Raw genomic sequence first — 86,237 nt, 5'->3', positions numbered from 1 at the left:
CCCCGCGCGGTGGGGTCGCCCCCCGCCGCGTGCGCCGCCCCGGGGGGCGCCCCCCCCCCCCCCCGGCCCGCCCGGGGGGGGGGGGGGCCCCCCCCCCCCCCCACTCCTCCGCTCCCCCAAGGAAACCCCATGCAGACCCGCCCACTCGGCCGCACCGGCATCCAGGTCAGCGCCTACACCCTGGGCACGATGATGTTCGGCCCGTACGGCAATCCCGACCCCGACGACTGCGTCCGCATCGTCCACCGCGCCCTCGACGGTGGCATCAATTTCATCGACACCGCCGACGTCTACGGCGGCGACGGCGAATCCGAGAAGATCGTCGGGAAGGCCCTGCGCGGCCGCCGTGACGACGTCGTCCTCGCCACGAAGTTCAACGGCCCGATGGGCGACGACCTCAACCGGCGCGGCAGCTCCCGCCGGTGGATCGTCACCGCCGTCGAAGGATCGCTGCGCCGCCTGGGCGTCGACCACATCGACCTCTACCAGGCCCACCACCCCGAACCCGGCACCGACGTCGAGGAAACCCTGGGCGCGCTGACGGATCTGCTGCGCGCGGGCAAGGTCCGCGCGATCGGCCACTCCAACCTGCCCGCGTCGGACATCGTCGAAGCCCAGTGGGTGGCCGAAAAACGCGGGCTGGCGCGCTTCCGGTCCGAGCAGCCGCACTACTCGATCCTCAACCGCGGCGTCGAACGCGAGATCCTGCCGGTCTGCGAGCGTTACGGGCTCGGTGTCCTGGTGTGGAGCCCGCTGGCGATGGGCCTGCTGGCCGGCCGCCTTCGCAAGGGCAGCACCGAAACGGCGTCGCCCGGCCGGCTGCACTGGGCGCGGCAGCACATGACCGACGAACGCAAGCTCGACGCCGTCGAAGCCCTCGCCGGGATCGCCGACCAGGCCGGGCTTTCGCTGCCCCACCTCGCGCTGGCGTTCGTGACCGCCCACCCCGCGGTCACCTCGGCGATCATCGGCCCGCGCACGCCCGAGCAGCTGGACGACCTGCTCGCGGGAGCCGGCACGCACCTCGACGACGACCTGCTCGACCGCATCGACGAGATCGTGGCGCCGGGAACCGACGTCGGACCGATCGACGTCGCGTACGTTCCCCCGGCGATCGCGCAGCCGAAACTCCGCCGGCGCATTCCCGGGTAAATGCGTTGACTCTCGCATGAGATCACGTGACGATACGTCTACACGCACAAACGAGGAGCCATCATGACGACCATGCGAACGCGACTGGAACGGCGCAACGCCGTCTCCTGTCTCGGTTCCGCGTGCTCGTCGCTCGGCCGCGAGAGGTATTGCCTCCTGGCCACCACCGGCTCCTCGCCATGACGTGAAACGCGTCTAGGCCTGGGAGCCGCCCGTCGGGAAACCGATCCGGGCGGCTTTCGTTATTTGGCGTGCGCGGAAATTGTTTTATCGACGCGGTGGAGCCGGGGCTGTGGAGCCCCACCCGGCCGTAAACCGGTGGTCCTCGTGACACAGAGGGTTCGACTCCCTCCTCCACCACTTCACCCGGCGCGTTGGTCCAGCGGTACGGATCCCCGGTTCTCACCCGGGAGACCCGGGTTCGACTCCCGGACGCGCTACGCGGCTCTAGCCCAACCGGCAGAGGCACCTGGCTCAGAACCAGGCCAGTCGGGGTTCGAATCCCCGGGGCCGCACGCGGAACACCCGGCAAGGAATCCCTTGTCGGGCAAGGAGGATTGGCCGAGTCCGGTAAGGCAGCCGTCCCGAAAACGGTGGTCGGGCGTGACGAGCGCCCGCGCAGGTTCGATTCCTGCATCCTCCGCCCCGCCCCTGTGGTCCAGCGGATACGACTCCGGCGTCCGAAGCCGGCGACGCAGGTTCGACTCCTGCCGAGGGCCACCGCGCGCGGTTCGGCAACCAGCCCGGTCTCATAACCCGGGCTCACGTGGGTCGGCACCACGGCGCGCGACCACGGACCAGGCCCGGCCTGGTCCCCCGGCCCATCGCACGACGGTCGTGACGCGGCCTGCAAAGCCGCGGTGAACACCGGGTTCGACTCCCGGGTGGGCCTCGCCAGCTCCAGGCCTCATCGTTCCGTTAACCTCGAACCTTATTAGAAAGTAACTTCGGCTGCCAAACTGGCCTGAGGTTGCCTGCTAATTGACTTTGGTGCTAACGTCCACCGTACTGCAGCGGCACCCGCCGCCAGCTACGGAAGGATCGTCATGACCTCAGTGCTTCTCGTCGTCTCCAGCGCCGACGCCTGGACCCTCAAGGACGGCAGCCGGCACCCGACCGGGTTCTGGGCCAGCGAGTTCATCGACCCGCACCGCGTGTTCACCGAGGCCGGCTACGACATCACCGTCGCCTCCCCCGGCGGCATCACCCCGACCGTGGACGAGTTCAGCCTTTCCCCGGCGATGAACGGCAACGATCAGTCTTCGATCGACGCGCAGCGCGCCTACCTGGCCGCACTGGGGAGCACGCTGACCCACCCCGCACGCCTGGAGGACATCGACGCCGACGCCTACGACGCCGTGTACGTCTCCGGCGGCCACGGCCCGATGGAGGACCTGGCCGAGAACGCGAAGATCGGCGAGATCTACGCGGCGCTGCTGCCCGACCCGGACAAGGTCGTCGCGGCCGTCTGCCACGGTGTCGGTGCGTTCCTGCCCGCCCGCAACACAGAGGGCAGCTGGGCGTTCGCCGGCCGGAAGATCACCGGCTTCACCAACGAGGAAGAGACCGCCGTCGGGTTCGGCGACAAGGCACCGTGGCTCCTGGAGACCCGGCTGCGCGCCGCCGGAGCCGACTTCGACGGCGGGGATCCCTTCGTCCCGAACGTGGTCGTCGACGGCAACGTGGTCACCGGGCAGAACCCCGCGTCCGCGGAGCCCGCGGCCGAAGCCGTCGTCAAGCTCCTGTCCGCCGTCGCGACGAGGCAGCCGTCCTGAGCCGCCCACCCGCCGGGAATACGATCAGGAAGGACCACTCCGGACGGTAGGTTCCGAGGGAGTGCGGCGGAGACGGAGAGGTGACGGTGGAGGAGACCACGGGCAAGGCGGCGGTCGACCTGCTGCTGGGATTCGTCAACACCCGGCCCGCCGGCAACGGCGATCCGGAACGCCTGGGCGGCGCGCCGGACCTGGCGAAGTGGATCCGGGCGGCGGGTCTCGGCGACGACGACCTGCGAGTCACCGACGCCGACGCGGCCGTCGCCCGCGAACTGCGCGCGGCACTGGTGACCCTGTTGCTGTCCCATGTGGACGTCGAGGAGCACGAGGGCGCCGTGGCCGGCGCCGAAGAGTACCTGCGGCGTACCGCCGAGCTGTACCCGCTGGTCGCGGTGGTCACCGAGCGCGGCTGCGAGCTCGCCCCGTCCCAGCGCGGGGTGCCCGGCGTTTTCGGCGCGCTCTTCGCCGCACTCTCGCAGGCCACGGCGTCCGGGGCGTGGCCGCGGATGAAGATGTGCCGCAACCTGCCCTGCCACGTCGGTTTCCTCGACAAGACCCGCAACTCCGGCGGGCTGTACTGCAGTTCGGCCTGCAGCAGCCAGGTCTCCATGCGCTCCTACCGTCAGCGCCGGAAGTCGAACCCGAGCTGAGCCGGCCGGCTCGTCGACCCGTACTAATGTTGGGCCCATGGGCACCTCGCAGCCGGCGCCGCTCCCCGTTCAGAAGCGGGCTTGGGACACGCGTGAGCGCATTCTGGCCGCCGCGGTCGCCTGCCTCGCCGAGGACGGCTACGCCGCCACGACCACTTCGCGCATCCAGGAACGCGCCGGCGTCTCGCGCGGGAGCCTGCTGCACCAGTTCCCCTCACGCGACGACCTGCTGATCGCCGCGGTGCAGCACCTGGCCATCCAGCGCTCCGGGCAGGTCGACGTGCCCGAGGCGGCCGGGACGATCGACGACGCGATCGAGCAGATCTGGCTCACCTTCCACGGCCCGCTCTTCAAGGCCGCCCTGCAGCTGTGGGTCGCGGCGCAGCACAACCCGCAGCTCGCGGAGGCCCTGCGGCCCCCGGAGCACGAGCTGGGCCGGCACATCCGCGAGCTGATCACCGGCCTGTTCGGGCCGGAGCTCGTCGCGCATCCCGCCTTCGCCGACTTCGCGCCCGTGCTGCTGGCGAGCATGCGCGGCGTCGCCCTGACCTACACCTTCGAGCCGCGCGACCACCGCGGCGACCCGAACCTCGCGACGTGGAAGCGGCTGGCCCATCGCCTGCTCGACCCGGAAAACTAGTACGACTTGACTATTTAGGTCCGGGCCGGGAGGCTGCGGACATGACAAGCGTCGCCTTCCCGCGCGTCCGCACCGAGAACGGCGTGGTCCAGGGCCTCGAGAGCACCGGCCTGCACCACTTCCGCAACATCCCCTACGCCGCCCCGCCGTTCGGGCCGCGCCGGTTCCTGCCGCCGCAGCCCGCCGCGGACTGGGACGGCGTCCGCGACGCCACCGAGCCCGGGCCCGCCGCGCCGCAGGTGGCGGAGGAGAACCCGCTCGGCGCGATCTACGCGGTGCCCGAGACCGGCGAGGACTGCCTGACCCTCGAGGTGTGGACGCCCGATCCCGGCCGCGCGAACCTGCCCGTGATGGTGCACATCCACGGCGGCGGGTACATCTACGGCTCCGGCTCGTTGCCCGGCTACAGCGGCAAGAACTTCGCGCGTGACGGCGTCGTGCACGTCGGCATCAACTACCGGCTGGGCATCGACGGCTTCCTGTACCTCGGCGAGGGGCACGACAACCTCGGGCTGCGCGACCAGTCCGCGGCGCTCGCCTGGGTGCAGCGCAACATCGCCGCGTTCGGCGGGGACCCCGCGCGGGTGACGATCTTCGGGCAGTCCGGCGGGGGTGTCAGCGTGATGAACCACCTCGCCCTGCCCGCCTCCCGCGGCGCGTTCGCCGGCGCGATCGCCCAGAGCGGGTGTTCGATGGCGTCCGTGGACGCCGACGAGGCGTGGCGCGTGACCCGCCAGGTGGCGCGCGACCTCGGGGTCGCGCCGACCGTGGCGGGATTGTCGTCGGTCAGCCTCGATCGGACGGCCGCGGCGTCGTTCAAGGCGTTGAAGCGGTACGCCCTGGGCCTGGTCCGAGGTGATCGCCGGGCGCTGCTGCTCAGCCCGTTCCGCGGGGTGCACGGCACGGAGTTCCTGCCGGCGAACCCGGTCCGGAGCGCTGGTGGCACGCCGGGGGTCCCGCTGCTGGCCGGAACCGCGCGCAACGAGGCCGGGCCGCTGATCGAGGGCATCGCGAGCGTCGCGGGGCCGGTCGCGCCGTTGATCCGCCTGGGCCTGCGCCGCACGCTCGGGATGGACGGCCCGACCGTGCGCGCCTACCGCGAAGGCCCGCGTCACGTCCGCGGGCTGGCCGCACTCGTCGAGGCCGGCTGGTCGGACTGGGGGTTCCGGATCCCGACGATCCGCCTGCTCGAAGCGCGCCCCGAGCCGTCGTGGTTGTACGAGTTCCGTTGGCAGCGCGAGGGAATCCCGCCGGGCACGGGCGCGTTCCACGCCGTCGACCTGCCGTTCGTGCGCGACGACCTCGAAACGGTCATGGCCCTGGGAGAGCCCGCGATCGCCCAGTTCGGCACCCACCCGCCGCGGGAACTGGCGCGGCGCGTGCACGCCGACTTCGTCCGCTTCGCCACGACGGGCGATCCCGGCTGGCCTCGGTACGAGCGGACCGACCGGCAGACCATGGTCTACGACCAGGAGTCCCAGGTCGTCCAGGACGCCGCGGGCACCGAGCGAGCCGCCTGGGACAGCCGACGGTAGAGCCGGGGTGTTCCCTTTTGAGTGATTCTGAGCGATAGTGGTCGAGTCTGAGTTTTACAACGTTGTAAACCTGCGGGAGGACTCGATGCGCGGGCGACTGTCCTGGGGAAGTCTCTGGCTGGCCGCGGCGGCCCTGCTCGCGCAGGCGGCGCTCGGCGGGGTCGCCGACGCGGCCGAAGGCACCGCCCGTCCGGCACCCGGGGGCGGGACGCACTTCCTCGACCACTCCGCCGCCCTCGCCGGGTACTCCGACCCCGCTTGGTACGAGGCGAACATCCCGTTCGTGGACCTGCCCGACACCACGATGCAGAGCGTCTACTACTACCGCTGGCGCGTCTTCAAGGAGCACCTGCGCTATACCGATCCCGTCAACGGCTGGATCTCGACGGAGTTCCTCGACTGCTGCGGTTACGCCGCGCCCTACCAGGCGATCAACGCGGCCGCCGGGCACCAGCTGACCGAAGGACGCTGGCTGCGCGACCCCGAGTACGGCCAGGACTACCTCAAGTTCTGGCTCACCGGTCCCGGCGCCGGCCCCAAGCCCGCCACGGACGACGTCAACGCCGACACCACCGACTGGGCTCACGAGTACAGCGTCTGGCTGGCCACGTCCGCCTACGGCCAGGCCCAGGTGAGCGGGGACTTCGCGCCGCTGCGCGAGCTGCTTCCGTCGCTGGTGCGCCAGTACCGCGGCTGGGACAAGCAGTTCAACGCCGGCCTCGGCCTCTACTGGTCGGTGCCGGTCTGGGACGCCATGGAGTTCTCCGCTTCGTCGTACGAGTCGCCCGAGCCGTACCACGGCGGCGCCGGTTACCGCCCGACGCTCAACTCCTACCAGTACGGTGACGCCGTCGCGATCAGCCGCATCGCGGACTCCGTCGGCGACCACAAGCTCGCCGGCGAGTACGCCCAGCGCGCCGCCAAGCTGAAGGCCGCGCTGCAGAAGTGGCTGTGGGACCCGAAACGCGGCTTCTACTACGCCATGGCCCGCGACGACAACCCGGACCACAAGCTGTCCGGCAGCCGCGAACAGATCGGCTACCTCCCGTGGATGTTCGGCGCCGCCCAGCCGGCCGACGCCACGGCGTGGTCCCAGCTGCTCGACCCCAGCGGGTTCGCGAGCGCCTTCGGGCCGACCACCGCCGAGCGCCGCAGCCCGTTCTTCATGAAGGACGCCGGATCGTGCTGCCGCTGGGACGGGCCCAGCTGGCCGTTCGCCACCTCCCAGTCCCTCACCGGTCTCGCCAACCTGCTCGACGACTACCCGGCCCAGCGCACGGTGTCCAAAGAGGACTACGCGACCGCGCTGGCCACCTACGCCCGGACCCAGACCAAGGACGGCAAGCCGTACGTCGCCGAGGCGCACGACCCGGACCGCGACGCGTGGATCTACGACGGCCAGAACCACAGCGAGGACTACAACCACTCGACCTACACCGACCTGGTCCTGTCCGGGCTGCTCGGCCTGCGCCCGCAAACCGGTGACACCCTGGAGGTCCGGCCGCCCACACCGTCCACATGGGACCACTTCGCCGCCGAAAACGTGCCGTACCACGGGCACAACGTCACCGTGCTGTGGGACAGGGACGGCAAGCACTACGGCCAGGGCGCCGGGATGCGCCTCTACGTCGACGGACGGCTCGTCCAGCGCTCCGCGACGCTGCGGAACACCACGATCGACGTCGGCCGCACGCAGGTCGCCCCGCGGAACGATCTCGTCAACGACGCCGCCAACCCGCTGCGCACCGGTTATCCCCGCCCGATCACCTCGTACACCTTCCCCAACGACAACGCGTGGAACGCCGTGGACGGCAAGGTCTGGTACAACGAGGTGCCCGAGAACACCCGGTGGACGAACTACGCCTCGCCGAACGCGAACGACTTCTACGGCGTCGACTTCGGTGCACCCACGGCGGTCGGCGACATCCGCTGGAACGGCTACGACGACGGTGGTGGCGTCAGACCGGCCGCCGCCTACCGCCTGGAGTACTGGACGGGGTCGGCCTGGCAGGAGGTCCCCGGCCAGATCCGCGAGCAGGCGAGCCCGGCAGGCAACGGCGTCAACCGCATCACCTTCCCCACCCTGACCACCAGCAAGGTCCGGCTCGTGTTCACCAACCCGCCGGGCGCCTTCGTCGGCGTCACCGAGTTCCAGTCCTGGACGCCGTCGAGCCCGGACGCGCGGATCACCGCCGGGCCGGCCAACGCCAACGGCGTCATCACGGTCAGCCGGAGCACGCCGCTGACCGTCACGGTCCGCAACACGACGTCGAGCCCGCTCGTCACCCCGCGGGTGAGCCTCGCCGTGCCGGACGGCTGGACGGCGGCGCCCGCCGGACGGCCCGCCACCACGATCCCACCCGGCCAGCCGCGGACGTGGGCGTTTACGTTGACGGCACCGGCGGACGCCGAGCCGGGCAGCGCCGCGGCGTTGACCGCGACGGTGTCATACCGCGGCCCCGGCGGCCGCCCGGAAAGCACGCACCAGCGCCAAAACCTGCAGATCGCCCACCCGCCCGGGCAGCAGAACCCGGTCGGCGCCTGGAACTTCGACGAAGGCAGCGGCACCGTCGCCCACGACAGCGCGGGCACGCACGACGCCACCTTGACCGGCGGGTGGGTTCCCGGCGTGACCGGCACGGCCCTGCAGCTCGACGGCTCGAGCCAGTACGCGGAAACGAGCGGACCCGTGCTGGACACCACCGGGAACTACTCGGCCGGCGCCTGGGTCCGGCTGGACCGCACGGGTTCGTGGGCCACCGCGGTCAGCCAGGACGGCAACCCGAGCAGCGCGTTCTACCTCCAGTACTCCGCGGCCGACGACCGGCTGGCGTTCTCGACCAGCTCGGGCCGCGCACTATCGGACGTCGCCCCGCAGCCGGGCCGCTGGTACCACCTGATCGGGGTGCACGACGCGGACGCCGGCACCTACGTCCTGTACGTCGACGGCGTGGCACAGGCCAAGACCTGGAGCCAGTCCGCCGGAGACGCCGCACCCGGCCCGCTGGCCATCGGCCGCGCAGTATCGGGCGGTAACCACAGCGATTTCTGGCCCGGCAGTGTGGACGGCGTCCAGGTGTGGAACCGGGCGCTGACGGCGAGCGAGATCAAGCCCTGACGTAGACGGACCGCGGTAGGTCTCCGGCCCGCCGCGGTCACGGTCCTGGACGCCGGAACGCGCGTGGTTCCGACCCACGCGCCAGAGCGTGGTCGCCGCGCAAGCGAGACCAAAGCCGGCACCGCAATCACACCCTGACGTAGACCGACCGCAAGCGCGCGAGGTAGGCCTCCGGCCCGCCGCGGTCACGGTCCTGAGCACCGGAACGCGCGTGGTTCCGACCCACGCACCAGAGCGGTGGTCACCGCCCAAGCGAGACCAAAAGCCAGCACCGCAATCACACCCCGACGTAGACCGACCGCAAACGCGCAAGATAAGCCTCCCGCCCGCCGCAGTCACGGTCCTGAGCACCGGAACGGGTGTGCGTCAGCGTGTGGTTCCGGCTCACGCGCAGGGTGGTGGTCGCCGCGCGGCCGGCGGCGGACGCGTCGTCGGTGGCGTCGACGACGTGCACGTCCGGCGGGAACATCGCCCGCACCTCGGCGGGAGACGCCGCCGGCGGGTGCCCGGTGCGGTTGGCGCTGCTGACGTGCAGGAGCCCGGCGCCGGCCAGGATCGGGCGCAGCGGGTCCCAGCAGGCGCCGAACACCAGGGCGTGGCCGTCGCGGGTGGCCGGCCGCGCTTGGTCCGGCACCCGGCCGCTCATCAAGGGCAGCAACAGCGTCACCCGCTCGTGCACCAGGAGTTCGCGGGCGAAGACCCGGGTGGCGTCGTCGAGGTCGAGGGCGGCGGCGAACTCCGTCCAGATCTCGTCGCCGACTAGCCACAGCGCGACGGCCTGGTCCTCGGGACGGCCTTTGGCGGTGTTGACGACGCCGGGCGCGGTCGCGGCGACCACCGAGGTCAGCGGGTACGGGTTCGGGAACACGACCGCCGAGCCCGCCCCCAGCGCGTCGGCGGCCGCCGCGATCGCCGGGCTGAGGACCGTCACGACGCCGGAACCGGCGCGGCCGTGCGAAACGCCTCGACGAACTCGGCCAGGTGCTCGGCGGGGATGACGGCCTCGTTGCGGCGGAACGCTTCGGCCTTCACCCACGCCAGCGCCGCCGCCGTCTCCGCGCGGTCAAGGACCAGGCCGGCCCGTTCGGCGACCGCGCGCAGCACCCGGGCGCTGGCCAGGTGGGTGAGCACCACGGTCGGCTCGATCCCGAGCACCGCCGGGTCGAACGGCTGGAACGTCTCCGGCCGCACGAACGGCGTGCCGGTCGAGATCGTCCCGACGCCGGTGCCGACGATCGGGGTGGTCACCGTCAGCGGCACCCCCGTCTCCGACGACACCGCACGGGCGATCGCGGGAAGGCGGGTCAGGTCGGGCGCCGTGTGCCAGAGGCCGGCCTCGCCGAGCAACTCGGTGGTGCGGTGGGCAAGCAGGAACAGGAGCTGCTCGGTGGCGACCAGGCCACTGCGCTCGGCGACCCCCAGCCAGGAGCTCGACACGACCCGGACGCCGGCCCGCACCGCGGCCAGCGTGTTCGCCAGGCCGAGGCCGAGGTCGTTGTGCAGGTGCGAGGCCAGGACGACGTCCCCGCTCACCCGCTCGAGCAGCCCGCGGAACAGCTCGGCACACCGCTCGGTGAGCAGGTCGCCGGTCGTGTCGGCGATGACGACCACCCCCGCACCGGCCTCGGTCGCCGCGTTCGCGGCGCCGGCCAGCAGGTCGATGTCGGCGCGGGGTGCATCGGCGAAACACACGTCCGGGATGACGCCTTCGCCCACGGTGCGGATCAACGCGACGGCGTCGGCCAGCGCGTCGGCGGCCGGGCGGTGGACCATCGCGTCGGCCATGTCGTCGGACGCGGGCACCACGATCATCACCCGGGCGTTCGGCGCGCCCCGGACCGCGTCGCACGCCTGCCGCACGTCGCGGGCGGTGGCCCGGCAGACCGCCGCGGGGCTGACGGACCCGGCCGCCGCCAGCGCGACCCGGCGGGTGGCGGCGAACTCGTCCGCGCACACCGCGGGGAACCCGGCCGCGAACACCACGTGCCGCGGCCCGTCGGCCCCGAAGATCCGCCCCTGTTCGCGGGCCAGCCGGACGCGGAAGTCCGCGCTCATCAGGGTTTTGCCCTGCGCGCCGTCGCGGGCCGACTCCTCCCAGAGCACCAGCCGCCCGCCCAGCGCGGATTCCCGGACCAGATCCATCGTTGTGCTCGCCCTCCCCCGGTGTCCGGCGGAGTCCCGGAGCCGGAGACCAGTGAACGGGCCACGCGCGGACGGCGTCAAAGGGCCCGGCGAAGGTTCCGCCGGAAGACGGACGCGTGCTCGGCACAGCGTGAGGAAACGTCGGCTGTGACACTGTTTCCGGCGCGGTAGTCAGCCGATCGGGCGGTTCCTTCAGCGGCGCCGGGCCCGCACGTACCGCATCGGATGGGCCAGCCAGTAGAAGTTGACGTCGTAACCCCAGCCGAACGTCTTCGGCGTGAAGAACCGGGGATCGTCGGCGTTCCACACGCGGGCGGCCAGCCGTTCGCTCGTGGGCGGCCGCCAGTCGTACGGCACGCCCGCCGCGTGTCCTTGCGGCTCGATCGGCCGCTTGCCGTCGTCAGGGATACCGGCCATGACCATCACCTTCCCGGTTCCGAGGTACCCGGCGCCCACGGCGGTCGAAACTCCGTCAGCCACCCAGGCGCGCGGCGCGGGTCAGGAGGTGGCGCCGCTCGGGTTCGCTCGTGGTGCGCCGGGCCGCCTCGTGGTAGCCGGCGCGCGCGGCGTCGTGGTCACCGGCCAGCTCCAGCAGGTGGGCCCGCACCGACACGAGGTGGTGGGACGCGGCGATGCGGTCGTCGGCCGAGACGGCCTCGAGCAGCGCCAGCCCAGCCGCGGGCCCGTGCACCTCGGCCACCGCCACCGCCCGGTTGAGCGTCACCGCCGGGTTGGGCGCCACCTTCTCGAGAACCGTGTAGAGGGCCAGGATCTGTCGCCAGTCGGTCGCTTCGGCGGTGGGTGCCTCGTCGTGGACGGCGGCGATGGCGGCCTGCAGCTGGTACGGCCCGACCGGGCCGCTCGACAGGGCGCCGGTCACTAGCGACACCCCCTCGGCGATGGCTTCGGCGTTCCACCGCGTCCGGTCCTGCTCGCTCAGCGGCACCAGCGATCCGTCCGGGGCCGTGCGGGCCTCGCGGCGGGCGTCGGTCAGCAGCAGCAGGGCCAGGAGCCCGGCCACCTCGCCGTCACCGGGGACCAGCCGGTGCAGCTCGCGGGCCAGCCGGATGGCCTCGGCCGTCAGCTCGGCCCGCACCAGGCGCGTCCCCGACGTGGCCGTGTAACCCTCGTTGAAAACGAGGTAGACGACCTGGAGCACCACGCCGAGCCGCCGCGCCTGCTCGGCCGGCGGCGGCAGGGCGAAGGCGGCTCCGACCGCCTTGATGCGTTGCTTGGCGCGGCTGATGCGCTGCGCCATGGTCGCCTCGGGCACGAGGAACGCCCGGGCGATCTCGGCGGTCGACAGGCCGCCGACGGCCCGCAGGGTCAGCGCGATCTGCGACGACGGCGTCAGCGCCGGGTGACAGCACAGGAACAGCAGCGTGAGGGTGTCGTCGTCGGCCTGCACCTCGCCACCGGCGGGAGTGCGGAGGGCGTCCGCCTCCTCCCGCCGGCGACGGGCGACGTCGCTGCGCACCTGGTCGGCGAGGCGGCGCGTCGCCACCGTCGTCAACCAGGCCCGCGGGCTCTCCGGCCACCCCTCGACCGGCCACTGGACCGTGGCCGCCACGAGCGCCTCCTGGACGGCGTCCTCGCAGGTGTCGAACTGGCCGTAACGGCGCACCAGCGCGCCGAGCACCTCCGGCACCAGCCGCCGGACGGCCTGCCAATCGGTCACGGCTCGACGTTGGCCTCGTGCATCAGCGGCCGGACCTCGACGCCCCAATGGCGCGCCGACGGGTTGCGCGCCGCGATCTCCAGGGCCCGTTCCAGGCTGTCGCAGTCGAGGATCGTGAAGCTGCCCAGGTACTCCTTGGCCTCGGCGAAGGGGCCGTCGGTCACCACCGGCGACCCGTCGGCGACCCGGACCATCTTGGAGTTCATCTGGTCGGCCATGCCGTAGGCGCCGACCAGCTCCCCGGACTCGAACAGCTCCTGGTTGAGGGCGTCGGTCTCGCGGATGAGCGCGGCGAGGGTCTCCGCGCCGATCGAGCTGAAGGCTTCCTCGTTGCCGTAGATCAGCAGCATGTACTTCACAGCGCGCTCCTCTGCTCCGCCTGGCCCGGTCCGACCAGCTCGCCGCTGGCGCCACGATCGTCCAGCACCAGCTTCGACCGCCCGGTGACGGTATAGCGGATGTGGGTGACACCCGGCAACTCGACGACCCGGTCGGGGACCAGCTCGATGCCGTCGTCCGCGCCGAGGCCGAGGCCGTGGAACAGGTGCTGGCCCTCGCCGAGCAGCACCGGGGCGATGTGCAGGTCGAGCTGGTCGAGCAGCCCGGCGGCCAGCACCTGGCGCAGGAGCTCCCCGCCGCCGGACACCGCCACGTCCTTGCCGCCGGCGGCGTCCCGGGCCAGGTCGATGGCCCGTTCGAGCCCTTCGGTGACGAAGGTGAAGGAGGTGCCGCCCTGGCGTTCGAGCACCTCCCGGGGCCGGTGGGTGACGACGAACGCCGGGGCGTGGAACGGCGGCTCGTCACCCCAGGGGAACTCGCCGGCATCGAACATCCGCCGGCCCATGACGTAGGCCCCGGCCGCCGCGAACGTCTCCTCGACGATCTCCGAGTCGACCGACCGCTCGCCGCCGGCGAAGCCCTGCCGCTCGCGCCAGGCCGCGGCGTCGACGGCCCAGCGAGTGACCCGGAAGAACCCGGGCGCCTCGGGGCCGCGCATCCAGCGGCTCATGTCGTGGGGGTGCTCGGTGTCGCGCGGCCCGGTGTAGAAGCCGTCGAGGGACACCGACATCTGGGCGGTCACCTTGGTCATCGTGCGTTCTCCGTCTCGTGGTGGCGGCCCTTCTCGGCCGCCGCTGCCCCCTGGTCGGAGCCGACCGTCCGTTCTCGACATGTGTCGGCGAGAAAGTTCTCGGCTTCCGGCAACCGGACCGATCGCGGCCCGCCACCTCACCCGGACACCGCCCCTGAACCCGCACCCACGAGGCACAATGAGAGCAATGCTCTCTGTTGTGAGCGACGCTCACTACTGCGAGCGGTACTCTCTGCCGCGAGCGGTGCACTTTCACTACCGCGAGCGGCGCTCTCTGTTGCGAGCGGTGCACTTCTCTACCGCGAGCCGTGCTCACTACTGCGAGCGGCACACTTTCCCTGCCGCGAGCGGCGCTCTCCGTTGCGAGCGGTGCACTTCCCTACCGCGAGCCGTGCTCACTACTGCGAGCGGCACACTTTCCCTGCCGCGAGCGGCGCTCTCCGTTGCGAGCGATGCACCTTCCCTGCCGCGAGCCGTGCTCTCTGTCGCGAGCAGTACTCTCTGCCGCGAGCGGCGCTCCCCCCTGCGAGCCGATGCCTTTCCCTGGCGCGAGCGGCGCTCTCTGTTGCGAGCGGCACACTTCATTGTGAGCGATGCTCTCCGTTACGAGCAGTGCACTTTACTCTTCTGCGAGCAGTGCTCTCTTTTGTGAACAGCGCTCTCGAATAGAAGGGCCGCGAAACGCTCGTGAGCGCCGTCGCGGCTACCGGGAACCCGCCGAGCCGCGGCGCTTCCGGCCTGCACCCTCGGCCGCGATGAGGATCTCGGCCGCGCGGCGGGCTTCGGTCGCGGGGGCCGCCGTGCGCTGGACCGCGGCGGTCGACACGGCTCCCTCGGCCAGCAGGTGGACGACGTTGCCGGTTTCGCGGGAGTAGCCGGCGTCCACCACGATGCCGGCCAGCAGCTTGCGGAACTCCCGCTGGTGGTGGTGCACCTCGGCCGCCACGGCCGGGGTGGTCGCCCCGAGCTCGCCGAACACGTTCATCCACGGGCAGCCGCGGAAGTCCGGCTCGCAGAACCACTTGTGCAGCCAGGTGAAGATCGCCGACACCCGGGCGGCGCCCTCGTCGGCCCGGCCGACGAACTCCGTGATGCTCGCCATCATGCGGAGGTGGCGGCGCCGGAGGAACGCGACCACGAGGTCGTCCTTGCTCGGGAACAGCTGGTAGATCCGGCGCAGCGGCAGGTTCGCCGCCGTCCGCAGCCGGTCCATGCCCACGGCCTGGACGCCTCGCGCGTAGAACACCTGCTCGGCGGCGTCCAGCAGGTGCTCGCGGACTTCCTCGACGCTGGTCACGACTTAAGCTACCATCCACCGTGAGAACGACCGTTCTCACAGCAGCAGCACGGGAGACGCCATGGCGGACATCGAAGCCGGTCGCGAAATCCGCGCCGCGCTGACGCGGGCCGGTGACACCGTGCTGGCCCTCAGCGCCGACGGCACGGTGGCCCGCACGGGCGCGGATCTGCTGCGCCGCGCGCAATACATCGCTCGCCGGCTCGCCGAACGCGGGCTCGAGCGCGCGACGGTCGGCGTGTGCTTCAGGAACAGCGCGGCCGCGCTCGAAGCGTTCATCGCCACCGAACTCGTCGGTGCGACACGCTTGCCCGTCGAACCGTCGGCGGCCACCGCCGAGGCCCGGGCGATCTTCGAGGCGGGCGGGGCGGCCGCGGTCCTGACCGACGGCCACCACGACGACGTTCCCGAGGACACCGAGGGGTGGACGAAGACCGTCCTCAGCAAAGCGACTCTCGTGCACCACGACGCGTCGCCGGACTCGGGACCACAGTGGACGGACCGGGTCACCGTCCATTCCGGACACCCGCTGGTCATCTACCCCCGCGCGGTGCGCGACGGCGAGCTCTTCGGCATCCCGACGAGCTACGCGAACTGGCGGGCGATCATCGACGTCAACATCGGTCTCTACCGCAACGGGCACTACGGGCCCACGCCTGCCGGAGACGACTGCTACCTGACGGTCGTGCAGCTGATGCACGCCACCGGGATGGTCGGCAGTTTCCCGTTCCTGCACCTGGGCCTGCCGCAGGTGCTCCTGCCGCGGTTCCGCGCCGAGGCGATGGTGGACGCCATCGAACGCCACCGCGTCACCACGCTGTTCGCCGTGCCCGGGATGCTCAGCCGGGTGGCGGACGCACTGGGCGACGGACACCGGCTGCGACGGGTGCTTTACGGCGGCGCCCCGGTGGAGCCGGCGGAGATCGCCCGCTGGCACAGGTCGTTCGGTGACACGCTCTTCCAGCTGTACGGACGTTACGAGGCCGGCTGGCCGCTCACCGTGCTCACACCCCAAGACCACCGGCGGGTGATCGAGGGTGACGAACAGGTCGCCGGCACGTGCGGGCGGCCGATCGACGCGATCGAGCTGGACATCAAAACCCCCGCCGCGGGGCGACGGGACGGCGAAGTCGTCACCCGCGGCACGATGGTGTCGGCCGGTTTCGCCGACGGTGACGGCTGGTGCGGGCTCGGCGACACCGCGGTGTTCACCGACGAGGGTTACCTCAAGCTGACCGGGCGGCTCGACGGGATGGTCAACACCGGGTCGTTCCACGTCTACCCGGACGAGGTCGAGAGCGCGATCCTCAGCCACCCGGCCGTGTCCGCCGCGCGGGTCACCGGAGAGGCCGACGCGCGGTGGGGTGAGACCGTCGTGGCCTACGTGGTCAGTTCGGATCCTTCGCTGAGCGCGACATTGCGCGACTGGCTGCGCGATCGCCTGGCTTCCTACAAGATTCCGACCACCGTGCACGTCGTCGAACGACTGACGTAAACTTGAGAACGACCGTTCTCAGACGAAGAGGAACGATGCCTGAGCTGCCCGAGGTGGAGTTCGCCCGCTCGGTGATCGAGCGCGCGGCGCTGGGCCGTCGGATCACCGGCGTCGACGACTCCGACGGTTACGTCTGCCGGCCGCACCCGCCCGGCCAGATCCGCGACGCGCTCGCCGGGCGGCAGCTCGTGGCCGCACACCGGCGCGGCAAGTCGATGTGGTGCGAGTCCGACGGCGGGCCCGTGCTCGGCCTGCACCTGGGCATGTCCGGGAAGATCGTGGTGGCGGATCCGGACGGGACGGAGATCGACGGCGGCGACTACTGGGAGGGCCGCCGCGTGCCCGGCGACTACCACTGGTCGCGCTTCTCCCTGACGTTCGAAGACGGCGGCCGCCTGCTGCTGGTCGACCCCCGCCGGCTGGGCCGCGCGGTGCTCGATCCCGTACTGGACGCCCTCGGCCCGGACGCCGCGACCGTCACCGCCGCCGAGTTCCGCGCCGCTGTCACCAAGGGAACCGCGCCACTCAAGGCCCGGCTGCTGGACCAGACCGCGATCGCCGGGATCGGCAACCTGCTCGCGGACGAAATCCTGTGGCGAGCCCGGCTTCACCCCTCGCGGCGCGTCGACGAACTCGATCGCTCCGACGTCGAGCGGCTTCTGCGCGCCACCCGCGGTGCGGTGTCCGCCGCGCTGAAACACGGTGGTGTGCACACCCTCGACGTCATCCCGTTCCGGAAGCCCGGCGCGCGGTGCCCGCGCGACGGCGCGCCGATGGTGCGGGGCAAGGCCGGCGGGCGCACCAGCTGGTGGTGCGGCGCGGAGCAGCTCCTATCCAGCTGACTCGGTGTGGCAACGACCAAGATTGAGCACTACGGTCGCTGAATGGAGTTCAGGCAGGTCGAGCACTTCCTCGCGGTGACGCGGTGCGGGAGTTTCACCGCGGCGGCGCAGGAGGTGCACGTGGTGCAGTCGGCGCTGAGCGCGTCGATCCGCAAGCTCGAGGCCGAACTGGGCACACCGTTGTTCGAGCGCACCACGCGCCGGGTGGAGCTGACCGAGGCCGGCCGCGCGCTGGTGCCGCTGGCGCACCGGATCGTCGCGGACGTCGTGGCCGCGCAGGGCGAGGTCGCGGCGGTGGCCGGGCTGGCGACCGGCCGGGTGTCGATCGGGACGATCCAGGCGCTGAGCGTGGTGGACCTGCCGGCGAAGCTCGGCGAGTTCCGCGTCCGCTACCCCGGTATCCGGCTGCACGTGCGCGACGGCACCGTCCCCGTCCTGACGGCCGCCGTCGCGAGCGGGGAGCTGGACCTCGCGTTCGTCGCCGGCGACCAGCCGCTGGCCGGCGAGCTGTCCGCCTTCCGGGAGTGGAGCCAGCAGCTCGTGCTGCTGTGCCACCCGGGCCACCGCCTCGAACGCCGTCGCCGCGTCCGGCTCGCCGAGCTGGACGACGAGCCGTTTCTCGACTTCAGCGGCAGCGGCATCCAGGCGATGGTCGCCCGCCGCTTCGCCGAGGCGGGCGTGCGCCAGAACCGCGTCTGCGAGGCGACGCACATGCCGTTGCTGGTCGAGCTGGTGACGGCCGGGCTGGGCGTGACGATCGTGCCGCAGCCCGTCGCGGAGAAGTCGGGCCTGCCGTTCGCGCGCCTCGAACAGCCCGCCTTCAGCCGGGCGATCCACCTCGCGGGCCGCGGTCCGGAGCCGTCGAACCCGGCGGCCCGGGCGTTGCTGGCCCACCTGCTGGCGTGACGCGCCGCCGCCCGACGGGCGCGAACAGCAACCCACAGCCGATGAGCCCCAAGGCCATCGCCACGGTGGTCAACCCGATCGGCACGCAGACCGCGGCCAGCACGAGCGCGCGCACGGCGAGCCGGTCCAGCAGCCGGACGAGGTCGGCGGTCTCGGTGTCGGTCATGCTTCGAGTGTGAGTCTCGAAGTACTGCCCGTCCAACACCCGGTTTCGCTGGGATTCAGCTCTCGCGCAGCTGAATCACGGCGGCCTGTTACTTGAGCACGCTGACCGCACGGGCGATGACCAGCAGCGACGTCAGCAGCGCCGCGACACTCTGGACCGCCATCAGCACCTTGGCCCGCGACGACAGCGGCATCGTGTCGGTCGGGCTGAACGCCGTCGAGTTGGTCACGGACACATACAGGTAGTCCACCAGCGTCGGCACCCAGTCGGCCTTGACGCTGGAGCCGTCGGCGACCTCCTCGACCGTGTCGGCGTTTTCGTCCTGGGAGAACCGGAAGTCGGCCAGGGGCAGGTCGGCGCGGCCGGACTGGGTGCGCTTGACCGGGCCACCGCGGTCCAGCTCCCAGTAGGCCAGGCCGAACGCGATCACGTTGGTCAGCCACACCTGCAGTGCGCCCAGCAGCAGCGCCTGGCCGCTGTCGGCCGCGCCGGCGATCAGGTCGTGGACGAGCAGCGCCAGGGCCCCGAGGTTGGTGACCGCGATGACCAGGACCAGCGAAAGGGACAGGATCCGGGAAAGCCGGGTCTGCCGCGTGACGCGCCGCGGGTTGATCGCGATCAGCGGCACCAGCAGCACGAACTCCAGCGCCGGCACCACGAACCGCGGACCGACCAGCAGCTGTTCCGGCAGGGCCAGGTAGAGCGCGATGGCCACGAGCGTTGCGACGGCGGCCGGCAGGCGGGCCTCCCCGCGGCGCTTGTGCCGGGGGTGACGGGTCGATGCGGCGGCACGGTCGGCTGGCATGGCGGCGGCTCCTCGCGGACGGCCGCTGACCGGCCCAAGTGCGTCAGCGTAACGTCCGGCCGTCACCGGGGCACGACGGGCAAGATCACCCGTCCGGCGAACAACCCCGCCGCTGCGCGGGCGTCCACCGGACATGACCACGAAGCCACGCCGTGCCCTCCCCCTGGTCGCCGCCCTGCTGGCCGTGCTGGTCGCACCGGCGACCGCGTCCGCGAGCGACCAGGTGGTGACCCAGGTGAGCGCGGCGGACCGGGCCGCGGCACTGGCCCACTGGACGCCGGAACGGATGCGGCAGTGGGCGGGCGGCGACTCCCTGCCCCCGGCCGAGAAGATCGGCCGGCTGTGGGAAGGCCCGGTGCCCGCGGGCGTCGGACGGCTGTTCTTCACCGCCGTCCCGGGCGTCGACGAGTCCTGCACCGCGACCGTGGTTCCCAGCGCCAGCAAGGACGTCGCGCTCACCGCCGGGCACTGCGTCAACGGCGGCCTGGACCGGTTCGACAACCCGATCAAGATCGTCAACGTCGTGTTCGTCCCCGGCTACGACCACGGCGCGGCGCAAGGGGTGTTCCCGGTCCGGGCCTTCGCCTGGTCCGCCACCTACAGCGGCCCCACCAGCGGAACCGACGACGACGCGGTGCTCGCCCTCGACCCGGTCGACGGGCACCACGCCGCCGACGTCGCGGGCACCCAGGACATCTCCTTCGGGAAGCCACCGTCCCCTGTGGACACCACGATCCTCGGCTACCCGCTGTCGCGGCTGGCGGGCGGTGAGGCGCTGGTCTCCTGCGCACGGCCCGCCACCCTCGAAACCAACTCGGTCGTCTCGGCGTGGCGGACGGACTGCGATCTGGCCGGCGGCTCCAGCGGCGGCCCGTGGCTGCGCGACTTCGACCCCGCCACCGGCAAGGGCACCGTTTTCGGCGCCACCAGCCGGGGAACGATGAACGAAGACGGCGTCACCCTCGACCTCACGAGCGCCGCGTTCACCGACCCCGTGCGCGAGCTGTACGAGCGAGCCGGAGACCTCTGAACCCGCTATACACTTCCGTCGCGCCGATGATCACGTCCGGGCGCAGCCGACCCGCGGGAGCCCGTCATGACTGGTAGCACCGAACCGCCCGCCGGGGTGGAGACCACCGAGGTCGTCATCGCGGGCGGCGGGCCGGTCGGCCTGACCCTCGCCCACGAACTCGGCGCCCGGGGCATCGACTGCGTCCTGCTCGAACCGCGGCCGGAGCCGAGCCTGGCGTCCCCGCGGTGCAAGCAGATGAACCCGCGGTCGATGGAGATCTTCCGGCGCCTGGGCATCGCCGACGCGGTGCGGGAGCACGCGCGCCTGCCGTTCGGGTGGTCCGATTCGGCCGTTTTCTGCACCTCGCTCACCGGTCATCAGCTGGAACGCTTCGACGGCGTCTTCGCCCTCAGTGACATCCAGCGGACGGAGCTGGCCGAACCCGCCCTGTGGAGCGCGCAGAACCACGTCGAGTCGGCCCTGCGCGACACCCTCACCCGGCGGGAGACGGTCAGCGCGCGCTGGGGCTGGACGCTGACCGGTGCCGAGCAGGACGCCACCGGCGTCACCGCCACCGCGACGGACGAGACGGGGCGCGAGCGCGTGGTGCGGGGCCGCTACCTCGTCGGCGCCGACGGGGCCCGCAGCGCCGTCCGGCGGGCGTGCGGCATCCCGCTGACCGGGCGGAGCCACGAGATCCGCAACGTGCAGGTCATCTTCGACGCGCCGGGCCTGTCCGCCCGCCACGACCTGGGCCGCGCCGTGCAGTACTGGGTGGTCGATCCCGAGGTCAACGGCCTGATGGGCACGCTGGACACCGAAGACCTGTGGTGGGCGATCATCATCAACGCCCCGGCGGACGCCGACGCCGCGTGGTGCGAACGGGCGGTGCACCGGATGATCGGCGCCGAAGCCCCCGTCACCGTGCGCGCGACCGATCCGTGGACGGCCCGGATGCTGGTCGCCGACCACTACCGGGCGGGGCGGTGTTTCCTGGCCGGGGACGCCGCGCACCAGAACCCGCCGTGGGGTGGGTTCGGCGCCAACACCGGCATCGGGGACGCCGCCGACCTCGGCTGGAAGCTCGCGGCCGCGCTGCGCGGCTGGGCCGGCTCCGAGCTGCTCGACTCCTACGAGATCGAACGCCGTCCCATCGCGCAGCGCGCCATCGCCGAGGCCGAACGCAACATGCGCGTGCTGACCGGCGAACTCGCCGCACCGGGGCTGGACGACGACGGGCCGGACGGCCGGGCGGTGCGCGCCAAGACCGCGGAACTGATCCGGCAGGCCAAGACGGCCGAGATGTACACCCTCGGTTTTGTGCTCGGCACGGCGTACCCCGGCTCACCGCTGGTCGTCCCCGACGACGGACCCGCGCCGGTCTCCCCCGGTTCGGACTACCGGCCGTCCGCGGCCCCGGGCAACCGGCTGCCCCACCAGTGGCTCGACCGGAACCGGTCGCTGCAGGACGAGCTCGGGCCCGGCTTCACGCTCCTGGAGGTCGCCGCGCCGCCCGCGCCCGAGTGGGAAACGGCGGACGTGCCGGTGAAACGCTTCCGGCTCAACCGGCCCGACCTGCACGGTCTCTACGGCGCCCGGTACGTCCTGGTCCGGCCCGACGGGTACGTCGCGTGGCGCGGCGACACCACCCCCGGCGACCCGCGGGCGGTCCTGGACCACGCCCGGGGCCACCGGCGCTGACCGGTCAGGACGCCGGGCGATGCCCCCCTCCCCCAGGAAGGGGGGCACACGCGCCCATCGAGTGGTGCACCTGCCCCGCCTCCGAAGCTAGTCACCGGCGCGCGCGGTGACGAGTGCCGGAGTGCACAGTGATCGGCCGCGGCGGTTTCCCGATGACCAGTGATCCGCCGTTCGGCCGACTGGCCTACCCGGCTCCGGCATCCGCTCGCGCACCCACGACCGGCGCCCGGAATCGCTTAATCCGGCGCCCGCTTGGGTATTCCTCCCGGTATGCGTGCATGGGGCAAGAAGCTCGTCATCCTGGCTGTGGCAGTGGTGGTCCTGGTGGGCGCGGTCCTCGTCGGATCCGCGGTGCACCTGTTGCCCCAGCTGCGCAACCCGTTCGCCGAGCACACCGAGGAGCACTCCGGCCCGGTGCTGCTGCAGTCGATCGTCGAGCTGTCGCGTTACGAGGCCGCCAGCGGTTCGTTCCAGGTGGTCGTCGACATCACGACCAGCTCGGCCCTGCCCAGCTTCCTCGTGGGCAGCGACACGCTGTTCATCGGCGTCGGCACGGACAACGCCTTCGTGGACTTCTCGAAGCTGAAGGGCGACGCGGTCAAGGTCTCCGACGACCGCCAGTCCGCCACGATCACCCTGGGGCACGCGCAACTGGAGCCGGCGACCCTGGACGTGCACGAATCCCATGTGTACGCGGAGAAACAGGGCCTGTTCACGAAGATCAACGAGTTCCTCAGCGGGAACCCGAACTCGCAGCAGGCGCTCTACGAGCTCGCCCAGAAACAGATCCAGGCCGCGGCCGCGAAGAGCACGCTGCTGGCCGACGCCGAGCGGAACACCAAGGCGATGCTGGTCGGCCTGCTGCAGTCCCTCGGCTTCAAGAACATCACCGTGAACTACGCGGAAAACCCGGCTGGCTGACGGATCCCTTGCGGTAGCACGGTTTTCCGTCCGGCGTTTGACAGCGGCCCCCGAAATCTGCTTACCATGGTTTCCCAGAGGAAATCGTTTTGGGGGACGACGGGAGCTGGTGCAGATGCGGGAAATCACGCGGTCCGAAGTACGCAGGCAGCTCGACGCCGGGTTCCCCCGGCTCGAGCCGCCGCGCTCGGCCGTCGTCGTCGGAGCCGGGCTCGCCGGGCTGGCCGCCGCGCACGAACTGCACCGCGCCGGGTGCGACGTCACCGTGCTGGAGGCGTCCGAACGCCCCGGTGGCCGCGCGTTCACGTTGCGCGCCCCGTTCGCCGACGGCCTGCGCGCCGAGGCCGGCGCGATGACCGTGACCCCGCACTGCGACTACGTGACGCACTACCGGAAGCTCCTCGGGGTCGAGCTGGACCGGTCGGACCTGCTGGACCAGGACTTCTCCTACTTCGTCAACGGCAAGTTCGTGCGCGCCGATCCGGCGTCGCTGGCCGAGGCGGGGCTGCCGCTCGCGGAGCACGAACGCGGCCTGAGCGTCACGGACATGATCGAGCGGTACGTGACCGCGGTGGCCGAGGAGCTCGGCCCCGGCCTGGCCGCCCCGGACTGGGCGCCGCCCGCGGAATTCGAGCACCTCGACCGGGCGTCGGTGCAGGAGGTGCTGCGCGGACGGGGCGCGTCGCAGGCGGCGATCGACCTGATGGAGCCGCTGTTCCTGGAGATGCGCGGCGGCGACCTCCGTTCGGCGTCGGCGTTGTCGTGGCTGCGGCACGAGAGCGGGCACCGGTCGCTGCTGGGTGAGGTGGACGGCTGGGGCAAGATCGCGGGCGGCACCGACGTCCTCCCCCAGTCCTTCGCCGGCGGCCTGCGCGACCGGATCCGGTACCGCAGCCCGGTCGTGCGGCTGGAGCAGGACGACGACACCGTGACGGTCACCCACCTCGACCACGGCCGGCTCGCCACGGTGACCGCGGACCGGGTCGTCGTCACCGTGCCCTTCAGCGCGATGCGCCACGTCGACGTGAGCCACGCCCGGCTCTCGGAAGCGAAGATCGACGTGATGCGGCGGCTGCGGTACTCGTCGATCGTGCGCGTCTACCTCCAGATGCGGCGGCAGTTCTGGGAGGGGCACAACGTGAGCGTGTCCACCGACCTCCCGGTGCGCTGGGTCCGCGACGCGACGGCGAGCCAGCCCGGCCCACGCCGCATCCTGGAGGTGCTGATGACCGGCTGGCGGTCGAAGGCGGTCGCGGCGATGTCCGAAGAGGAGCGCCTGAACTTCGTGCTGGGGCACGTCGAGACGCTGTTCCCCGGCGCCCGCGAGCACTACGAGCTCGGCCTTTCCGTGGCGTGGGACCACCAGCCGTGGATCGAGGGCTCGTACGTGCTGCCCGAACGCGGCCACGGCAAGCTCATGCCCGCGATCCGCGCGCCGGAGGGGCGGATCCACTTCGCCGGCGAGCACACCAGCTACGAGCCCAACGGCGGTTCGATGAGCTACGCGCTCGAGTCCGGCGTGCGGGCCTTCGTGGAGCTGGCGGTGGCCTGAACCACCCAGTGGTGCTTGCCGATCCGGCGGTCGCGGGTGAAGCCGTGCCGTTCGAAGAGGGCGAGGGTGCCGTTGTTGAGGAAGGACCCGGACACCTTGCGTCCTTCGGTGTCTTCGGGGTAGCTCTCGACGGTGCCGCCGCCGAGCCGGGCGATCTCCGCCAGCGCGCCGCCGAGCGCGGCGTCGGCGACCCCGGACCGGCGGCGGGTCTTGTCGACGAAGAAGCAGGTGATCCGCCAGTCCGGCGGCTTTCCCGCTTCGGCCTCGTAAGCCCGCCGGTGCTTGATGCGCGGGAGCTCCGCCGGTGGCCCGAACTGGCACCAGCCGACGCAGTCTTCACCGTCGTAGACCAGAGCGGCGTGGGCACGGCCTTCGCGCACGCGGGTTTCCTTCGCGGCGCGGTTCCCCTCCGGCGTGTGGCCGCGGCCGACGCCTTCGACGTGGAAGCCCATGCACCAGCAGCCGCCCCAGACGCCGTTGTTGCGCTCGACGAGCGCGGCGAAGTCCGGCCAGGTCGTTTGGTCGAGCGGTTTCACCCGCAGGTCCGCCATGGTCCGCTCCGGTCGGGAAGAGTCCTGCTCGGACCGACCAGAGTAGACGATGCCGGCGGGGGTGACCGGGCCGTCCGGGGGCCGCGCGCCCCCGGACGGCCCGGGGCTCAGCCCACCTGCAGGTCGATGCAGGAGTAGAACGCGTTCGCCGTGTCGGCGATGTTCCACACCGCCAGCACGGTCTGGCGTCCGGTGTGGCCGCTCAGGTTCACCTGGTGCGAAACGGTTTCCGGCGGCTGCTGGTTGTTGCCGGGGACGCTGGCGACCTTCTCGCTGCCGATGTAGTAGTCGTAGCTGGCCGTGCTGTGACGGGCGGTGAAGGTCCACGTGAACGTCACCGTGGTGCCGACCGGCGCCGCGTTCCAGCCCTTGTTGTCGTCGTTGAGCTCGGCGAACTGGGCGTTGCCGCCGTTGCAGGAGGTCAGCCCCTTCGGGCCTTCGACGCTCTGCGGTTCGTACTTGATGTCCCCGCAGGACACCGTGCCCTGGGCGCACTGCGCCTGGCGGCTGGCCGGAGAGTTGACGTAGCCGTGCGCGCTCGCGATGCCGGCCGGGTTGACCAGCACCAGCACCGGTGCCAGCAGCACACCCGCGGCGGCCGCGACCAGTTTGCGGTTCGCTTTCATTCCAGCTCCTTCGGGGACGGGCTCGCTTCCCGCCGCCGGGCACGGCGGAACCGCGGTCCGGACCCCGCTGGGAGGCCCGCCCGCGCCGGGAAGTGTTCGAGCGAAGGAAATTTGTGGTCTAGACCATAAAGCCAAACCGGACATTGGTCAACAGGTGCCGAGGTCTCGTCTCATGTTGGTCAGTCGCCAACCATCGGTTGCTGTTCCGGTGAGCGGGACTCACCCGATCGTGGCGAGCCGGACCGGGCGACGGCGCGCGCAGCGCCTACCCCTAGGATTGCGCCCGTGACCACCTACGACGTCGATCCGTTCGAGCACCTGGACGCCACCACCCTGCCCGAGCGGCAGCAACGGATCCTGGTCGCGATCCGGGACTGCGTGGTCCACCACGGGTATTCGCCGAGCAGCCGGGAGATCGCGGAGATCGTCGGGCTGCGGTCCTCGTCGTCGGTGTCGAAGCACCTGGCCGCGCTGGAGGACAAGGGTTACCTGAGCCGCGGCGGCTCGGTCGCCCGCCAGCTCGACGTGCGCGCGTTCCTGCGTGACAACGGGCCCCGGCCCGACGCCGACTCGGTCGCCGTGCCGGTGGTCGGCGACATCGCGGCCGGCACCCCGATCGCCGCCCAGGAGCACGTCGACGACGTGCTGAACCTGCCGCGCGACCTCACCGGCCGCGGCACCGTCTTCGGCCTGCGCGTCCGCGGCGACTCGATGATCGACGCCGCCATCTGCGACGGCGACATCGTCGTGGTCAAGCAGCAGTCGGAGGCGCACTCGGGCCAGATCGTCGCCGCGATGATCGACGAGGAGGCCACGGTCAAGGTCTACCGCCGCCGCGACGGCCACGTCTACCTCGAGCCCCGCAACCCGGCCTACGACGTCATCGACGGCGACCGCGCGGTCATCCTCGGCACGGTCGTCTCGGTGCTGCGCAGCTTCTGACCGCCCGCCATGATGGCGGGCATGGACCCGATCGACGACGTCCGGATCGTGCCGGCCAACGAGGCCTCCTGGGCCGACGTCGAGCGGATCTTCGACAGCGGTGACGCCCAGCGGTGCCGGTGCCAGCGGTTCAAGGTCACCGAGTGGATCTGGCGCGACTCCACCCTGGACGAACGCCTCGACGCCCAGGAAGCGCAGACCGGCTGCGGCACCCCGGGCCCCACCAGCGGGCTCGTCGCCTACGTGGCCGGCGAACCCGCGGGCTGGGCCGCCGTCGAGCCGCGGACCGCCTTCCCGAAGCTGCGGACCTCCCGGATCCCGTGGAAGGGCCGCGACGAGGACAAGGACGACCCGGACGTCTGGGCCGTCACCTGCCTCGTCGTCCGCAAGGGCTTCCGCGGCCGCGGCCTCACCTATCCCCTGGCCCGCGCCACGATCCCCTTCGCGCGCGAACGCGGCGCCCGCGCACTCGAGGCCTACCCGATGCTCACCCGGCCCGGGAAGACCGTCACCTGGGGCGAGCTGCACGTCGGCGCCCGGCAGGTCTTCGAGGACGCCGGGTTCACCCAGGTCACCCACCCCAGCCCGCGGCGGTTCGTGATGCGGGCCGACCTCACCAGGTGACGGGCAGCTCGTAGACGCCGTAGACCGACCCGTCGTGCTTGAACGGGACCTTGCCGACCTCCGTGGCCAGCGCGAGCGTCGGGATCCGGCGGTACAGCGTGCTGTAGACGACCTGCAGCTCCAGGCGGGCCAGTGGCTGGCCGAGGCACTGGTGGACGCCGAAGCCGAACGCGATGTGGCGGTGCGCGTCGCGGGTCAGGTCGAGGCGGTCGCCTTCCGGGAAGACGTCCGGGTCGCGGTTGGCGATGTCGTTCGCCATGATCAGGCCCTCGCCCGCGCGCACGGTCTCGCCCGCGATCTCGATGTCCTCCAGCGCGAGACGACGGCGTCCGTTGTGCGTGATGTTCAGGTAGCGCAACAGTTCCTCGACCGCCGACTTGACCAGCGCGGGGTCGTCGCTCTCCCGCAGCAGCTTCAGCTGGTCCGGGTGCTCCAGCAGGGCCAGGGTGCCGAGCGCGATCATGTTCGCCGTGGTCTCGTGCCCGGCGATGAGCAGCAGGACGCCCATCTGGGCCGCCTCCACCCGGGTCAGCTCGCCGTCGTTGACGCGCGTGGCGAGCCCCGAGAGCAGGTCGTCGGCCGGTTCGGCCAGCTTCTTGCCCATCAGGTCGTCCAGGTAGCCGATGAGCGCCTGGTGCCCGGCGGCGCGTTCCTCGGGCTTCGCGTCCCGCCGGATGATGACCTTGCTGTTCTCCTGGAAGAAGTCGTGGTCGGCGTAGGGCACACCGAGCAGCTCGCAGATCACCAGCGACGGCACCGGCAGCGCGAACGCCTCGACGAGGTCGGCCGGGTTCGGGCCGGCCAGCAGCGCGTCGATCCGGTCGTCGACGATCTTCTGCACCGCCGGGCGCATCTTCTCGGTGCGCCGGATGGTGAACGGCGCGGTGACCATCCGCCGCAGCCGCGCGTGCTCGGGGTTGTCCATCAGGATGAAGCTGATGCCGCTGCTGCCGCCCTTCGGCAGCGGCGCGGGGCTCGGGTAGCCGGGCCGGGAGATGTCGGCGCTGATCCGCGGGTCGGCCAGCAGCGCGCGCTGCTCGGCGTAGCGGGTCACCAGCCACGGGGTGCTGCCGTCCCACAGCTTCACCCGCTTGAGCGGGGCCTCCTCCTGCAACGCGCGCGCGGCGGGCGGCGGGTCGAACGGGCAGCCCGCGGCGCGGGTCATCGGGAACTCGGGGATGCCGAGGGTGCTGGTCATGCGGTTCCTCCACAGTGGACGCGGGTCACGAGAGTGAGATGGCCCCGGCCGGGCAGACGTTCGCGGCTTCGCGGACCGTGGTGTGCAGCTCCTCGCCGGGGTGCTCCTCGAGGAGGACGACGATGCCGTCGTCCTCGCCCTGGTCGAACACGTCCGGGGCGAGCATCACGCAAGTTCCCGCGCCGCAGCACTTTTCGGTGTCGACGGCTACCTTCATCAACGCTCTCCTTCATTCGTGGTGGTGACCGGGGCGAGCCAGAGACCGACGAGCGCGTCGATCAGGCCGGTCCCGGCGGCGTGCCAGTCGGCGCGCGGGGTGGGAGTGCCTTCGGCGAGTGCTCGCTCGCGTTCGGCGCAGGTGTGGACCATCAGCTGACGTGCCATGTCGGCGCGCTCGGCCCGTACGTCGGCGGGCAGGGCGGGCAGGCAGCCGTGGAGGCCGAGCACGGTCCGGTGCAGCGACGGGACGGCCAGCGCCTCTTCGACCATGATCCCGCGCAGCGCGGGGTCGGTCATGACCTGCGCGCCGAACCGGGCGAACCACGTCGGGCCGGGCAGGGCGCCCAGGTGGTCGGTCGCCGGGCGGACCAGGCACGCGACCCAGGCCCGCACCGGCGCGTCGGCGGGCACCTCGCCGACCATCCGCGTCCGGGTCACCTCGATCTCCCCGGCGTGCCGCCGGGCGATCGCGCGGACCAGGTCGGCCTTGGCGCCGAAGTGGTACCCGACCGCGGTGTTGTTGCCCTGGCCGGCGGCTTCGCTGATCTGCCGGTTGGACACCGCGTAGACGCCGTGCTCGGCGAACAGCCGCTCGGCCGTCGTCAGGATCCGCTCGCGGGTGGCGTCCGCGCGGGCGGTCTTCACCACCGCACCGGCAGCTCGCGCAGGCCGCCGACGGCGAGGCCTTCGACGCGCCGCAGCTCCCCCGGTTCGACGGCGAGCGCGAGCGACGGCAGCTTGCGCACCAGCACTTCCAGGACGACCTGCAGCTCGGTGCGCGCGAGGGCCTGGCCGAGGCACGAGTGCGAGCCCGCGCCGAAGGCGAGGTGCGGGTTGGGGCTGCGGGTCAGGTCCATCTCGCCGGCGGTGCCGAACGCGCCTTCGTCGCGGTTCGCGGCCGCCATGCTGCACAGCACGGTGGTGCCGCGCGGCAGCACCTCGCCGCCGACCTCGACCTCTTCGCCGAGGTAGCGGGGCATGCCGATGCCGGGGTTGGCGTCGAACCGCAGCGCCTCCTCCACCGCGGTGCGCACCAGCGACGGGTCGGCCAGCAGATGCTCCCAGCGCCGCCGGTCCGACAGCAGCAGGCCGAGCATCTTGCCGATCATGTTCGCCGTCGTCTCGTGCCCGGCGACGAGCAGCGCTTGGCCGGTCGCCACCAGGATCGTGTCCGGCAGCGGCTCGGCGGCGCCGGTGATCAGGTCGCTGAGCAGGTCGTCACCGGGTTCGGCCCGCTTGGCCGTGACGTGGGCGAGCATGTAGGCGCCGAACTCGGCCTGGGCGGCGTCGGTCTCGGCCTGCGTGTAGCGCGTGAGGTTGAGCAGGTTGTCCGACCAGTGCGCGAACTTCGCGCGGTCGGCGTCGGGCACGCCGAGCAGGTCGCAGATCACCCAGACCGGCAGCGGGAACCCGACGCTCGCCTTGAGGTCGGCCGGGGCGCCCGAGGCGACCATCTCGCCGACGAGCTGCTCGGCCATCGCGACGACACCCGGGCGCAGCGCCGCCATCCGCTTGGCGGTGAACCACTTGCTGATCATCCGGCGCCAGCGCTGGTGGCCGTCACCCTCCTGCGGCAGCGTGTTCGCCATCTCGCTGTTGAACACCCCGCCCGAGTCGGAGTCGGTGAGGCGCGCGGCGTCGGAGGCGTTGAGCAGGCGGGTGAAGCGCGGGTCGGACAGCACCTGCTTGACGTCGTCGTAGCGGGTCAGCAGGGACGCCTGGTCACCGCTGGGCAGCCGGACGGCGGCGACGGGGCACTGCCGGCGCAGGCGCTCCCACTCGGCGGGCGGGTCCAGCGCCGCGGGGGCGGACATCGGATAGCTCAGGACCTCGTCGGTCACCGTGCATCCTCCTCGTGGTGGGCCGTCAGTTCGTCAGCAGTCAACCGAAGGCTGCTACGCTAAGTCAAGCGGTTGATTTAATTCGACCCGAACGCCCGATCCCTCCCCCTTGCGTCCCCCGTTGGAGGATCCACCCGTGTCCAGACCTTCCGCTCCCGCCGGGGAAAGCGCGCCGAGAGCGAGCCTCGTCGTCGGTGTCCTCGCGTTCGCCGGCATCGTCGTCTCCCTGATGCAGACGCTCGTGATCCCGCTGATCCCGGCGCTGCCCGGGCTGCTGCACGCGTCCGCCTCGGACGCGACCTGGGCCATCACGGCGACGCTGCTGGCGGGCGCGGTCGCGACGCCGACGGTCGGCCGGCTCGGCGACATGTACGGCAAGCGGCGGATGCTGCTGGTCAGCCTCGGCGCGCTGGTCGTCGGCTCGGCGATCGGCGCCCTGTCGGACACGCTGGTGCCGATGGTCGCCGGGCGGACGCTGCAGGGCCTCGCGGCGGGCGTCATCCCACTCGGGATCAGCATCATGCGCGACGAGCTCCCGGCCGAACGGCTCGGTTCGGCGACGGCGCTGATGAGCGCCTCCCTCGGCGTCGGCGGCGCGCTGGGCCTGCCCGCGGCGGCGCTGCTGGCCGAGCGCGCGGACTGGCACGTGCTGTTCTGGACTTCGGCCGGGCTCGGCCTGGTCGTCACCGGGCTGGTCGTCGCGCTGGTCCCCGAATCACCCGTGCGCACCGGCGGCCGCTTCGACGTCCTCGGCGCGGCCGGGCTGTCGATCGCCCTGGTGTGCCTGCTGCTGGCCATCTCCAAGGGCGCCGACTGGGGCTGGGGCAGCGCGGCGACGCTCGGCCTGTTCGCCGCCGCGGTGCTGGTGCTGCTGCTGTGGGGCCGGTGGGAGCTGCGGACCCGGCAGCCGCTGGTGGACCTGCGCACGACCGCGCGGCGCCAGGTGCTGCTGACCAACCTCGCGTCCGCGGTGTTCGGCTTCGCGATGTTCGCGATGTCGCTGGTCCTGCCCCAGCTGCTGCAGCTGCCGGCGGCCACCGGCTACGGCCTCGGCCGGTCGATGCTGGTGGTGGGCCTGGTGATGGCGCCGTCCGGGCTGGTGATGATGGCGCTCGCCCCGGTGTCCGCGCGGATCTCGCGCACGCGCGGCCCGAAGACGACGCTGATGCTCGGCGCGGTCGTCGTCGCCATCGGGTACGCGATCGGCATCGTGCTGATGAGCCAGGTCTGGCACCTGGTCCTGATCTCGTGCGTCATCGGCGGCGGCATCGGCCTCGCCTACGGCGCGATGCCGGGCCTGGTGATGGCGGCCGTCCCGGTGTCGGAGACCGCGGCGGCGAACAGCTTGAACACGCTGATGCGCTCGATCGGCACGTCGATCTCCAGCGCGACGGCGGGTTTGGTGCTGGCCCAGCTGACCGTCCAATTCGGACCGGTGGTGTTGCCCGCACAGAGCGGATTCCGCGTGGTGCTGGCGATGGGCTCGGGTGCGGCGCTGATCGCGTTGGCCATCGCGGCGTTCCTGCCCCGCTACGTCCCGGCGGTGTCGGTGACCCGGAAGCCGGAACCCGCGGCGGTGGCCGGAAGCTGAGCCGGGCCGCCGCCACGGGTTGCGCCGTGGCGGCGGTCTCGGCCGGTTCGAACGGCGAGAATGCCCGCGCACAGCGGGTTCTTTGTGGTGCCCGCAGCCTTGGCGGGAAGCCGAATCCGCCGATCGACCGGGCCGAACCACAAGATCGCCCGCGCACAGCGGGTTCCTTGCGGTGCCCTCGGCGGGGCCGAGAGACTGAGCCGGAGCAGCTGCGGCAGCTTGCCTCCGCGCTACCGATCGTCCGATACGTGCGGCGAGAATGCCCGCGCCGCCGGTTCTTTGTGATGCCCGCGATGGGCTTTGGCACGGCGCCGATCGAGTCGGCCATCACCGCGTTGCTGCCCCGCCATGTCCCGGCCGTTTCGGCGACACCGAAGCCGCCGACCGACCAGGGCGAACCGCAAGACCACCTGCGCACAGCGGGTTCCTTGCGCTGCCCGCGAAGCCGAGCCGGGTCAGTCGGCGCGGGCGTAGCGGCCCGGCTCGGCCGTGCTGACCGCGTAGTGCACCGCGTCGGCCCGGTTGTGGAAGCCCGCCTTGGCGAAGAGGTTGTTGATGTGCGTCTTCACCGTTGCCTCACTGATCACGAGCCGGGCGGCGATCTCCGGGTTGCGCAGGCCTTCGCCGATCAGGTCGAGGATCTCGGTCTCGCGGCCGGTCATCGGGACCTTCGTCGTGACAGGCCAGTGTTTGCCGATGACGGGTGCTTCACGCAGACTCACAGACCCGACATCGGCGAGTGCACGCCCGCCGTTACACCACATCCCGATCAAAACCGGCCGGGACGTCGAAACCGTCGAACGTGCACCGTCCACATGGGACGTACGTCACGGCACCAGGATCAGCCGGATCGGGTCGCCCGACTTCTCGGCCAGCTGCTTCACCGCGCGGTCCGCCTCGGCCAGCGGGATGTGCGCGCTGATCGAGCGGGACAGGTCGAGCCGGCCGTAGCGGGCTAGCGTGACCAGTTCGAGCACGTGCTCCCCCGACGAGCCGAAGTGCCCGAGAACCCGCTGGCCGCGCACGCTCAGGCCGGTGCTGTCCGGCAGGTGCAGCGGGGCGTTGGTGAGCCCGGTGAGCACCATCGCGCCCTGCGCGGCGAGGACGCCGGCGGCCTGCTCGCGCACCGCCGCGAAGCCGGCGAAGTCGAACGCGTAGTCCAGGCCGCGGCCTTCGGTCCACGCGCCGATCCGCTCGGCGAAGTCCGCCGCGGCCGGGTCGAGGGCGAAGTCCGCGCCGAACGACAACGCCCGTTCGCGGGCCGCGGGCAGCGGGTCGATCGCGACGATCGGGGCCGCGCCCGCGAGGCGCAGCACCTGCAGGCCGTGGACGCCGAGGCCGCCCGCGCCCCATACGCCCGCCGAGCTCGCCGGACGGACCTGGGCCGTCGCGACGACCGCCGCGTACGGCGTCGACACCGCGTCCGGGATGATCGCCGCCTGGTCGAACGGAAGGTCGTCCGGGATCGGGACGACCGTGTCCGCCCGGGCGAGCGCGAACTCCGCCCAGCCACCGTCGTAGTGCACCCCGCGCACCCGCGAGCGCCGGCACGGCAGGCGCCGCAGGCAGCGGTCGCAGACGTCGCACGACTGGCCGGCCTGCAGCGTCACGCGCAGGCCGGTGGCGAGGTGCTCCGGCACGTCCGGGCCGAGCGCCTCGATCGTGCCCGAGACCTCGTGGCCGAGCGTCACCTGGCCGGTGCCGGGCAGCGTGCCGTCGATGAGGTGCAGGTCGGACAGGCAGACGCCGGCCGCGGCGACCGCGATCCGCACCTCCCCCGGCCCCGGCACCGGGATCGGCACCTCCTCGACGCCGAATTCCCGTTTGTCCAGATCGAGCCGGCCCGCCAGCATCGTGTCACCCATGCCTTCGATCACACCACAAAGATCGCCCGCGCGCGGGACACCCGGATGAAGTACGTTGCGCCGATGGGCATCCCCGACGAGTACCACGAGTTCGCGATCGCCGTCGCCGGTGCGAGCGGCGCGCTGATCGGCCTGCTCTTCGTGGCGGTGTCGGTCTCCCCCGACCGCGTCCACCGGACGACGACCCACGCCGAGTACCACACGCGCGCGTCCGCCGCGATGCTGCTGTTCACGAACGCGCTGGTGCTGTCCCTGATGATCCTCGTACCGGGGAGCACGCCGGGCGGGTGGGCGGTCGCGTCCGGGGTCGGCATCCTGGTGTTCGACGCGGCGGCGACCCGGTCGATCGTCACGGCGGTGCGGCACCGGCGGGGGCACTGGAGCTCGCTGCGCATGGCGTCGGCCCTGCTGGTGATCGCGGGCTTCGAGATCTACGCCGGCGTCCGGCTCCTCACCGAACCGGGCAACTGGGACCCGCTGCGCACGCTGTACTACGTGCTGATCGGCGACCTGGCCTTCGGCATCGCCCGCGGCTGGCAGCTGATGGACATGCGCCGCATCAGCCTGTTCTCCTCCCTCCGCACCCTGACCCACGGCGACGACGCCGACGCGGAACCGGAGGAACCCGCGAAGGACTAGACCACCGGCGGGGTGCCGTGCGTGTGGAACGACTCGATCGTCTTCAGCCCCCACGCCTGCCCCTTGGCCCGCTCGGCCTCGGTCCAGGTGACCGGCTCCCAGTCCGGCGCGAAGATCAGCCGGGCGGTCGGGTTGCACAGCTCGATCCGGTTGCCGCCGGGCTCGTAGAGGTAGAGGAAGAACGTCTGCTGGATCGCGTGCTTGTGCGGGCCCGTCTCGATGTGGACGCCCGCGTCGAGAGCGATGTCGGCCGCGCGCAGGATGTCCTCGCGGGTGTCGGTGGCGAACGCGATGTGGTGCAGCCGCCCGGTCGAGCGCGTCCAGTCCGTCGTGTACACGAGGTCGTAGGACTTCTGCGCGAAATGCGTCCACTGCCCGGAGATCACGCCGTTGTCGAGCTGGATCTGTTCGGTGACACGGCCGCCGAGCGCGTCACAGATGAACTGCCCGTTGGCCGCGGCCTCCTGCGCGAGGTAGTTGACGTGGTCGAGGCGCCGGACGCCGACCCCGCGCCCCGGGTAGGCCTGCGCCTGGTTCTTGAGCGCGGGCCGCAGGTGCTCGGGTGGCCGGTAGCGCTCGGTTTCCCAGTAGATCTCCAGCTCGTGGCCGTCCGGGTCGCGGAACAGGTACGACGGCCCGACGCCGGTGTCCCCGTCGACCCAGCCGATGCCGAGGCCGCGCTCTTCGAGGGCCTTCACCCGCCGCTCCAGCGCCTCCGCGCTCGTCGTGCGCAACGCCGTGCGCCCGACGCCGGACGTCTTCGCGGCGGTGAGCTTGAGGCTGTGGTGCTCGTAGTCGTCCCACGTGCGCAGGTAGACGGAGTCGCCGTCGGTGCCGTTCTCGGTCAGGCCGAGCACCCGGACGAAGAAGTCCAGGCTGCGCTCGGGTTCCGGGGTGAACAGCTCGACGTGCCCGAGGTGCGCGATCTCGTGGCGAGGCGAGGGATCGGGCATGGCGGACTCCTCAGGAACGGGGGAAGACGGTGCCGTCGAACAACTTCCGCGCGGTGCGGAACACGGTCGAGCGGGCCACCCGCGGTGTCCCCGACGTCGTGTCGAACTCGACGCCGACCCCGAGCGTGCCGCTCGGGTGCTCGACCTCGATGGGCTCGCCGGCGGGCGGGCGGACCAGCAGCTCGTGCCCGACCGCGCCGTCGAGCAGCAGGGCCGTCACGACGCTGACCCCGCCCAGCACGCCGATCGACGGGTGCGGCTTGACCGGGATGAACGTCCGGGTGGCGATGGCACCACCTTCGCGCGGGGCCGCGACGAGCGTCGTCTTCGGGACGGAGCTGCCGCTCACGCCGCCGAGCCCCATCAGCTTGCCGGCTTCGATGCGCAGGGCGTCGATGCGGTCGCCGAGACCGGTCAGCTCCTCGACCGGTTCGTAGCCGGTGACGCCGAAATCGGCGGCGAGGGCCACGACGACCGGCATCCCGTTGTCCACACAGGACACTTCGATGCCGCCGACGTTGTCCCGGACATTGCCGGTGGGCAGCAGGCTTCCGGCGACCGAGCCTTCGGTCTCGGTGAAGTCCAGCTCCACGGGCGCGGCCGTGCCGGGCACACCCGAGATGGCGAGCGAACCGGCGTAGTCGACCTCGCCGCCGGGGGTGGCGAACGTCGAGACCGCGATCGCGCCGGTGTTGACCAGGAGCACCCGCACGGTCGTGCGCTCGCCGCCCGCGGGCACCAGGCCGCGCTCGACGGCGAACTGGCCGACCCCGGCGAGCAGGTTGCCGCAGGTCTGCCGGTCGGACACGGTCGGCTCGTCGACCCCGAGCTGCAGGAACAGGTAGTCGACGTCCCGGTCGGGCCCGCCCGGCGGGGAGACGATCGCGACCTTGCTGGTGACGAGCTGCGCGCCGCCGACGCCGTCGATCTGGCGCGGGTCCGGGGTGCCCATGATCCGCAGCAGGAGGTCGTCGCGGTCGCCCGGGTCGGCGGGCAGGTCCCCGGCGAGGAAGTAGGCGCCCTTCGACGTGCCCCCGCGCATGAGCATGCAGCGCACGCCGGTCATCCCTGCTCCTTCTCGTACTCCTCGGCGGTGAGGTAGCGGACGCCCAGCGCGTCGAGTGTCTTGCGCAGGCCGTAGCGGTCGAGACCGAGCTGGCCGCCGGCGAACGCCTCGCGCGCGGCGGCTTCCTTCTCCAGCCGGGCTTGGGAAGCCGTCAGGCCCTCCTCGACGTCCTGACGCCGGACGCGCAGCACGCCGTCGTCGTCGGCCAGGATCGCGTCACCGGGGTGGACGGTCTGGCCGCCCACGACGACCGGAACGTTGACCGCGCCGGCCGTCGCCTTGACCGTGCCCTGGGCGCTGACCGCGGCCGACCACACGGGGAAACCCAGCTCGCGTAGTTCGGCGACGTCGCGGACGCCGGTGGTGGTGACCAGCCCGCGCACGCCGCGGTGGCGCAGCGCGGTGGCGAACAGCTCGCCGAAGAGGCCGTCCTGCGACGGCGAAGTCGTGGTGACGACCAGGACGTCACCCTCCTGGCACTGCTCGACGGCCGCGTGGATCATCAGGTTGTCCCCCGGCCAGCACAGCGCCGTGACGGCCGTGCCGCCGATCCGCGCGCCGTCCTGGATCGGCCGCAGGTGCGGGCCGAGCAGGCCGGTGCGGCCGAGCGCTTCGTGCACCGTGGCCACGCCGTACTCCGCCAGCCGGGTCACCTGCCCGGCGTCGGCGCGGGGTGGGTTCGTGACGATGACCGGTTTCATGCCGTCGACGCTAGAGAGCGCCGACGAAATTGTCAACAATCTTGGCGACAGTCACTTGAATGACTCAGACGCCGTGTCGTCCATCCAGGTACGCGTGTCGTCCGCCGGGGTACGCGTGTCGTCCGTTCCGGACCGGCGCGCCTCAACGCTCGCGTGGACCCGGCCGGACGACACGCGTACTCAGCCGGACGACACGCGTACGCGGATGGACGACACGATCGCTCGGCCGCCGCGCGCCGCAGCCACGGTCAGCGCAGGTGGGACACCTCGGCCGCGTCGGCTTCGCGGAGGGCTTCGATGACGCTCTGCAGGTGGACCCGCGCGGCTTCGGCGGCCTCGACCGGGTGGTGCGCGCAGACGGCGTCGATGATCGCCAGGTGCTCGGGCAGCGAGACCTGCGGCCGGCCGGGGCGCATGGCGAGGCGGAACTGGTGGCGCACGCTCTGCCCGCGCAGCCGTTCGAGCACCTGCTCGGCGGTGCGCTGCCCGCCGATCTCGCGGACGCGGCGGTGCAGCCGCTGGTTGAGCCCGGAGTAGCCGACGACGTCGCCGCTCGACACGGCGTCGCGCATCGCGTCGCCCAGCTCGCGCAGTTCGGCGATCTCGGCGTCGGTGATGCGCTCGGCGGCCTTCGCCGCGCACAGCGCCTCGAGCATCATCCGCACTTCGGAGATCTCGACGGCCTCCTCCAGCGAGACCGCGCGCACCCGCGCGCCGCGGTTCTGCACCCGCTCGACCAGGCCTTCGTTGGTGAGCTCGATGAGCGCGGACCGCACGCTGGCGCGGCTGGCCGCGAACTGGGCGGACAGATCGGCCTCGACCAGCCGCTGGTTGGGGACGAACTCGCCGCGGACGATGGCGTCGCGGATCGCGGCCACCACGGATCGTTCCCCCGGCCGCTGGTCCGCGGCAGTCTCCGCCATACTCCCACCCCTGTTTGTTGACAATTTTGTCGAGCAGATCGTTCACTTGATCGTAGGTGCCTGGAGAGGATTGTGCTATGCGCGGAACCATCGCGGTATTGGGGCTCGGCGAAGCGGGCGGCGCGCTCGCCCGCGACCTGGCGGCGGCCGGCGCCGTGGTCCGGGGGTACGACCCGGCCGTGGCCGCGCCGGAGGGGATCGCCGCCACCGGCTCGGAGGCCGAAGCGGCGACGGGCGCGGATCTGGTGCTGAGCGTGAACAGCGCGTCGGCCGCCTACGACGCGCTCGCCGCCGGCCTCGCCGGGATGGCGCCGGACGCGCTCTGGGCTGACCTGAACACGGCGTCACCCGGGACGAAGCGCCGGCTGGACACCCTCGCGGCCTCGCACGGCACCGGGTTCGCGGACGTGGCGATCATGGCGCCGGTGCCGGGCCGCGGGCTGCGGGTGCCGATGCTCGCGACCGGCACGGCGGCCGCCGAGGTGGCCGCGGTCCTCAACGGCTTCGGCGCGGCGGTGGACGTCATGCCGGGCGAGGCCGGCCTGGCGGCCGAACGGAAGCTGCTGCGCAGTGTGTTCTTCAAGGGCATGTCGGCAGCCGTGGTCGAGGCGCTGGAGGCCGCGCGGGCGGCGGGGTGCGAGGACTGGCTGCGGCAGCTGATCACCGACGAGCTGACCGCCGCGAACGAGTCCACCGTGGAGCGGCTGGTCACCGGGTCCTACACCCACGCGGTCCGCCGCACGGCCGAGATGGCGGCCGCCGCGGAGATGCTCGAAGACCTGGGCGTCCCGTCGGACGTCGCGGGCGCGGCGCGGGACCAGCTGGCGAAACTGTCGAAGGAACCGGAGTAACCCCGGCGCCCGTTAGGCCATGTCGCCTAAATTGTGAACAATCATGACGCTCATCTTGTGGCCAATATCTCAGCGGATGTAGCTTCGGGACCCTTCGCCCCATCTCCGGACGAGAGGGACATCGATGTCCGCACCGGAACTCTCCCCCGCCGCCGAAGCCGCTTCGAGCCGCCTGTCGATCCGGGTGACCGCGCTCTGCTGGGTGCTCGTCCTGCTCGACGGCCTCGACCTGTTCGTCTACGGCGCGACCCTGCCCGGCGTGCTCGCCGACAAGGGGTTCGGCCTGACCGCCGTCACCGGCGGCACGATCGGCAGCCTGACCACCTTCGGGATGATGCTCGGAGCGCTCGCCTCGGGTGTCATCACCGACCGGATCGGGCGCCGGAAGATCATCCTCACCGGCGTCGTGCTCTTCTCGATCGCCTCGGCCGCGTGCGCGCTGGCGCCGAGCGTCGAGTTCTTCGGGGGCGCGCGGTTCGCCGCCGGGGTCGGGCTCGGCGGGCTGCTGCCGTCGGCGATCGCCATGGTCATGGAGTACGCGCCGCCGTGGCGGAAGAACCTCGCCGTCACCGTGGTGATGACGGCCCACCAGGCCGGCGGCGCGCTCGCCGGGGCACTGGGCATGGTGATCGTCGAGTCGCTCGGCTGGCGCTCGGTGTACTGGATCGGCGCGGTGCCGATCGTCGTCGTGCTGCCGGTGGTCGCGGTGATGCTGCCGGAGTCGCTGACCTTCCTGCTGGCCAAGGGAAAGACCGAGCGGGCGCGGGCGATCGCCGACCGGTTCTCGGTGTCGCTCGACGCGTTCGCCCCCGAACCGGACCCCGAGCGCCGCGGCGGGCTGCGCGGGCTGTTCGCGCCGTCGGTCCGGATGACGACGCTGCTGTTCTGGGTCGCGTCGTTCGCCGGGCTGCTGCTGGTCTACGGCGTCAACACCTGGCTGCCGACCATGATGCGCGCCAACGGGTACAACCTCGGCTCGGCGATCAGCTTCCTGCTGGTGATCAACGTCGGCGGCATCGCCGGCATGCTGGTGGCCGGGCGGCTCGCCGACCGGTTCGGGTCGCGGCCGGTCGCGATCACGTGGTTCGCGCTCACCGCGGTCGGCGTCGGCCTGCTCGCGCTGAAGATGCCGCTCCTGGTGACGTACGTGGTCGTGTTCCTCACCGGCGGCTGGCTGTTCAGCGCGCAGACGCTGATCTACGCGAGCGTCGGCGCCTACTACCCCGCCGACAGCCGCGCGACCGCGCTCGGCTGGGTGTCCGGGGTCGGCAGGCTCGGCGCGGTCTTCGGCCCTTGGCTGGGCGGCATCCTCGTGGCGGGCGGGCTGTCCGCGCTGGGCTTCGGCGTCTTCGCCCTGGCCGGGCTGCTCGGCGCGGTGATGGTCTCGCTGGTCCGCCGGCTCCCGAAACCCGTCGCGCTGCCGCGCAGGACCCAGCACGCGTGAACGCACCGCCCGTGAACCGCCGCCCGCGGGCCGGTGCACGCGTGGTGCGCGTCCGGTCAGCGGGGCGCGGAAACCTTCGGTCGTCGCCGGGTCACCAGGGCCCGGCACCGACCGGAGGAGCCCGACATGACCGAGAAGACCGCACTGGTTACCGGGGGTTCGCGGGGCATCGGACGGGCGATCACCCTCCGCCTGGCCGCCGACGGGGCCGTCGTCGCCGTGCACCACGGGGGCAACGAGGCCGCGGCCAAGGAGACCGTGACGATGATCGAGGACGCCGGCGGCCGCGCCTTCGCCGTCGCCGCCCGCTTCGGGGAAGCCGGTGCCGTCGACCAACTGGCCGACGCGGTCGAAGCGGCGTTCGGTGACCGCGGGCTGGACATCCTGGTCAACAACGCGGGCGTCGGCTCGCACAGCACGCTCGCCCAGCTGGCCGAGGACGAGCTCGACCTGCTGCTGACCGTCAACGTGAAGACGCCGATGCTGCTGATCCGGCGGCTGCTGCCGCTGCTGAACGACGGCGGCCGGATCGTCACCGTCGGCTCGATGGCCTCGCGGATCGCGGTGTCGAGCCAGATCGCCTACACCGTCAGCAAAGCGGCGGTCGAGGCGCTCGCCCCGACCCTGGCCAACGACCTCGGCCACCGCGGGATCACGGTGAACACCGTCGCGCCCGGCCCGATCCGGACCGACCTGACCGCCCCGATGCTGGCCATTCCCGAGGCGGCGGCGGGCCTGACGTCGATCACCGCGCTGGGCCGGATCGGCGAGCCCGAGGACGTCGCCGACGTGGTCGGCTTCCTGGCGGGCCCGGGCGGCCGCTGGATCACCGGCCGCACCCTCGACGTCTCCGGCGGCACCTACCTCGGCCCGATCGCCCCGGCCTGAACCGCCACGCCGCCCGGAGGTCAGCTCCGGGCGGCGACGCCGTCGAGGTGCAGGACGCCCTCGGTGTGGTGCTCGGCGACGAAGTCCGGCCCCTTGGTGACGAGCCGGGCGATGGCGGTGGCGTGCCCGTGACCGAGGCCGTGTTCGGTCTTGAGCCACGTGACGATTTCGCCGTGCTTCGTCAGGTTCTTGCCGAACGCCAGGTCGAGAAAGCCGCGCGGGGTGATCCCGGTCCGCTTCTCGGCGTTGTCGAGGTAGGCCTGGAAGGATATGACTGCTCCCCTGTCTTTCGAAGTCCGATGGTGACGATCCGGCTGTTCCGGGCCGTCCGCACCGGCGGTTCCCCGGTGCGTCTCGCGTGCCACCACCGTCTCACCGACAACTTTTTTTGTCAAGGACTCCGCTGTCATCACGGTGTCGACGGACTGCAACCGGATTGTCGACGGTGACTGCGAAGCTTCGCCGGTCCCCGGATGGGGCGGGGCCGAGGGGTGCTGGGGGAAAACGTGGAGCAGCAGGCGAACGCGGGCGAAATCACCTGGATGCCGGACCCGCGGGTCAGGTTGCACGCGGCCGACATCGACGCGGTGCCCGATGTCACGGCACCGACCGTGGTGCTCGCCGACACCCGGCCGGCCGTGCGCCGCGGGGTCCGGTCGATGCTCGAGCGCTCCGGCGCCGTCACGGTCGTCGGCGAGGCGGCCACCGCCGCCGGGGCGCTCGCGGAGACCACCCGGCTGCGGCCGGACGTGCTCGTCATCGACGTGCAGCTCGGCGGCGAAAACGGGATCGACGTCATCAGCCGGGTTGCCCGCACCGCGCCCGGGACCGCCGTGCTCGTCTTCAGCGAGGTCGACGACGACCGCGCGATCACGTCCGCCTTCCACGCCGGCGCACGGGGTTTCCTCGGCAAGGACGCCGGCGCGGAGGAGATCCTGCGCGGCGTGCAGGCCGTCGCGGCAGGCGAGGCCATCATCTGCAAGGCGATCGCCGGCCGGCTCGGCGCGTGGCTGCGCCCGGAGAGCACCCTCGACCCCTACCCGTTCGCGCAACTCACCGCGCGGGAACGGGAAGTGCTCGACCGCATCGCCGCCGGCAAGTCGAACCCGGCCATCGCGCGGGAGCTCGCCCTGGCGCCGAAGACGATCAGCAACCGCGTCTCCGCGATCTTCACGAAGCTCGGCACGGCCGACCGCGCGCGGGTGATCGTGATGGCGCGCGACGCCGGGCTCGGCCGCGGCTGAACCGCACGGGACCGATTCCCCGGCGGACGGGAACCGCTCCCCTATCCCGCGGGAACCGGCCGATTTTAGCCTCGGCTCTTGAGCCTGAGCCTGATCCACCACCGATCGGAGTGGGACGTGACCGACCTCGAACCTGCCGTCGTGACCATCCGGAAGCGGGAACCCGAGCACCTGCACCGCATGGACGGCCTCGACCTCAAGCTGCTGCTGCCGTGGGACGGCGTGGCGGCGCCCTTCCGCGGCGCCTGGTGCGTGCTGCGGCCCGGCGACGTCGCGCTGGAGCACGCCCACGAGGACCGCGAGATCTTCTTCGTCATGTCCGGCCGGGCCGAGGTGCGCGGGGGCGGGAAGCGGTACGAGATCGCCGCCGGGGACCTGGTCTTCCTGCCACCCGGGCTGGCGCACCAGGTCGTCAACGAGACCGACGAAGACGTTTCGTACTACGCGATCTGGTGGGACACCTCGATGTCGGAGGAGTTCCTCGCGCGGCAGGCGACACCGGCCGAGGCGGGCTGAGCCGGTGCTGGACTACGACGGGAAGAAGTTCCGCAAGACGGGCAGCGAGTCCAACCCGGTCACCGTCTACCGGCAGGACGGCGACGTTGTGTGGTCGGAGTTCGCCGGCGGCGAGGTGCTGCGCGGCTCGACCGCGGGCACGCGCGCCGCGGACGGGACCCTCCACTTGGGATACACCATCGTGCTCGCGGGCGGGGACGTCATCAGCGGGCACACCGTCAACACCCCGGAAGTGACCGAAGACGGCCGGGTCCGGCTGCGTGAGGTGTGGGAGCGCTACGGCCCGCACGCGGCGACCGGCGTCTCCTACCTCGAAGAGGTGACCTGAGTGACCGCGACCGAGGCGGACTGGCGGCACCTGGCCGGTGCCGTGACCGGCCCGGTGTTCGCGCCGGGTGAGCCCGGCCCGGGTACGCCGTTCAACCGGCGGTTCGCCGGGACCGTGCCGGCCGGCGGCGTCGCCGTGACCGGCGTCGAGGACATCCGGCGGACCCTCGCCTGGGCCCGCGACACCGGTACCGGCGTCAGCATCCGCGGGGGCGGGCACAGCTTCGCGGGGTACTCGACCGGTACCGGGCTGGTCCTCGACGTCGGCGCGCTGAACGCGGTGACGGCCGACGGCGAGACCGGGCTCGTCACGGCCGCGGGCGGTGCGCTGATGTCCGATGTGTACACCGCGCTCCAGCCGCACGAGATGGCTTTCGCGCTGGGCAACGGGGATTCGGTCGGCATCGCGGGCCTGACGCTCGGCGGCGGCAACGGCGCGACGTCGCGCAAGTTCGGGCTCACCGCCGACGCGCTGGTCGCGACCACCCTCGTCACCGCCGACGGCGAGGTCGTGCACTGCGACGCGCGGGAGAACGCCGACCTGTTCTGGGCGTGCCGCGGCGGCGGGGGCGGGAACTTCGGGGTCACGACGTCCCTCACCTTCCGGGCTCGCCCGGTCCGGGACTGCTCGACCTACCTGCTGCTCTGGCCCGTCACCGACGCGCCGAAGGTGTTCTCCGTGCTGCAGGAGACCGTCCGGACCGCGCCCGACGAGTTCGCCGCGCGGATCGGCGTCGCCACGACCGGGGACGGCACCGTCGTCTCGGCCATCGGGCAGCACCTGGGCCCGGCCGCCGAGCTGCGGGAGATCCTCGACCCGGTGCTGGCGGTGGCCCGCCCGTTCCGGTGCGACGTCGACGACCGGACGTTCTGGGAGGCGAAGGACTTCCTGCGGCACGAGACCGCCGCGGGCGCGTTCGCGACGCGGACGGCGTTCACCCGGGAGGCGCTGCCGGACGACGCCGTGGCGACGCTGCTCTCGTGGCTCGAACGGTGGCCCGGCAGCGGCAACCCGGACGGCGGTGGCGCGGCCCTGTTCTCCTGGGGCGGCGAGGTCAACCGCGTCCCGGCGGCGGACACCGCGTTCCCGCACCGGGACGCGCGGTTCCTGCTGTCGATGGACACGTCATGGGACGAGCACGACGAACCCGGCGTCGTCCGCGCCAACCTCGGCTGGCTCACCGGCCTGCAGGAGGCGCTGGCGCCGTACACCTCCGGCGGGGCGTACCTGAACTTCACCGACCCGGACCGCGCGGACTGGCGCACGGCGTACTACGGCGCCAACTACCCGCGCCTGCTGGAGATCAAGCGGCGGCTGGACCCGGACGGGCTCTTCGCCTTCGAGCAGGGCATCGGGCGCGATGATCGGTGACGACCGGGTCCACATCTGGACCGCCGCCGAGGTCGACCACGGCCAGGTGCCGCCGGCGCAGCACGCGCCGGTGGCGGAGATCCTGGCCTGGGCCCGGCGCTACCTCGTGACGTCGAACCCCGGGCTCGGCCGCAGCGGCCCGGTGTGCCCGTACACCCAGCCGTCCCTCCACAGAGGACTCTTCCACCTCGCCGCCCTCACCGACGCCGGCGGCGCCGACATCGCCGAGGCCGTCGAAAGCCTGCGGTCGTGGTACGAAAAACTCGCGGCCGAGCTCAACGGCCAGGACCGCGAGCTGCTCACCATCCTGCTCGTGCTGCCGCACCTCGACCCGCTCAGCTCGGCCGCGCTCGACGCCGTCCAGGCGCGGGCGAAGGACCGGTTCGTGGCCGACGGCGTGATGATCGGCCAGTTCCACCCGGCGTGCGACCAGCCGGGCCTGTGGAACCCGCACTTCAAGGCGCTGCGCGCGCCGGTGCCGCTGCTGGCCATCCGCAAGCTCGTCGTGTTCGACCTGCCGTTCCTGATGGACTCCGAGGTGCACGCCGAGAGCTACCTGCGGCGGTTCGCCCCGGACATCCCGCCCCGCATCCGCGACCAGCTCGTCCGGCGGCTGACGGAACGCCGCGACGCCGTCCGCACGCCCTGACACTTTTCGCCCGGAAGGGGTACGCATGGAGTTCACCATCGTGGGCGCCGGCATGGCCGGCGCCTTCCTCGCGCTTTCACTCGGCCGCGAAGGCCACACGGTCACCGTCTACGACCTCCGCCCGGACCCGCGGGTCGCGTCCGGCGAAGGGTCGTCGATGAACCTCGGCCTCTCCCGCCGCGGGCTCGACGCGCTCGGGCACGCCGGGCTCCGGTCCGAAGTGGACGCACTGGTCATGCCGATGCGGGGCCGGCTGCTGCACGACCGCGACGGTGGCACGCGGTTCTCGACGTACGGCGACGGCGGCATCCTGGCCATCCAGCGCAGCGACCTCGGCGCGCTGCTCGTCGACGCGGCCGCGAAGGTCCCGGGTGTCCGGTTCGTCTTCGAGGCGCGGTGCACCGGCATCGAGAAGGACACCGCGACCGCGTACTTCGTCGACCAGACCACCGGCAAGGGGCTGACCGCGAAGGCGGACGTCCTGGTCGGCGCCGACGGCGTCTTCTCCGCCGTCCGCCGCTTCCTGCAGCGCGACGAGCGTGCCGGCTACACGCAGGAGTTCCTCGACTGGGGCTGGCGCGAGCTGCACATCCCGGCCCGGCCGGACGGCGGGTTCCGGATGGACCCGGACGTCTTCCACCTGTGGCCGCGCGGCGACACCATGATGTTCGCCCACCCCAACCGCGACGGCTCGTTCACCTGCTCGTGCGTCCTGCCGTTCCGTGGCCCGCGCAGCTTCGAGACCCTGCGCGACGCGGGCGACGTCGAACGGCTCTTCCGCGACCTGTTCCCGGACCTGCTGGAGCTCGTCCCGGACATCGGCACGTGGTTCTTCGACCGCCCGACGATGAACCTGGTCACCACCCGCACGACCCCGTGGCACCACGAGGACAAAGTGGTGCTGGTCGGCGACGCGTGTCACGCGGTGTTCCCGTTCCTGGCCCAGGGCATGAACGCGGCGTTCGAGGACTGCCGCGAGCTGGCGAGCAGCCTGCGCGCCCACCCGGACGACCCGGGCGTGGCGTTCGAGCGGTACTACGCCCGGCGCAAGCCGAACACGGACGCACTGGCCGAGATGTCCCGTCGCAACTTCGCCGAGCTACGCGACACGGTCCGCTCGCCGGCGGTCCGGGTGGAGAAGGCCCTGGACGTGGCGCTGGAGCGGGTGTCGGGGAAACGCTGGATGCCCCTGCACGCAATGGTGACCAACACGACGATCCCGTACGCGGCGGCGCAACGGCGGGCGGTTCGTCAGCACCGGGTGCTGCGAGGGCTGGGGGTGGCTGGGCTCGCGGCTATCGGCACGGCCTTGCTGCGGAAGCGACGGTCCTGAAAGGACTTGTTCGGAACGCGCGGCTGCCGCTTCATGTCGGTGGCCCGCATACGCTGCCGACGGCGCTGCACGTTCGGCGTGGTAACCCGGAACGCCCGGCGGGCTCAGCTCCGCCGGGCGTCCGTGCGGTTGCCACCGCAGGTCCCTGGCCCGCACACCCGGCGACCAATCGGTCGCCGACGTTCGGGCGATAGAAGATTTGGGACGTTGAGCGGCCAAAATCCTCCATCGACAACACCACACCTTCGACATGGTCACCCGGAGGACTCAGCTCCCACCGGGCGTCCGCGCGGCTGCCGCCGCAGGTCCCTGGCCCGCACACCCGGCGACCGTTCGATCGCTTGACCTCCGGTCGATGGAGGATTTGGGACGTTGAGCGGCCAGAATCCTCCATCGACAACGCCGCACCTCCGACATGGTCACCCGGCGGACTCAGCTCCCGCCGGGCGTCCGCGCGGCTGCCGCCGCATGTTCCTCGGCGCCGTTCCCTCCTGCCGCGCCTCAGGCGTGGGCGCCCCCACACCCCGCGGCCGTTCCGCCGCTGGCCTCCGGTCGATGGAGGATCTGGGACGTCAGGCGGCCAAAATCCTCCATCGACAACGCCGCAACTCCGACATCGTCACCCGGAACGCCCGGCGGACTCAGCTCCGCCGGGCGTTCCGTTCGCCGGGCTCAAGACGGCGCAGGGTCCACAGCCCGTACAGCGCGAGCAACGGCTTCAACAGCAACCATTCCCCAACGCGATAGTCGTCAGCGGCCACGAGTTTCGCCGCGAGATCAGGCCGACGGCGGCGGAGGTAGGCACGGGCCTTGAGCGCGTGCGCCGGCTGAGAAGCGATCTTCACACGGTCGACGTCTTCCAGCAGCGGAATCACGTTCGTGACGTTCTCCCACGTCGTCCGGCTCCGGTCCTCGAGCAGAACCCGGCCGCTGTACCCGAGCACACGCTCCGCGTAGTCGGCCATCACCTGGGCCTCCGCGGGGCCGTCGGCAAAAGCACCGCCACTGAAGATCACGCGCGTGTCGGAGCCCGCCAGGGAGCGCAGCCCGGCACGGACCCGCCACCGGTTGACGGCGTTGGCCGTCGGACCGCGGTTGCGGTAGCCCAGCACGACCACGGCCTCGGCACCGCCGTCACCGCCGGGCGCGACTAGCGTGCGGGACCAGCGCCGGTTCAGCCACTCGCTCCAGGCCAGGATCCCGGCCACCACCCACACCGCGCGCATGCCACGACTTTAATGCCGTGAAGGCCACCTTGAGGGACTCTGAGTCCCTCAAGGTGGCCTTCACGGACCAGCGGCTAACTCGTGATACCCAGGCAGAGGCGGAACTCCGGGGTCCCGCCCAGCAGGTGCGCGCCCGCGGACTGGAGGATGCGGTCCTGGGCCAGCAGGTGCTGGCACATCGTCGTGGTGTCGCGGAGCCAGCGGTCCAGCGGGCCGCTGCGGTGGATCGAGCCCGTCTGCATCAGGTCGTACAGCCGGGTGACGATCGAGCGGGCCGTGCGGAACGCGTGCAGCCGCGCCAGCGGCAGGGCCGCCTGCAGCTCCACCGGGACCGGCAAGCCCGCCGAGAGCAGCTCCCACTGCTCCCGCATCGTCCCGTAGACGCCGTGCCGAGACGCCGTGAAGTCCGCTTCGCACTCGGCCAGCGTCGTCTGCATCCGCCAGTTGTCCGCCCACGGCACGCCCGTCGCGCGGTCCACCCGGGTCCGGACGATCTCCCGGACGTGGTCCAGCGCCGCCCGCGCCACCCCGAGGGGCACCCCCGGGATCGTGCGCATGAACGACTCGGCGCTCGTCAGCGGGCTCGGGCGGCCGTGCACGGTGTCGAAGGCGAGGGTGCGCTCCTCCGGCACGAACACGTCGGTGATCGTGTAGTCGCAGCTGCCGCTGCCGGCCAGGCCGGTGGTGTGCCAGTTGTCGACGACCTCGACGTCGGCGCGCGGCACCATGAACAGGCGCGAGTCGTGCGGGTCGCGGCCGTCCGGGCTCGGGTCCGGCTTGCCGTCGCGGTAGATGAACGCGCCCGAGATGACCCAGTCGCTGTGGGTGACCCCGCTGCCGAACGTCCAGCGCCCGGTGAGCCGGTACCCGCCGGGCACCCGCTCGGCGCGGCCCACCGGGAACAGCATGCCGGCGGTGACGAGGTCGAGGCCGGCGAACATCTCCCGGGCCGCCGGGCCGGCGATGAACGACGCGTACAGCCCGGTGCAGGCCCCGATGTGCGTGCACCAGCCGGCCGAAGCGTCGCCGTAGGACAGCGCTTCGACGACCTCGGTCTGCTCGATCGAGGTCAGCTCCGGCCCGCCGAACTCGCGGGGGAAGGCCATCCGGAACACCCCGGCCCCGCGCATCAGCTCGACGACGTCCTCGGGCAGCCGCCGCAGCCGCTCGAACTCCCCCGCGCGCTCGCGCAGGACCGGGACCAGCGCCTTCGCCCGGGCCAGGATCTCTTCCGCGGTCCGCGGCGGCGCCGGGCGCGTGAGGCTCTCGGCGGTCACGCGTCCACGTCCAGCAGCCCGGCCGGCATCACGAACGACGCCCCCGTTTGCGGCGGGCCGAGCGGGTCGGCGTCCACTTCGACCAGCGCCGCCGCCTGGTCGAGCCGCTCGTTGCACGCCTCGACGTCGTCGCCTTCACAGACCACGAACGAGTGCCGCGCGAGGTAACCACCCGGCGGCAGCCGCAGCGACGCGCCGGGCTCGACCATCTTCGACGCCGTCACCAGCCCCGGGGTGTCCGAAGGCACCGTCACCGACCGGATCACGCAGTCCCGCGGCGGGCAGCCGAACCGGATGCCCACCACGGACTCCCGGGTCGGCACCAGCTCCGGCCGCCGGCCGGTGGCGACGTCGAAGAGCACCTCGCCCGGGTCGATCCCGGTGGCGGTCAGGCCGAGGAACGGGATGAGGTCGCCGCCGAGCCTGCCGTTGATCTCGATGATCAGCGGGCCTTGATCGGTCAGCCGGACTTCGGTGTGGGTGATGCCGTCCTCGACGCCGAGCAGCTGGTGCGCGCGGGCGAGGGCGTCCATCAGCTCACGGTCGCGCAGCAGCGGGTCGGCCGCGTCCACGACGTGCCCGGTCTCCTCGAAGTACGGCTCGGCGCCGCTCTGCTTGCGGGCCAGGAACATCGGCAGGTACTCGCCCTTGTGGACGGCGGCGTCGACGCTGATCTCCGGGCCCACCGCGTACCCTTCGACGATCGCGGTGCCCCCGTAGGGCGCGTGCTCGGCCCGGCTCGCGCCCGCGGCGACCTCGAACGCCGCCTCGACCTCGGCCGCGTCGGCGGCGAGCACGACGCCGATGCTGGCGCCCATCGCGCGGGGCTTGACGACGACCGGGTAGCCGATCTTCTCCGCCGCCGCCATCGCCTCGTCCGCCGTCCCCACCGTGGCGAAGCCGGGCTGGTGCAGGCCGGCCGCGGCGAGCACCGACCGGGTCCGGTACTTGTCCCGGCAGCCGACCGCGCCGTCCGGGCCGAGGCCCGGCACGCCGAGCTCGACGGCGAGCTCGCCCGCGGCCAGCACCACCGGCTCGTCCCAGCACATCAGCCCGGCGATCGGCCGCCGCGCGGCCACCTCCCTGGCCGCGGCGGTCATCACCTCGGCGTCGAAGACGTTGGTCAGCACGATCTCGTCGAAGTACTTCTTCTGCCAGGTCGGCTTGAGGTTGTTGAGCAGCACCAGGTCCAGCCCCGCCGACCGGGCGCGCCGGTGGATCGAGCGGACGAGGTACTCGCGGTAGAGCTTCAGCCCGCTGCCGATCACCAGCAGCACGCCGTTCGGTTCGGTCATGCCTTCCCTCCCACGGGTTCCGTCGCGGTCCCGGTCTCCACGGCCGGGACCGGCGCGGTCTTCTGCTTCATGGCCGCCCAGGCGAAGTAGCCGGCGACGAGCCCGAGCGCGCCGCACAGCGGCCAGATGCCGCTGCCCAGCCACGTCCACGCGAACACCCCGAACACCGGGCCGAGCGCCGAGGACAGGCCGATGATCGTGTGCTGCGTCCCGATGTAGCGGGCCTTCAACCGGGACGGGAACCGGGCCGGGTAGGCGAACATGCTCGGCCCGGAGATCATCAGCCCGGACACGAAGAACACGGTGCTGAGGATCACGAGCGTGCCGGAGCCTGCGGCCAGCCCCCAGCCCGCGACACCGACCGCGAACACGGCGTGCCCGAGACCGGCGGCCAGCTGGGGCGGCCAGCGGGTGACGTACGTGGTGAGCTTGAGCTCGGTGACGATCAGGATGATCGACGACGTCGCGAGCACCGCGCTGTAGAGCGCCTCCGGGTGGCCGTCGGCGAGGATCTGCAACGGCAGCGCGACGGTGAACTGGGCGTAGACGATCGTGCCGACGAACATGGACCCCAGGTAGAGCAGGAACTTGCCGTCGCGCACCATGGTCGCGTAGGCCGACTTCCGGTCCACTGTGGACGCCGGTTCCTCGTCCTCTTCGGGCGGGACGTCGACGTTCTTCGGCAGCAGCGCGAAGGCGAGCAGCGCGTACACCGCCGCGGTGGCACCGTCCAGCCAGAACAGCAGGTCCCAGTCGACCAGGATGAGGCCGGCGGCGATCAGCGGGGCCAGCGCGGCCCCGATGTTCAGCGCGATCCGCATCATGGAGAAGCCCATGACCTGGTGCTCCTCGGGCATCTGGTCCGACAGCAGCACCGCCGCCGCCGGCCGGTAGGCCTGCGTCGCGAGACCGCCCAGCGCGACGACGCCGGCCAGCGGCCAGAACGTCGACGGGTGGGCCAGCAGCGGGATCGCCGCGACCAGCGGGGCCGACGCGATCATCGCCACCACGATGGTGTTGCGCGGGCCGAAGCGGTGCGTGAGCTCACCACCCAGCATCGTCCCGAAGATCGCCCCGACGCTGTAGGCGACGAGGCACAGGCCCGCCGCGGCGACCGAGACCCCCCGCACGGTCAGGTACAGCAGCAGGAAGGTCTGGACGAACGCGCCGAGCTGGTTGACGAACACGCCCCCGAGCAGGTAGCGCACGGGGGTCGGGGTCGCCTTCAGCACGGCGAACACGCCGGCCCGGGCCTCGTTGCTCATGCCGTCTCCTCTGTGATGGTCGTGACGAACCGGCGGGCGGCGAGCGGCGCCGTGGCGAACCCGGTGCCGCCGCACGCCGCGCGGGCCTGGACGGCCGAACCGACGCGGGCCAGCAAGGCGTCACCTTCGCCGTCTTTTCCGGACAGGTAGTGGCATTGCTTGGCCGCGACGACGGTGTAACGGTCCACATCGGACAGGATCGACGCCGCCAGCAGCCGCTGCGTCCAGTCCGCCGGGCCGTCCCCGGCGCAGTCCGTGTCGGGCACTTCGCGGCAGACCGCGTCCGAGCTGATCTTGAGCAGCGTGCCGTCGCCGGGTGGCAGCAGCCACGCCCGCGCGTCCGCGCCGATCCGCCCCGCGCCGGGGGCGGTCTCCCACCACCGGGCCAGCTCGGCCGGGGGCCGGAGGTAGAGCATGGTCTGCCGGTGCCGGACCGCCGGCAGACCGACCAGGTCGGGGGTCCACGGCCCGGCCGCGACGAGCACCCCGTCGGCCCCGAGGACCTCACCCCCGGCGAGGGTGACCTTGCCGGTGTCGCCGTCCACCTCGGTCACGGCCGACCAGGGCCGCAGCCGCACGGCGGGGTGCGCGTCGAGCCAGCGCACCGCGGCCCGGAGCACCCGGTCGGCCAGCAGCACCCCGGCGTCGAGCTCGAGGACGCCCGTCGTGCCCGCCGGGAAGCCGATGTGCGGCAGCTTCTCCGGGGCGACGGTCGAGACCGGCACCCCGGCGCCGATCGCCGCCTCGAGCACGCCGCCGACCTCGCCGTCGGGCCAGGCCGTGACAATGCCGACCCGGCGCAGGAACCGTTCCCCCAGCAGGGTTTCCAGCTCGAGCCAGCGCCGGTGCGCCGCCGCCATCCGCCGGGACGCGGCCGCGTCGCCGGGGGCGAACGTGCGCAGCGCCCGGTGCTGGTCGGCCGAGCTGGCATCCGGGTTGGGGATCGGGCCCCGGTCCAGGACGGTCACGTGGTGCCCGGCGAGCGCGCACTCGACCGCGGCGAGCAGGCCGGTGACGCCGGCCCCGGCGATGACCACCTCCCGGGGTGTCACGACAGGACCGCGCCGTCGAGCCGGGGCAGCCGCCGCGGCGTGACGGTGGTCGCGGCCGCGCGGGCCGGGATCGTCCGGTCCGGCAGCGCCTCGGCCAGGTCGACCAGGATCGGCCCGGCGCAGCGCAGCAGGACGTCGACCTCGTGGCAGAAGTCGCCGGCGTCGTGCTCGCCGGGCTCCCAGCCGTCGAGGCGGCCCAGCTGCTCGGCCAGGGTGAACGCGGCCGCCGTCATGCTGAAGCCGTCGACGCCGTAGGCGGCGGCGAACCGTTCGAGCACGCGCCCGGCCGCGGCCCGCGACCGCTCCGAGACCGGCAGCTCGCGGCCGACCCACGTGTCGACCTTCTCGGCGACCCGGTTCCACGGCCCGACGAGCCGCGTCTCGGTCACCCGTTCCAGCGCGCCGCGCGTGAAGTCGGTGCGCTGGAACTCGGGGCTGGTCGAGGCGAGGTGGAACCGGATCAGGTCCCGGGGCACCTCGCCGGCCAGTTCCCGCCCGGACACGACGTGGGCGCGGCTGGTGGAGAACTTGTCGTTGGCCAGCTCGTAGAAGTCGTTGGTGACGAACCGGTCCGGCAGGACGTACCCGCCGAGCGCCAGCAGCATCGCCGTCCCGACGACCGCGAACGGGTAGGTCGCGTCCAGGCCCATGAAGTAGACGACCTGGGTGCCCGAGCCCGCCGCCCACAGCTCGTCGTCGGCGGCGAGCACCGCGCCCCGCCGCTCGGCGGCGAGCGCCGTGGTGCACATGCTCCAGGGCATGCCTTCCATGTGGGCGTAGAAGACCTGGCCGGGCGTCTCGGGGAACGGCGCCGGGATGCCGAACGAGCCCGGTTGCGTGACCGGGAAGTCCGGCAGCGGCCGCGCCAGCATCTCGTCGATCAGCTGGGCCATGTGCGGCCGCATCCCGGACCGGCGGGCGGCGAAGAACTCGGTCAGCTCGGCCCGGTACTCCTCCGGCGAGAACACCAGGATCTCGGCCTCGCGCAGCTCCACCGGCTCGTCCGGGTCCAGCGCCGAGCGCGGTGAGAGCAGCTCACCGGGCTCGATCGGGTGGCCGCAGCTCTCGCAGAGCCCGGAGTTCCCGTCGGCCAGGCAGAACGGGCAGCCGCCGCGCACGTAGGCGTCCATCAGGTACTGGCCCGAGCGCGTCGAGTACGGGAACTTGACCGCGCGCAGCTTGAGCTTCCCCAGTGCGTGCAACCGCTCGTGGAAGCGCAGCACCATCTTGACGAACCGGTCCTCCAGGCAGGCGAACCCGTCGACCCGGACCGCCAGCGCGGCCAGGGTCTCCGCCACCTGCGCGGCCGATTCCTCGCGCAGGCCCTCGGGGGTCACGCCGAGGCGCCGCGCGGCGGTGACGATGTAGTTCTGCGTGAAGTGCATGCCGGTGCCGAACAGCGCCTCCCGCCCGGTCGCCTCCGCGTACCGGCGGCAGACGTCGGCGGCGAGGAACGGACCGGCGAGGTGCCCGAGGTGCAGGTCGCCGTTCGCGGTGGGCGCCGGCGAGAGCACCACCAGCCGCTCCCCCGCCATCACGCGCTCCGCACCGGTGCGACGCCGCGCCGGGACAGCAGGTCGTCGACGATGTCCTGCGACCGGTGGGCGAGCACGCTGATCAGCGAGTCGGCGATGCCGTGCGTCTCCTCGTTGACCCCCTGCAGGTACACCGCGCCCCACGCCGCGTCACCCAGGTCCACGCGGTAGCACCGGCTGACCGTGATCTCCGGCCTGCCCGCCTTGGCGGCCAGATCCCGGACCAGGGCGGGCATCCGCGGGTCGTAGCCGGTGCCCAGCAGGACCAGGTCGCACACCAGCGGCTCGACCTTGCCGCTCGTGCGGTCCCGCAGGTCGAGCACGACCGCGCCGTCCTCTTCCCGCGCGGCGACGACCTCGGTCATCGCACGGACGCGGGACCGCTCCGGGCCGAGCATCTTCTGCCGGTAGAGCATCAGGTAGAGCTCGTCGAGGAACGGCGGCGCCATGCCACCGTAGTTGGTCAGCCGCATCTCGGACAGCAGCTCCTCGCGGATCTCCGGCGGGCTGTCGTAGAAGCGGTCCACAAAGGACGGGAAGAACAGCTCGTTGACGAACTTGCTCGTCTGGTAGTTCTGCGGGCCGACCGAGCGCACGACGAGCGTGATCTCGCTGGACGGCAGGTTTTCGTGCAGGGCCATGAACATCTCGGCGGCGCTCTGCGCCCCGCCGACGACGACGGCCCGCAGCGGCTCGTCCCGGTCGGCCTGCGCGATGCGCGTCCGGTACTGGGCGCTGTGGATCACGCGGTCGGCGGGCAGGTCGGCGAACACGGCCGGCACGTGCGGATCCCGCCCGCCGCCGACGATGAGGTCGCGGCAGCGGATGGTGTCGCCGTCGGTGAGGGTGACGGTCCAGCCGGTCACGAAGCCGTCCGCGCCGTGCGCCGGTTCGATCGACGCGGCACGGGCGCCGTAGCGGATGTTCACCCGTTCCAGCGATTTCGCCACCCACTGCAGGTAGTCGGAGATCTCCCAGCGGAACGGGTTGAAGGTGCCGAGGTTGACGAACTCGTTCAGCCGGCCCGATTCGTGGAGGAAGTTCAGGAAGGAGAAGCGGCTTTGCGGGTTGCGCAGGGTCACCAGGTCCTTGAGGAACGAGACCTGGCTGCGGGCCCAGGGCATCAGCAGGTTGCGCTGCCACTTGATGTCGGGACTCTGTTCCAGCAGCAGGGTTTCCCCGGCGAGCTCGGGCGAACCGGACTCCTCGATGGCCGCGGCCAGCGCCAGGTTCGCCGGTCCCGCCCCGATCGCCAGTACGCCCACCTCGTGGTCAGTCACTCGGGTTCCCCCTTTTGTCGCACGTCGGCCGAAGGTCGGGACCGAATGTAACCGCGCACTTTTCCCGGGCGACAGGGAAAACGGTCCCGCCCGGCGGGGAATCTGACCCGCCTTCGCCAGGCCCGCACGATCAGCGGCGCGCTTTGTCAGGCAGTCGTGTACGGCGGGCGCGCCACCCGTTCGGCGGTGCCCGCGCCCGGCGCCTCCGCCCGGTCCACCGCGGGCGCCTCACCGCGTTCCGGGTCCGTTTGGGTACGCGGCCGGGTCGTGAGGGGCACCCTCAGGGCTCCTGGGTCCCTGAGGGTGCCCCTCACGGCTTCCCGAGCCCCACGGCGGACCCGGCGGGGCGGACACCCACCGGACAGGTCGTGAGGGGCACCCTCAGGGCTCCTGGGTCCCTGAGGGTGCCCCTCACGGCATTCCCAGCCACCCACCAGCGCTACCGGCGGGGCGGACACCCACCGGACAAGTCGTGAAGGTGCCCCTCACGGCTTTCCCGGCGGGGCGTCCCAAGTCCGTGAAGGCCACCTTGAGGGACGTAGAGTCCCTCAAGGTGGCCTTCACGGACTTTCCCTGTCAGGCCGCGGGGTCAGCCGGTGCGGCTGCGGCCGACCCGGTCGGCGGCCACGTGCAGCTCCCGCGCCCGGTACAGCTCCTCCGCCGCCCGCCAGGCCGCGCGGGCCCTCGCGGAGTCCGCCAGCTGCCGGTGGGTGTCGCCCAGTGCCGACAGGACGCCCGCCTGCCGGTAGGTGTTGTCCAGCGCGCGCCAGAGTTCCAGGGCCCGCTCGTAGTGCTCCAGTGCCCTCGGGTGTTCGCCGAGGTCGTTCGCGATCCGGCCGAGGCTTTCCAGGCTGTCCGCCTCGCCGTAGACGTCCTTGCGGCGCAAGGAAAGCGCGAGCGCCGTCCGGCAGTAGCGGCGGGCCTCGCCGTGGTGGCCGAGGTGGCTGTAACAGGTCCCGATCAGGCTCAGCGCGCGCGTTTCCCACTTGGTGTTGCCGAGCGTGCGGTACAGGTCGTGGGAGCTGAAGGCGCGGGTGAGCGCGCGGACGTGGTCTTCCTGCTCGTGCCAGGCCAGCGCAAGCACGTAGTGCACACCCGCCTGGCCGAGCAGGTCGCCGATCTCCTCGGCCAGCCGCAGCGACTCACCCAGGTGGTCCAGCGCCTCGGAAAACCGCCCCAGTGGCGCGTAGACGAGCCCGAGCCGCCGGTGGGCGCGGGCTTGGGCGGCCTGGTCGCCCAGTCGTTCGGCCGCGGCCAGGCCCGCTCGCCAGCATTCGATGTTGGCGTGCAGGTCGCCGCGGCGGTAGTGGAAGTTGTCGAGGGTCCAGGCGAGCTGCCACACCGCGGTGTCCCACCCCTGTTCCTCGGCGGCGGCGCGCGCGGCGACGACGCAGCGGTGGTTGGCGTCGAACCAGCCCATCGCCTCCTCGGCGTCTTCGAGCGGCCATGGCTCGCACCCGGGCGGGTCGAGGTCGATCGGCGGGTGCTGGTCGTCGAGCAGGCGGCTGCCGTGGTAGGCCGTGTGCAGGTGGAAGTCGACGACCCGGCGCAGCGCCGCGCGCCGGTCCGGCTCGGGTTCGCCGTCGAGCGCGGTGGTGTGCGCGTGCCGGCGGAGCAGGTCGTGGAAGCGGTAGCGGCCCGGCGCGTGCTGCTGCAGCAGGTGGTCGTCGACCAGGCTTTCCAGCAGCTGCTCGGCGTCGGCGAGGTCCAGCGCGGCGAGCGCGGCGGCGGCCGGGGCGTCGAAGTCCGGGCCCGGGTGCACCCCGAGCAGCCGGAACATGCGCTGCCGCGGGTCGTCGAGCTGTTCGTAGGACAACGCGAACGCCGCGGCCACCCCGCGGTCCCCCGCCGACAGCTCGGCCAGCGGCCAGCGGGCGTGCTGCAGCCGGCGCGCCAGGTACCGGACCGTCCACGCCTGGCGGGTGCGCAGCCGGGCCGCGGCGAGGCGGATGGCCAGCGGGAGCTGGCCGCAGTGGTGGACGACGTCCAGGACGGACGCGGCTTCGGCGTCCCCCCGGGCCTGGCCGACGACCCCGGTGAACAGCACCACCGCGTCCGCCTCGGGCAGCACGTCCAGGGAGACGACGTCGGCGGCTTCGAGGTCGACGAGACGGCGACGGCTGGTCACCAGCGCGAGGCTGCGCGGGCTGCCGGGCAGCAGCGGCCGGACCTGCGCGGCGTCGGCGGCGTTGTCCAGCACCACCAGCACGGACCGGGTGGCCAGCTCCGCCCGCCACAGCGCCGCCCGGGCGTGCTGGTCGGCGGGGATGCGGTCGGCGGGCACGTCGAGGGCGCGCAGGAGCGCGTCGAGGGCCGCCGCGGGGGACGTCGGCTCCTGGCCGGGGGTGTGCCCGTTCAGGTCGACGAACAGCTGCGCGTCGCGGTAGTGCCCGGCGAGGCGGTGCGCGGCGTGCACGGCCAGGGTCGTCTTCCCGACTCCGGCCATCCCGTCGATCGCGGTGACGACGGTGACGTCGGGGGCCTTCTCCCGGGCGGACAGCAGCCGGGCGAGCTCGGGTTCGCGGCCGGCGAAGTCGGGGATGTCGCCGGGCAGGTCGTTGCGCGCGGGCGCGGGCAGCCGGGTGACGACGCTCTGCGCCGGGCGCTGCCCGAGCAGCCGCGGGTCGCCGTCGAGCACCTGGCGGTGGATCTCGGCCAGCCGGGCCGAGGGGTCCAGGCCGAACCGCTCGACGAGCTGGGTGCGGGCGCGGGAGAAGACGTCCAGGGCGTCCGCCTGGCGGTTCGCGCGGTACAGCGCGATCATCAGCTGGCCCCACAGCCGGTCGCGGCCGGGCTCGCGTTCGGTCAGGCCGGTGAGCTCCTCGACCAGGGTGGCGCTCGCGCCGGTGGCGAGCTCGGCTTCGACGCGGTCCTCGGTGGCGGTCAGGCGCAGGCTCTCCAGCCGGGCGGCCTCGGACCGCAGAGACGCCACGCCGGCGAACTCCCCATAAGCATCACCACGCCACAGCGCCAAAGCCGAGGAAAGGATCTCGCGCGCTTCGACGTACCGGCTCGCCGCGAGGGCCTCGCGACCCGCGGCGACCTGCCGCTCGAACCGGGCGGCATCAACAAGGCCAGGCGATACCAGCAGCGTGTAACCAGCCGGGTGCGTAGTGATGAGTTCGCCGATACCGAGGGCAGCGGCCAACGGCACCAGGCTGCGACGCGCACGGGACACATAGGTCCGCACGGTCCGCCGCGCATCCGGAGGCGCATCACCACCCCACAAGGCTTCCACCAGCGCACCGACGCCGGTAACGCGGCCGGCGTTGACGGTCAGAAGGGCAAGAAGGGTCCGAATCCGGGTGCCGCCAAGAACCAGGGCACGCTCCTGCGCGCACACCTCGAACGGGCCGAGAACGCGAACCCGCGGCGGTCCATCGTCCTGCTCCCCAGCGTTTTCCATCTCCCAAAGGAGAACACGCCCCGCCCCCCGGATACACACCCGTTCAGGGCATTCAGGATTACCGGCACCCGGTCGGTCCACCGAAAAGCACCCTGCTGGCGGAAACCCCTACCCCACAACAAACCCCAAACGTCCACAAAGGACAGAAAACCCAACGGACAGTCACCGTCCAACCGCGATCCGACACCAAGCGGAACTTCTTAACCACGTCGACGCGAACCAGGACGAACAACAACGACAACGACCACCCACCAGACCAACGCAACCACGGTTGGGGGTCCGGGGGCGTGCCCCCGGCGGGGGTGTGGGGGCTCGCCCCCCACAGGACACAACGAGATGAGCCCCCGTTCGCGCTTTCCGCGAACAGGGGCTCACCAGCTAAATCTCGTGGGCGATACTGGGATCGAACCAGTGACCTCTTCGGTGTGAACGAAGCGCTCTCCCCCTGAGCTAATCGCCCGCGGTACGAACTCCGCTGAAGGGTTGGGGAACCCTGGTGCGCGATACTGGGATTGAACCAGTGACCTCTTCCGTGTCAGGGAAGCGCTCTCCCGCTGAGCTAATCGCGCGCTCCGGAAGTCCGTACTCGCAGAAGCATATCGGACGGTGTCGAGGGGGTTGCAGGGGGTTCGGTTTCGGCCGGTGTGACCGGGTCCACGCGGTAAACCGCCGTGACACGGGCCCCGCGGCCCAGGCAGACTGGGACGGAGACCAGCGCACACTTCCGACCGTCGCCGCCGGCGGCCGACAGGAGCTTCCACCCCGATGACCGACACCGTGCACACCGCACCCGCCTCCCGGACGGCCGCCCCGGCGGGCTCGGGGCTCCTCATCGGGGTCCTCGTGCTGTCGGCGTTCGTGATGATCCTGAACGAGACGATCCTGAGCGTCGCGTTGCGCGATCTGACGGTCGACCTGAACGTGCCGACGACGACGGTGCAGTGGCTCACCAGCGGGTTCCTGCTGACGATGGCGGTCGTCATCCCGACGACCGGGTTCCTGCTGGAGCGGTTCACCCCGCGGCAGGTCTTCGTCGTGTCGCTGACGGCGTTCAGCCTCGGCACGCTGATCAGCGCGCTGGCTCCCGGGTTCGAGGTGCTGCTGGCCGGGCGGGTGGTGCAGGCGTGCGGCACGGCCGTGATGCTGCCGCTGCTGATGACCACCGTGATGCGGCTGGTGCCGCCGCAGCGGCGGGGCGCGACGATGGGCACGATCACGATCGTCATCGCCGTGGCGCCGGCCATCGGGCCGACGATCGGCGGGGCCGTGCTGTCGCTGGGCTGGCGGTGGATGTTCTGGATCGTGCTGCCGTTGTCGCTGGCCGCGCTGGTGATCGGGCTGCTGCGGCTGCGGCTGGAGAGCGAGACGCGCCGGGTTCCGCTGGACGTGCCTTCGGTGCTGCTGTCGGCGATCGGGTTCGGCGGGCTGCTGTACGGGCTGTCGTCGACCGGTGAGGCGGGCGGTGCGGAGCCGCCGGTGCCGGCGTGGCTGCCGATCGTCGTCGGGGCACTTGCGCTCGTGGTGTTCACGTGGCGTCAGCTGCGCCTGCAGCGCCGGGACCGCGCGCTGCTGGACCTGCGGCCGTTCACCCATCGCCCGTTCGTGGTGGCGCTGGTGCTGACGGCGCTGCTGTTCGTGTGCCTGATCGGCGCGGCCGCGATCCTGCTGCCGCTCTACCTGCAGACGGTGCTGCACACCAGCACGTTCGTGAGCGGGCTGGCGGTGCTGCCGGGCGGGCTGGTGCTCGGGCTGCTGGGCCGGCCAGTGGGGGCGCTGTTCGACCGTGTGGGTGCACGCCCGCTCGTCATCCCGGGTGCGGCGGCCATGGCGCTGTCGCTGTGGCTGTTCACGCTGCTGGGGCCGACGTCGCCGCTGATCGCGGTGATCGGGATCCACGTGCTGCTGATGGCCGGGCTGGGCCTGATGATGACGCCGCTGATGACCGAGTCGCTCGGTGTGCTGCCCGAGCACCTGTACTCGCACGGCAGCGCGATCCTGTCGACGCTGCAGCAGGTGGCGGGGGCGATGGGGACGGCGTTGTTCGTCAGCGTGGCCACCCTCGGCACCGCGGATGCCACCGCGGGCAGCCCGGACGCGGCGGGACTGCGGACGGCGTTCGTGGTCGCCGGGTGCATCGGGCTGCTGGCATTCGGGCTCAGCTGGCTGATCCGCCGCTCGTCCGCGAGTTCCGGCAGCTAGACCCTGCGCCGCGGTGGTCGTGAGTGTTTAGAAGGGTTAGAGCACTCCTAAACACTCACGACCACCCGGCCACCACCTCCGGCGGGGCAGCTGGGTCACCTCTCCGGGGGCAGCATCCGGCCCAGCAGGGCACCCAGCCGGTTCCGTTCCGCCGGGGTGAGGTCGTGGGTCAGCGGCGCGAGCAGCGCCGCGATCTCCGCGCCGAGCTCGCCGGCGAGCCGGTGGGCCTGCTCGGTCAGGCCGACGCGCACCGCGCGCCCGTCGTCGTCGCTGGCCTCCCGCCGCACCAGGCCGCGCTTGACGGCCCGGTCGATCAGCCCGGTCACCGACGAGCGGTCCAGGCCGAGGTAGTCGGCCAGTTCCGCCATCTTCGGCGTGCGGTCGCGCAGGATCGCCAGCGCGCGCAGCTGCGTCAGTGACAGGTCGTGGGCGGCCGCCGCGCGGCTGAGCAGCGCCATCACCGTGAAGGACACCTGGACCAGACGGTCCATCACTTCGTCGGGGCCGGGTTCGGTCATGCCGCGACACTACCTTGAACTAGTTGGTAGTGCCAGCTAATCTAGTTGGCACTACCAATCAACTCCGTAGGGGGTCGCCATGCGCGCAGCGGTCGTCACGTCGTTCGGCACACCGCCGTCCTGCCAGGACTTTCCCGTGCCCGCACCGGAAACGCCGGACGAGGTGCTCGTCGACGTCCTCGCCGCCGGCCTGCACCCGCGGGTGCGGTCGCAGGCCGACGGCTCGCACTACACCGAGTCCGCCGAGCTGCCGTTCGTGCCCGGGATCGACGGCGTGGGCCGCGCTCCCGACGGCAGCCTGCGGTACTTCGTCCTGCCGGACACGGCGATGGGCGCGCTGGCCGAGCGGACGGTCGTGGACCTGCGCCGCAGCGTCGTGCTGCCCGGCGACAGCGACCCGGTGCTCGTGGCCGCGGGCATGAACCCGGCGATGTCGGCGTGGATCGCGCTGCGGCGGCGGATCGAGTTCACCGCCGGGCAGGACGTCCTCGTCCTGGGCGCGACGGGCAACGCGGGACGGCTGGCCGTCCAGGTGGCGCGGCACCTCGGGGCCGGGAGGGTCGTCGCCGCGGGCCGCGACCCCGGCCGTCTCGCGACCCTGCCGGGCCTGGGCGCCGACGTCGCGGTGTCCCTGGCCGACGTCGCCACGGAGGCCGCGGACGTCGACGTGGTCCTCGACTACGTCTGGGGCGAGCCGACCGCCGAGGCGCTGCGCGAGATCGTCACCCACCGCGCGGACCGGGCCCGGCCGCTGACCTGGATCGAGATCGGCTCGGTGGCGGGCCGGACGACGTCGCTGCCGTCGGCCGCGTTGCGGGCGGCGCGGCTGCAGCTGGTGGGCAGCGGCCAGGGCTCGGTCCCCGCGCGGGACATCGTCGCCGAGCTGCCCGCCCTGGCCGAGGAGATCGGCCGGGGCACGTTCCGGATCGACGCGCGCACCGTGCCGCTGGAGGACGTCGAAGCGGCGTGGAAAGACCCGGGCGACAACCAGCGGGTGGTGATCGTCCCGTAGTCCGTGAAGGCCACATTGAGGGACTCAGAGTCCCTCAATGTGGCCTTCACGGACCTTCAGACCAGGGGGTCAGCTTGATTTCGGGGTGGCTCGCACTCCGGTGTGCAGGTATCGCTCCCCCGTCGGCAGCTGGTAGAACGTCACCGACTGCCAGGACTTCGTGCCCGCCGGGCGCAGGGCGAAGTGGGCCGGGCCGATCGGGACCAGGGCGTCCTCGGTGCTCGGTTCCGGGACCAGCTCGGCGAGCGGGCCGGTGACCGTCTGGCGGATGCGCAGGCCCGACTCGCCTTCGAAGACCTCCGTGCGCACCGACTCCCGCTCGTACACCCCGAGGAACTCCGCGACGTCGACCGAGGGCGGTGTGGCCGCCGGGGTCAGCGGCTGCGGCATCGCGACACCCGCCAGCTCCGCGAAGATCTCGCGGTACAGCTCCTCGTACAGGTCGTGCGTGTTGCCGCCGTTGGCGAGCAGCGTGACGGCCAGGCCGGGTTCCGGCAGGATCCGCAGGAACGCCGACTGCCCGATCGTGTTGCCGTCGTGGCCGTAGACGCGGTGGCCGTCCCAGTCGAAGCGGATCCAGCCGAGGCCCCACGAGTCGCCGAGGGTGTACTTGTCGGGCATGTCCGCCTGGCGTTCGGTCATCGCGGTGGCGGACGCCGCGCTCAGCACGCGCGTGCCGTCCGGGCCGAGGCCGCCGGTCAGGTGCAGGCGGGCGAACGTCAGGACGTCCGCGGTGGTCGCCGTGATCAGGCCGGCCGGGCCCGCCGAGCGCGGCAGGCCCCACACCGGCGCCGGCTGCGGCTCGGCGTCGCCGGCCGCGACGTGGCCCATCGCCGCGCGGAACATCAGGGCCTCTTCGGGCAGGGTGCCCGTGTGCGTCAGGCCGAGCGGGGTGAACAGCCGCTCCCGCAGCGCCGCGTCCCACGTCTTGCCGGTCAGCTTCTCGATGACGCGGCCCGCGAGGATGAAGCCCGAGTTGCTGTACGACAGGGTCGCGCCGAGCGGGTGGGTCTGCGCGGCCTGGTCCAGCACCTCGACGTACTTCTCCACGCAGTCGTCGCCGCGGCCGGTGTCGGTGAAGACGTCACCGTCGATGCCGCTGGTGTGGGTGAGCAGGTGCCGCAGCGTCACCTGCTTGGTGACGTCGGGGTCGGCCAGCCGCAGCTCCGGCAGCACGTCGGCGATCGGCGCGTCCAGCTCCAGCAAGCCCTCGTCGACCAGTTGCATCGCGACGGTCGCCGTCCACACCTTGGTGATCGAGCCGATCTGGAACACCGAGTCCTCGGTGACCTCGACCCTGGTCGCCTTGTTGAGCACCCCGGTGGTCGCGAAGATCCGCTCGTCGCCGTCGAGGCGCAGGATGCCCAGGGACGCGCCGGGTACGCGGTGCTTGCGCGCGAGCGCGGCGAGGCGCCGCCGCCAGTGCGCGGCGTCGAGCGGCACCCGGCCCGGCGTGCCCGCGTGCTGCTCGACCCAGTCGAAGACGCGGCGGTTGAAGTCCGCGCGGTGCGAGGGTTTGCCCTCGAGGATGAACAGGTGGGACGCGCCGGGGTAGAGCACCATCCGGGCCGGCACCCCCTGCTCGCGCAGCGCCGTGAACCACTGCTCGGCCTGCCCGACCGGGCAGCGGTCGTCGTCGGCGCCGTGCACCACGAGCGTCGGCGTGCGGACGTGCCCGACCCGCGCCAGCGGTGATGACTCGGCGAAGTGCGCTTGGTCCACAGAGGACGCTCCGCCCAGCTCGGCGACGCCGAGGTAGTGCCCGCTGTCGGACGTGCCGGACATGCTGACCGCGTCGCTGACGACCCCGCCCGCGACGGCCGCGGCGAAGCGGTCGTCGTGGCTGGTCAGGTAGCACGTCATGAAGCCGCCGTAGCTGTAGCCGGAGACCGCGAGCCGCTTCGCGTCCGCGGCCCCTTCGGCGACGAGCGCGTCCAGCGGCTCGAGGAAGTCCTTGGCGTCGGCGACACCCCAGGCGCCGACGGCCGCGGTGTAGAACGCTTCGCCGTACCCGTCGCTGCCGCGCGGGTTGAGCAGCAGCACGGCCCAGCCGCGCGCGGCCAGCTGCTGGTGATACGAGTGCACCGGGTCGGCGGTGCCGTTCCACGCGTTGTGCGGGCCGCCGTGGATGTCCAGCAGCAGCGGCAGCGGGCCGGTGCGCTCGGGGTCGCGCAGCAGCCAGCCGTGCACGACTGTGCCGTCGGAGACGGTGAACTCGCGTTCCTCGTGCGTGAACAGTTCGACGTCGTTGGTGCCGTGCGAAGTGTGCACGTCAGGTGTTCCCCCGGCGACCCCGACCGTGGCGATCTCGCCGTACGACGTCGGCGTCGCCAGGACGACCGCCACGGTGTCTCCGGCGACGGAAACGTCCGACAGCGTGTTCCCGGTGCCCCCGGCCACCAGCCGCGGTTCGCCGCCGTCGACGCCGACCGCGTAGACGTGCGTGTAGCCACGGTCGCGGACGCAGAACACGACGGTCGTGCCGTCCCCGCTCAGCACCGGGACCGCGCCGGGATAACCCGGCCCGCCCGGCATCACGTTCCGGTCCAGCGGGGCGGCCAGGTCGACGGTTTCCCCGCCGTCCAAGGGAATCCGCAGCAGGCCGAGGTGACCGGGCGCGGTGTCGCGGCGGCCGACGACGAGCAGCGCGGCGCCGTCGGCGGTCCAGGTGACCGTGCCGGACATGCCGTCACCGGAGCCGGCCAGCCGCGGCTCGGCGAGGCGGTCGCCGGATTCGATGACGTAGGCGCCGGAGCGGAACGTCAGGTCCGCGTCGGCGTCCGGACCGGCGGGGAACGCCAGCAGGCCGCCATCGGGCGACCAGGCGGGATCGCCCGCGTGCCAGTCGCCCGACGTCACCTGCCGGACCTCGCCCGAGGCGACGTCGAGGACGTGGACGTGCTTGCGCAGGGTCCGCAGCAGCCCGGCGCCGTCGGCCTTGAAGTCGAGCCGGTCGGCGACCACCGGGGCGCCCGCGCGGCGGGCCCGGGCCGCGTCGTCGTCACCCTCGTCGGCGGACAGGTCGACCGGGGCGGAGAAGGCGATCTCGGCGCCGTCCGGCCGCCAGACCGGGCTGCCCGCGCCGAGCGGGAGCGTGGTGACCTGCTCGGGCTCGCCGCCGTCGGCGGGCAGCAGCCACAGCTGCGCCGGGCCGTCTGCCGCGCGCAGGAAGGCGATCCGCGTGCCGTCGGGCGACCACACCGGGGCGAGGTCGGCGTCCCCGCGGGTGAGCCGGCGCGCCGGGCCGCCGTCCGTGCCGACCTGCCAGAGCGAGCGCGTGTCGCGGTCCGCGTCGCGGTCGGCGGTGCGCACGACGTACACGATCCGCGTGCCGTCCGGCGAAAGCGCGGGGTGCTCGGGGAACTCGAAGGCGTACAGGTCGTCGGCGCTCAAGCGTCGGGTCATGCGGATCTCCTTGTGGGAAGGGTCGCGGCGAAGTGGCAGGCCGCGGTGTGGGGACGCTCGGCGGCCTCGGCGGCCGGGTCGGTGTCGAGGCAGACGGTGCGGTCGGTGTGCACGAGCGGGCCGATCGGGCACCGCGGGTGGTAGTGGCAGCCGGGCGGCGGGTGGTGCGGGTCGGCGGGTTCGGTGTCGGCCAGCGCGTCGTCCCCCGCGTCGTCGAGCAGGCCGCGGTGCGGCGACGGCGCGGCGGCCAGCAGGTCCCGCGTGTACGGGTGCTGTGGCTCGGTGAGCACCTGCTCGGCCGGCCCGGCTTCGACGATCCGGCCGAGGTACATCACCGCGACGAAGTCGCTCACGTACCGGACCACGGCGAGGTTGTGCGAGATGAACAGCATCGACAGCGCGAGCCGGCGCTGGACGTCGCGGACCAGGTTGAGCACGGCGCCCTGCACCGAAACATCCAGCGCCGAGGTGATCTCGTCGGCGATCAGCACCTTCGGCTGCCCGGCGAGCGCCCGGGCGAGGGCGACGCGCTGCCGCTGCCCGCCCGAGAGCTGGCCGGGCAGGGTCGCGGCGCGTTCGGGATCCAGGTTGACCAGTTCGAGCAGCCGCGCCACCTCGGCCCGGCGCCCGGCCGCGCCGCGGTGCGCACCGCGCGGCATCGCCTCGGTGATCGACTCGCCGACGGCCATCCGGGGGTCCAACGAGGAATACGGGTCCTGGAACACCATCTGCAGCGGCTTGCGCCGGGGCAGCCGCCGGACGTCGACGCCGTCGAGCAGCACCCGGCCGCCGCTGACCGGCGACAGACCGACCGCGGCCCGCGCCAGCGTCGACTTGCCGGAGCCGGACTCGCCGACCAGGCCGACGACCTGTCCGGAAGGGACGGTCAGGCTGACGCCGTCGACCGCCGTCAACCGTCCATAACGGACGCTCACCGTGTCGAACCGCAGTTCGCTCATGCGGCACCTTCCTTCCGTGACTGTCCGGAAAGGACACTCACCTGCGGGTGCCAGCACGCGACCCGGTGCGCGTCGGTGGCCGGCTCCAGCACCGGGTCCTCGGCCCGGCAGCGTTCCGACGCCAGGGGGCACCGGGGGGCGAACGCGCAGCCGCCCGGCACCTGGTCCGGCTCCGGCGGGCGACCGGGGATCACGGCCAGGGGTTCGTCACGGTCGGTGTCGAGGTCCACCGTCGTCGCCAGCAGCGCGCGCGTGTACGGGTGCTGGGCCGGGCGCCCGGCCGGCAGGTCCTCCACGACCCGGCCGGCGTACATCACCAGCATCCGCTCGCACGTCTGGGAGACCACGGCGATGTCGTGGCTGATGAGCAGGATCGCCGCCCCTTCCGCTTCGCGCGTGCGGGCGAGCAGTCGCAGGACCTGGCGTTGCACGGTGACGTCGAGCGCGGTCGTCGGCTCGTCGGCGATGACGAGCTTCGGCGAGCCCATCAGGCCCATGCCGATCATCGCCCGTTGCCGCATGCCACCGGAGAACTCGTGCGGGTACTGCCGGGCCCGGCGGGCGGCGGCCGGGATGCGCACCGCGGTCAGCCGGTCGACCGCACGCGCGAACGCCGCTCGCCGCGACAGGCCGTGGTGCTGTTCGGACACCTCGGCGAGCTGCCTGCCGACCCGGCGGGCCGGGTTGAACGACGTCATCGGGTCCTGGAACACCATGGCGAGCGACGTCCCGAGCTCGCGGTCGGACGCCGTCAGCAGCGGCGTCCCGGCGAACTCCAGCCGGTCCGCCGTCACCACGCCGGGCAGCTCGATCAGGCGTGAGACGGCCAGCGCCGTCAGGCTCTTGCCGGAGCCGGACTCGCCGACGACGCCGATCGCCTCCCCCGCGCGCACCGTGAAGCTCACGCCGCGCACCGGGACCGTCCAGCCACCCGCTCGGGGAAAGGCCACCTGGAGGTTCTCGACGACGAGCACCGCGTCGTCCGCCGGCTCCTCGACGACGGCGGGACGCGGCGTGGGCAGCGGGCCGGACGCGCGCCGGGCGGCGCGGGAGCGGACGCCGACCACGGCGGCCACCGTCTCCCCCACCAGGTTGAACGCCAGCCCGGCGAGCACCACGGCGACGGCGGGCGCGAGCGCGGCCACCGGCGTCACATAGATCCCGTCGAGGCCTTCGCGCAGCAGCCGGCCCCAGTCGTAGGCCGGGGCCTGCACGCCGATGCCGAGGAACGACAGGCCGGCGAAGGCGAGCAACGCCGACCCGGCGCCGATGGTCGCGTTCACCACCAGCGGTTCGCCGATGTTCGGCAGCACGTGCCGGGCCAGCAGCCGGATCCGGCCGACGCCGGAGACCCGGGCCGCGGCGATGAAGTCGCGCCCGGCCACCGACGCCGAGAGCGTCTGGACCAGCCGGGCGAACGCCGGCGCCATCGCGAACGCGATCGCCAGCACCGCGCCCTGGGTGCCCACGCCGAAGATCACCGCGAAGAACAGGGCCAGCAGCAGCCCGGGGAACGCGACGGCGATGTCGATCGCCGAGGTGAGCAGCCGGGCCGCCCAGCGGGGCAGCACCGACGGCAACGCCCCGAGGACGACACCCGCGCCGACGCCGATCACGGTCGCGAGCACCGCGAGGCCGACCGACAGCCGGGTCGCGACGAGCGTGCGCAGGAAGATGTCGCGGCCGAGGGAGTCGGTGCCGAACGGGTGTGCCGCGGACGCGCCCTGGCCGATCGCGTCGGTGTCGACCACCGCGGCGCCGTCGCCCCAGAACAGCGGCGCCAGCACCGACAGCGCGATCACCAGAACCAGCAGCACCGCCGAGCACGCGCCCACCGGCGTGCGCACGGCCGTTGTCCACACCGACCCACGCTTCGCTCGCATCGCCGTCACCTCAGCTCTCCCGGATCGTCGAGCGCGGGTCGAGCAGCCCGAGCACGACGTCGACCAGCAGGTTCACCAGCAGCACGCCGACGCCGTAGACGAGCACGATCCCCTGCACCAGCGGGTAGTCCTTCTGCAGGATCGACTGCACGATCGTCGAGCCGAGGCCCGGCCAGGCGAACACGTTCTCCACCAGCACCGTGCCCGCCACCAGGCCGGTCAGCATCAGCCCGCCCAGGGTCAGCGTCGCGGTCAGCGCGTTCGGCAGCGCGTGCCGGACGTACACCAGCCGCGCGGGCAGCCGCTTCGCCCGCGCGGTGCGGACGAAGTCGGCGCCCAGCACGGAAAGCAGCTCAACCCGGACGATGCGGGCGAGCACCGCCGCCGGCCCGATCGTGAGGGCCGCCACGGGCAGCACGTACGCGCTCGGGCCGTCGCCGCCGGCGACCGGGAACCAGCCGAGGCCGACGGCGAGCAGCGCCACCAGCCCGACCGCCACCAGGAAGTCCGGGATGGCGGCGAGCAGCACGCTCCCGGACGTGAAGCCCAGCTCGGTCCCGCGGCGGCGGCCGCCGCGGGTCAGCACCGCGAAGCACACCCCGACCGGGACGGCGACGACGATGACCACGACGAACGCCAGCGCGGCCAGCTGCAGCGTCGCCGGCAGCCGGTCGCCGATCACCTGGGTCACCGGCTGCCCGCTCGCCATCGACGTGCCGAAGTTCCCGGTGACCAGACCGTGCAGGTAGTGCAGGTACTGCGTCCACAGTGGATCGTCGAGGCCGAGCTCGGCGCGCCGCGCCCGCACCAGCTCGGCGGGCGCGGTCATCCCGAGCGCGGCCCGCACCGGGTCGCCGGGCACGAGGTGGATCATCAGGAACGCCGCGGTGACCAGTGCCCAGAGGGACACGGCGAACCGGGCCAGCCGGCGCCCGGCGAACGCCGGCCACGGGCTGCCCCGCAGGCCGGCGGGCGCCGTCGCCGTGGTCATTTCGCGTACATCCGGATCGAGGACGGCGTGACGGCGCCCTGGCTGATCGTGAACTTCGCGCCGCTGCCGTAGACCGCGGTCACGGAGTCGATGTAGGGCACCACGTCGACCTGCTTGATCAGGGCCGTCTCCGCGGCGTTCCAGGTCGGGCAGCTGGCTTCGCCGCTCATCGCGGCCGCCTGCTTCACGGCCTGGTCGTAGGCGGGGTTGGCGATGTGGCCGAAGTTCGTCCCGTCCGGCGCGGCCGGGCCGGACACGAACGGCACCAGCTGGCTGGGCAGCGTGAGCCCGAGCGGGCCGAGCGAGACCTCCCACTCACCGGTGCCGAACAGCACCTGGGACAGTCCCGGGCTGTCGACGGCCTTCAGCGTGACCTCGGCGCCGAGCGCCTTCCAGTTCTGCTGGAACAGCTCCGCCGTCGGGGCCATCGTCGGGCCGAGCTGCGTGCCGTAGATGACGTTCAGCGTCAGGCGCTTGCCGTTCTTCACCCGGACGCCGTCCGGGCCGGCCTTCCACCCCGCGGCGTCCAGCCCGGACGCGGCCGCGGCCGGGTCGTGGGCCGGCAGGTTGCCGGTGACGGTGTCCCCCGAGCACGCCTTGGGGTCGGCGGTGACCAGGCCCTGCGACGGCTTGCCCGTGCCGCTGGTCAGCACCTTGCCCAGCTGGGCGAGGTCGAGCGACTGCGTCAGCGCGCGCCGCACGGCTTCGTCCTCGCCGGGACGGCCCGCGGCCTGGTTGTAGTAGATCTCGCCCAGCGGCGCGTTGTAGTCCCCGTGGAACAGCTTGCGCGCGTCGAGGCGCTGGCGGTCCGGGCCGATGATCACCCCGGCGTTGAGCTCGCCCGAGAGCAGCAGGTTCGCCGCGGTCGAGGTGTTGGAGATGATCCGCAGGACGACCTTGTCGGGCAGGCCCGGCTCGGCCTTCCAGTCGCCGGGGCCCCAGGTGTAGTCCTTGCGGCGGGTGAGCGTGTAGTGGTCGTTCGGCACGGTTTCGGAGACGGCGAACAGGCCGGTGCCGCTCTCGCCCTTCGCCAGCAGCTTGCGGTCGGCCAGGCCCTTGCCGCAGACGATCGGCAGCCCGCCGACGTTGCGGAGCAGGAACGCGTCCGGCGCGCCGCTGGTGACGGTGATCGTGCGGGTGGCCTCGTCGGCGGTGGCCTTCGTGCCGGGTGCGATCGTCAGGCCGGCGTAGGGCGACTTGTTCGCCGGGTCGCCGACGAACACGATGTTCGCCGCGACGTCGGCGGCGGTCAGCGGGGCGCCGTCCGCGCAGGTGAGGCCCGGGCGCAGGGTGAAGCTGGCGGCGGTGGTCGACGTCGCCGTCCACTTCTCGGCCAGCTCGGGCAGGGGCTTGCCGTCCGCGCTGAGCTCGAGCAGGGAGTCGTAGAGGAACTTGTCGACCTGGCCGGTCACCGACAGCACCGACATGTGCGGGTCGAGGTTGCCCGGGTCGGAGCCGAGGGCGAGGGTGAAGGTCTGGCCGTCGACGGGCGTCTGGCCCGATCCGGCGTCTCCCGGTCCCGCGCAGGCGGTCGCCACGAGGGCGAGCCCGCCGAGCAGGACCACCGCGGTCCGTGTGGGGGTCATGGGGTTTCCTTCCGCAGGTGGTCCACGGCGAGGCGGGCGGCCGCGCCGATCCCGGCGTCGACGGCGGGCTGCCGTTCGTCGAGCGAGTCCGCGCGGGTGAAGACCGCGACGGCGAACCGGCGTCCGTCCGGAAAGGACACGACGCCGGCTTCGTTGCGGACGGCCGGCAGGGTGCCGGTCTTGGCCGCGATCGTGACGTCCGAACCGAAGCCGGACGAGATCCGGTGCGGCCAGATCTGGCGCGCCATCATCGAACGGACCTTCTCGCACGCCGCGGGTTCGGCGGCGCGGTCGGTCCAGACGGCGTCGAGCAGGGTGGTGACCTCCCGGGGTGTAGACGACGACGTGCGGTCCGGGTCGAGCACCGAGAGCTTCCACGTCTGCTCCGGGGTGGCCCCGGCGAACGCCGCGTCGAGGTCACCTTCGGCGCCCAGGTCGGCCATGACCGAGGCGAAGAGGTCCTCGCAGCAGCCGATCAGCCGCGTCCGATTGAGGTCCAGGTCGGCGAGGACGCGGTCGACGGCGGCCTGGCCGACCCGGTGGTAGACCACGTCGGTGGCGGCGTTGTCGCTCATGGTCAGCATGAACAGCGCCAGGTCGCGCCAGCTCATTTCGACGTCGTCCTCGCAGCCGGCGGTGCCGATCCCGCCGATGCGATAGCGCTTCCCGACCTTCGTCCGCTCGGTTTCGTCGAGGCGTCCCGCGACGACCTCCCGGGCGTAGGCGACGGCGACCGGGATCTTGAACACCGACGCCAGCACCACCGGCTCGTCCGCGCCGAGCGCCACTTCGCCCGGCCCGCCGCCGATCTCCCGCGCGTGGACGAAGCCGCGCGCGCCCGCCGCGGTGAAGACCGCGGCGATCTCGTCTTCGACACCGGTCATGCGCGCACCCGCCGGTCGGCGCGCCCGGTGTGCAGGTACAGCGCGTGCCCGGTGCCGTCGTCGCCGACGAAGGCGTGCGGGATGTACATGCCCTGCATCGGCTCGGCGAGGATCAGCGTGTCGCCGTTCATCGCGACCAGCTCGCTCTTCACCGGGCCGCTCAGCTCCGCGAAGATCCCCTTCGGGACGCGCTCGACCCAGACGCGCCCGTCGTCGTCCTGGCTGACCAGGATGTCCGCGACCGTCGAGGAGTACTCGCCGACGTACCGGGAGGCGTCGACCCGCGGCGCGGCCGGGTCGGGCACCGGCGGCGGGGCCAGCTCGATCCCGGTCAGCTCACGCAGGACGTGCCCGATGATCTCGGTGTAGAGCGGGATCGGGTCGCCGCCGTTGGTCAGCAGCGCGACGGCGACGCCGTGCTCCGGAGCGACCCGCAGGAACGACGCCTGGCCGATCGTGTTGCCGTCGTGGCCGACCAGGGCCCCGCCGGCCGAGTCGAACAGCGACCAGCCGAGGCCCCACGCGTCGCCCATCAGGCCGAGGTCGGGCAGCTCCACCAGGCGTTCCCGCATGGCGCGGGCGCTCGCCGCGCTCAGCACGCGGGTGCCGTCCGGGGCTTCGCCGTCACGCAGGTGCATGCCGGCGAACGTCGCGAGGTCCCGCGCCCGCATCGCGAGCATCGAGCCGGCCGGCGCGTTCGACGGCGCCAGCGCCCAGATCCCCGCGGGCTCCGGCTCGGCGTCCGGCTCCGGCGACAGGTGGCCCAGCGCGGCGCGGAACCGGATCGCCTCGTACGGGCTCTGCGCCGCGTGCGTCAGTCCCAAGGGGACGAACAGGTGATCGGCGAGGCACTGGTTGTAGTCCTTGTCCCGCAGCACTTCCACGACGCGGCCGAGCACGCAGAGCGCGGCGTTGTTGTAGGAGAACATCTCGCCGGGCGGGAAGAGCTGGGGCACGTCATGCAGCGTGGCGACGTACTTCTCGACGCAGTCGGCGCCCCGGCCGGTGTCGGTGAAGATGTCGCCTTCGAAGCCGGAGGTGTGGCACATCAGCTGCCGGACGGTGATCCGCGCGGCGGCCTCGTCGTCGGCGAGCACGAACTCGGGCAGGTACTTGCGGACGGGCTCGTCGAGCTCCAGCTTCCCCTCGTCGACGAGCTGCATCGCCAGCGTCACCGTCCAGACCTTGGTGACCGAACCGATCTGGAACAGCGAGTCGGCGTCCGCCTCGACGCCGGTCCCCTTGTTGAGCACCCCGGCCGCGCGGTCGAGGATCTCCCCGTCGGCGAACACCGCGACCGAGGCGGCGGGCACGTGGTTTTCGGCCAGCAGTACGGGAAGCCGGCGCTCGAGCCAGGCCCCGAGCTCGGTGAGTTTCGACATGGTTGCCTCTCGTCCGATGGTGAACCGGCGTTGCCGGCGATGCTATGACCTGCGCTTACCCCGCCGGTTCGTCGAATCCGACGAGTCCGGGGGAAACTTCCGTCGCGGCGGACGAACCGCTCAGGCGAGCCAGCTCTTCGCGGTGGTCACCTCGGCGAGGCGGCCCGCGATCGGCGTGACGCCGAGGCCGGGACCCGACGGCACCGGCAGGTGCCCGCCGGTCAGCACGAACGGCTCGGTGATGTCCTCGGTGTAGAACCGGTCCGACGCCGAGGTGTCGCCGGGCAGGGTGAACCCGGGCAGCGACGCCAGCGCGACGTTCGCCGCCCGGCCCAGCCCGGTCTCGATCATCCCGCCGCACCAGACCGGGATCCCGTGCGCGGCGCAGACGTCGTGCACCCGCCGCGCCTCGAGGTACCCGCCGACCCGGCTCGGCTTGATGTTGACGATCCGGCAGGCGCCGAGCCGGATCGCGTCGGCGGCCGAGCGGGCGGACACGACCGACTCGTCCAGGCAGATCGGCGTCCGGATGTGCTTGGCCAGCTCGGCGTGGCCGAGCACGTCCTCCTCTTCGAGGGGCTGCTCGATCAGCAGCAGCTCGAACGGGTCGAGCCGGGCGAGCTGCGGGATGTCGGACAGCGTGTACGCGGTGTTGGCGTCGACCTGGAGCAGGACGTCGTCGCCGAAGCGTTCCCGGACCGCGCGCACCGGCTCGACGTCCCAACCGGGCTCGATCTTGAGCTTGATCCGGACGTACCCCGCGTCGAGGTAGCCGCCGACGACGTCGAGCAGGTGCGGGACCGTTTCCATGATCCCGACGGAGACCCCGCACGGCACCGAGTCCTTTGTAGACCCCAGGGCGGTCGCGAAGGACACGCCGTGCGCGCGTAGTTCCGCGTCGAGCACGGCCATCTCCAGCGCGGCCTTGGCCATCCGGTGACCCTTGAACTTCGCCAGCAGCGGGGCGACCTTGTTCGCCGTCAGGTCCCCGGCCGCGAGGAGCGCCGGGACGAGGAAGGTCCGCAGCACGTGCTCGACGCCGTCGACGTACTCCGAGGAGTACAGGGGGTCGACCATCGCACCGCACTCGCCCCAGCCGTCGCCGTCGGAGGTGACCGCGCGCAGGAGCAGCAGTTCGCGCTCGGCCTGCGTGCCGAACGAGGTCCGGAACGGTGACACCAGCGGCATCCGGACCCGGAGGAGCTCCACACCAGTGAGTTTCACGACGACTGCTCCCTTGCCACGACGTAGAAACCGGCACGATCGAACCCGATGACCTCGGCGCCTTCGGCCATCAGGCCGCCGAGCGCCTCACGCAGCGCGACGCGCCACGACCGGCCCAGGTCGGGGTCGGCGCGGCGGAGCGCTTCGATGTCCGGCGGGACGGCGACGAGCACCACCGGCGCGTCCGCGCTCCCGGTCACCGGCCCGCCGCCGGGTCCCACGGCCAGTGCGGTCGACGCGCCACGCGCCCGCAGCGCCCCGGCGTCGAACCGGGCCGGCTCGCCGAGCGCGGCGGCTCGCACCGCCGGGCTCGCCAGGTCCCAGGCGGCCATGATCCGGTCGGTGTCGCCGCCGCCGTTGATGGTGTCGTGCATCGGGCCGTAGAAGTTAGGCAGGTAGTACTCGGGGCGGGCGCCGAGCTTGGTCAGGTTGAAGTGGGCGTTGCGCCGCACGAGCGGGTCGAAGGTCCAGGAGATCTCCGGGACGCCCTGCGCCAGCGCCCAGGCCCGCTGGTGCAGCTTGAGCGCGAAGCCGAGGCCCCGGCCGAGCCCGGCGGGCAGCACCCCCGCGATGTGGCTGTGCAGCCCGCTTTTCGCCGGCCGGCCGAAGAAGCCGAAGCAGGCACCGAGCAGCCGGGGGCCGTCGAAGGCCCCGGCCACGTAGTTGCCCGCCGTGACCATCGCGCGGAGCAGCTCGGAGTTCACCGGCTGGCTGCCCGGCCCGGGTTGCCAGATGGACTCGAAGAGCAGGGCCGCGGCGGTCAGCTCCGCGACCTCGACGAGCTCGCGGACTTCGGTGCCGGATGCGGCGGCGGCGGTGGCGGCCGCGGTGTTCGCTTCGGCCACCTCGTCCCGCACGGACGGGGCCGTGTTCGTCACAACGTCAGTCACGGGACCATCCTTTCCGGACAACGCCGGCGCGTCACCGTTGTCCCGCACCGGATTCGCCCCCGGTGTTGGTCGCGGCGGACGAAGATCCCTTGGCCAGCAACGTCTTGGTCAGGGTGACGAGCAGCGCGGTGCGCGGGAGCAGTTCGGCGACGAGGACGTGTTCGTTGTCGGCGTGGGCGCCGCCGCCGACCGCGCCGAGACCGTCGAGGGTCGGAATCCCCAGTCCCGCGGTGATGTTGCCGTCGGACGCGCCGCCGACCGACGCGCCCGTGAGCGTGCCGCCCGCCAGGGAGTTCGCCAGTTCGAACAGGTCCGCCGACGCCTCGGCGTCCAGCGGCGCGCGGTTGACCGCGCCGGCGATCCGGATCCGCGCGCCCGCCAGCGCGGGGCTCAGGTTCCGCACCGCCCGGTCGACGCGGTCCTGCTCGGCGGCGTCCCAAGCCCTAACGTCGACCGCGACACTCGCGGCGGCGGGCACGGTGTTGCCGGTCGTCCCGGCCGTGAGCACGGTCGGGACGACCGACGTGCCCCGGTCCGGGTCGGCGAGGTCGGCCACCGCGAGGATCTGGTGGGCGATCTCGATCCCGGCGTTGACGCCCTTCTCCGGTTCGAGCCCGGCGTGCGCGGCCCGGCCTTCGACCTCGATCCGGTACTGGGAGACGCCTTTGCGCCGGGTCTTCAGCGCGCCGCCGTCGGCGGAGGCCTCCAGGACCAGCACCGCCCCGCAGCTCTTGGCCTCTTCTTCGATCAGCGAGCGGGACCGCGGCGCGCCGATCTCTTCGTCGCCGGTGATCAGGATCGCCAGGCCGGTGCGGTCGGCCAGGGCCGCCGCCGCGTGCAGGGCCATCACGACGCCGGCCTTCATGTCGAAGCAGCCGGGTCCGCGCAGGACGCCGTCCTCGACCGAGAACGGGTGGGTCCGCAGGGAACCGAGCGGCCACACGGTGTCGTGGTGCCCGAGCAGCAGGACCCGCGGCGGGCCGTCGCCGAACCGCCAGCGCAGGTGCGTGCAGCCGTCGACGACGATGCGCTCGGGCTCGGCGCCCAGCAGGCGGCGGCCGATCTCCGCCACGACTTCGGCGCTTCGGGCGACGGCGTCGTGGTCCTGCGAGGGCGACTCGCATTCGACGAGGGTCTTGATGTCGGCGAGGAGGTCGTTCACCGCGGCTCACCCCGCAACGGCTTCCCGGGGAGCGCGTCGGTAAGCAGCTCGCCGTCGCTGACCACGGGAGTCCCGCCGACGTACAGGTGCCGGACGCCCCGGGACGGCCGGGTGGGGTCGGCGTAGGTCGCGGTGTCGGTGAGCGTCGCCGGGTCGAGGACCACGACGTCGGCGTCGGCGCCGACCCCGAGGTGGCCCTTGCCGCGGGCGGCGGGCGCGACGTCGTCGAGCAGCCGCGACGGCAGGTGGGAGCAGCGGCGGAACGCTTCGAGCCAGCTCCACTCCCCCGCCTCCCGCACCATCAGGCGCAGGGTCTTGGCGAAGGTCCCGGCGGCGCGCGGGTGCGTCGTGCCGCCCGGCGGGAGTGGCCACTCGGTGGTCTCGGTGCGGCCGTCCCGCCAGTACACGGGCATCGCGTCGCTCGCGACGATCGAGTCGGGGAAGGCGAGCGCCTGGTGCAACAGCGCGCGGTCGCGGGGGTTGTCCTCGTCGAGGAACTCGAGAAGGCAGGGCGCGCCGGGGTCGGCTTCGCGGAGCTGACGCAGGCGGGCCGCGTCCGCGACGCGCTCGCCGGTCTCCAGGATCACCACGCTCGACGGGCTGAGTCCCTTGAGCCGCAAGCGATCCGGGTCGATGAACGCGGCGCCGACGGCCGTGCTGCCCGCGCCGTACGGGTACGCCTCGACCGTGACGCGGGAGCCCGCGCCGCGGGATTTCTCGAGCGTGGCCAGGACGCGGTCGATGTGGTGGCCGGAGGTGCTGTTGACGTGGCAGTGGTGCATCGCGGCGCCGGTCTCGGCCGCGGCGACGACGAGCTCCTCCGAGCCGTCGACCGGGATGGCCGGGTCGACCTCGATCAGCTCGCGGACGTGGGTGTAGGTCGGCACGCCGGCCCGGGCGGCGAGGTGGGCGACGGCGAGGAACTCGCCCGGCTCGGTGGCCGGCGCGTACCCCATCAGGATGCCGATGCCGAGCGCGCCCGCCGCCAGCTCACCCTCCAAAAGGGACAGCCAGGCGGCCAGCTCCTTCGCCGACGAAGACCGTTGCCACACCGGGTTCCCGAGCACGGCGAGACCGCTCTCGATCTGCGCGTCCGGATCGATCCCGGCCAGCACCTGCGCGCGGGCCCCGCTCCAGGACGCCGAGAAGCCGTAGTGCAGCGGACGCCCGGCCGCCGCGGCCTCGGTGTAGGCCCGCTCGATGGGCATCAGCCCGGCTTCGAGGTCGAGGGCGGTGGTGACGCCGTCCATCGCCTGCAGCCGCTGCCCGGCGATCGAATGGACGTGGCTGTGCAGGTCGACGAACCCGGGCCCGACGACCAGCCCGACGACGTCCACGACGGTCTCCGCCTCGAGCCCGCTGCCGACGGCGGCGACCTTGCCGCCGTCCAGGAGCACGTCGGTGACCCCGTCGAACCCGGTCCCGGGGTCGACGACCCGGCCGCCCCGCAAGAGTGTCCGCACCGCTGCGCCTCCTCGTCGTCACGTACTGGGGTCGTGGCGACGATAGGAGGGTTTCGGGCGGTGCCGTTGGTCCGCGGCGACGAACCGGCGGGGCCCGGTCCATCCGCGCGGACGAACCCGCGGCTCCCCGGGTCCCGAACGCCCCAATGTGGCCTTCGGTGCGTCTGACCCTTGGGTGCGTGTGACGCAACCAAGGCCGCTTTGGGGCGCTTGGGCCGAGCCAGCGGAACTGTCGGTGGCCGCCGGTAGCGTGGAAAACGGGGGCTGCTCAGGAGCTCCCGGGTCAGGAAGTGGTGATCGGGGCCAGGAGGAGGCCGGTGACCGCGTCGATCAGGCCTGTTCCCGCGTCGTCCCAGGTGGCGCGGGGGGTTGGGGTGTTCTCCGCCAGGGCTCGCTCGCGTTCGGCCGTCATGTGGATCATCAGCTGGCGGGCCATGTCGCCGCGCTCGGCGCGGACGTCCGGCGGGAGGACCGACAGGCTGCGGTTCAGGCCCGCGACGACCTTCGCCAGCGCCGGGGACGCCAACGACTCCTCGGCGATGATCGCGCGCAGCGCCGGGTCGGTCAGCACCTGGGCGGTGAACCGGGCGAACCACGTCGGGGAGCCCAGCTCCCGCAGGTACGTCGTGGTCGGGCGGATCAGGCAGGCCACCCAGTCGCGCAGCTCGCCCGGCCCGTCGATGGCCTCGACGAGCTCCGCGCGCAGCCGCTCGACCCGCTCGGCGTGCTTGCGGGCGATCGCGCGGACCAGGTCGGTCTTGGTGCCGAAGTGGTAGTTGACGGCGGCGTTGTTGCCCTGGCCGGCGGCCTCGCTGATGTGCCGGTTGGACACCACCTGCACCCCGTGCTCGGCGAACAGCCGCTCGGCCGTGGTCAGGATGCTCTCCCGGGTGGCGCTCGCGCGCTCCGCCCGGACGGCCTTCACGTTCATCCCATCACCCCGATCACTGCCCTCACCTTACGGAGCCCCCGTCACGGCCCGCCGGACGTGCCCGGCCAGGAACCCGTACAGCTCCCGCGTCAGCTCGGCCGACGCGCCGAGCAGGTTGTACCCGTGGTCGACGCCCGCGACGTCGCGGTGCTCGACCAGGGCACCCGCCGCGGCGAGCTTTCCCGCGTAGGTCACGGCTTCCGCGCGCAGCCGGTCCAGCTCCGCGGTGACGACGACGGCCGGTGCGATGCCCTCGAGGCCGTCGCCGTTGGTCCCCCAGGCCGGGGACACCAGCGGATCCGTGCGGCGCCGGACGTCGGGGACGTAGGCGGTGTCGAAGATCTCGCCCATCCACGGCTTGATCACCGCCGAGCGTCCCGCCGGCTTGTCGCGGGCGGCGGTGACGAGGTCCAGCGGCGGGTAGTGCAGCACCTGCAGCGCCAGGTCCGGGCCGCCGTCGCGCAGGGACAGCCGGGCGGCCGCCGCGGCCAGCGAGCCGCCCGCGCTCTGCCCGCCGACGCACAGCGGCGCGGCGGGCCATTCGGCGGCGGCCCAGCGCAGCACGTCGTGGAGCTGCTCGCACGGCACCGGGAACCGATGCCGCGGGGCCAGCGCGTACTCGACGTTCACCACCGTGACCCCGGCGTGCTCGGCCAGGAAGCGGCACCACGGGTCGTCGCCCGTCCGGCGGCCGGCGACGAACCCGCCGCCGTGGGCGTTGACGTACACCCCGCCCGGAGTCGACGGCGGTGCGTAGACGGTGGCCTCGACCTCGCCGTGGCGGGTCGGCACCCGCACCTCGCGCGTGCGGCCCGGGATCTCGGGGAACCGCAGGTGCGGCCGGACCCCGGCGGCCGGGATCGCGCCGAAGAGCCGCGCGAGCGTGTCCGCGACCAGCGGTACCGCGAGAACCGACATGCGCACTCCTCATGCGTCAGGCGAAGCTGGCCAGCCACTTCCGCGCGGTACCCAGGTACTCGCGGGCGAAGCCGGTGCCGGGGGCCCAGGACTCGAACCCGTGCGGCGCGCCCGGCACGACGTGGACGGTGGTGTCGACGCCCGCCGCGCGCAGCCGGCGAGCGTACTCGGCGTCTTCGTCGTGGAACAGGTCGATGTCGCCGACGCCGATCCAGGTCGGCGGCAGCCCGGCCAGGTTCTCGCGGCGGGCGGGCACGGCGTAGTGCGGGACGACGTCCGCCCCCGGTTCGACGCCGAGGTAAGCGCGCCAGCCGAAGCGGTTGAGGCGGTTGTCCCAGCCGCGGTGCCGCCGCGCGTCGAGCTCGCGCCGGGCGGCGGTGCGGTCGTCGAGCATCGGGCAGAACAGCCACTGCCCCAGCGGCCGCTCCCCTTCGTCACGGAGGCGCTGGACGAGCGCGGCGGCGAGCCCGCCCCCGGCGCTCTGCCCGCCGACGACGACCCGGCCCGGCTCGGCGACGTTCCCGCGGATCCACGTCCAGGCGGCGTGGCAGTCGTCGAGCGCGGCCGGATACGGGCTCTCCGGGGCGAGGCGGTACTCGGCCGACACCACGGTGATCCCCAGTTCCCGCGCCGTCTCCCCGCAGAACGCGTCACCCTCGACGGCGCTGCCGATGACCAGGCCGCCGCCGTGGATCCACAGCAGCGTCAGGTCGGACCGCGGTTCGCGGGGCCGGTAGACCCGCCACCCGGGCATGACTTCGACGTCGACGTCCGGGACCGCCACGGGCCGTACCCGGGCGATGGCCCGGCGCACCAGCCACAGGCCCCAGGACCGCTCCAGCGGCAACCGGGGTAGCCACCGCGCCTTTCCGCGCAGCTCGGGCGTGATTTCGGCGAGCTTCACTGGGCCGACCACCCGCCGTCGGAGGGCAGCACGACGCCGTTGACGTTCGCGCCGTCGTCGCTCAGCAGGAACGTGATCGACGCGGCCAGCTGCTCGGCCGTGGCGATCGGCGGCATCAGCCCGAAGAACGCGCCGAGCCGGTCCTGCCCGAACGCCGAGGGTGACGCGCTCTGCCCGATGCCGGTCGCCACCCCGCCCGGCGCGACGGCGTTGACGCGGATGCCGTGCGGCCCGTACATGACCGCGCAGTTCCGGGTGATCCCGACGACCGCGTGTTTCGAGGCGGTGTAAGCGATCCCGGCGGCCGAACCGCGCAACGCGGCTTCGGAGGCGATGTTCACGATCGAGCCGGAGCCGGCCGCCAGCATCGCCGGGAGCACCGCGCGGATGAGCCCGAACGTGCCGTCGACGTTGACCGAGAAGACCCGCCGCCACAGCTCGTCGCTCACCTCGTGGGCGGGTGAGAAGTCGTCGGCGATCCCCGCGACATTGGCCAGCCCGTCGATCCGGGACCCGGCAGCGGCCAGGATCCGCTCGATCCCGGCGGTGTCGGTGATGTCCGCGCTCACCGGGACCAGGTCGGGCGTCTCCGCGGCGAACTCGTCAAGACGATCCGCCGAGACGTCCACCGCGACGACCCGGCCGCCCTCACGCGCGATGCGGGACGCGGTGGCCCGGCCGATGCCGGACGCCGCACCGGTCACGACCACCGTCCGGCCCTCGAACCGCCCCGGAACGGTCCGCTCCCGCGTCCCGATCGCGGCCGGGACGACCCCGCCGTTGACGCGTGAGACGAGGTCGTCGACGACGTCCTGGCCGAGTTTTCCCTGGCTGAGCGCGACAAGCTGACCCAGCGGCACCTGGCTGATCGGCGCGAGCACGGTCTCGTCGAAGCCCGCATCGGCGAGCAGGGCCCGGATGAGCGGGCCGCCTTCGGGGTGCGCAACCCACTCGCCGATCGGCGTGTCCGCAGTGATCACCGCGACAGCGTACCGCACTTTTAAAGCACCTGCTTGACCAAAGTTGTCAAACTGGGTTACCTGGAGGTGAGCCGATCACCGAACCCGGAAGGGCACCCATGTCCCCCACCCCGTCCCTGCCCGCCGACCCGGGTTTCGACCCGGACGCCCTGCGTGCGAAGTACCGCGCCGAGCGCGACCGGCGCCTGCGGCCCGACGGCAGCGCGCAGTACCAGCGGCCTGCCGGCCGGTTCGGGTACTACGCCGAAGACCCGTACGTCGAAGGCGACTTGGTGCGCGAACCGCTGCGCGACCGCGTCGAGGCGGTGGTGATCGGCGGCGGGTTCGGCGGCCTGCTCGCCGCCGCACGCCTGCGCCAGGCCGGCGTCGGGAGCATCCGCGTGATCGAAAAGGGCGGCGACTTCGGCGGCACGTGGTACTGGAACCGCTACCCCGGCATCCACTGCGACATCGAGTCCTACGTGTACCTCCCGCTGCTGGAGGAGGTCGGCCACGTCCCCGGCTGGAAGTACTCGCCGGGCGCGGAAATCCTGGAGCACGCCCAGGCGATCGGGCGGACGTTCGACCTCTACGACGACGCGTGCTTCCGGACCGCCGTGCGCGAACTGCGCTGGGACGACGGCGAATGGCTCGTCCGCACCGACCGCGACGACGAGATCCGCGCGCGTTACGTCGTCGTCTCCAGCGGGACGCTCGACCACCCGAAGCTGCCGGGCATCCCGGGCATCGAGACGTTCACCGGGCACACGTTCCACACCAGCCGGTGGGACTACGGCTACACCGGCGGCACCGCCGACGGCGGCCTGACCGGGCTGGCCGACAAGCGGGTCGCCCTCATCGGCACCGGCGCGACGGCCATCCAGGTCGTCCCCCACCTCGGCCGGGACGCGAAGGAGCTGGTCGTCTTCCAGCGGACGCCGTCCACTGTGGACGTTCGCGGCAACCGGCGCACCGATCCGGCGTGGGCCGCGTCGCTGGCGCCCGGCTGGCAACGGCGGCGGCGGGACAACTTCCTCACCGTCGTCACCGGCGGCCGGGCCGAGGAGGACCTGGTGGCCGACGGCTGGACCGGCAGCGCCCGCCTGCTGAAGGACCTGGTCGCGACCGACGCCTACGCGGACGTCCCGGCCGAAGCGCACGAACTCGCCGACTTCCGGAAGATGAACGAGCTGCGCGGCCGGGTCGACGAGCTCGTCACCGACCCGGCCACCGCCGAGGCGCTCAAGCCCTGGTACCGCTACATGTGCAAGCGCCCGACGTTCAGCGACCACTACCTCCAGACGTTCAACCGCCCCAACGTGACCCTGGTGGACACGGCCGACAGCGGTGGCGTGGAGGCCGTCACCGAACGGGCCGTGGTGGCCGGCGGCCGCGAGTACGAGGCCGACTGCATCATCTTCGCGACCGGCTTCTCGGTCGGCGGTTCGGACGTCCTGGCCGGACGCCTGCCGATCGTCGGCCGCGACGGCGTCTCCCTGCTGGAGCACTGGCGAAACGGGCCGCGGACGCTGCACGGCTTCGCCAGCCACGGCTTCCCGAACCTGTTCCACCTCGGCCCGCTGCAGAACGCCAGCTCGGTGAACTTCGTCCACGTCCTGGACGAGCAGGCGAGCCACATCGGGGCGGTCGTCGCCGAGGCCCGCAAGCGCGGAGCGTCCACTGTGGAGCCGACCGCGGCGGCCGAAGCCGCGTGGGTGGCGACGATCAGCGAGAAAGCCCCGGACCGCTACCAGTTCCAGCTCGAGTGCACGCCGGGTTACTACAACAACGAAGGCAAGCCGCGGGAACGCAGCCAGTCGTTCGGCGACGGGCCGGTCGCCTTCCACGCGCTCCTGGCCGCGTGGCGGGAGAACGGCGGGATGAGCGAGGTCATGTAGACCCGTTGGCGAGAATCCGGCGGAGGATGGCAGAACAGCCACTGGCCGAGGCCAGTCCCGGTTCCTAACGTTGTCGGCCATGACCGCTGTGCTGCTGCCGATCCTCATCGGCGTCGTCTACGTCCTGCTCGGTTCGCTGATCCCCGAGCCGCACCGGCGGCGGTTCAACGCGGTGATGATCGCCGGCGCCGGCGCGGCCTACCTCTCCGGCGGCGCGCTCGGGCCGTGGGAGCTGGTGTTCTGCTCGGTGATGACCTACGTCGCCTTCCGCGGGCTCGATTCGTGGACGTTCATCGGGATCGGCTGGCTCCTGCACACCGGCTGGGACGTCGTCCACCACCTGAAGGGCCAGCCGATCCTCCCCTTCGCCCACGACTCGTCGTTCGGCTGCGCGCTCTGCGACCCGGTCATCGCGATCTGGTGCTTCACGGGCGGGCGTTCGGTGCTGACACCCCTGCGTGCGCGCATCACCCGGTAACGGGGTTGCGGCCCGGGTGTCCCGGGTATCCGGTGCCCTATGAGCAGCTCCGCCGTCGAACGCGCCGCGCACGCCTACTGCCCCAGGTGCCACCCGGACCCCCAGCCGGGTGAGCGCGTCACGGCCCTGTGCGGTGCCACCCACCCGTACTGGGGCCGCCGCGACCGCCCGGTGACCCGGTGCCCGGCGTGCGCCGCGCTGGCCGGCGCGCCGACCCTCGCCTGCGGCCACTCCGGCTGAGGCCTCAGGACGGCCGGTGCCGCACCAGGACCGGCACCGCCGCCACCAGCGCGAGCCCCCGCACCACGGCCGCGACCAGGTACGGCACGCGCAGGCCGAACCCGTGGGCGACCAGGCCGCCGGCGAGGGTGCCGAGCGGGATCAGGCCCCAGCCGAGCAGCCGGTAGACGCTGGTGACCCGCCCCAGCAGCCCCGGCGGGACCAGCTGCTGGCGGAGGCCGACGGTCACGATGTTCCACAGCGTCGTGGCGAACCCGTTCACCGCGAGGAACGCGCCGAGCACCACCAGGCCGGGGCTGAAACCGACCCCCGCGAACGCGACGACGTTGACGCTCAGCGCGGTGAGCAGCGCCGGGAGCGCGCCGATCCGGGCGACGACCCGCGCGTTGACCAGGCCGCCGAGCACGCTCCCGGCCGCCGCTCCCGCCAGCAGCAGCCCGTAGCCGCGCGCGTCGGCGTGCAGGGTCTGGGTGGCGAGCAGCACCAGGGTCACGTAGGCGAGCTGCCCGCAGAAGGTGTTGACGCCGAGCAGCGCCGCGAGCGTGCGCAGCAACGGCTGCCGGCGGAGCCAGCGGACGCCCTCCCCGATCGCCGCGCGTCCGGCCGGCCGGGCGGTACGCCGGGGCAGCTTTGCCACCAGCGCCGCCGACAGGGCGAACGAAACGGCGTCCACCCCCAGCGGCAGCGCCGCGGACACCGCGAAGAGCAGGCCACCGAGCGGTGGCCCGGCGAACTGCTGGGTGACGGTGGTGATCGCCTGCTGCCGGCCGTTGGCCCGGTGCAGCAGCGGTTTCGCGACGACGTCGGGCAGGATCGCCTGCGCCGCGTTCCCGAACACGACGTCACCCGCGCCGAGCGCGAACGCGGCCACCACGAGGACTCCGATCCCGGCCGCACCCGTCGCGACCAGGACGGCGGTGGCCCCGGCCACGATCGCCTGGAAGGCCTGCGCGCGCCACATCAGCCCGGCCCGGTCGTGCCGGTCGGCCAGCGATCCGGCGGGCAGGGACAACAGCAGCCACGGCAGGTACGCGGCGGCGGAGACGAGCGAGACGAGCCGGGGATCCCGCGTGACCGTCACGGCGAGCAGCGGTACCGCGGCCGCGAACGCACCGTTGCCCAGGTTGTCGATCCCGGTCGCCCACCACAGCCGCCAGTACGTCCTCGGCAAGGGT

At 72.5% G+C, this 86,237-nt stretch carries 77 protein-coding genes, 8 tRNA genes and 1 pseudogene (1 of these 86 running past the window's edge); 38 read left to right on the top strand and 48 right to left on the bottom strand.

Annotated features, from left to right (window positions below):
- The first annotated feature begins 129 nt into the window (after positions 1-129).
- The 12 genes from ACIOD2_RS46460 to ACIOD2_RS46405 all read left to right on the top strand — a co-directional run bounded on the left by ACIOD2_RS46460 (position 130) and on the right by ACIOD2_RS46405 (position 8,870).
- Positions 130-1,152 carry an aldo/keto reductase gene (locus ACIOD2_RS46460; RefSeq protein ID WP_400552069.1) on the top strand — a complete coding sequence of 341 codons (1,023 nt, stop codon included), beginning with the start codon at positions 130-132 and terminating at the stop codon, positions 1,150-1,152.
- A 277-nt stretch (positions 1,153-1,429) separates the two neighbouring features.
- Positions 1,430-1,512: transfer RNA gene (locus ACIOD2_RS46455), tRNA-Tyr, on the top strand.
- Between the two features lie 8 nt (positions 1,513-1,520).
- Positions 1,521-1,592, top strand: a tRNA-Glu gene (locus tag ACIOD2_RS46450).
- A 1-nt stretch (position 1,593) separates the two neighbouring features.
- Positions 1,594-1,667 (top strand) — tRNA-Leu (locus ACIOD2_RS46445).
- Between the two features lie 36 nt (positions 1,668-1,703).
- Positions 1,704-1,795: transfer RNA gene (locus tag ACIOD2_RS46440), tRNA-Ser, on the top strand.
- 4 nt (positions 1,796-1,799) lie between these two features.
- Positions 1,800-1,871 (top strand) — tRNA-Arg (locus ACIOD2_RS46435).
- Positions 1,872-1,969: 98 nt separating this feature from the next.
- Positions 1,970-2,045, top strand: a tRNA-Cys gene (locus ACIOD2_RS46430).
- A 153-nt stretch (positions 2,046-2,198) separates the two neighbouring features.
- Entirely contained in the window at positions 2,199-2,927 is a 729-nt protein-coding gene (locus ACIOD2_RS46425; RefSeq protein ID WP_400552068.1) for a type 1 glutamine amidotransferase domain-containing protein, read from the top strand.
- A gap of 86 nt (positions 2,928-3,013) precedes the next feature.
- The gene (locus ACIOD2_RS46420) at positions 3,014-3,577 is read left to right on the top strand and encodes a CGNR zinc finger domain-containing protein (protein ID WP_400552067.1); all 564 of its coding nucleotides are present in this window, start codon (positions 3,014-3,016) and stop codon (positions 3,575-3,577) included.
- Between the two features lie 37 nt (positions 3,578-3,614).
- Complete coding sequence (locus tag ACIOD2_RS46415) at positions 3,615-4,217, top strand: TetR/AcrR family transcriptional regulator (RefSeq protein ID WP_400552066.1); 603 nt, start codon at positions 3,615-3,617, stop codon at positions 4,215-4,217.
- A gap of 41 nt (positions 4,218-4,258) precedes the next feature.
- A complete protein-coding gene (locus ACIOD2_RS46410; RefSeq protein ID WP_400552065.1) occupies positions 4,259-5,752 on the top strand; it encodes a carboxylesterase/lipase family protein in 1,494 nt (497 codons plus the stop codon).
- Between the two features lie 85 nt (positions 5,753-5,837).
- Entirely contained in the window at positions 5,838-8,870 is a 3,033-nt protein-coding gene (locus ACIOD2_RS46405; RefSeq protein WP_400552064.1) for an MGH1-like glycoside hydrolase domain-containing protein, read from the top strand.
- A 277-nt stretch (positions 8,871-9,147) separates the two neighbouring features.
- On the opposite strand, the gene ACIOD2_RS46400 is transcribed toward ACIOD2_RS46405, so the two are convergent.
- The 7 genes from ACIOD2_RS46400 to ACIOD2_RS46370 all read right to left on the bottom strand — a co-directional run bounded on the left by ACIOD2_RS46400 (position 9,148) and on the right by ACIOD2_RS46370 (position 15,077).
- Positions 9,148-9,801: a hypothetical protein gene (locus ACIOD2_RS46400; protein ID WP_400552063.1), complete on the bottom strand. Its 654-nt coding sequence runs from the start codon at positions 9,799-9,801 to the stop codon at positions 9,148-9,150.
- On the bottom strand, positions 9,798-11,012 hold the full coding sequence (locus ACIOD2_RS46395; RefSeq protein WP_400552061.1) for a 2-isopropylmalate synthase: 1,215 nt from the start codon (positions 11,010-11,012) through the stop codon (positions 9,798-9,800). The genes ACIOD2_RS46400 and ACIOD2_RS46395 overlap by 4 nt, the downstream gene beginning before the upstream one ends.
- A 192-nt stretch (positions 11,013-11,204) precedes the next feature.
- Complete coding sequence (locus tag ACIOD2_RS46390) at positions 11,205-11,429, bottom strand: DUF5808 domain-containing protein (protein ID WP_400552059.1); 225 nt, start codon at positions 11,427-11,429, stop codon at positions 11,205-11,207.
- Between the two features lie 55 nt (positions 11,430-11,484).
- The gene (locus ACIOD2_RS46385; protein WP_400552058.1) at positions 11,485-12,690 is read right to left on the bottom strand and encodes an RNA polymerase sigma factor; all 1,206 of its coding nucleotides are present in this window, start codon (positions 12,688-12,690) and stop codon (positions 11,485-11,487) included.
- Positions 12,687-13,040: a YciI family protein gene (locus ACIOD2_RS46380; RefSeq protein ID WP_400552082.1), complete on the bottom strand. Its 354-nt coding sequence runs from the start codon at positions 13,038-13,040 to the stop codon at positions 12,687-12,689. The genes ACIOD2_RS46385 and ACIOD2_RS46380 overlap by 4 nt, the downstream gene beginning before the upstream one ends.
- A gap of 5 nt (positions 13,041-13,045) precedes the next feature.
- Positions 13,046-13,780: a dihydrofolate reductase family protein gene (locus ACIOD2_RS46375; RefSeq protein WP_400552057.1), complete on the bottom strand. Its 735-nt coding sequence runs from the start codon at positions 13,778-13,780 to the stop codon at positions 13,046-13,048.
- A 703-nt stretch (positions 13,781-14,483) separates the two neighbouring features.
- Positions 14,484-15,077, bottom strand: a complete 594-nt coding sequence (locus tag ACIOD2_RS46370; RefSeq protein ID WP_400552056.1) for a TetR/AcrR family transcriptional regulator — start codon at positions 15,075-15,077, stop codon at positions 14,484-14,486.
- Between the two features lie 61 nt (positions 15,078-15,138).
- Between ACIOD2_RS46370 and ACIOD2_RS46365 the strand changes: the two genes are divergently transcribed.
- From ACIOD2_RS46365 to ACIOD2_RS46350, 4 genes are read left to right on the top strand one after another with little or no spacing between them, the layout of a single operon-like run.
- The gene (locus ACIOD2_RS46365) at positions 15,139-16,572 is read left to right on the top strand and encodes a class I adenylate-forming enzyme family protein (RefSeq protein WP_400552055.1); all 1,434 of its coding nucleotides are present in this window, start codon (positions 15,139-15,141) and stop codon (positions 16,570-16,572) included.
- A 35-nt stretch (positions 16,573-16,607) separates the two neighbouring features.
- The gene (locus ACIOD2_RS46360) at positions 16,608-17,414 is read left to right on the top strand and encodes an Fpg/Nei family DNA glycosylase (protein WP_400552054.1); all 807 of its coding nucleotides are present in this window, start codon (positions 16,608-16,610) and stop codon (positions 17,412-17,414) included.
- A gap of 42 nt (positions 17,415-17,456) precedes the next feature.
- Positions 17,457-18,320 (top strand): LysR family transcriptional regulator, encoded by an 864-nt coding sequence (locus tag ACIOD2_RS46355; protein ID WP_400552052.1) that lies wholly within the window; start codon positions 17,457-17,459, stop codon positions 18,318-18,320.
- A 41-nt stretch (positions 18,321-18,361) separates the two neighbouring features.
- Positions 18,362-18,499, top strand: a complete 138-nt coding sequence (locus ACIOD2_RS46350) for a hypothetical protein (RefSeq protein WP_400552051.1) — start codon at positions 18,362-18,364, stop codon at positions 18,497-18,499.
- Between the two features lie 75 nt (positions 18,500-18,574).
- Here the strand turns inward: ACIOD2_RS46350 and ACIOD2_RS46345 are convergent, their stop codons facing one another.
- Positions 18,575-19,291, bottom strand: a complete 717-nt coding sequence (locus ACIOD2_RS46345) for a hypothetical protein (protein WP_400552050.1) — start codon at positions 19,289-19,291, stop codon at positions 18,575-18,577.
- A gap of 133 nt (positions 19,292-19,424) precedes the next feature.
- On the opposite strand from ACIOD2_RS46345, the gene ACIOD2_RS46340 reads away from it, so the two are divergent.
- The 4 genes from ACIOD2_RS46340 to ACIOD2_RS46325 all read left to right on the top strand — a co-directional run bounded on the left by ACIOD2_RS46340 (position 19,425) and on the right by ACIOD2_RS46325 (position 24,477).
- Positions 19,425-20,321 carry a trypsin-like serine peptidase gene (locus ACIOD2_RS46340; RefSeq protein WP_400552049.1) on the top strand — a complete coding sequence of 299 codons (897 nt, stop codon included), beginning with the start codon at positions 19,425-19,427 and terminating at the stop codon, positions 20,319-20,321.
- Between the two features lie 66 nt (positions 20,322-20,387).
- Positions 20,388-22,004: an FAD-dependent monooxygenase gene (locus ACIOD2_RS46335; RefSeq protein ID WP_400552048.1), complete on the top strand. Its 1,617-nt coding sequence runs from the start codon at positions 20,388-20,390 to the stop codon at positions 22,002-22,004.
- Positions 22,005-22,274: 270 nt separating this feature from the next.
- Entirely contained in the window at positions 22,275-22,925 is a 651-nt protein-coding gene (locus tag ACIOD2_RS46330) for a DUF4230 domain-containing protein (RefSeq protein ID WP_400552047.1), read from the top strand.
- Positions 22,926-23,040: 115 nt separating this feature from the next.
- Positions 23,041-24,477 (top strand): flavin monoamine oxidase family protein, encoded by a 1,437-nt coding sequence (locus tag ACIOD2_RS46325; RefSeq protein WP_400552046.1) that lies wholly within the window; start codon positions 23,041-23,043, stop codon positions 24,475-24,477.
- Here ACIOD2_RS46325 and ACIOD2_RS46320 read toward each other — a convergent pair.
- Positions 24,426-25,028: a GNAT family N-acetyltransferase gene (locus ACIOD2_RS46320; protein ID WP_400552045.1), complete on the bottom strand. Its 603-nt coding sequence runs from the start codon at positions 25,026-25,028 to the stop codon at positions 24,426-24,428. The two genes, ACIOD2_RS46325 and ACIOD2_RS46320, sit on opposite strands and share 52 nt — an antisense overlap.
- A 107-nt stretch (positions 25,029-25,135) precedes the next feature.
- The gene (locus tag ACIOD2_RS46315) at positions 25,136-25,654 is read right to left on the bottom strand and encodes a lytic polysaccharide monooxygenase auxiliary activity family 9 protein (RefSeq protein WP_400552044.1); all 519 of its coding nucleotides are present in this window, start codon (positions 25,652-25,654) and stop codon (positions 25,136-25,138) included.
- 285 nt (positions 25,655-25,939) lie between these two features.
- Here ACIOD2_RS46315 and lexA point away from each other — a divergent pair, with 285 nt between their 5' ends.
- Both lexA and ACIOD2_RS46305 read left to right on the top strand, forming a co-directional pair.
- Positions 25,940-26,596 (top strand): transcriptional repressor LexA, encoded by a 657-nt coding sequence (gene lexA, locus ACIOD2_RS46310; RefSeq protein WP_400552043.1) that lies wholly within the window; start codon positions 25,940-25,942, stop codon positions 26,594-26,596.
- Between the two features lie 21 nt (positions 26,597-26,617).
- Complete coding sequence (locus ACIOD2_RS46305; protein ID WP_400552042.1) at positions 26,618-27,220, top strand: GNAT family N-acetyltransferase; 603 nt, start codon at positions 26,618-26,620, stop codon at positions 27,218-27,220.
- Here the strand turns inward: ACIOD2_RS46305 and ACIOD2_RS46300 are convergent.
- From ACIOD2_RS46300 to ACIOD2_RS46285, 4 genes are read right to left on the bottom strand one after another with little or no spacing between them, the layout of a single operon-like run.
- Positions 27,210-28,418 carry a cytochrome P450 gene (locus tag ACIOD2_RS46300; RefSeq protein ID WP_400552041.1) on the bottom strand — a complete coding sequence of 403 codons (1,209 nt, stop codon included), beginning with the start codon at positions 28,416-28,418 and terminating at the stop codon, positions 27,210-27,212. The genes ACIOD2_RS46305 and ACIOD2_RS46300 overlap by 11 nt on opposite strands.
- Positions 28,419-28,443: 25 nt before the next feature.
- Positions 28,444-28,635, bottom strand: coding sequence for a ferredoxin (locus tag ACIOD2_RS46295; RefSeq protein WP_323327211.1), 192 nt, complete (start codon positions 28,633-28,635; stop codon positions 28,444-28,446).
- Entirely contained in the window at positions 28,635-29,285 is a 651-nt protein-coding gene (locus ACIOD2_RS46290) for a TetR/AcrR family transcriptional regulator (RefSeq protein WP_400552040.1), read from the bottom strand. The genes ACIOD2_RS46295 and ACIOD2_RS46290 overlap by 1 nt, the downstream gene beginning before the upstream one ends.
- Positions 29,279-30,451, bottom strand: a complete 1,173-nt coding sequence (locus tag ACIOD2_RS46285; protein ID WP_400552081.1) for a cytochrome P450 — start codon at positions 30,449-30,451, stop codon at positions 29,279-29,281. The genes ACIOD2_RS46290 and ACIOD2_RS46285 overlap by 7 nt, the downstream gene beginning before the upstream one ends.
- Positions 30,452-30,614: 163 nt before the next feature.
- Here ACIOD2_RS46285 and ACIOD2_RS46280 point away from each other — a divergent pair, with 163 nt between their 5' ends.
- Positions 30,615-32,069 carry an MFS transporter gene (locus ACIOD2_RS46280; protein WP_400552039.1) on the top strand — a complete coding sequence of 485 codons (1,455 nt, stop codon included), beginning with the start codon at positions 30,615-30,617 and terminating at the stop codon, positions 32,067-32,069.
- A 455-nt stretch (positions 32,070-32,524) separates the two neighbouring features.
- On the opposite strand, the pseudogene ACIOD2_RS46275 reads toward ACIOD2_RS46280, so the two are convergent.
- Together ACIOD2_RS46275 and ACIOD2_RS46270 are read right to left on the bottom strand one after the other, a co-directional pair.
- Positions 32,525-32,728: pseudogene (locus ACIOD2_RS46275) on the bottom strand (response regulator transcription factor); the annotation flags it as partial.
- Between the two features lie 168 nt (positions 32,729-32,896).
- Positions 32,897-33,946 carry a zinc-binding dehydrogenase gene (locus tag ACIOD2_RS46270; protein ID WP_400552038.1) on the bottom strand — a complete coding sequence of 350 codons (1,050 nt, stop codon included), beginning with the start codon at positions 33,944-33,946 and terminating at the stop codon, positions 32,897-32,899.
- 33 nt (positions 33,947-33,979) lie between these two features.
- On the opposite strand from ACIOD2_RS46270, the gene ACIOD2_RS46265 reads away from it, so the two are divergent.
- On the top strand, positions 33,980-34,573 hold the full coding sequence (locus ACIOD2_RS46265) for a hypothetical protein (RefSeq protein ID WP_400552037.1): 594 nt from the start codon (positions 33,980-33,982) through the stop codon (positions 34,571-34,573).
- Here ACIOD2_RS46265 and ACIOD2_RS46260 read toward each other — a convergent pair.
- The 4 genes from ACIOD2_RS46260 to ACIOD2_RS46245 all read right to left on the bottom strand — a co-directional run bounded on the left by ACIOD2_RS46260 (position 34,570) and on the right by ACIOD2_RS46245 (position 38,216).
- Positions 34,570-35,526, bottom strand: coding sequence for a VOC family protein (locus ACIOD2_RS46260; RefSeq protein ID WP_400552035.1), 957 nt, complete (start codon positions 35,524-35,526; stop codon positions 34,570-34,572). The genes ACIOD2_RS46265 and ACIOD2_RS46260 overlap by 4 nt on opposite strands.
- A 10-nt stretch (positions 35,527-35,536) precedes the next feature.
- On the bottom strand, positions 35,537-36,592 hold the full coding sequence (locus ACIOD2_RS46255) for a 4-oxalomesaconate tautomerase (protein WP_400552034.1): 1,056 nt from the start codon (positions 36,590-36,592) through the stop codon (positions 35,537-35,539).
- Positions 36,589-37,293, bottom strand: coding sequence for a 4-carboxy-4-hydroxy-2-oxoadipate aldolase/oxaloacetate decarboxylase (locus ACIOD2_RS46250; protein WP_400552033.1), 705 nt, complete (start codon positions 37,291-37,293; stop codon positions 36,589-36,591). Before ACIOD2_RS46250 ends, ACIOD2_RS46255 begins: the two co-directional genes overlap by 4 nt.
- 248 nt (positions 37,294-37,541) lie before the next feature.
- Entirely contained in the window at positions 37,542-38,216 is a 675-nt protein-coding gene (locus ACIOD2_RS46245; protein ID WP_400552032.1) for a GntR family transcriptional regulator, read from the bottom strand.
- A gap of 77 nt (positions 38,217-38,293) precedes the next feature.
- Here ACIOD2_RS46245 and ACIOD2_RS46240 point away from each other — a divergent pair, with 77 nt between their 5' ends.
- From ACIOD2_RS46240 to ACIOD2_RS46230, 3 genes are all read left to right on the top strand, one after another.
- Positions 38,294-39,067, top strand: coding sequence for a DUF1932 domain-containing protein (locus tag ACIOD2_RS46240; RefSeq protein WP_400552031.1), 774 nt, complete (start codon positions 38,294-38,296; stop codon positions 39,065-39,067).
- Between the two features lie 124 nt (positions 39,068-39,191).
- Positions 39,192-40,511: an MFS transporter gene (locus tag ACIOD2_RS46235; RefSeq protein ID WP_400552030.1), complete on the top strand. Its 1,320-nt coding sequence runs from the start codon at positions 39,192-39,194 to the stop codon at positions 40,509-40,511.
- A 126-nt stretch (positions 40,512-40,637) separates the two neighbouring features.
- On the top strand, positions 40,638-41,399 hold the full coding sequence (locus ACIOD2_RS46230) for an SDR family oxidoreductase (protein WP_400552029.1): 762 nt from the start codon (positions 40,638-40,640) through the stop codon (positions 41,397-41,399).
- Between the two features lie 20 nt (positions 41,400-41,419).
- Here ACIOD2_RS46230 and ACIOD2_RS46225 read toward each other — a convergent pair whose 3' ends face one another.
- A complete protein-coding gene (locus ACIOD2_RS46225; protein WP_400552027.1) occupies positions 41,420-41,764 on the bottom strand; it encodes a DUF4287 domain-containing protein in 345 nt (114 codons plus the stop codon).
- Between the two features lie 108 nt (positions 41,765-41,872).
- Between ACIOD2_RS46225 and ACIOD2_RS46220 the strand changes: the two genes are divergently transcribed.
- The 6 genes from ACIOD2_RS46220 to ACIOD2_RS46195 all read left to right on the top strand — a co-directional run bounded on the left by ACIOD2_RS46220 (position 41,873) and on the right by ACIOD2_RS46195 (position 46,840).
- Complete coding sequence (locus ACIOD2_RS46220; RefSeq protein WP_400552026.1) at positions 41,873-42,643, top strand: response regulator; 771 nt, start codon at positions 41,873-41,875, stop codon at positions 42,641-42,643.
- 78 nt (positions 42,644-42,721) lie between these two features.
- Positions 42,722-43,159, top strand: coding sequence for a cupin domain-containing protein (locus ACIOD2_RS46215; RefSeq protein ID WP_400552025.1), 438 nt, complete (start codon positions 42,722-42,724; stop codon positions 43,157-43,159).
- Between the two features lie 4 nt (positions 43,160-43,163).
- Entirely contained in the window at positions 43,164-43,487 is a 324-nt protein-coding gene (locus ACIOD2_RS46210; protein WP_400552024.1) for a hypothetical protein, read from the top strand.
- On the top strand, positions 43,488-44,858 hold the full coding sequence (locus ACIOD2_RS46205; protein WP_400552023.1) for an FAD-binding oxidoreductase: 1,371 nt from the start codon (positions 43,488-43,490) through the stop codon (positions 44,856-44,858). It begins immediately after the preceding gene.
- A complete protein-coding gene (locus tag ACIOD2_RS46200) occupies positions 44,848-45,507 on the top strand; it encodes a DUF6875 domain-containing protein (protein WP_400552022.1) in 660 nt (219 codons plus the stop codon). The genes ACIOD2_RS46205 and ACIOD2_RS46200 overlap by 11 nt, the downstream gene beginning before the upstream one ends.
- Before the next feature lie 25 nt (positions 45,508-45,532).
- Positions 45,533-46,840, top strand: coding sequence for an FAD-dependent oxidoreductase (locus ACIOD2_RS46195; protein WP_400552021.1), 1,308 nt, complete (start codon positions 45,533-45,535; stop codon positions 46,838-46,840).
- A gap of 641 nt (positions 46,841-47,481) precedes the next feature.
- On the opposite strand, the gene ACIOD2_RS46190 is transcribed toward ACIOD2_RS46195, so the two are convergent.
- From ACIOD2_RS46190 to ACIOD2_RS46145, 10 genes are all read right to left on the bottom strand, one after another.
- The gene (locus ACIOD2_RS46190) at positions 47,482-48,066 is read right to left on the bottom strand and encodes a YdcF family protein (RefSeq protein ID WP_400552020.1); all 585 of its coding nucleotides are present in this window, start codon (positions 48,064-48,066) and stop codon (positions 47,482-47,484) included.
- Positions 48,067-48,140: 74 nt separating this feature from the next.
- A complete protein-coding gene (locus ACIOD2_RS46185) occupies positions 48,141-49,343 on the bottom strand; it encodes an acyl-CoA dehydrogenase family protein (protein WP_400552019.1) in 1,203 nt (400 codons plus the stop codon).
- Positions 49,340-50,638: an ATP-grasp domain-containing protein gene (locus ACIOD2_RS46180; protein ID WP_400552018.1), complete on the bottom strand. Its 1,299-nt coding sequence runs from the start codon at positions 50,636-50,638 to the stop codon at positions 49,340-49,342. The genes ACIOD2_RS46185 and ACIOD2_RS46180 overlap by 4 nt, the downstream gene beginning before the upstream one ends.
- Complete coding sequence (locus ACIOD2_RS46175) at positions 50,635-51,903, bottom strand: MFS transporter (RefSeq protein ID WP_400552017.1); 1,269 nt, start codon at positions 51,901-51,903, stop codon at positions 50,635-50,637. Before ACIOD2_RS46175 ends, ACIOD2_RS46180 begins: the two co-directional genes overlap by 4 nt.
- Complete coding sequence (locus ACIOD2_RS46170) at positions 51,900-52,955, bottom strand: NAD(P)/FAD-dependent oxidoreductase (RefSeq protein ID WP_400552016.1); 1,056 nt, start codon at positions 52,953-52,955, stop codon at positions 51,900-51,902. Before ACIOD2_RS46170 ends, ACIOD2_RS46175 begins: the two co-directional genes overlap by 4 nt.
- Positions 52,952-54,490: a class I tRNA ligase family protein gene (locus tag ACIOD2_RS46165; RefSeq protein ID WP_400552015.1), complete on the bottom strand. Its 1,539-nt coding sequence runs from the start codon at positions 54,488-54,490 to the stop codon at positions 52,952-52,954. Before ACIOD2_RS46165 ends, ACIOD2_RS46170 begins: the two co-directional genes overlap by 4 nt.
- A complete protein-coding gene (locus ACIOD2_RS46160) occupies positions 54,490-55,770 on the bottom strand; it encodes a lysine N(6)-hydroxylase/L-ornithine N(5)-oxygenase family protein (protein WP_400552014.1) in 1,281 nt (426 codons plus the stop codon). The genes ACIOD2_RS46165 and ACIOD2_RS46160 overlap by 1 nt, the downstream gene beginning before the upstream one ends.
- A 589-nt stretch (positions 55,771-56,359) precedes the next feature.
- Complete coding sequence (locus ACIOD2_RS46155) at positions 56,360-59,176, bottom strand: BTAD domain-containing putative transcriptional regulator (RefSeq protein WP_400552013.1); 2,817 nt, start codon at positions 59,174-59,176, stop codon at positions 56,360-56,362.
- A 388-nt stretch (positions 59,177-59,564) separates the two neighbouring features.
- A tRNA-Val gene (locus ACIOD2_RS46150) sits at positions 59,565-59,636 on the bottom strand.
- 34 nt (positions 59,637-59,670) lie between these two features.
- Positions 59,671-59,745, bottom strand: a tRNA-Val gene (locus ACIOD2_RS46145).
- Positions 59,746-59,941: 196 nt separating this feature from the next.
- On the opposite strand from ACIOD2_RS46145, the gene ACIOD2_RS46140 reads away from it, so the two are divergent.
- Positions 59,942-61,375 (top strand): DHA2 family efflux MFS transporter permease subunit, encoded by a 1,434-nt coding sequence (locus ACIOD2_RS46140; protein ID WP_400552012.1) that lies wholly within the window; start codon positions 59,942-59,944, stop codon positions 61,373-61,375.
- Positions 61,376-61,470: 95 nt separating this feature from the next.
- Here ACIOD2_RS46140 and ACIOD2_RS46135 read toward each other — a convergent pair whose 3' ends face one another.
- Positions 61,471-61,893 carry a MarR family winged helix-turn-helix transcriptional regulator gene (locus tag ACIOD2_RS46135; RefSeq protein ID WP_400552011.1) on the bottom strand — a complete coding sequence of 141 codons (423 nt, stop codon included), beginning with the start codon at positions 61,891-61,893 and terminating at the stop codon, positions 61,471-61,473.
- Positions 61,894-61,972: 79 nt separating this feature from the next.
- Here ACIOD2_RS46135 and ACIOD2_RS46130 point away from each other — a divergent pair, with 79 nt between their 5' ends.
- Entirely contained in the window at positions 61,973-62,905 is a 933-nt protein-coding gene (locus tag ACIOD2_RS46130; RefSeq protein WP_400552010.1) for a zinc-binding alcohol dehydrogenase family protein, read from the top strand.
- Positions 62,906-62,974: 69 nt separating this feature from the next.
- Here ACIOD2_RS46130 and ACIOD2_RS46125 read toward each other — a convergent pair whose 3' ends face one another.
- From ACIOD2_RS46125 to ACIOD2_RS46055, 15 genes are all read right to left on the bottom strand, one after another.
- Positions 62,975-66,310 (bottom strand): serine hydrolase, encoded by a 3,336-nt coding sequence (locus tag ACIOD2_RS46125; RefSeq protein WP_400552009.1) that lies wholly within the window; start codon positions 66,308-66,310, stop codon positions 62,975-62,977.
- Entirely contained in the window at positions 66,307-67,269 is a 963-nt protein-coding gene (locus ACIOD2_RS46120; RefSeq protein WP_400552008.1) for an ABC transporter ATP-binding protein, read from the bottom strand. The genes ACIOD2_RS46125 and ACIOD2_RS46120 overlap by 4 nt, the downstream gene beginning before the upstream one ends.
- Complete coding sequence (locus ACIOD2_RS46115) at positions 67,266-69,152, bottom strand: dipeptide/oligopeptide/nickel ABC transporter permease/ATP-binding protein (RefSeq protein WP_400552007.1); 1,887 nt, start codon at positions 69,150-69,152, stop codon at positions 67,266-67,268. The genes ACIOD2_RS46120 and ACIOD2_RS46115 overlap by 4 nt, the downstream gene beginning before the upstream one ends.
- Before the next feature lie 10 nt (positions 69,153-69,162).
- Positions 69,163-70,143, bottom strand: a complete 981-nt coding sequence (locus ACIOD2_RS46110; RefSeq protein ID WP_400552006.1) for an ABC transporter permease — start codon at positions 70,141-70,143, stop codon at positions 69,163-69,165.
- Positions 70,140-71,729: an ABC transporter substrate-binding protein gene (locus ACIOD2_RS46105; RefSeq protein WP_400552005.1), complete on the bottom strand. Its 1,590-nt coding sequence runs from the start codon at positions 71,727-71,729 to the stop codon at positions 70,140-70,142. The genes ACIOD2_RS46110 and ACIOD2_RS46105 overlap by 4 nt, the downstream gene beginning before the upstream one ends.
- Entirely contained in the window at positions 71,726-72,613 is an 888-nt protein-coding gene (locus ACIOD2_RS46100) for a serine hydrolase (RefSeq protein WP_400552004.1), read from the bottom strand. Before ACIOD2_RS46100 ends, ACIOD2_RS46105 begins: the two co-directional genes overlap by 4 nt.
- On the bottom strand, positions 72,610-73,995 hold the full coding sequence (locus ACIOD2_RS46095) for a serine hydrolase domain-containing protein (RefSeq protein ID WP_400552003.1): 1,386 nt from the start codon (positions 73,993-73,995) through the stop codon (positions 72,610-72,612). The genes ACIOD2_RS46100 and ACIOD2_RS46095 overlap by 4 nt, the downstream gene beginning before the upstream one ends.
- A gap of 120 nt (positions 73,996-74,115) precedes the next feature.
- Entirely contained in the window at positions 74,116-75,219 is a 1,104-nt protein-coding gene (gene menC / locus ACIOD2_RS46090) for an o-succinylbenzoate synthase (RefSeq protein WP_400552002.1), read from the bottom strand.
- The gene (locus tag ACIOD2_RS46085) at positions 75,216-76,109 is read right to left on the bottom strand and encodes a GNAT family N-acetyltransferase (RefSeq protein ID WP_400552001.1); all 894 of its coding nucleotides are present in this window, start codon (positions 76,107-76,109) and stop codon (positions 75,216-75,218) included. Before ACIOD2_RS46085 ends, menC begins: the two co-directional genes overlap by 4 nt.
- 31 nt (positions 76,110-76,140) lie before the next feature.
- Positions 76,141-77,271 carry a M20 family metallopeptidase gene (locus ACIOD2_RS46080; protein ID WP_400552000.1) on the bottom strand — a complete coding sequence of 377 codons (1,131 nt, stop codon included), beginning with the start codon at positions 77,269-77,271 and terminating at the stop codon, positions 76,141-76,143.
- Entirely contained in the window at positions 77,268-78,734 is a 1,467-nt protein-coding gene (locus ACIOD2_RS46075) for an amidohydrolase family protein (RefSeq protein ID WP_400551999.1), read from the bottom strand. Before ACIOD2_RS46075 ends, ACIOD2_RS46080 begins: the two co-directional genes overlap by 4 nt.
- Positions 78,735-79,017: 283 nt before the next feature.
- Positions 79,018-79,665, bottom strand: coding sequence for a TetR/AcrR family transcriptional regulator (locus ACIOD2_RS46070; RefSeq protein WP_400551998.1), 648 nt, complete (start codon positions 79,663-79,665; stop codon positions 79,018-79,020).
- A 27-nt stretch (positions 79,666-79,692) separates the two neighbouring features.
- Positions 79,693-80,583, bottom strand: a complete 891-nt coding sequence (locus ACIOD2_RS46065) for an alpha/beta hydrolase fold domain-containing protein (protein ID WP_400551997.1) — start codon at positions 80,581-80,583, stop codon at positions 79,693-79,695.
- Positions 80,584-80,599: 16 nt separating this feature from the next.
- The gene (locus tag ACIOD2_RS46060; protein WP_400551996.1) at positions 80,600-81,487 is read right to left on the bottom strand and encodes an alpha/beta hydrolase; all 888 of its coding nucleotides are present in this window, start codon (positions 81,485-81,487) and stop codon (positions 80,600-80,602) included.
- Entirely contained in the window at positions 81,484-82,467 is a 984-nt protein-coding gene (locus ACIOD2_RS46055) for an SDR family NAD(P)-dependent oxidoreductase (protein WP_400551995.1), read from the bottom strand. Before ACIOD2_RS46055 ends, ACIOD2_RS46060 begins: the two co-directional genes overlap by 4 nt.
- A gap of 98 nt (positions 82,468-82,565) precedes the next feature.
- On the opposite strand from ACIOD2_RS46055, the gene ACIOD2_RS46050 reads away from it, so the two are divergent.
- The 3 genes from ACIOD2_RS46050 to ACIOD2_RS46040 all read left to right on the top strand — a co-directional run bounded on the left by ACIOD2_RS46050 (position 82,566) and on the right by ACIOD2_RS46040 (position 85,062).
- Positions 82,566-84,344, top strand: coding sequence for a flavin-containing monooxygenase (locus ACIOD2_RS46050; protein ID WP_400551994.1), 1,779 nt, complete (start codon positions 82,566-82,568; stop codon positions 84,342-84,344).
- Positions 84,345-84,423: 79 nt separating this feature from the next.
- Positions 84,424-84,822, top strand: a complete 399-nt coding sequence (locus ACIOD2_RS46045; RefSeq protein ID WP_400551993.1) for a DUF6010 family protein — start codon at positions 84,424-84,426, stop codon at positions 84,820-84,822.
- 39 nt (positions 84,823-84,861) lie between these two features.
- Positions 84,862-85,062 (top strand): hypothetical protein, encoded by a 201-nt coding sequence (locus ACIOD2_RS46040; RefSeq protein WP_392776859.1) that lies wholly within the window; start codon positions 84,862-84,864, stop codon positions 85,060-85,062.
- 4 nt (positions 85,063-85,066) lie between these two features.
- Here ACIOD2_RS46040 and ACIOD2_RS46035 read toward each other — a convergent pair whose 3' ends face one another.
- Positions 85,067-86,237, bottom strand: the 3' portion of a protein-coding gene (locus ACIOD2_RS46035) for an MFS transporter (RefSeq protein WP_400551992.1). It continues 17 nt past the right edge of the window; the window shows 1,171 of its 1,188 coding nt (coding positions 18-1,188); its start codon lies beyond the right edge, outside the window; its stop codon occupies positions 85,067-85,069.

Source organism: Amycolatopsis sp. NPDC088138 (assembly GCF_044741685.1).
Classification (GTDB): domain Bacteria; phylum Actinomycetota; class Actinomycetes; order Mycobacteriales; family Pseudonocardiaceae; genus Amycolatopsis.
Note: the sequence above shows the minus strand (reverse complement) of the source record. Positions and strands in the feature narration are given on the sequence as shown.

Coding starts and splice junctions, on each gene's coding strand:
- ACIOD2_RS46460 (WP_400552069.1), top strand. CDS start 130: ATGCAGACCCGCCCACTCGGCCGCACCGGCATCCAGGTCAGCGCCTAC.
- ACIOD2_RS46425 (WP_400552068.1), top strand. CDS start 2,199: ATGACCTCAGTGCTTCTCGTCGTCTCCAGCGCCGACGCCTGGACCCTC.
- ACIOD2_RS46415 (WP_400552066.1), top strand. CDS start 3,615: ATGGGCACCTCGCAGCCGGCGCCGCTCCCCGTTCAGAAGCGGGCTTGG.
- ACIOD2_RS46410 (WP_400552065.1), top strand. CDS start 4,259: ATGACAAGCGTCGCCTTCCCGCGCGTCCGCACCGAGAACGGCGTGGTC.
- ACIOD2_RS46405 (WP_400552064.1), top strand. CDS start 5,838: ATGCGCGGGCGACTGTCCTGGGGAAGTCTCTGGCTGGCCGCGGCGGCC.
- ACIOD2_RS46395 (WP_400552061.1), bottom strand. CDS start 11,012: ATGGATCTGGTCCGGGAATCCGCGCTGGGCGGGCGGCTGGTGCTCTGG.
- ACIOD2_RS46390 (WP_400552059.1), bottom strand. CDS start 11,429: ATGGCCGGTATCCCTGACGACGGCAAGCGGCCGATCGAGCCGCAAGGA.
- ACIOD2_RS46380 (WP_400552082.1), bottom strand. CDS start 13,040: ATGCTGCTGATCTACGGCAACGAGGAAGCCTTCAGCTCGATCGGCGCG.
- ACIOD2_RS46375 (WP_400552057.1), bottom strand. CDS start 13,780: ATGACCAAGGTGACCGCCCAGATGTCGGTGTCCCTCGACGGCTTCTAC.
- ACIOD2_RS46365 (WP_400552055.1), top strand. CDS start 15,139: ATGGCGGACATCGAAGCCGGTCGCGAAATCCGCGCCGCGCTGACGCGG.
- ACIOD2_RS46360 (WP_400552054.1), top strand. CDS start 16,608: ATGCCTGAGCTGCCCGAGGTGGAGTTCGCCCGCTCGGTGATCGAGCGC.
- ACIOD2_RS46355 (WP_400552052.1), top strand. CDS start 17,457: ATGGAGTTCAGGCAGGTCGAGCACTTCCTCGCGGTGACGCGGTGCGGG.
- ACIOD2_RS46350 (WP_400552051.1), top strand. CDS start 18,362: ATGAGCCCCAAGGCCATCGCCACGGTGGTCAACCCGATCGGCACGCAG.
- ACIOD2_RS46345 (WP_400552050.1), bottom strand. CDS start 19,291: ATGCCAGCCGACCGTGCCGCCGCATCGACCCGTCACCCCCGGCACAAG.
- ACIOD2_RS46340 (WP_400552049.1), top strand. CDS start 19,425: ATGACCACGAAGCCACGCCGTGCCCTCCCCCTGGTCGCCGCCCTGCTG.
- ACIOD2_RS46335 (WP_400552048.1), top strand. CDS start 20,388: ATGACTGGTAGCACCGAACCGCCCGCCGGGGTGGAGACCACCGAGGTC.
- ACIOD2_RS46330 (WP_400552047.1), top strand. CDS start 22,275: ATGCGTGCATGGGGCAAGAAGCTCGTCATCCTGGCTGTGGCAGTGGTG.
- ACIOD2_RS46325 (WP_400552046.1), top strand. CDS start 23,041: ATGCGGGAAATCACGCGGTCCGAAGTACGCAGGCAGCTCGACGCCGGG.
- ACIOD2_RS46320 (WP_400552045.1), bottom strand. CDS start 25,028: ATGGCGGACCTGCGGGTGAAACCGCTCGACCAAACGACCTGGCCGGAC.
- ACIOD2_RS46315 (WP_400552044.1), bottom strand. CDS start 25,654: ATGAAAGCGAACCGCAAACTGGTCGCGGCCGCCGCGGGTGTGCTGCTG.
- ACIOD2_RS46305 (WP_400552042.1), top strand. CDS start 26,618: ATGGACCCGATCGACGACGTCCGGATCGTGCCGGCCAACGAGGCCTCC.
- ACIOD2_RS46300 (WP_400552041.1), bottom strand. CDS start 28,418: ATGACCAGCACCCTCGGCATCCCCGAGTTCCCGATGACCCGCGCCGCG.
- ACIOD2_RS46295 (WP_323327211.1), bottom strand. CDS start 28,635: ATGAAGGTAGCCGTCGACACCGAAAAGTGCTGCGGCGCGGGAACTTGC.
- ACIOD2_RS46285 (WP_400552081.1), bottom strand. CDS start 30,451: ATGTCCGCCCCCGCGGCGCTGGACCCGCCCGCCGAGTGGGAGCGCCTG.
- ACIOD2_RS46265 (WP_400552037.1), top strand. CDS start 33,980: ATGAAGTACGTTGCGCCGATGGGCATCCCCGACGAGTACCACGAGTTC.
- ACIOD2_RS46260 (WP_400552035.1), bottom strand. CDS start 35,526: ATGCCCGATCCCTCGCCTCGCCACGAGATCGCGCACCTCGGGCACGTC.
- ACIOD2_RS46255 (WP_400552034.1), bottom strand. CDS start 36,592: ATGACCGGCGTGCGCTGCATGCTCATGCGCGGGGGCACGTCGAAGGGC.
- ACIOD2_RS46250 (WP_400552033.1), bottom strand. CDS start 37,293: ATGAAACCGGTCATCGTCACGAACCCACCCCGCGCCGACGCCGGGCAG.
- ACIOD2_RS46245 (WP_400552032.1), bottom strand. CDS start 38,216: ATGGCGGAGACTGCCGCGGACCAGCGGCCGGGGGAACGATCCGTGGTG.
- ACIOD2_RS46240 (WP_400552031.1), top strand. CDS start 38,294: ATGCGCGGAACCATCGCGGTATTGGGGCTCGGCGAAGCGGGCGGCGCG.
- ACIOD2_RS46235 (WP_400552030.1), top strand. CDS start 39,192: ATGTCCGCACCGGAACTCTCCCCCGCCGCCGAAGCCGCTTCGAGCCGC.
- ACIOD2_RS46230 (WP_400552029.1), top strand. CDS start 40,638: ATGACCGAGAAGACCGCACTGGTTACCGGGGGTTCGCGGGGCATCGGA.
- ACIOD2_RS46220 (WP_400552026.1), top strand. CDS start 41,873: ATGGGGCGGGGCCGAGGGGTGCTGGGGGAAAACGTGGAGCAGCAGGCG.
- ACIOD2_RS46200 (WP_400552022.1), top strand. CDS start 44,848: ATGATCGGTGACGACCGGGTCCACATCTGGACCGCCGCCGAGGTCGAC.
- ACIOD2_RS46195 (WP_400552021.1), top strand. CDS start 45,533: ATGGAGTTCACCATCGTGGGCGCCGGCATGGCCGGCGCCTTCCTCGCG.
- ACIOD2_RS46190 (WP_400552020.1), bottom strand. CDS start 48,066: ATGCGCGCGGTGTGGGTGGTGGCCGGGATCCTGGCCTGGAGCGAGTGG.
- ACIOD2_RS46180 (WP_400552018.1), bottom strand. CDS start 50,638: ATGACCGAACCGAACGGCGTGCTGCTGGTGATCGGCAGCGGGCTGAAG.
- ACIOD2_RS46175 (WP_400552017.1), bottom strand. CDS start 51,903: ATGAGCAACGAGGCCCGGGCCGGCGTGTTCGCCGTGCTGAAGGCGACC.
- ACIOD2_RS46165 (WP_400552015.1), bottom strand. CDS start 54,490: ATGGCGGGGGAGCGGCTGGTGGTGCTCTCGCCGGCGCCCACCGCGAAC.
- ACIOD2_RS46155 (WP_400552013.1), bottom strand. CDS start 59,176: ATGGAAAACGCTGGGGAGCAGGACGATGGACCGCCGCGGGTTCGCGTT.
- ACIOD2_RS46140 (WP_400552012.1), top strand. CDS start 59,942: ATGACCGACACCGTGCACACCGCACCCGCCTCCCGGACGGCCGCCCCG.
- ACIOD2_RS46135 (WP_400552011.1), bottom strand. CDS start 61,893: ATGACCGAACCCGGCCCCGACGAAGTGATGGACCGTCTGGTCCAGGTG.
- ACIOD2_RS46130 (WP_400552010.1), top strand. CDS start 61,973: ATGCGCGCAGCGGTCGTCACGTCGTTCGGCACACCGCCGTCCTGCCAG.
- ACIOD2_RS46125 (WP_400552009.1), bottom strand. CDS start 66,310: ATGACCCGACGCTTGAGCGCCGACGACCTGTACGCCTTCGAGTTCCCC.
- ACIOD2_RS46120 (WP_400552008.1), bottom strand. CDS start 67,269: ATGAGCGAACTGCGGTTCGACACGGTGAGCGTCCGTTATGGACGGTTG.
- ACIOD2_RS46115 (WP_400552007.1), bottom strand. CDS start 69,152: ATGCGAGCGAAGCGTGGGTCGGTGTGGACAACGGCCGTGCGCACGCCG.
- ACIOD2_RS46110 (WP_400552006.1), bottom strand. CDS start 70,143: ATGACCACGGCGACGGCGCCCGCCGGCCTGCGGGGCAGCCCGTGGCCG.
- ACIOD2_RS46105 (WP_400552005.1), bottom strand. CDS start 71,729: ATGACCCCCACACGGACCGCGGTGGTCCTGCTCGGCGGGCTCGCCCTC.
- ACIOD2_RS46100 (WP_400552004.1), bottom strand. CDS start 72,613: ATGACCGGTGTCGAAGACGAGATCGCCGCGGTCTTCACCGCGGCGGGC.
- ACIOD2_RS46095 (WP_400552003.1), bottom strand. CDS start 73,995: ATGTCGAAACTCACCGAGCTCGGGGCCTGGCTCGAGCGCCGGCTTCCC.
- ACIOD2_RS46070 (WP_400551998.1), bottom strand. CDS start 79,665: ATGAACGTGAAGGCCGTCCGGGCGGAGCGCGCGAGCGCCACCCGGGAG.
- ACIOD2_RS46065 (WP_400551997.1), bottom strand. CDS start 80,583: ATGTCGGTTCTCGCGGTACCGCTGGTCGCGGACACGCTCGCGCGGCTC.
- ACIOD2_RS46050 (WP_400551994.1), top strand. CDS start 82,566: ATGTCCCCCACCCCGTCCCTGCCCGCCGACCCGGGTTTCGACCCGGAC.
- ACIOD2_RS46045 (WP_400551993.1), top strand. CDS start 84,424: ATGACCGCTGTGCTGCTGCCGATCCTCATCGGCGTCGTCTACGTCCTG.
- ACIOD2_RS46040 (WP_392776859.1), top strand. CDS start 84,862: ATGAGCAGCTCCGCCGTCGAACGCGCCGCGCACGCCTACTGCCCCAGG.